Origin of the sequence: Streptomyces sp. NPDC090032 (genome assembly GCF_044748025.1) — a bacterium.
Classification (GTDB): Bacteria; Actinomycetota; Actinomycetes; order Streptomycetales; family Streptomycetaceae; genus Streptomyces.
This window is the reverse complement of sequence record NZ_JBIVFF010000013.1, coordinates 170,837-284,482: the sequence shown is the minus strand read 5'-3', so window position 1 is coordinate 284,482 and position 113,646 is coordinate 170,837. Positions and strand designations below refer to the sequence as shown.

Here is a 113,646-nt window from a genome sequence, read left to right as displayed (position 1 = left end):
TCGGCGAGACCACGTTCGGATCGTTGACCCGGTAGCTGGCCGCCGAGTCGGCGTCCGTGCGCTGCTGCTTGGCGTCCTTGACCGTGCCCTTGCCGGTGTAGTCCACCGGGGAGACCCCTGCGATGCCGTACGCCTTACGGGTCGCCTCGATGTTCTTCTCGATGTACGGGGCTTCCTTGGACTGCTCGTTCGGCTGGACCTGGAACTTCTGGACGATGGCCGGGTACAGGCCGCCGATCAGGATCGCGGAGAGCACCATCAGGCCGAAGCCGATGACGGGCAGCTGCCAGGTGCGCCGCCACAGCGTCGCGAAGAACAGCACGGCGCAGATCGCGGCGATGCAGAACAGGATGGTCTTGGCGGGCAGATACGCGTTCGCGTCGACGTACCGCAGGCCCGTCCAGTTGTCCGTCGCCTTGAAGTCGCTGGACTTCACCGCGAGCCCGTACCGGTCGAGCCAGTACGCGACCGCCTTCAGGGCCACGAACACGCCGAGCAGCACGGAGAGATGGCCGGTGGCCGCGGCGGTCGCGCGCGCGCCCGGGCTCGTGATCCGCAGCCCGCCGTACAGGTAGTGGGTCAGCGCGGACGCGATCAGGGAGAGGATGGTCGCCGCGAAGCCGAAGCCGAGCAGGAACCGGTACCACGGCAGGTCGAACGCGTAGAAGGCCACGTCGAGGTGGAACTGGGGGTCCTTCTGGTGGAACGGCACGCCGTTCACCCACATCAGCCACGTACGCCACTGGGTGGCGGCGGAGGCGCCCGCGATGAGACCGACCAGGGCCGTGATGCCGAGCAGCAGCCACTTCTTGTAGGGCGCGATGCTCATGCGGTACCGGTCGAGGCTCTGCTGCTCCATCGACATGGCGCTCAGCGGGGGCCGCAGGCGGTGCGCGAGCCAGACGTTCAGTCCGACGGCGATCGCCATCAGCAGGCCGAAGACGAAGAACAGCCCGATCTTCGTCCACAGGGTGGTCGTGAAGACGGACGAGTAGTCGACCGATCGGTACCAGAGCCAGTCGGTCCAGAACCCCGCGAACATGACGAACGCCATGCCCAGCACGGCAAGGACGCCCAGCGTCATGAGCAGGGAACGGACGCGCCGGGACGGTCGGCCCACTCTCATCCGCGGCCCCGTCGGGCCTCCGCCGCGGTCCGGCATCTGGAAAGCCAAGGTGCGCACCTCGAAAAGTTCGAAATCGATCGGTCAGGCCCCCGAGATCGCGGACCCATCACCTATGCAACTTACTCACGCTTTACTCAGTTCCCGGTTCCGGGTACTAACGAGGCAGGATTGTGACCATGTCCAACACTCCCATGGCAGCGAGCCCGCTCACCCGGGCCGTACTCGAGATCGACGAGTACGCCTCCGGCCTCGGCTGGGACCAGCCCGCCCGCCTCTTCGCCCTCGTCGACACCGCCCGTCTGCGGGCCCAGGAACCCGGCCTCGCGGCCCAGCTCGGCCTGGACGGCGAGCAGGAGACCGCGGCCTTCACCCCGATCGAGCAGGACGAGGTACCCGCCGACAAGCCGCTCGACGAGTTCCTCGGCACCATCGCCTGGCCCGACGCGGTCGTCGGCTGCGCCCTGACGGTGGAGCGGATGATGCTGCCGCCGTCCGCGGAGGCATCCGTTCCGGAGGGGCTCGGTGAGGCGGAGCTCGCCCGGTGGGTGGCGAAGCACCCGGGCCGTCAGGAGGTCCGGATGACGGTCGCGGTGCTGCGTGACGGTGCGCGCGAGTCGGCGCTGCGCCTGCGCGAGAAGGACTCCCCCACCGAGGTCCTCACCGGCTCGGACCTGGTCCCGGGCCTGGCCGAGGCCCTCGCGGCGACGTTCGCGGAGTAGCACCCTCACCACACGAAAGGGGGCGCCGCACTCAGTGCGGCGCCCCCTTCATGAACCTCTGGTCACCCCTTGACCGTGCACTTCGGCAGGTCGGCGGTGTTGCCCGAGCGGATGTCCTTGAGGGCGCCCATCGCGTCGTCGATGGTGTTGACCTTGACGAGGGTGAGTCCGGCCGGGACGTCCTTGGCCGCCTCGGCGCAGTTGTCCTTCGGGGTCAGAAAGTAGCGCGCGCCCTTGTCGCGGGCGCCGACGGTCTTCATCTGGATGCCGCCGATCGGGCCGACCTTGCCGTCGTCGTCGATGGTGCCCGTACCGGCCACGAACTTGCCGCCGGTGAGGTCCTCGGGCGTCAGCTTGTCCACGATGCCGAGCGCGAACATCAGTCCGGCGCTGGGTCCGCCGACGTCGGCGAGCTTGATGTCGATGGCGAACGGGAACGTGTGATCGGTCCCGGCCTGGATGCCGACGATCGCGCGACCGTCCTTGGCCTTCTCCGTGGTGACGGTGACGTTCTGCGTGCGGGTGGCCTGCTTGCCCGCCTTCTCCGCGGCGGCCGCCTCCTTGACGGGCACGATCGTGAAGGAGACGTCCTCGCCCGGCTTGTGCTTGGTGACGAGCTTCGCGACGTCGGCCGGCTTCCCGACCTTGGCACCGTCGACGGCCTTGATCACGTCACCGGCGTGCAGCCGTCCCTCGGAGGGGCTGCCCTTGATGACGGACTGCACGATCACCCAGGACTTCACGGGGATCTTCAGCTCGTTCAGGGCGGAGACCTTGGCGCTCTCCTGGGACTGGCTGAACTCCTCGGCGTTCTCCTGCGAGGACTGCTGCTCGGTCTTGCCGTCGGGGTAGAGCGTGTCGTGCGGCACGACGATGCTGTCGTGCGCGAGCCAGCCGTAGACCGCCGAGACGAGGTTCATGTTGTAGTCGGCGCTCGTGACCCGGACCGTCGTCATGTTGAGGTGACCGGTCGTCGGGTACGTCTTGCGGCCGGAGATCTGGAGCACCGGCTCGCCGTCGTGGTCCCCGAGCGTGTTGACCGTCGGTCCCGGGGTCATCTCCGCGTACGGAACTTTGATGAGCACTCCCGCGCAGAGCAGCGCGATCAGCATCAGGGTCGAGGCGAGCATCGTCGCGGTGCGGCGTGGCATGGAACGACAGTACGGGACCGGTCTGTCAGTGCACCGCTGGGGCGTCCGTCCGGGACTCGACCGCGGGCACCGATCCCTCCTCGGGGTCGGAAGGAGGGCCCAGAGGGGGGTCGAGAGGATCCGCTTCCGTACCGGTGTGCGACCGCTCCATGGCCTCGCGGAAGCGGGCGTACCCGTTGAGCTCCGACACGTCGCCGGTCCTGCGGTTCCGTGCGGCCCAACTGCCCCACAGACCGGCGCCGACCGCTGCGACAAGCGGAATGAGCAGCCACAAAAGTGCCGCCATGCCGGACCTCCGACGCCGTGAGCCACTGCAACTGACTGATCAGCAGATTAACCATCCGCTGCGTCAACGCTCGCCTCAGGGGTGCGGTTACGCAACCGGAACCCCCCGTGCGGCCGAAGGCGATGAGCGTGGCCGGCGTTCCGGGCGGTCAGCAGGCGCCGACCCACTCCTCGGTGCCGTCGGAGAATTTCTGGTGCTTCCAGATGGGCACCTCGTGCTTGAGGTCGTCGATCAGCTTGCGGCAGGCCTCGAAGGCCTCTCCCCGGTGCGGGCAGGACACGGCGACGACGACCGCGATGTCGCCGACCGCCAGATCGCCCACCCGATGGACGGCCGCGAGGGCGCGCACCGGGAACTGCGCGACGACCTTCTCGGCGACGGTCCGCATCTCGTCCTCGGCGGAGGGGTGGCACGAGTACCCGAGCCCCTCGACGTCGGCTCCGCCGTCGTGATTGCGCACCGTCCCCACGAACAGCGCCGTGCCGCCCGCCGCGTCCTCCCCGACGGCCCGGAACACCTCGTCCACGGTCAAGGGCGTGTCGCGGATCGCGAGGAGCCGGATGGGATCCTGCGCCGACTGCTCTCCGGGGTGGTCGTTCGCGGTGCGTGCCATGAGGCCATCGTGCCGTACGCGGCCACCGGCACGGAATAGAGCTTTCCACCGGCACGCGCGCGTGGTGGCTTGGAGCCTCCTACAGGGCGGGCCGGTCCGCGTGCCGGTCAGGGCGGGCCGTCAGATCCTGCGCCTGGCCTTGCGGGCCCGGCGCACCACCGCGGCCGCGCCGAGCAGGGCGACGGTGGCTCCGGCCGCTCCGGCCGCGGTCGCGTCCTTGCGTCCGAGCCGGCGGCCCGCGACGGTGTGCCGCCCCGAGACCTCTTCGAGGAGTTCGGCGAGGACCTCCTCGTTGGTCCACTGTGGGCGCCATCCGGCGTCGTGCAGCCGGCTCACGCTGACCACCCAGGGGTACATCGTGTACGCGAGGTCGCCGGCGGGGGACGGCGTGAGCCCGATCCTGTGGAGCCGTGCCGCGGCGCCCAGGGCGACCGCTGAGGGCAGCTCCATGCGGCGGATCCCGCTGAGCTCCTCGACCTCCTCCTGCTCCAGCCACCCGTCGCAGCCGACGGCGAGTTCCCCTTCGACCTTCTCCAGGACGGCGTACTCGAGGGCGCTGCACAGGTCCTCGACGTGGCAGAACTGCCAGGCGGGCCGTGATCCTGCCACGACGAGGAGCCGCGGAGACTCGAAGTACCTGGTCAGGGCGGTGTCGGTGCCTCCGACGAGGGTGGCGGGCCGGACCACGGTCACATTGAGTCCGGGGTGGGCGCGCGGCGCGCGGCGGGCGAGTCGCTCGATCTCCAGGAGGTCGCCGACGCCGGTGGCCTCCGCGGTCGCGCGCAGTTCGGCGTCTTCGGAGAGGGGCAGTTCGTTGTCCTCGAGCGCTCCGTAGACCATCGCCGAGGTGCACAGGACGACACGGTGGACTCCGGCGGCGGCCGCGGCGGTGAGCACCGTCTGGGTGCCGCGCACGTTGTACGCAGTCCGGGCGGCGGGGTCGGTCTCCAGGTCGAGGTCGAGCGCGAGGTGCACGACGACGTCCGCTCCGCGCAGCTTCTCGGCGATCGCCGGGTCGCGGACGTCCAGGATGTGCCAGGTCGCGGACGTGCACTCGCCGCGCCGCTCGTCGATGGCCAGGACCTGCTTGACCTCGTCGGATGCGGCGAGGCGCTCGGCAAGCAGCGCGCCGACCCCCGAGGCGGCACCGGTGACCGCGACGACGGGGCCGCGCCCCCCGGAACGGGTCGAAGGGTTTCGCGCTGCGCGAACCTGTGGATCTGGGGAACTCACCGGGCGTCTCCAGCGGTTGTATTCAGTACGTACGTGTATGACGCGTACGTCCAGGAGGCATCCATCCTGCCGCAGGCCGTGAGTCGGCGGAGCACCGAGGCCCTATCGCGTCACGGTGTCTACGCTGGGTGTGTAGTCGGGCAATCGCCGCCGGGACAGAACCGGTGGCCTTACCAGCCGAGGAATCCCGTGAGTGACACCCCATTCGGATTCGGCCTTCCGCCGGAGGAGCCGGACGACGGCGACGAGGGCAAGAAGAAGGATCAGCAGAGCGGTGGCGGTCAGGGACCTGCCAACCCCTTCGGTTTCGGAGGACTGCCCGGCGCGGGCGGCGGGGACAACCCGTTCGCCGCGATGTTCGGTTCCCTGAACCCCAATGACCTGGGAGCCGCCTTCCAGCAGCTCGGCCAGATGCTCTCGTACGAGGGCGGCCCGGTGAACTGGGAGATGGCCAAGGACATCGCCCGTCAGACGGTCTCCCAGGGCACCGCCGACGGCACCAAGGACGCGAGCGTCGGCCCCGCCGAGCGCTCGCAGGTCGAGGAGGCCGTGCGCCTGGCCGACCTGTGGCTCGACGACGCGACGTCGCTGCCGTCGGGCGCCGGGTCCGCGGTGGCGTGGAGCCGCGCCGAGTGGGTCGAGGCGACCCTCCCGGTGTGGAAGGAGCTCGTCGACCCGGTCGCCGAGCGCGTCGGCCTGGCCATGGGTGACGTCCTTCCCGAGGAGATGCAGGCCATGGCCGGCCCGCTCATCGGGATGATGCGCTCCATGGGCGGCGCCATGTTCGGCTCGCAGATCGGGCAGGCCGTGGGCGTCCTCGCGGGCGAGGTCGTCGGCTCGACGGACATCGGTCTGCCGCTCGGCCCGGCCGGCAAGGCGGCGCTCCTGCCGGTGAACATCGAGGCGTTCGGCAAGGACCTCGGCATCCCCAAGGAGGAGGTGCGCCTCTACCTGGCGCTGCGCGAGGCCGCCCACCAGCGGCTCTTCTCGCACGTGCCGTGGCTGCGCTCGCACCTGTTCGGCGCGGTCGAGGGGTACGCGCGCGGCATCAAGGTCGACACGGCGAAGCTGGAGGACGCGGTCGGCCAGCTCGACCCGCAGAACCCGGAGCAGCTGCAGGAGGCGCTTCAGCAGGGCATGTTCCAGCCGGAGGACACTCCGGAGCAGAAGGCCGCCCTGGCCCGCCTGGAGACCGCTCTCGCGCTCGTCGAGGGCTGGGTCGACGCCGTCGTCCACGCGGCCGCGAAGCCGCGCCTCTCGTCGGCCGACGCGCTCCGTGAGACGCTGCGCCGCCGCCGGGCGACGGGCGGCCCCGCCGAGCAGACGTTCGCCACGCTGATCGGTCTGGAGCTGCGCCCGCGCCGCCTGCGCGACGCCTCGCGGCTGTGGGCCTCGCTGACCGACGCGCGCGGTGTGGACGGACGCGACGGCCTGTGGGCGCACCCGGACATGCTGCCGACGGCCTCGGACCTGGACGACCCGGACGGCTTCGTGCACCGCGAGCAGCTGGACTTCTCCGAGATCGACAAGATGCTCGGCGAGGCGGCGAGCGGCGGCGGCCTGGACAAGCCGAACCTCTCCAAGGAGGGCGACTCCAAGGACGACGGTCCCGCGGACGGCTCCGACGACTCCGACGGCTCCAAGGACGACGAGGGCAAGTGACGCTGCACGACGACGCGGTCCTCGTACTGAAGGCCTACGAGGGCCAGGCCGAGCTGCGCCAGACGTACCTGGACCACCTGTCCGCCCATCCCGAGGACGGCATGTGGAAGGCCTGCACGGACGGTCATCTGACCGCGAGCGCGCTGGTCATCGACCCGCCGCGCGGGCGGGTGCTGCTGACGCTGCACAAGAAGCTCCAGATGTGGCTGCAGATGGGCGGACACTGCGAGCCGGGTGACCTGACCCTCGCGGACGCCGCCCTGCGGGAGGCGACGGAGGAGTCCGGCATCCCGGGCCTGACGCTCCTGCCGGGCGGCCCGGTGCGGCTCGACCTGCATCCGATCCCGGGACCGTGCACACGGCATTTCGACACGCAGTACGCGGCTCTCGCTCCCGCCGACGCGGTGGCCGCCATCAGCGACGAGTCGCTCGACCTGCGCTGGTTCACGTACGACGAGGTCGCGGACGTGGCGGACCAGTCCGTCGTGCGTCTGGTGGAGGCGACGCGCGCCCGACTGTGAGCGGGCATGTGTAAGGGGCGGCCACCACGGTGGCCGCCCCTTACACATGTCACATGGTCGCTCAGGACCACATGGTCGCCCTTCGGGTCAGCTCCAGACATTGCCCTGGTTCTGGCCGCGGGCGCCCTGCTGGCCCATGCCGTACTGGGCGCCGAGGCCCTGGCCGATTACCGCGTTCTGCGGGGGCAGCAGCTCGCTGGGCTGCACGAGGGCGTAGCCCTGGCCCATGAAGCTGAGCTCCCAGCCCTCACCCGTGTTGCCGCGGCGCCGCCACACTCCGGAGGAATGCGTCTGGGCCTGCATCTGCACACGCAGGCCGTTGGACCAGGCGACGATCGCGTCCGCGTCGGCGTTCACGTACCGGTCCGGGGTGACCTGGAGCATCAGCGGCTGCCCCGACGTCATCAGGGCGACCTTGCCGCGCCCGGTGATGTTGAGCTGGTACTTGCCGGAGCCGGAGATGCCGTACTGGCTGTCGACGGCGACGACCTGGTAGCTGAGCGAGGAGTCGAGCGCGAGGACATAGCTGCTGTCCACGGTCAGACCGTCCTGCTCGACCTCCACCACGTGGATGAACTGGGCGAGGTTGGCGAGGTAGACGGTGCCCTGCCCGTGGCAGCGCATCAGGTCGAGGCCCTCACCGGTGCTGGCGCGGGCGCGCCGCTGACCGGAGGTCTGGATCTCGCCGTCGAACTCGACGAGGCCCTGGTAGGCGACCATGGCGCCCTTGCGGGCGAGGATGTCGTCGTGGCCTTCCAGGGTGACGCGCAGCAGCTGCGGGTTCTGGACGGCGTAGCGCTCCTGGGTCTGCTGCTCGGAGTGCGCGAAAAGCGGGCTCTGCATGGTGTTCCGTTCCCCCTCAGCCCCGGACTCGGAGGCGGTCGGTGCTGTCCTCGCTGGGCTGTACGACGACGATGCCTTCCCCGGAGAAGCCCATCTGGTAGGCCTCACCGCTGCCGCGCCCGATGAGCGAGCCGGCTTTGAAGCTGCGCTTGCCCTTCACCTTGAGGTTCGGGGACCAGGCGATCAGCGCGTCCGGGTCGACGTACGTCTCGTCCTCGCCGCGGCCGCAGTCGACGACGATGGGGGTGCCCCGGGAGGTGAGGGCGACATAGCCCTGCCCGGAGATCTTGATGTTCCACAGGCCCTGTCCGGCGAACTTGGCGAGGCCCTTGACGCGCTCGACGCCCCACTGGAGGTGCGCGTCGAAGGCGAGCAGGTTCGTGCCGTTCACCGAGATCGAGTCGCCGCCGAGGTTGATGACGACGATCTCGGCGCCGTAGTCGGCGAGGTAGAGGATGCCGTCTCCGGTGGCCTTCATCAGGGGCGCGCCCTCGCCGGTCATCCAGTCGCGGGCGATCTGACGGACGGCGGGCGGGTTGGGCTCGTACTGGACGAACCCTTCGTAGGCGACCATCGAACCCACGCGCGCGAGAAGGTCGTTGCCGGTCTGCATGGCGACCTTGAGCATGTTGGCGCCGTGGTTCTCCATGCGGGCGGCTACCGGGGTCGGGGCGTAGCCCGTGAGCGGCTGGTTCATGACGGGCTCCCTCAGACCTCGAACGGCTGGACGACGATGAAGTTCCCTGGCGCACCCCGGAACTGGAGGTTCACGCTCTCCCCGCTGTGCCCCGGGTAGGCGTTGTAGCGCATGCGCACCTGGCTGGACACGATCGCCTGCGCGGCGGCCGACCAGGCGACGACCGCGTTGCAGTCGGCGAACGTCGTCGGCGTCACGGGCAGCACGACGGGCGTGCCGTGCGTCTTGACTACGACCGTGCCGGTGCCCTGGAACTGCATGACGAACAGGGCGCCGCCGGGAATGCCGTGCCCCTCGATCCGGCGCACCTCGTGCTGGAGGCTCTCGTCGAACGCCAGAACGTTCTCCGCGGATACGCAGATCGCGTCGCCCTGGAGCTCGATGGGGTGCAGGTGCGTGGCCTCCTCCGCGAGGAAGACCTGGCCGCGGCCGGTGCAGCGCATCAGCTGCATCTCCTGGCCGGTCGCGTTGCCCACGATCCGGCCGGCGAAGCCCGCGCCCTTGTAGCCGAACTCGACCTTGCCCTGGTAGAGCACCATGCTGCCCTGACGGGCGAGCACCGGCTGGTCGCCGCCGGCGCCGAGGTCGACGCGGATCAGCTTCTTGTTCTGCAGGGTCCACCGCTGACCGGTGGGCGCCTCGCGGAACGCCGAAAGCGCCGCGGCCACACCAGCTGCGCCCGCACCCTGCGGCACACCCTGAGGTGCCCCGTACGGCGACGGAGCAGCCGGCTGGCCGGGGAACTGGCCGGGCGGCTGCTGCCCGTAGCCGGGAGGCGGCGTCGGCTGCCCGTAGCCCGGAGGCGGGGTCGGGGCCTGAGGCTGCTGTCCATAGCCGGGAGGTGCGCTCGGCTGCCCGTATCCGGGAGGCGGGGGCGCCGTCTGACCGGGCACCTGTCCGATGGGCGGCGCGTGCGGAGAGGGCGCGGCCGGCGGCTGCATGGCGCCGGGCGGCGTGGCCAGCGGCGCGACGATCGTCGGCGCCGCGTGCACCGATGGCGGGGCCGGGGCGGGCGCGGGCGGCGGCGTGACGCCTTGCGGCGGCGCGAAGCCCTGCTGGGCGGGCGCCGGTGCTGCGGGCGCGGGCGCGCCGAACGCGGGTGGCGCCGTGGCCTGCGCGGGCGGCGCGAACGACGGGGCACCGGCCTGCTGCTGGGCCGGCGCGGCGGCGGGCTCCTCCTCGGCGACCTCACCGCCGAAGTTCTTCAGCAGCGCGTCGAGTCCGCCGTCGAACCCCTGCCCGACGGCCGCGAACCGCCAGACGTCCTTCAGGTAGAAGTCGCCCAGCATCACGGCACGTTCGGTCGAGAACTCCGTGCCGTTGAACGAATAGCGGGCAACCTCCTCGCCACCCGCGACGATCCGTACGTATCCGGGGGCGATCTGCGACATCTGCCCGGCGCCGTCGATCGTCGCGGTGAACGACAGCTTCTGGATGTTCGCCGGGATCCGGTCGAGGGTGACGCGGAACGACTCGCTGTCGCCGGCCTGCGCACCGAGAAGCTGAATCGACTCCTCGGGCGATTTCGGCTGATTGAAGAAGATGAAATACCGGTCGTCCGAGAGCCGTTCGTCGGCGTCAAGACCGAAGCAGCTGATGTCGAAGGTCAGCCCGGGACCCGTGATCTGCACGCCTACGTACAGATCGGTGCCCGCGGTGAGGTCACTGATCCTGGCCTTGTGGCCGCGTTGGAATTCCCTGGCCATGCGTAACGACCGTCCCCCATCCCGAAGGTGAATACGTCGCGTCAGGCTAACCGCAATCACCGACAGCGGCGGCAGCCGGTACAGCCCTGGTACACAACGGGCACGCGGCGGGTGGAAACAGCGAGGGCGACAGACGTCAGCCCTGGAGCCCTCACTGCTGGGCAGTCACTCTTCGCGAGCGGCAGGCAGGTGCGGCAGCCGGTCGGCCGCGACGACACCCTCGAGATAACCCCGCGCCCGCTCCGTGCGCGGATACGCCTCCAGCAGGCGCCAGAACCGCGGCCCGTGACCCGGCACCAGCAGATGCGCCAACTCGTGTACGAGTACGTAGTCGACGACGTACTCCGGCATGCCCTGCAGCCGGTGCGACAGCCTGATGCTGCCCTCGGACGGCGTGCACGACCCCCAGCGCGTGTTCTGATTCGTCACCCAGCGGACGGACGTGGGGCGGGCCCGGCCCTCGAAGCACTGCTCGGACAGCCGCTCAGCCCGCTCGGCGAGCTCCGCGTCCCCCAGAACCCGTTTGCTCTCCTGCGCGGCCAGCTTGTCGAGCATGACGTTGACCCAGCGCTTCTCCTCGGCGTCCGACATGCGGGCGGGGATGAGGACAACGGTCCGGTCACCCTCGCGATACGCGGAGACCGTTCGCCGCCGCCGGGCGCTTCGGCGGACCTCCACCGCGCTCGACCTCGGGCCGCTCGGCGGCGGGCTGGTCGTGCTGCGCTGCGTGTTCGTGGCACGGTGCAGTGGGTCGGCGGGCACGCCCCGACGTTACCCGCTGCACATGGGGGAAGTCCCGCCTCCGGGAGTCTTCGGTGCGGCCCCGCGCCCCTCCCGCGCGATTTATACGACTAACACCCACCCCCTGTGGATAACTTTTCACGCGGATTCCCCCCGCCGTGCATCCTGGCAATCGACCGACAAGCCGCCCGGCAATTCCGGACCGCGACCACGTCACCGACCTCACCACCATCACCAACTTCACCGACCTCACCAACTTGACCACCGCCATCACGACCACCATCACCATCACCAGAGCGAGAACACAGGCACATCACGGGGGAACAGATGGGCACTTCACCGCCGACAGCCATGCATCCGATCCTGAAGCCGGCGCTACGACGCGGCTGGCGCGATCTCAATACCGTCCAGTTCGGTGTGGCACCCGCCCACGCCGTCGTACTCGGCCCGGTCGACACCGCGACCGGCACCTTCCTCACCCTCCTCGACGGAACCCGCGGCGTGCCGCTGCTGCGCGACGAAGGCCGCCGGATGGGACTGCCCGACGGCCATGTCGACGCCCTGCTCCATCGGCTGACAAGGGCCGGACTGCTCGACGACGCCACCGGCGGCGGCCCCGCCTTCGACGCGCTCCGCAAGCGACGAGGCGTCCTCGACCGACTCCGCCCGGACCTGGCGGCCCTCACTGTCCAATCCTCCGAACCAGCCGCGGGCGCACGGAAGTTGGCGGCCCGCCGCGCCATGCGCGTCCAGGTCCGGGGAACCGGGCGCGTCGGCACGGTCATCGCCTCAGTCCTGTCCGCCGCCGGCATCGGCCACGTCGACGTACGCGACGGAGGCTGCGTCGAACCGTGGGACGTCGCCCCGGGCGGGCTCCCCGTCGAATCCGTCGGAGAACGCCGCGACACGGCCGCGTACCGAGCCGTACGCAAGGCAGCACCCGACCGCCCACCCCGCCCCGACCGCCGCTCCGGCCCGCCCCCAGCCGCGGCCCAGGCCCAATCCCAATCCACGTCAGAGATCCCGGCCCTGCCCTCAGCCGAGGAACCAGCCCTCTCCCTCGCGATCATCGCTCCGCGTGACGGCCTGTCCGCCCACACCCCCGACCCACTCGCCGCCGAAGAACTCATCGCCGCGGGCACGCCCCACTTCTACGCCGGAGTGGTCGAGGCCACCGGAGTCGTGGGCCCCCTGGTACTGCCCGGCGGCACCGCCTGCGCCGGCTGCTTGTCGCTGGACCGCACGGACCGCGATCCCACCTGGCCCCGGCTGCTCGCCCAATGGCGCTCCGGACATCAACAGCAGGTACCGGCATGCGATCTGGCACTCGCCACGGCCGTCGCCGGACTCACGGCAGCACACGCACTTGCCTTCCTCGACGGCGAACTGCCGTCCAGCACCGGCGCCCGCTGGGAGACATCGGCTCCGGGACTCGACTGGCACGCCCGCCCGGTATGGGCGCATCCGGACTGCTCGTGCGGAGCAGGTCACAGAAGTAAAGGGGAGCAGACCTCCGAGGGTGGAGAGCAGCACGACACAATGGCCGGGTAACCGCCGCGGGCGGCACGGCAGGCTGGGACTTGGAGGGGCGTATGTCTGATCTTCCCCGGAAGGCGGTAACCCGGACCGCCAAACTGGCCGCGCTGCCACTCGGCTTCGCGGGGCGCGCGACCTGGGGCCTCGGCAAACGCATCGGCGGGAAGTCGGCCGAGATCGTGGGGCGGGAACTGCAACAGCGCACGGCGGACCAGCTCTTCAAGGTTCTCGGTGAGCTGAAAGGCGGAGCCATGAAGTTCGGGCAGGCCATGTCCGTCTTCGAATCCGCCCTCCCCGAAGAGGTCGCGGGCCCGTACCGCGCCGCGCTGACCAAACTGCAGGAAGCCGCGCCCCCGATGCCCACCAGGACGGTCCACGCCATCCTCGCGGAACGGCTCGGCGAGGAATGGCGCGAGAACTTCCTGGAGTTCGAGGACAAGCCGGCGGCAGCCGCCTCGATAGGGCAGGTCCACCGCGCCATCTGGCACGACGGCCGCGAGGTCGCCGTCAAGGTGCAGTACCCGGGAGCCGGCGAGGCCCTGCTCGCCGACCTGAACCAACTCGGCCGCTTCGCCCGCCTCCTCGGCCCCCTGATCCCCGGCATGGACATCAAGCCACTCATCACGGAACTGCGCGACAGGGTGTCCGAGGAGCTCGACTACGGGCTGGAGGCGCAAGCCCAGCGGGCCTGCGCCGAAGAGTTCGCGGACGATCCCGATGTGCACGTACCCGACGTGGTGCACCAGTGCGACCAAGTCCTCATCACCGAATGGATAGACGGAACACCGCTCTCCGAGGTGATCATCGATGGCACCGACGAACAGCGGGACCGGGCGGGACAGCTCCTTGCCCGCTTCCTGTTCTCGGGCCCGGCCCGCACCAGCCTGCTCCACGCCGATCCCCACCCGGGAAACTTCCGACTGCTGCCCGACGAGGAGAACGGCTGGCGACTGGGAGTCCTCGACTTCGGCACAGTGGACAGGCTCCCCGGCGGCCTCCCCGAAACCATCGGCACGTCACTGCGCATGACCCTGGCGGGCAATGCGGAAGCGGTCTACGAACTGCTGCGCACAGAAGGCTTCGTCAAGGAGACGATAGACCTCGAACCTGACGCGGTGCTCGACTACCTGCTGCCGATCATCGAGCCGGCGCTGGTGGACGAGTTCACGTTCACGCGCGGCTGGATGCGCAGCCAGGCCGCACGCATCGCGGACCTGCGCTCCCCCGCCCACCAGCTCGGCAAGCAACTGAACCTGCCGCCCGCCTACCTCCTGATACATCGCGTGACCCTCAGCACCATCGGAGTCCTGTGCCAACTCGGCGCGACGGTACGGCTACGGGACGAACTGGAGAGGTGGCTACCGGGATTCCTGGCGGGGGACGAAGAGCCGCTGGACGAAACCGACGATGTCACGGCTCACGGCGCGGCCGGCGGCACGGTCGAGGGCGGCGCGGCCGACGCCACAGTCAACGAGACAGCCGCGGAAGCAGCGACGAGCGCGGAGACAACGGAGACAACCGAGGTCACCTCGGCTGCTGAGGCGTGATCAAAATTGGGGCGGGGCGGGGGGTGGGAGGGGCGGGGGGGGAAGCCCCCAAGGAAAGTGGCGCCGAAGCTCACCACCACTCCGAATCAAGCCGCCCCTCAATAGCCCTCAGGTTCTCTCGGGCGCAGCGTTCGCAGTAGTGCCGGCCGGTTCCGTTCTCCATTGAGTAGGTCCAGGTCGGCGGGGTGCCCTGGGCGGTGATGCCGCAGAGGGCGCACACGATGCCGCCGGGTTCGGGTTCGGGTCGCTGCGCTGAGTCGCCGTCGGGGAGTGACGTCACGTGGTGACGATATCTCCGTCTTCCGAGCGTGTGGGGCAACGCACCGCGGGGGCCGGTCCGTTGTGGATCGACCCCCGCGGGGTGGGTTACTGCATGACCGCCATGGCGAGCGCGCGGCGGGCGCGCAGCGATGCGCGTTCGGCGCGGCGCTGCATCCGGCGGGCCGTTGCCAGGCGCAGTGCGCGGCGTTCGGCCTCGGCGGAGCGCAGTTGCTCGTGCATATGCGCACGGGCCAGTGCTTCTGGGATGAGTTGCATCTCTCGGGTCCTGTTCTGGCGCGAGTCGTTCGCGTCGGTGGTGGTGAAGTCTGGGGTCGCAGAGCCGGTGGGCTCGCTGGTGGACGGCTTCATCGGGGCCTGCTTCTGGGGGTCGTGCGTCAGGGGGCGGTCGATCGTTCCTCGTGCGTTCATGCCGCGACCGGGTTCTTGCGCGGACGGCCACGCGGCCGCTTCCGGGCTACGACGACGCCCTGGACGAACAGCTCGCCGCCCCAGACGCCCCAGGGCTCACGCCGCTCCTTGGCGCCGGCGAGGCAGGCCTCGACGAGCGGGCAGGTGCGGCAGAGGGACTTGGCGTACTCGACGTCCGCCGGCGACTCCGCGAAGAAGACCTCGGGGTCGTAGGCACGGCAGGGGACGGGTACGCCGAGGTTCTCGATGGCGTCGTCGAGCGCGGTGAGCGCAGTCAGGGGGTTCAAGGTGGGGTCCTCCGTGAGACCGGGCGGGGGGAGAGTGTCTGAAGGCGGTACTGACGGGGCGTGCGCTTCGAGTTGCACGGTGTTTTTTCCTCGTCTGGTCGTTCCGGCCTGTGGGCCGGGTGGCGGTGGTACCGGGTCTTTTCTTGTCCCGAGGCCCCTTCGTTCTGTTGTCCCGTGCGGGCAAAACAGAAGGGCCGCGGATCCCGGGTGGGGTTCCGCGGCCCTGAAGGCGCCGGCCTGATCGAGGATCAGGCTGGATCACTCCAGGGTTCGAGCCCACGGAAGGCCCACATCGTGTGGTGGTGCGTCGTCTGCTTCCGGGATCCGGCACCGGCCGCTGCAAAGGCATAGGCCTGGGCCTGTGCTGTTGCTACTGCTTCCGGTGCCTTGGTCGGTCGCTCATTGCTCTCGCGGACGGGAAGGTCGGCGAGAGACAGGAAGGACTCCGGACGGGCGGCGGGAATGCCGGACGCACCGGTGCCCAGGTTCGAGAAACCGAGCAGGCAGGAAGCGACGACCGAGCGATCGGTCATTTTGGCGGTGCTGATGAAGCTGGCGTTGATGCTGATCACTGGAATTCGCCTCCTCTCGGCGTCTCTGGGACCGGTGTGAACCGGTCCGACGGCTTTAGTACAGCACGGAACCAGGGCCTCGGAGAAGAGGCGCTGTTCCCGTGCTTAAGAACCTATGGGGATTGCTGGGGCATGCGCAAACTATTTTTTCGACGAGTTTGCATCAGTCGTCCTCGTGGGCTCCTCCAACTCCCGCATCTGGGGCCCCACCTGCGCAGATGGTGAGAACGTCGGTGCCGAACCGGTTGAGCTTGCGCATGCCGACGCCGGGGATGCGGGCGAGTTGGGCCGCGTCTTCGGGTACGGCTTCGGCGATGGCGATGAGGGTCTTGTCTGTGAAGACGCAGAAGGCGGGCTGTCCGAGCTGTTGTGCCTGGTCGGCGCGCCAGTCGCGGAGTCGCTCGTAGAGGCCCTCGTCCATGTCGGAGGGGCAGTCCTCGCAGCGCATGAGTTTCATCTCGCCGGCGTCGGTGAGGGTGCGTCCGCAGACGTGGCAGCGGGCGACCGTTCGGGCGGTGCGGCGTCGGACTGGTCCGGTGGTGGTGCGGGGCGTCGTCGGTGTGCCGTGTTCGATGCCGCCTTGTCCGGTGCTGGTGTTGCGGGCCGTGGCTCCTGTGGTGCCTGGCCGGATGCCGTCGAGGAAGCGGCTGGGGCGGCGGTTGGGTCGGCCGCCGGGTGAGCGGGAGAGGGCCCAGGACAGGCTGAGGTGGTGGCGGGCCCGGGTGACGCCGACGTAGAGGAGGCGGCGTTCTTCCTCGATCTGTTCGTCGGTCTTGGCGTACGTGATCGGCATCATGCCTTCGGCAAGGCCGACGAGGAAGACGGCGTCCCATTCGAGGCCCTTGGCGGCGTGCAGGGAGGCGAGGGTGACGCCTTCGACGGTGGGTGCGTGCTGGGCGGCGGCGCGTTCGTCGAGTTCGGCGACGAGGTCGGTGAGGGTGGCGGTGGGTTTGGCGCGGGCGAAGTCTTCGGCGAGGCGCACGAGGGCGGCGAGGGATTCCCAGCGTTCGCGGACGGCTCCGGAGCCGTCGGGGGGTTGGCTGGTCCAGCCTTCGCCGGAGAGGACGGCGCGGACCTGGGAGGGCAGGTCGACGGCGTCGTCGAGGAGGGAGTCGTTGTTTCCGAAGCGGGCGGCGCTGCGGAGGGCGTGGCCGGCTTTGCGTACTTCTGCGCGTTCGAAGAAGCGTTCTGCGCCGCGTAGCTGGTAGGGGATGCCGGCGTCGGCGAGGGCTTGCTCGTAGATCTCGGACTGTCCGTTGGTGCGGAACAGGATGGCGATTTCGCCGGCGGAGACCCCGTTGTCGATCAGCGTGCGGATGCGGCGGGCGGTGCCTTCGGCTTCGGTGGGTTCGTCGGCGTAGTCGGTGTATGCGGGGTCTGGTCCTCGGTCTCGTTGGGAGATGAGTTCGAGGCGGTGTTCTGCGGCGCGGCCTTTGGCGTGGGAGAGGAGGGTGTTGGCGAGGTGGACGACCTGGGGGGTGGAGCGGTAGTCGCGGACGAGTTTGACGACGGTGGCGCCGGGGTGGCGGTTGCGGAAGTTGAGGAGGTGGTCGGGGGTGGCGCCGGTGAAGGAGTAGATGGTCTGGCTGGCGTCGCCGACGACGCAGAGGTTGTCCCGGTCGCCGAGCCAGAGTTCGAGGAGGCGCTGTTGGAGGGGGCTGACGTCCTGGTATTCGTCGACTACGAAGTGCTGGTACTGGGAGCGGACCTGTTCGGCGATGTCGTGGCGGTCCTGGAGGATGCCGACGGTGAGCAGGAGGACGTCTTCGAAGTCGATGAGGGTGCGGTCGCGCTTGAGGGTTTCGTAGGTGGCGTAGATCTGGGCGGTCTCGGCGTTGTCGCGGGGGGTGAGGCGTCCGGTTTTGGCGGCGGCTGCGGCGTAGTCGGCGGGGACGGTCTGGGTGACTTTGGACCACTCGATTTCGGCCGTGACGTCGCGGAGCTCGCCGCGTTCGAGGCGGATGTGGCAGGCGGCGGCTGCGTCGGCGACGAGTTGGATCTTGCGGTCGACGATGCGGGGGAGTTCGCCGCCGACTGCTTTGGGCCAGAAGAACTGGAGCTGGCGCAGGGCGGCGGCGTGGAAGGTGCGGGCTTGGACGCCGCCGGCGCCGAGGTGGCGGAGGCGGCCGCGCATTTCGCCTGCTGCGCGGTTGGTGAAGGTGACGGCGAGGATGCTGTTGGGCTGGAGGATGCCTGAGCGGACGCCGTAGGCGATGCGGTGGGTGATGGCGCGGGTCTTGCCTGTGCCCGCGCCGGCGAGGACGCACACCGGTCCGTGCAGGGCGGTGGCGACTGCGCGCTGTTCGGGGTCGAGCCCGTCGAGCACCGCGTCGGCCGTGTCCGGAACCTGCGGGAAGAGGGTGGAGTGCGTTGCTGCTGTCACCCCGCCATGCTGCCAGGTCTGTGGGGGCGGGTGCGTCGCGTTGTCCACAGGGGGCGGGTGCAGTCGTATTAATGCGGTGCGTGTCACGTCTGTGGGTGTATGCGGGTGTGGTGGGCGTCATGCGTGGGGAGTGGCGGGGAGCACGGGCGGGGTCGGGAATGGTGGCCGGGTCGCTTACGTTCGACTCATTGCGAACAAGCATTCCGAGCCGTGAAGGAGCATGAGGAACATGCCGGGGACTGTGACGATGTACAGCACGACGTGGTGCGGCTACTGCCGTCGGCTGAAGGGCCAGATGGACCGCGAGGGCATCGAGTACAACGAGGTCAACATCGAGCACGACCCGGATTCGGCGGCGTTCGTCGAGAAGGCGAACGGCGGGAACCAGACGGTTCCGACCGTTCAGATCGTTCCGGCGAACGGTGGGGCTGCGGTCGTCATGACGAACCCGAGCCTTGCGCAGGTCAAGCAGGCGCTCGCCGGCGCCGCCTGATCGCTCCTTCATACAGACCGGCCCCTGCTTCGGCGGGGGTCTTCTGCATTTCTGCTCCGTCGACATTTCTGGTCCGTCGACATTCCTGGTCCGTCGACGTGATCCTGTGCCTGACCTGCCCGGGGCAGGCTCTCGGGCAGACGCATGAGGTCAGGTCACATCTGGTCGGGCCGGGGCGTGGCTTATACGGCGTCGCCGGGCTTGGGGAGGGGCTTGCCGTACCAGAGTTCGATGAGGCGGGCGGCGATCGAGATTCCGTAGGGGGGCATGACCTCTCCGGACTCGAACGCGGCGCGCAGGTCTTCGCGGGAGAACCAACGGGCTTCGTGGATCTCTTCGCCGTCGACGTTGATCTCGTTCGAGGTGGCGCGGGCCATGAAGCCGAGCATGAGGCTGGAGGGGAACGGCCAGGGCTGGCTGGCGACGTATTCGACGTCGGGGCCGACGACGACTCCGGCTTCTTCGAAGACCTCGCGGCGGACGGACTGCTCGATGGACTCTCCGGGCTCGACGAAGCCGGCGAGGGTGGAGAAGCGGCCTTCGGGCCAGTGGACCTGGCGGCCGAGGAGGGCGCGGTCCTCGTCGTCCGTGACGAGCATGATCACTGCGGGGTCGGTGCGGGGGTAGTGCTCGGCTCCGCAGGCCTGGCAGCGGCGGATGTGGCCCGCTGCGGCGATGACGGTGCGTTCGCCGCAGCGGGAGCAGAAGCGGTGCAGTCGCTGCCAGTTCTCCAGGGCGACGGCGTGCACCATGAGGCCGGCGTCCCGGGGGGACAGGAGGAGTCCGGCTTCGCGCAGGCCGGCGGGGCGCGCGGACTGGTCGATGCGGCCGGGGAGGGTGTCCTTCTGGAGGGCGAAGTAGCTGACGCCGTCGTCGTCGGTGCCCAGGAAGTAGCGGTGGGCTTCGGTGAGGGGGGCTTCGAAGGACGGGGTCATGACCAGTTCGGTGGCGCCGTCCGGCGTCTCGTCGATGAGTACCTGTCCGCCGGAGACCACGAAGACGCGGGTGGTGGGGTGGCTCCAGGCTGCGGCGAGCCAGGCCTCGTCGAGGCGGTGATGTGCGGCGCGGTCGATGCCGCTGGGTGCGGAGAGCGAGAGCGGACGGTCGGTTGTGCGGTCGGTCCAGGTGGTCACTGGTGCTTCCAACTCCCCCGGTGGATTGGGTGTTTCGGCTGGATGGTTCGGCTGGGCGGGTGCGGGGTGTGGCGGGTGGGTTGCCTCAGGGTGCATCGCGCCAGTTCTCCGCGAGGTCGCCCCACAGGTGGGCGGCGGTTTCGACGCCCTTTTTGAGGAGGTCGAGTTCGACTTTCTCGTTGGGTGCGTGCCAGCCGTCGGAGGGGACGGAGATGCCGAGGAAGAGGACGGGCGCGTCGAGGACGTCCTGGAGGTCGGCGGCGGGGCCGGAGCCTCCTTCGCGCGTGAAGCGGATCTTCTGGTCGAAGGCGAGGTTCATGGCGCGGACGACGGACTGGAGCGCGGGGTGGTCGAGGGGGGTGAGGCAGGGGCGGGTGGCGGCGCCGAAGGTGATGGTGTGGCGGATTCCGGCGGGGAGCTGTTGGGCGACCCAGTCGGTGACGGCCTTTTCGACGTGGTCGGGGTCTTGTCCTGCGACGAGGCGGAAGGACAGCTTCAGCGTGGCTGAGGAGGGGACGATGGTTTTGCCGCCGGGGCCTTGGTAGCCGCCGCCGATGCCGTTGACCTCGGCGGTGGGGCGGGCCCAGATCCGTTCGAGGGTGGTGTGGCCGGCCTCTCCGTGGGTGGCGTGCGACTTGGCGGTGCGCAGCCATTGGGCTTCGTCGAAGGGGAGCTCGGCGAAGAGTTCCCGTTCGCGGTCGGTGAGGGGGGTGATGCCGTCGTAGAAGCCGGGGACGGCCACGCGCGCGTGGTCGTCGTGGAGCGCCGCGACGAGGCGGGCTGCGGCGGTGGCCGGGTTGGGTACGGCGCCGCCGAAGGATCCGGAGTGGATGTCCTGGTCGGGGCCGTGGAGTTCGATCTCGCAGTCGGCGAGGCCGCGCATTCCGGTGCAGACGGTGGGGGTGTCCTCGGACCACATGCCGGTGTCGGAGACGATCACGGCGTCTGCGGTGAGGCGGTCCCTGTGCTGCTCGACGAGGGCGCGGAAGTGGGGGGAGCCGGATTCCTCTTCGCCCTCCACGAGGAGCTTGAGGTGGACGGCGGGGGTGGTGCGGCCGGTGGCGGCGAGGTGGGCGCGGACGCCGAGTGTGTGGAAGAACACCTGTCCCTTGTCGTCGGCTGCTCCGCGCGCGTGGAGGCGGTTTCCGATGACGACGGGTTCGAAGGGTTCGGTGTTCCAGCCGTCCTCGCGGGCCGCGGGCTGGACGTCGTGGTGTCTGTAGACGAGGACGGTGGGGGCGTGCGGGTCGTCGGAGGGCCAGTCGGCGAAGACGGCGGGTGCGCCGGGTGTCTCCCAGATCTCGGTGGTCGGGAAGCCGGTCTCCCTGAGTTTCGCGGCGAGCCAGTCGGCGCTGCGGCGTACGTCGGGTGCGTGGTCGGGCTGGGCCGACACGGACGGGATGCGGAGCCATTCGGCGAGGTCCTGGAGGAACGCGTCGTGGTGGGTCTCGATGTACGCACGGACGGCGCTGACGGCGTTGTCAGCGTTGTCGATGGACTGGCTCATGTTCCCGAGCCTATCCGTCCGCGGGGGTGTGTTCGTGCGGTGGTTCGGGTGCTGTCCGGTCGCCGGGGCCGGGGGTGGGGCCTTCGAGGAGGAGGCGTTCGAGTTCGGTACGTCCGGGGAGGTCGCGGGGGGTGACTGTCTCGCCGTCGCGTACGTAGACGAAGGTCGCTTTGACGGCTTCGGGTGCGAGACCGTGCTGCTCGGCCCAGGCGAGCCGGTAGACGGCGAGCTGGAGGGGGTCGGCGCTGCGGCCGCGGGTGGTCTTCCAGTCGACGATCTCGTACGTGGTGTCGTCGCCGTCGCCTTCTTTGTAGACGGCGTCGATGCGGCCGCGGATGACGCGGCCGGCGATGGCGAGCTGGAAGGGCGTTTCGACGCGGTGGGGCGTGCGGTGGGCGTACGGCGTGCGGTCGAAGGCTTCCTTGAGGGTTTCGAGGTCGCGTTCGTCGGCGATGTCGGCGTCGCTGCCGGGGAGCTCTTCGGGGGCGAGCAGGGGCAGGCGGAGCTCTTCGAAGCGGGATTCGACCCAGGCGTGGAAGCGGGTGCCGCGGCGGGCGGCGGGCTGGGGCGGGCGGGGCATGGGGCGGGCCAGGTCCTGGGCGAAGCCGTCGGGGTCGGCGGCCAGGCGCAGTAGCTGGGAGGCGGTGAGTGTGGTGGGGAGGGGGACGTCGCGGACGGCTTGGCGGGAGCGCAGGAGTTCGCCGGTGAGGGCGTCGAGGTCGCGGTCCCAGGAGGCGAGTGTGCGGGTCTCCTCCGGAGTGAGCGGGTGGCGCTCCGGGGGCGCGGTCTGTGTGGGCACCGGGTCGGGGTGGGGGCGGGTGTCTGCGTCCGGGGGCGTGGTGGGGTGCGGGATGGCGCCCAGGGGGTGTGCGTCGGCGGGCGCGTGCGGGGCGCCGTGCGTGTGCGCGCCTGCGGTGCTGGGCGTGGGCCGGGTGTCGTCCGGGTGCGAGTGTGCGTCGTGGTGCGGGGCGTCGGCCGCGGGCTGCTCGTGCGTGGGGGCGCCGGTCGGGTGCGGGAGCGTGGGGCGCTCGTGCGGCAACGCGTCCCAGTCGTCCCACTCGTCCCGGTCCGGTGCGGGTCCGTCCTCCGGCGAGCTGAGGAAATCGCCCTCTTCATCAAGAGGCTCATCTTCGTGGAAGGGCTCGTCTTCGTAGAGCTCGTCTTCGTAGAGCGCTTCTTCGTCCGGCGGGGCCGGCCAGTCCGGGTCCGTGTACGTGGCCGGGTGGGCCATCTCGTGGGAGTGGGAGAGGGCGTCGGCCGGGGTTTCGAGATGGGCGAGGACCGTGGCCGCGGCCGCGCGGCGGCGGGCCATCGCCGCGTCGTCCAGCGGAAGCGGCCACGCGTGCTCGGCGGATGCCTCCTGGAGGGCGGGGTTCTCCTCGTCCTCCTCCGGTTCGTCGGCCCAGGCCTCGATCTCTCCGTGTCCGGCGGCGCAGTGGTCGTACAGCGCCTGGAGGAAGTCGGAGGGGCCGCGGGGCCGCTTCTGAGCGGGGCCCCACCAGTGGCCCGAGCCGAGGAGGAGGGTGCGGGGGCGGGTGTAGGTGACGTAGCCGAGGCGGAGTTCCTCGGTGCTCTGGTGTTCCTTCATCTCTTCGTGGAAGGCCTTCATGCCCTTGGAGTCCCACGCTTCGATGTCGGGCAGTGTGGCAGCGTCGCCGCGCAGTTCGTGCGGCAGGACCTTGCTCTGGGCGGTCCATTTCTCGCGGCCCTGGGCGCTGGGGAACGTCCCCGTGACGAGGCCGGGGACGGCGACGACGTCCCATTCCAGGCCCTTGGACTTGTGGGCGGTGAGGACCTTCACGGTGTTCTCGCCGCCGGGCAGGGCGTTGTCGAGGCCCTTTTCGTACTGGGCGGCGGTGCGCAGGAAGCCGAGGAAGGCGAGGAGGGTGGCGGAGCTGTCGTTCGCGGCGAACGAGGCGGCGATGTCGAGGAAGTTGGAGAGGGTCTCGCGGCGGCGGGCGGCCAGCGCATGCGGTGAGGCGGCGAGTTCGACTTCGAGGCCGGTGACGGCGAGGACACGGTGGAGTACGTCCATCAGCGGGTCGGCGAGTGAGCGGCGCAGGTCGCGCAGCTCGGTGGCGAGGCGCGCGAAGCGTACGCGGGCCTGCGGTGAGAAGGGCAGCTTGTCGTCGCCGGGTTCGTCGAGGGGGGTTTCCAGGAACGTGTCGAGGGCGTCGGCGAGCGATATCACTTCGGAGGGGTCGACCCCCTCGACGGCTTCGGCGAGGCGGCGGTCGGGGTCGTCGTCGGGGCCCCCGCGCGCGTGGGCGACGAGGAGGCGGGCGCGGCGGCCGAGGAGGGCGAGGTCTCGGGGGCCGATGCGCCAGCGGGGGCCGGTCAGGAGGCGGACGAGCGAGGCGTTCGCGCCGGGGTCCTGGAGGACTTCGCAGACGGCGACGAGGTCGGCGACCTCGGGGAGGTGGAGGAGGCCGGAGAGGCCGACGACCTCTACGGGGATGTCGCGTGCGACGAGGGCGCCCTGGATGGCGGCGAAGTCGGTCGCGGTGCGGCACAGGACGGCGATCTCGCCGGGGGCGGTGCCGGTGCGTACGAGGTGGGCGATGGAGTCGCCGAGCCAGTCGATCTCCTCGGCGTGGGTGCGCAGCAGGGCGCAGCGGACGATGCCGTCGCGTTCGGCGCCGGGGGCGGGGCGCAGGGCTTCCACGCCCGCGTGGAGTGCGCGCAGGGGCTGGGCGAGGTCGTTGGCGAGGTCGAGGAGGCGGCCGCCGCTGCGACGGTTCTCGCTGAGGGAGTGGCGGGTGGCGGGGCTGCCGTCGGTGTGGGCGAAGTGTTCGGGGAAGTCGTCGAGGTTGGCGACGGAGGCGCCGCGCCAGCCGTAGATCGCCTGGCAGGGGTCGCCGACGGCGGTCACGGGGTGGCCGGTGCCCTCTCCGAAGAGGCCGGCCAGGAGGATCCGCTGGGCTACGGAGGTGTCCTGGTATTCGTCGAGGAGGACGACGCGGAACTCGTCGCGGAGGATGGCGCCGACCTCGGGGCGGGTGCGGGCGAGGGTGGCGGAGAGGGCGATCTGGTCGCCGAAGTCGAGGAGGTCGCGGGCGCGCTTGGCTTCGCGGTACCGGGTGACGAGGCCGGTCAGGTCGAGGCGGGCGGCGGCGGCCTCGGGGACCTTGCGCAGGTCGGCGTTGGTGAGTCTGCGGCCTTCGAGGGTGCCCAGCAGGCGGGTGTCGTAGGCGCGCAGTTCGTCGGGGTGGACGAGGTGTTCGGCGAGCTCGCCGTCGAGGGTGAGGAGGTCGCTGACGAGGTCGGCGAAGGAGCGGGTGAGGGCCGGGTAGGGGCCGGGTGCTTCGCGCAGGACGCGGGCGGCGAGCTGGAAGCGGGTGGCGTCGGCGAGGAGACGTGCGGTGGGTTCGAGGCCGATACGCAGGCCGTGGTCGGTGAGGAGGCGGCCGGCGAAGGCGTGGTACGTGGAGATCACGGGTTCGCCCGGGGGGTTGTCCGGGTCGATGGCGTCGGGGTCGGTGACGCCTGCCTTGATCAGTGCCTTGCGGACGCGCTCGGCGAGTTCACCGGCGGCCTTGTTGGTGAACGTGAGGCCGAGGACCTGCTCAGGGGCGACCTGTCCGGTGCCGACGAGCCAGACGACGCGGGCGGCCATGACCGTCGTCTTGCCGGAACCGGCTCCGGCCACGATCACCTGCGGGGCGGGCGGCGCGGTGATGCAGGCCGTCTGCTCCGGGGTGAAGGGGATCCCGAGGAGCTCCTTGAGCTGCTCGGGATCGGTGAGGCGTGTGGTCACCTCATCGAGGCTAACCGGCCCCACTGACAGCGCCGGCCCGATCCGGTGGAGGCGCGCGTCACTCGGCTGGGGGCGCGCGTCACTCGGCTGGAGGCCCGCGTCACTCGACGACGTGCTTGCCCTCGGGGCGGGCGCTGCACGAGGCGCGGAACGCGCAGTGGGTGCAGTGCTGTCCGGTGGTGGGGGTGAAGCGTTCGTCGAGGACCTTGCCGGCGGCGGTCGCGAGGAGGTCGCCGACCCACTCGCCCTCGCCTCCGTCCGCGACGTCCCCCAAGGGTTGCTGCGACTGCACCTTGGGGAGGGCGTCACCGCCGTCCTTCTTGGCGGCGCCCTGGCGCAGCCGGACGAGTTCGGCTCCGCCGGATTCGGGGCGTTCGCCGTCGAAGGGTTCGTCGACGGCGCCCTCGCGGACGGCGAGCTGGTAGACGGCGAGCTGCGGGTGACGGGCGACGTCGGCGGCGGAGGGCGCCTGCTTGCCGGTCTTGAAGTCGACCACGTAGGCCCGGCCTTCGGTGTCGCGTTCGACGCGGTCCATGGAGCCGCGGATGCGCACTTCGTAGGAGCCCGCTTCGAGGGTGACGTCGAAGGCGTGCTCGCTGGCGACGGGGGTGCGCACGCGGCTGGAGTCGACGTGCCAGCGGAGGAAGCGTTCGAGCGCCACGCGCGCGTGGTCCTTCTCCTGGGCCGACTTCCAGGGGGCGTCGAAGGCGAGGGCGTCCCAGACGGAGTCGAGGCGTTCCATGAGGACGGCGAGGTCGGCGGGGGTGCGTCCGGAGGCGACCTCGTCGGCGAGGACGTGGACGACGTTTCCGAAGCCCTGGGCGGCGGTGGCGGGGGCGTCGGCCTTGACCTCGCGGCCGAGGAACCATTGCAGGGAGCAGGTGTTGGCGAGCTGGTCGAGGGCGCTTCCGGAGAGCACGACGGGCTGGTCGCGGTCGCGCAGGGGGACCTTGCTCTCGGTGGGGTCGTCCATGCCCCACCAGCGGTAGGGGTGCGCGGACGGCACGAGGGGGCGTCCGTCGTCGTCGGTGAGAGCGGCGAGACGGGCGAGGCGGCGGGCGGCGGCGTCGCGCAGTCTGTCGGAGGCGCGGGGGTCGACGGTGGTGGCGCGCAGTTCGGCGACGAGCGCGGCGACGGACAGGGGGCGGCGCGGACGGCCGGTGACGTCGTGGGGGTCGACGCCGAGTTCGGTGAGGAAGCGGGACGGCTGGTCGCCGTCGTCGGCGGGTGCCTTGACCGCGGTGACGACGAGGCGTTCACGCGCGCGCGTGGCGGCCACGTAGAACAGTCGGCGTTCTTCGGAGAGGAGCGCTCCGGGGGTGAGGGGTTCGGCGAGGCCGTCGCGTCCGATGCGGTCCGCTTCGAGGAGGGAGCCGCGGCGGCGCAGGTCGGGCCACAGGCCTTCCTGTACTCCGGCGACGACGACGAGGCGCCATTCGAGGCCCTTGGAGCGGTGGGCGGTCATGAGGCGTACGGCGTCGGGGCGTACGGCGCGTCCGGCGAGGGTGTCGGCGGCGATGTCCTGGGCCTCGACCTCTTCGAGGAAGTTGAGGGCGCCGCGGCCTCCGGTGCGTTCCTCGGCGCGGGAGGCGGTCGCGAAGAGGGCGCATACGGCGTCGAGGTCGCGGTCCGCGTTGCGTCCTGCGGCGCCGCCTCGGCGGGCGGCGCGTTCCAGGCGCTGGGGCCATGAGGTGCCGTTCCACAGCTGCCAGAGGGCTTCTTCGGCGGTGCCTCCGGAGGCGAGGGCGGCGCGGGCCGCGTGCAGCAGGGCGCCCAGGCGCTGGGCGCCGCGGGCGTGGGCGGGGTCGTGGGCGGCGAGGCGTTCGGGCTGGGCCAGGGCGCGGGCGAGGAGTTCGTCGGAGGGCGGCGGTACGTGGTTGCCGGCGTTGCGTTCCTCCTCGCGCAGGGCGCGGCCGAGGCGGCGCAGGTCGGCGGCGTCCATGCCGGCGAGGGGTGAGGCGAGGAGGGTGAGAGCGGTCTCGGTGTCGAGCCAGACGGGCGGTTCCTGATCCTGGTCGCCGTCGGGTTCGGGGTTGTCCTGCGCGACGCCGAGGGCGACGGCCCTGAGCGCGGTCAGCAGGGGCGTGACGGCCGGTTCGTGGCGCAGCGGCAGGTCGTCGCCGTCGATGTCGAGGGGGACGCCCGCTGCGGTGAGGGTGCGGCGGATCGCGGGGATGGAGCGGGTGCCGGCGCGGACGAGGACGGCCATGTCGTTCCAGGGGATGCCGTCCTCGAGGTGGGCGCGGCGCAGGATGTCCGCGATGTTGTCGAGTTCGGTGCCGGAGGTCGGATATGTGTAGACCTCGGCGCGGCCGCCGTCGTGCGCGGGGGTCAGTTCGCGGTGGGCGCGGACCTTGTCGGCGGGCAGGCGGGTCAGGGGCATGCGCCGGGTGATGCGGCGGGTGGCGTCCAGGAGGTGTGCTCCGGAGCGGCGGGACGTCGTGAGGACCTCTACGGGGGCGGGCGTTTTGTCCGCGCGGGGGAACTGGTGGGGGAATTCGAGGATGCCGTTCACGTCGGCGCCGCGGAACGTGTAGATCGACTGGTCGGGGTCTCCGAAGGCGAGCAGGGTGCGGCCGTGGCCGGCGAGGGCGTGCAGCAGCCGGACCTGGGCCGGGTCGGTGTCCTGGTACTCGTCGACGAACACGGCGTCGTAGCGCGTGGCGAGTTCGTCGGCGACGGGGGTGCGGTGGGCGAGGAGGACCGCGCGGTGGACGAGTTCGGCGTAGTCGAGGACGCCGTGCAGGTCGAGGACGTCGAGGTATTCGGCGAGGAAGGTGGCGGCTGCCTTCCAGTCGGGGCGGCCGATGCGGTGGGCGAAGGCGTCGAGTGCGGCTGGTCCGAGGCCCAGTTCGCGGCTGCGGGCGAGGACGGCGCGGACCTCGTCGGCGAAGCCGCGGGTGGTCAGGCAGGCGCGCAGTTCGTCGGGCCAGCGGACGTGGGCGAGGCCGGCCTGTTCGAGGTCGATCTGGCCGGCGAGCAGTTCGCGTACGGCGACGTCCTGTTCGGGTCCTGACAGCAGGCGCAGGGGTTCGGCGAACAGGCCGGCGTCCTGGTGGGCGCGGACGAGGGCGTAGCAGAACGAGTGGAACGTGGTGGCCTGTGGTGCGTGGGCGGCGCCGATGCGCAGGGCCATGCGGTCGCGCAGTTCGACGGCTGCCTTGCGGCTGAAGGTGAGGACGAGGATGCGCTCGGGGTCGGTGCCTTTGGCGATGCGGGCGGCGACGGCCTCGACGAGTGTGGTCGTCTTGCCCGTGCCCGGACCCGCGAGGACGAGCAGCGGACCGTGCGGGTGGTCAACCACCGCGCGCTGCCGTGCGTCCAGACGAGGGGGGTCCACCTGGGCCGGCGGGGTACGCACCAGTCGGTACGCGCCGGGGATCCCCTGTCGTACCTGGCGGTGCGGCAGGTTCCGGGTGGAGGAAGAGGAGCTCACGTGGATCGCTGGTCCTGGTGGGTGTGCTGGGGGAACGGGGAGGCGGCCGGCCGCCCGAGCGGGGCGGTGACTGGGGGGTGAGGGAGGTGTGCGCCGTCGACGCTACGCCGTCGAGTGTGGCGGAAGCCGGGCTTCCGCCGGGTCCCCCGGGTCCCGTGCGGCACGGGTGTGCCGCGATTCACGAACGTACGCGATGGCAGCGAAGTGCCCATCTCGCCCCGTTTACCCCGTACGGGCCACAGGCTGCTCGGGCGGGGGCGCGAGGGCGGAGGCTGTCAGGTGTGAGATTCCGCGCGTTCTTCGCCGTCCCATCGCGCGTGCCTCATGTCGAGGCGCGGGATGTGCCCCTCGGCCGCGCGGGAGGCTTCGCGCAGGGGGGTGCTCTCCGCGCGGTAGTGCCCCATGGCGTCGAGTTCGTGGCCGGGCAGCAGCACGCCGTCCGAGCGCACCACACGCCACCATGGAACGCCTCCTCCGTAGAGGGCCATCACGCGGCCGACCTGGCGCGGGCCGCCCTCACCGAGCCATTCGGCGACGTCCCCGTAGGTCATGACGCGCCCGGGCGGGATCAGCTCCGCGACCTCGAGCACCCGCTCCGCGTACTCCGGCAGCTCTCCCGCCGCACCGCTCTCCTCGCTCATCCGCCCCATCCTGCCGCACCAAACCGACACTGCGACGGCCCGCTCACGGGGCGTGGAGAGACGTATGAAGAAGCACGAATCCGTGGTTGCGGGATACTTTGCTCCCCCGCATCGCACCCTGATGCCCCCCTGTGTCAGTGGGACGTGCCACCATCGTGCGGGCGGTGACCGGTGATACGAGATCAAGAAGAAACGACGGAGCAGCAGGGCGTGCATCCCGATAAGGCGGAGGGCACCTCTGGGGCTTCGGCGCGCCCGGACGGCGAAGACGCCGACCGGTCCGCCGCGACCGAGCACACCGGCCACCCGGCCGCGGATCACCCGGCGGACGCGTCGGCGAAGGCGGGAGAGGCCGGGCCCGAGCGGGCCGAGGCCCCTCTCGTCGACCCGGAATGCATCGACTCCGACGCGCACTCCGAGCAGGTCGAGGGCGACGAACCCCTCCTCCCCGCGCGCGTGCACCGCCCCTCCGACCTGATGCGTCTTCTGGTCGGCGTTCTCGCGATCGCCGTTCTGCTGTCGGTCGCCGCGTTCGCGCACGGCACGACCTCGGGCCTTCAGCAGGACATCAGCAAGGGCACGGGCGCCGCACCCGACCTCATGATCAAGTTCGCGGGTCTCGCGTCGAGCATCGCGATCCTCCTCGTACCGGTCGCCTTCGCGATCGAGCGGCTGATCAAACGCGACGGGCTGCGGATCGCCGACGGTGTGCTCGCGGCCGTCCTCGCGCACGGAGTGACGCTGGCGACGGACCTGTGGGTCGCCCAGGGCGCACCACATCCGATCCAGGACGCCCTCACCCGGCCGTCACCGGGCGACATCCATGCGCTGACCGATCCGGTGCACGGCTATCTGGCGCCCGTCATCGCCTATATGACGGCTGTGGGGATGTCCCGCAGACCACGCTGGCGCGTGGTGCTGTGGGTGGTGCTGCTGCTCGACGCGTTCGCGATGCTCGTCACCGGCTACACGACACCGTTCTCGATCATCCTGACGGTCCTGATCGGCTGGACGGTCGCCTACGGGACGCTCTACGCGGTCGGGTCGCCGAACGTGCGACCCACCGGCCAGACGCTGCTCGCGGGCCTGCGGCACGTCGGCTTCCACCCGGTGAGCGCGGCCCGCGAAGAGATCCACGAGGGCACTACGGAGAACGGCGACAGAGGGCGGCGCTACTTCGTCACCCTGGAGGACGGCCCCCCGCTGGACGTCACCATCGTCGACCGGGAACAGCAGGCGCAGGGCTTCTTCTACCGCGTGTGGCGCCGGCTGACGCTGCGCGGCATCACCACGGGCCGCAGCCTCCAGTCCCTGCGCCAGGCGCTGGAGCAGGAGGCGCTCCTCGCGTACGCGGCGATCGCGGCCGGGGCCAACGCCGCGAAGCTGATCGCGACGTCCGAGCTCGGCCCCGACGCGGTGATGCTCGTGTACGAGCACACGGGCGGCCGTTCGCTGGACTCGGTGCCGGACGAGGAGATCACCGACGAGCTGCTGCGCGACACCTGGCACCAGGTGCAGGCGCTCCAGTCACGGCGTATCGCCCATCGGCGCCTCACCGGCGACGCGATTTTGGTGGATCGTTCCGGCACGGTGATCCTCACGGATCTGCGCGGCGGCGAGATCGCGTCCGGCGATCTGATCCTGCGCATGGACATCGCGCAGCTCCTGACCACGCTCGGCCTTCGCGTGGGCGCCGAGCGGGCCGTGGCGTCCGCGGTGGGAGTGCTCGGCCCCGACGCGATCGCCGACTGTCTGCCGCTGCTCCAGCCCATCGCCCTGAGCCGTACGACGCGCGCGACGCTGCGCAAGCGCGGCCGGGAGCGTTCCGAACGCGAGCGCGAGGCCGTGCTCGAAGCGTCGCGCAGGGCGAAGCAGGCCCGCCTGGACGAGGCCTCCGTGGCTGAGGCCTCCCTGGCCGAGAAATCGACGCCCACGGAGAGGGCCGGCGAGAAAACACTCTCTACGGAGACGGTCGCCGCGCAGACGACGCCTCCGTCGGCGAAGACGACCGCCAAGGCCGGACGGCAGACGGAGAAAGCCGAGCGACAGGCGGAGAAAGCCGAACGGCAGGCCGAGAAGAAGGCCATCGACGAGGCCCTGGACGAAGCGCGCGAGGAGGATCTGCTCACCCAGATCCGCCACCAGGTGCTCCGCATCCGGCCGCAGGCACCCGTCGAACCGGTCCGCCTGGAGCGCGTCAAACCGCGCACCCTCCTGAGCTTCATCGCGGGCGCCATCGGCGCGTACTTCCTGCTGTCGCAGCTGACGCACATCGAGTTCGGCACGCTGTTCAGCGAGGCCCAGTGGGGCTGGGTCGCCGCCGCCGTCCTGTTCTCGGCCCTGAGCTACTTCGCCGCGGCGATGAGCCTGCTCGGGTTCGTGCCGGAGCGAGTGCCGTTCCTGAGGACGGTCGCGGCGCAGGTCGCCGGCTCGTTCGTGAAGATCGTCGCACCGGCCGCCGTCGGCGGTGTGGCGCTCAACACCCGCTTCCTTCAGCGCTCGGGCGTGCGCCCCGGGCTCGCGGTGGCCAGTGTCGGCGCCTCCCAGCTCTTCGGCCTGGGCGCCCACATCCTGATGCTGCTGACCTTCGGCTATCTGACCGGCACGGAGAAGACCCCGTCCCTGTCACCGTCCCGGACGGTCATCGCGGGGCTGCTGACCGTCGCGGTCCTCGTGCTCGTGGTGACGTCGATCCCGTTCCTGCGGAAGTTCGTCGTCACGCGCGTACGGTCCCTGTTCGCCGGCGTCGTACCGCGCATGCTGGACGTGCTCCAGCGGCCGCAGAAGCTGCTCACCGGCATCGGCGGCATGCTCCTCCTGACGGCCTGCTTCGTGATGTGCCTGGACGCGTCGATCCGCGCCTTCGGGGACGAGTCGACGACGCTCAGCCTGGCCAGCGTCGCGGTCGTGTTCCTCGCGGGCAACGCCCTCGGATCCGCCGCTCCGACGCCGGGCGGTGTCGGAGCCGTCGAGGCGACTCTGACGGTCGGACTGATCGCGGTCGGGCTGCCCAAGGAAGTCGCGGCCCCGGCCGTGCTGCTCTACCGGCTCCTGACACTGTGGCTGCCGGTCCTGCCGGGCTGGCTCTTCTTCAACCACCTGTCCCGGAAGGGCTCCCTGTAGGAACACATCTCCCGGGAGGGGCCCTGTAGAGGCTCGTTTCCCGAGAGGGGCCCCTTAGAGGCACGTTTGCGGGAAGGGTCCCCGTAGAGGCACGTTGCGGGAAGGTCCCCGTAGAGGCCCGACTCCCGAAAAGGGATCCCTCTACGGGGGGCGTTTGCGGGAGGGAGTCCGTCACCCGCACGGCCCACGCCCCGAGCGCCCCGTGGACCGTCGCCGCAGGATGGGTTCATGCCCAATCCGTCCCGGCCGCGTGCCGCTGTTCTGGCTGCCACCGCCGTCCTCATGGCCTCCGCCCTCGCGGCGTGCGGCAGCGACTCCAAGGACGTGGACCCGACGTCCCAGTCCCTCAGCTGGAAGGACTGCCCCGCACCCTCGGAGTCGGAAGGAGGCGGCCCCGCGCCGTCCCCGCTGCCGGGCGGCGCCACCTGGCAGTGCGCCACCATGAAGGCGCCGCTCGACTGGGGCAAGCCCAAGGGCGACACGATCGGCATCGCCCTCATCCGCGCCAAGACCTCGGGCCCGAAGGACAAGCGCATCGGATCGCTCATCTTCAACTTCGGCGGACCCGGCGGTTCCGGAGTCACGACGCTGCCGGCGTTCGGCAACGACTACGCGAAGCTGCGCACCCGTTACGACCTGGTGAGCTTCGACCCGCGCGGCGTCGGCCGCAGCGACGGCGTGAAGTGCGAGAACGACGCGCAGCTCGACGAGTATTTCCAGCAGGACGCCATCCCCGACACCTCCGCCGAGACGAAGAAGCTCGTCGGCAACATCACCCAGTTCAACGACGCCTGTGAGAAGAACTCCGGGACGGTCATCCCGCACGTCGCCACCACGGACGCGGCCCGCGACATGGACCTGATGCGGCAGGTGCTCGGCGACGACAAGCTGCATTACTTCGGGATCTCGTATGGCACCGAACTGGGCGGCGTGTACGCCCACTTGTTCCCCAAGAACGTGGGCCGCGCCACCTTCGACGGTGTCGTCGACCCCACCCAGAACTCCGAAGAGGGCTCGCTCGGGCAGGCCAAGGGGTTCCAGCTCGCCCTCGACAACTACGCGAAGGACTGCACGTCCAAGGTCGAGGACTGCCCGGTCGGCGACACCCCCGAGGAGGTCAAGGCCAAGATCGCGAAACTGCTCAAGGACCTGGACTCCAAGCCCATCCCGGGGGTCTTCCCGCGCGAACTGACCCAGACGGCCGCGACGAACGGCATCGCGCAGTCGCTCTACTCCAAGGACTTCTGGGAGTACCTCACCGAGGGCCTCGTCCAGGCCTACGACGGCGACGGCAAGATCCTCATGATCCTTTCGGACTCCATGAACGGCCGTAACGAGGACGGCAAGTACAGCAACATCCAGGCCGCCAACGTGTCCGTCAGCTGCGCCGACGACAAGCCCCGCTACACGCCGACGTACGTCAGGTCGAAGCTCCCCGAGTTCCGCGCCGCCTCTCCCCTGTTCGGCGACTATCTCGCGTGGGGCATGCTCAGCTGCACGGACTGGGCGGTCCCCGGGGCCGCGGAGCACCCCGACGTGAGCGCGCCCGGATCGGCGCCGATCCTCGTCGTCGGCAACACGGGCGACCCGGCCACGCCGTACGAAGGCGCGAAGAAGATGGTCGACGCGCTCGGCAAGGGGGTCGGGGTGCGGCTCACGTACGAGGGCCAGGGGCACGGCGCGTACGACAGCGGGAACAAGTGTGTGCGGGGCGCCGTGGACGGCTATCTGCTGAACGGGACGGTGCCGAAGGCGAACTCGGTCTGCAAGTAGCCGCAGGGGGAAGCGCGTTCGGCTCGGGCGCACGGCGTTCCGATGCCGCTCCACCTCAGGTGATCGCTGTCGCTGTACCGCAGGTGATCGCTGTCGCTGTACCGCAGGTGATCGCTCTGCCTCAGGTGATTGTCAGTGGCGCTGCCTAGGATGGTCTGACTGTCTTCGGATCGGAGGCAGGCGAGGGGGATCGCCAGGGGGAGGTGCCTGTGTCGCGTCATGTTCGTTCGCTCGCGCTGCTGGCCGCGGGGCTGTTGGTGGCCGGTGCCGCCGCGGGCTGCGGCGGGCCGGGAGACAAAGCCGGGAACGGTGAGGGAAAGGGGCGCGCGCAGCCTGCGCCCTCGTCGTCGTCTCCGTCGTCACCGTCACGCTCGGGCAAGGCCGGCCCCGTCAGGCTTCCCGCCGCGCTCACGTCGCAGCGGCTCGACTGGGGCCGCTGCAAGGCGACCGACGACGGCCCCGCGCCCGGCTCCGACTGGCGGTGCGCGACGCTGAAGGCGCCGCTCGACTACGGGAAGCCGGACGGGGAGACCATCGGCATCGCCCTCATCCGCGCCAAGTCCACGAACGGGAGCGGACGTTCCGGCTCACTCCTGTTCAACTTCGGCGGACCGGGCGGTTCCGGGGTCTCGATGCTGCCCGCCTTCGCACCGGACTACGCGAAGCTGCGCGAGCGCTACGACCTGGTGAGTTTCGACCCGCGCGGCGTCGGCGCGAGCGAGGGGGTGCGCTGCCGCGACGACAAGGAGATCCAGGCGGCGGAGTCCGTCGACCTCACGCCGGACACCCCCGCCGAGGAGCGGGCGTACTTCCAGGACGCCGCCGACTTCGGCGCGGGCTGCGCCCAGACCGCCGGCAAGCTGCTCGGGCACCTGTCGACGGACGATACGGCCCGCGACATGGACCTCGCGCGCCAGGCGCTCGGCGACGACAAACTGCACTACATGGGCGTCTCGTACGGGACCCAACTGGGCGGTGTGTACGCGCACCTGTTCCCCAAGAACGTGGGCCGGCTCGTCCTGGACGCCGTGGTCGACCCGGCCGCGGACACCGTGGGCCACGCGGAGAACCAGGCGAGGGGATTCCAGCGGGCCCTCGACGACTACCTCAAGTCCACCGGCCAGGACCCGGATCAGGGGTCCGGGAAGATCGCCGCGTTGCTCAAGCGGATCGACCCGAAGCCACTGCCCGCCTCGGGCGGCCGCGTGCTCAACCAGTCGCTCGCCACGATCGGCATCACCGTCACCCTGTACAGCAAGAGCAGTTGGCCCGCGCTGACGCGTGGCCTGGAGGCGGCTGAGAAGGGCGACGGCACGGCGCTGCTCGCGCTGGCCGACGCGTACAACGAGCGCAGCCCCGCGGGGCATTACAGCTCGCAGAGCCATGCGCAGCGGGCGATCTCCTGTCTCGACGACAAGGAGCGGCCGACGCCCGCGCAGGCGAAGAAGCGGCTCGCCTCGTTCCGTGAGATCTCGCCCGTCTTCGGGGAGTTCATGGGCTGGGACACGGCGGGCTGGTGCCACGACTGGCCGGTACCGGGCCAGTACACGACGCCTGAGGTGAGCGCGCCGGGCGCCGCCCCGATCCTCGTCGTGGGCAACACGGGCGACCCGGCGACCCCGTACGAGGGCGCCCGCAGGATGGCCGACGAGCTCGGCAAGGGTGTCGGCGTCGAGCTCACCTGGAAGGGCGAGGGGCACGGCGCGTACGCCGGCGGGTCGAGCTGCGTCGACTCGACGGTGAACGGCTATCTCCTGGAGGGCCGAATACCCCGCGACGGGAAGGTCTGCTCCTGACGCGGACGCCCGCGCGGCTCCCCGTGCTGCGCTCCATGACGAACGGGCCCCGCACGCGAGGTGCGGGACCCGTTCGGAAAAGCTGCCCACTGACCGGCCGCGCGGGCCGGCGGGCGGTCTAGTAGACCGGCTTCTCGGGCTCGATCTGGTTGACCCAGCCGATCACGCCGCCGCCGACGTGCACGGCGTCGCTGAAGCCCGCGGACTTCAGGACGGCGAGGACTTCCGCACTGCGGACACCCGTCTTGCAGTGCAAGACGATCTTCTTGTCCTGCGGGAGGCTCTCCAGGGCGGTGCCCATGAGGAACTCGTTCTTCGGGATCAGCCGGGCGCCGGGGATCGAGACGATCTCGTACTCGTTCGGCTCGCGGACGTCGATGATCTCGATGTTCTCGCCGTCGTCGATCCACTCCTTGAGCTGCTTGGGAGTGATCGTCGAGCCGGCCGCCGCCTCCTGGGCCTCCTCGGACACGACGCCGCAGAAGGCCTCGTAGTCGATGAGCTCGGTGACGGTCGCGTTCGGTCCGCAGACCGCGCAGTCGGGGTCCTTGCGGACCTTGACCTGGCGGTACTGCATCTCCAGGGCGTCGTAGATCATCAGGCGGCCGACGAGCGGCTCGCCGATACCCGCGAGGAGCTTGATCGCCTCGGTGACCTGGATGGAGCCGATGGACGCGCACAGCACGCCCAGGACGCCGCCCTCGGCGCAGGAGGGGACCATGCCGGGGGGCGGGGGCTCCGGGTAGAGGCAGCGGTAGCACGGGCCGTGCTCGGACCAGAAGACCGAGGCCTGGCCGTCGAAGCGGTAGATCGAACCCCACACGTACGGCTTGTCGAGCAGCACGCACGCGTCGTTGACCAGGTAGCGGGTCGCGAAGTTGTCCGTGCCGTCGACGATCAGGTCGTACTGGCTGAAAATGTCCATCACGTTCTCGGCCTCGAGCCGCTCTTCGTGGAGGATCACGTTCACGTACGGGTTGATGCCGAGGACGGAGTCCTTCGCGGACTCGGCCTTGGAGCGGCCGATGTCGGCCTGGCTGTGGATGATCTGGCGCTGCAGGTTCGACTCGTCGACCTCGTCGAACTCGACGATGCCGAGCGTGCCCACACCGGCCGCGGCCAGGTACATGAGCGCCGGCGAGCCGAGGCCGCCGGCGCCCACGGCGAGCACCTTGGCGTTCTTCAGCCGCTTCTGCCCGTCCATCCCGACATCGGGGATGATCAGGTGGCGGGAGTACCTGCGGACCTCGTCTACGGTGAGCTCAGCAGCTGGCTCTACCAGGGGTGGCAGCGACACGGGGGCTCCGTTGATCGTCATTTCCGAACAGTGGTTCTTGCGTCAACACTGCCACGCCCCCCTTCATTCCGAGACACCCGTTCCGACCCGCGAGACGATGTCGTCCCAGTACCCGGGCATGGCCTCCCAGGGGTCGGCCGCGCCGCCGCGGTCCGTGCGGTCGGTGAAGTAGATCGTCCCCGCGCCCTGCCAGCGGGCGATGCGCAGCGCCTCGTCGAGGTGCCCGCGGGGCACCCCGTGCACGAAGTGGCAGAAGCGCTCGGGCGGGTAGTCGGCGGTCCACTCGGCGACCTGGGACCAGCGGTAGTCGCTCCACGGCCCGGAGAAGGTCACCAACTGGTCGGCGGTCTCGGCGTATCCCGGGTACGGGTGCGTGCCGTGGCCGAGGACGATGTGGGCGTCCTCGCACAGGGCGCGCAGCGTGGCGACGATGCGGCGGACCTCGGGGAGGGCGGCCCGCTCGGTCGGGCAGCGGTCGAGGGAGAACCCGTCGACGCGGTACCAGTCGAGATAGCGGTGGGCGTCGGAGACGACCTCGCCGAACGAGCGGGCGCCGTAGGTGAGATCGAGGTGCCCGAGGACCCGTACCTCCCGGTTGCGCAGCCTGCCCGTGGCTTCGAGGCAGTGCTGGTCGGGGCGGGCCCCGGGTCCGCCCGCGACGTTCAGGACGACCCAGTGCAAGGGGGCGCCGGGGCGAGTCAGTTCGGCCCATTCGACGGGCGCCATGAGGGGGTGTGCGTAGCCGGGGATGCCGAAGCCGAGCCGTATGTCGGTGCTCGCGGTCCCGGGGGCGGTGGGGGTCAGATACGGCATGCCGCTTCCATCCAGATGTCGGCGAGTGATTCCTCGAGGTTGATGCGGGGCCGCCAGCCGAGCCGGTCGCGTGCGGTGCGCACATCTGCCTGCTGCCAGCTGCCACAGCCGTCCGGGTACGGGTACGCGGCGGGTGCCAGGTGGTCCGGGTCGGAGCGGGGGTGGCCGAGCGTCGGGCGGACGGGGCCGCCGGGTGTGTCGAGCTCGTGGAGCGCACCGCCGAAGCCGGCGACACGGGCGAGTACGGACGCCGCGTCCCGCAGGCGGACGGCGCGGCCCGAGCCGATGTTGATGACGCCCTGCGCGGCGGAGAGCGAAGCCGCGTGGACGGCGCGGGCCACGTCGCGTACGTCGATGAAGTCGCGCTGCGCGCCGAGTCCGCCGAGTTTGAGTTCGCCGTCGCCGGACTGCATGGCACGGCGCATGGCCTCGGCGAGGCGGCCGAGCGGTGAGCCGGCGGGGGTGCCGGGTCCGGCCGGGGAGAACACGCGCAGGACGACGGCGTCGAGGCCGGAGCCGAGGACGAGTTCCGTCGCGGCGAGCTTGCTCACTCCGTACGGTCCGCCGGGCCGCGGTACGGCGTCCTCGGCGGTGGAGGAGCCGGGCTGTGAGGGCCCGTACTCGGCGCCGCAGCCGATCTGGACGAGGCGGGCGCCGCAGCCGCTGCGCCGCAGGGCCTCGCAGATGGTGGCGACGGCGACGGTGTTGTGCCGGGTGAGGTCGCGGGCGCCGCCGCGGGTGGCTCCCGCGCAGTTGATGACGACTCCGGGGTGGACCGCGTCGAGGAAGCGGGTCAGTGCGCCCGGGCTTCCGGTGGCGAGGTCGAACCGTACGTCCGCGTCGTCCCCCCGGCCGAGTGCGGTGAGCTGCACGGCGGGGTCGGCGAGGAGGCGGTCGGCGACGAAGCGGCCGAGATATCCGTTGGCTCCGATCAGCAGCACCCTCATCGGGCGGCTCCCCGGGTGAGCTTTCCGAGTTCTCCGGGAAGTCCTGGACGCCCGGGGTGACCGGATGGTCCGGGGCCTCCGGGGGGAGGGGTGGTCATCTCGCATTCTCCTTAGGGGTGTTGCCGTGGGTCTTCGGAAGGCCCGCGGTGTCGGCCCCGCGGGAGGGGAGCGGCCGGCGGGCCGCTTCGTGTGGTCGTACGGCGTCGGGCGCGGTCACGGAGTGGTGTCCGTGGGCGCGTGGGCGGAGGCCCGGGTGAGGGTGCGGGCCGCGTGGACGAGGAGGGTGAGCGCGGCGGCGCCGCAGGCCAGGGCGGGCACGGTGCCGGGCCCCCAGGCCTCTGTGGCCGTCTCTACGGGGACGGCGAGGAAGCCGCAGCCGGGGACCCGGCCGGCGAACACCGTGGCGACGGCGATCGTCTCGGCCGCGGCGGCGGCGCCCAGGACGACGGCGGGGGCGTGGGTGCGGCCGTGCGCCGTGAGCAGGCGGGCGAGCAGCAGGAGTGCGCCGAGCGTTCCGGCGCCGGCGTATGCGGCGTCCTGTCCGAGTACGGCGGCGGCCACCCCGATGAGGATGCACAGCGCGCACAGGAAGAGGGCGAAGACGGCGAGGAGGAGGGGGCGCGCGGAGGCGGCGAACTCGTCGAGGCCCCGGCTGGAGGCGAGCCTGCGCCGGGCTGCGGCGGCGAAGAGCTGGGTGCACCAGGCACCGGGCGCGACGGCGAAGGCGAGCGCGAGGAGGGGGGCGGTGGCGGGGGGCCAGGCCTCGTCGGGGCCGCCCGCGACGGCCGCGCTCAGGAGTCCGTCGCCGAGGAGGGCGTAGGCGAGGAGCCAGCAGGTCCAGGCGCGCGCGGCGGGCACGGTGTGGGCGGTGGCGCGCAGCGGGCCCCGGCTCAGGGCCGCGCGGAGTGCGGCGTAGACGGCGAGCACGCCGCCGGCCCCGACCGCGAGCCGCAGCCGTCCGTCGGTGAAGTGCAGTCCTACGAGGGTGAGGGCGCCCAGCGTGCCGGGCAGCAGCGCGAGGGCGGCCCAGACCGGGCGCCGGCCGCGCGGCGTGTCGGGTTCGGTGCGCCGGGTTTCCGGTTCGTTGCCGCTGTCGCGGGGCACGCGCGCGTACATCTCTTCGGCGAGCGAGAAGACGTCGCGGTGCCGGAAGCGGGCGGCGGTCCGGTCGGTGACGCCGTGGGCCTCGAGTCCCGCGGCGATCTCCAGGGGGTCCACGGCGCGCTCGCACAGCTCGCGGTGCCGGTGCATCAGGGCTTTCACGGGGTCCACGCCGGTCCGGCGACGGCTGCCGCCGGTGGCCTCGTCGCCTTTGGCGGGGCTGGTGTGGTGGGCGGAGGGGGAGGCAGGGGATGTATCGGGGAACGGGCTGCCCGTCGACGCGGAGGCGGAGGCGGCACCGGCGCGCCAGGCCGCGGGTTCGTTCACGAGCGCTTCGTCGGCGGGGGCGGGGTCGAGCCCACGTTCCAGGGGCCCGGGATCAGGCTCCGGCTCCAACTCCGCTCCCGGCTCCGCACGCCGCTCCGATTCCGACGTCGACTCCGGACCCGACGCCACACGCCGCTCCGATCCCAACGCCGGATCCGACGCCACACGACGCTCCGACTCCGACGCCGACTCCGATTCCGACTCCGCACGCCGCTCCGTTTCCGGCTCGCCGTCCGTCCCCGCCACCGACTCTGCGCCCGACCCCGTACCCGACTCATGAGCGGACCTCAGCCCCGTAACCGACACAGCACCCGACTCGAGCCCCGTGACCCACTCAGCTCCAGCCCCAGACACACACTCAGCCCCAGGCCCAGGCCCACGCTCCCCCAACGCCTCCTGCGATCCCGTGCCCCACGCGTCCGCGCCGCCCGGCACCTGCGGCGCGTCCAAGCCCGCCGCACCCACGACCGCCTCGCCCAACCCGTGCCCGCTCACGCGCCCCCCTCCCCACCGGGAAACGCCCCGGCCAACTGCCCGTGCTCACCGGCCGGCCGCTCCCCGCCACCGCCCGAACCAGCGGCTCCGCCCGAGCCGGCTCCCCCACCCGGACCGAAGCCGCCCCCCGAGCCGTCCGCCCCGCCCTCTCCATCCGCCCCGTCCGTCTCCGCCCAGCTAGGCGCACCTCCAGAGGCAGCCCGCCCCGCAAGCCACGTCCCGAAGCTCCCGCCCGACTCGCTCGTCGGTGCGGTCCAGCGGCCCGGTACATGGGCCTCGGGAGGGTTGGCGAAGGGCAGGGGTTCGCCCGCGTCGTCCACGGGTTCACGGCGCACGGGGCAGTGGGAAACGATCTCCAGGTAAATGCCGTGAAATGCCGTGATGTTCTGCTCGACGGTGAAGAGTTCGAGCGCTCGTGCCCGCGCGGCCGCGCCGAGGCGCTCACGGCGCCCCGGGTCACGCAGCAGCGACACACACGCCTCGGCGAGCGCCCGCGGGTTGCGCGGCGGGACCACCAGGCCGGTGCCGCCGATGACCTCGACGACGGCGCCCGCGTCGGTCGAGACCGTCGCGCGTCCGCAGAACATCGCCTCGACGAGACTGATGGGAAACCCCTCGACGATGCTCGACAGGACGACGACGCTCCCGGCGGCGTACGCGTCCGCGAGGTCGGGTGTCTCGGGCCCGCCGATCTCCTCGAACGAGACGGGGTTGTCGCCCATCGCGTGGGCGCCGTCCGCCTCGTCCGGGAAGAGCTGGGCGGCGAGGGCCTTGCAGTGGGCGAGGTACGCCGCGGCTTCGGGTCCTTCGGCTGGTGCGCCGACCAGGCGCAGGCGGGCCTTGGGCTCTTCCTTGCGGATCTCCGCGAAGGCGTGGAGGAGGGAGATGAGGTCCTTGGAGGGTTCGATGCGGCCGACCCAGACCAGGGTGCCGGGCTCCCCCGGCTCCTCGCGCTCCCCGATCTCGGCGAAGCGGGAGGCCTCCATGCCCGGGTGGACGGTGCGCAGTTTGGCGCGGTCGGCGCCGCACCGCTCCTGCCAGCGCCGGGCGTGCGTGTTGCCGGGGGTGATGATCGCGGCCTGCCGGTAGGTCTCGGCGGCGAGGCGGCCGTGGAAGGCGGCGAGCATCGCCCGTACGGGGGCGCTCAGTTCGGCGTCGCCGGCCGCGATGTAGTGGGCCCGCAGCTGTACTCCGTACTCCGTGACGAGGAGGGGGACGCCGGAGAAGTGGTGGGCGACGAGTCCGGGCAGGGCGGCCGGGCCGCCGGAGGTGGCGTGGCACAGGTCGACCGAGCCGAGGCCGTCGTCGCCGTACCAGTCGAGGGAGAGCGGGCGCAGGGCGCGTTCGATGTGTCCGGCGACGGCGAGGAGGTCGGGGACCCGGGCGGCGCGGGCCGCGCGCAGGGCGCCCGGTGCGCGGCAGGCGCGCTCCAGCGTGCGCACGGCGGTCTCGGAGCGCAGGGCGCCGACGAGTCCGCCTTCGTCGCGGGCGAGTTCTGCGAGCGTGTACAGCGCGTTGCCGAAACGGTCCGCCTCGGTGCTGGAGGCGTCGGCGGGTGCGCCCGCGAGGCCGGCGGTGTCGGGGGAAGCCCCGGTGCAGACGGCCGCCGCCAGCTCCGCGTACGCGTCGGCGAAGCGTCGCCTGCTGCGGCGTCCGTGGCTGATGCCGTCGTCGTCGGCGGTCCACATCGGCGCGGTGCGCACCCGGCTGACTTGCGGAGGCAGTTCGATCCAGCCGCGGTCCTCCTGGTCCTGGCTGCGGCTGAGCGCGTAGAGGTCGAACTCGTGCTGCTCGAGCCCGCGCACGAGCCGGTCGCACCAGAGTCTGGCCTCACCGCTCACATACGGATAGCCACCCTCCGTAAGCAGTCCGATGCGCACGAGTACACCCCCGATCTCCCGTCCGAGGAGCCGCCGTTGGGCCGGTGGCTCAGCGGGACGAACGTATGCGGACATGCCGGTGGCGTGATGGACGGTTGTCCATCACGCCACCAAAAGGGGTGAACGGCCGTAACTTTCCCGTGCGGGTAGCGTTCCGTCGCGCTACACGCTCATTCAGTCACGGAGTGTCATGCTGCGGCCAGCTCCCTGCGGGCGGTGCGTCGCCGCGCGGCGACGGCCGGATCGAGCGCCGGCACGGCGGCGAGCAGCTGCCGGGTGTACGGGTCCTGCGGCGCGTCGTAGACCTCGTCCACGGTGCCGTATTCGACGACGCGTCCCTTGCGCATGACCGCGACCCGGTCGCTGACCTGACGGACGACGGCGAGGTCGTGGGCGATGAAGACGAGGGCGAGGCCCAGCTCGTCCTGGAGTTCCCGCAGCAGGCCGGTGACCTGGGCCTGGGTCGTGACGTCGAGGGCGGAGACCGCTTCGTCGCACACGATGATGCGCGGCTCGGCGGCGAGCGCGCGGGCGATCCCGACGCGCTGGCGCTGGCCGCCGCTGAACTCGTGCGGATAGCGGCCGTAGTGCGCCGGGTCGAGCCCGACGCGCTCCAGGAGTTCCTCGACCCGGCCGCGCACCTCCGTGTCGCCGCGTGCCCGCAGCGGGTCGGCGACGGACTCCCCCACGCTGCGGCGGGGGTTGAGGGAGGAGACGGGGTCCTGGAACACCATCTGCACGCCCGTGTCGGCGCGCGCCCCTGAAAGGAGCACCTGCCCGGACGTCGGTTCGAGGAGCCCGACAAGCATCCGCCCGAGCGTCGTCTTGCCGCTGCCGCTCTCGCCGACGATCCCGAGGGTCTCGCCCCGGCGCACGGTCAGGGACACCCCGTCGACGGCGGTGACGGCGCGCTTGCCGCGCCCGAACTCCCGTCGCAGGTCGGCCGCTTCGAGCAGGACGTCGCCCGACGTGTCCGCGCGCGGCGGCTGCGGCGCGTCGACGCGGGGCACGGCTCCGAGCAGTTCCTTCGTGTACGCGGCGGAGGGCGAGCCGAGGACGTCGGCGACGGCTCCGCGTTCGACGGCGCGGCCGTGCCGCATCACGAGGACGTCGTCGACGCTCTCGGCGGCGACGCCCACGTCATGGGTGACGAGGATGAGGCCCATGCCGGTCTCCTGGCGCAGTCCGTGCAGCAGGTCGAGGATCTGGGCCTGGACGGTGACGTCGAGGGCGGTCGTCGGTTCGTCGGCGACGAGGAGGGCGGGTTCGCAGGCCAGGGCCATGGCGATCAGGGCGCGCTGGCGCATGCCGCCGCTGAACTCGTGGGGGCGTGAGCGCGCGCGGCGTACGGCGTCGGGGATGCCGACCCGGTCGAGCACTTCCACGGCACGCGCGCGTGCGGCGCGCCGGGACGCCTTGGAGTGCACGCGGTACACCTCGGCGATCTGGTCGCCGACGGCGTAGTACGGGTCGAGGGAGGACAGCGGGTCCTGGAAGACCATCGCGGCGGTCCCGCCCCGCAGCCGCCGCAGCGCCTCGTCGTCGGCTTCCTGCACGTCGGTGCCGGCGATCCGCACGGACCCGGTGACGCGGGCGCCGGTCCCCCGGTGGAGGCCGAGGAGCGCGGAGGCGACGGTGCTCTTGCCGGATCCGGACTCGCCGACGACACCGAGCGCGGCGCCCTCCTCCAGGCGGAAGGAGAGCGTGTCGACGGCCCGCAGGTCCCCGAACTCGACGGTGAGGGCGTCCACTTCGACGAGGCTCATGACAGGACCACCCGTCGGTCGGCCACCGCGTACAGGACGTCCGCGACGGCATTGGCGAGTACGACGAAGAAGCCGGTGACGAGGACCATGCCGACGACGACCGGGAGGTCGACGACGTTGACGGCGTGCACGAGTTCGCGGCCGAGGCCGGGGATGCCGAACAGGGTCTCGCTGAGTACGGCGCCGCCGAACATGGAGCCGAAGTCGTTGGCGTTCAGGGCGATGACGGGGGCTACGGCGCCGCGCAGGGCGTGCCGTCCGATGATGGAGCGCTCGCCGACCCCGTAGGCGCGGAAGGTGCGCACGTGGTCCTCGGCGAGGGTCTCCAGCATGGAGGCGCGGGTGAGACGCGCGTATTTGGCGGCCTCGATGAGGGCGAGCGACAGCCAGGGCAGGAGCAGGTTCCACGCCCACTGTTCGGGGTCGTCGGTGAAGGGCACGTACTGCGGGAAGGGCAGCCACTGGAGCTGTCCGCAGACGACGATCATCAGCAGCAGGCCGATGACGAAGACGGGCGTGGCCGTGCCGGCGAGGGTGATGCCGGTGAGGATCCGCTCCGTGGGACGGCCGCGCCGCCAGGCGGACAGGACGCCGGTGCCGACGCCGAGGATCAGCCACAGGACCATGGCGCCGAGGGCGAGCGAGGCGGTGGCGGGCAGCTTGGTGAGGATCAGCCGCGTGACCTGCTGGTCGGTCTGGTACGAGAAGCCGAGGCAGGGGGCGTCGCAGTGCTGGAGCGCGGTGCCGGTGGAGAAGTCCTGTCCTGCGAAGATGCCCTGGAGGAAGTGCCAGTAGCGCAGGTACAGCGGGTCGTCGAGCCTCAACTGGTCGGCGACCTGCTGCACTTGGGCGGGCGAGCAGCGGGGGCCGCAGCTGATCTGGGCGACGTTGCCGGGGGCCGCGTAGAAGACGACGTAGATGATCACGGAGATGGCGAGGAGGGTGACGGCGGCGCCGATCGCCCTGCGCAGCAGGAAGCCGGTCATGCGCGGGCCTCCCGCTTGCGGCCCGTGCCGATGCGCAGGCGGGACGCGGCGCGCGGGTCGAGCGCGGTGCGTACGCCGTCGCCGAGGACGGTGAGCGCGAGCACGGTCACGAAGAGCGCGCCGGCGGGCAGCAGTAGGTACTGCGGTGCGGCCTGGTACCAGACGTCGGCGGCGGTGAGCATCTGTCCCCAGGAGGGTGTGGGCGGTTTGACGCCGACGCCGAGGAACGAGAGGGCCGCCTCGACGGTGACGTTCGTCGGGACGAGCAGGGACGCGTACGTGATGACGGGTGCGGCGAGCGACGGGAGGAGTTCGCGGCGGGCGATCTGCCAGGTCGGCCAGCCGCTGAGCCGGGCGGCGGCCACGAAGTCGCGTTCCTTGAGCGTGATGGTCTGGGCGCGCACGATCTTGGCGGTGCCGCCCCAGGCCACGAGCCCGATGACCAGGGCGACGAGGACGGGCCGCGGGAAGCCGCTGGGCACGATCGCCATCAGGGCGAGCGCGAGGATCATCAGGGGCAGCGCGACGATGACGTCGGTGGCGCGGCTGAGGATCTGGTCGACCCAGCGGTTGCCGAGCCCGGCGGCGATGCCGACGGTGACGCCGAGCAGGACCTGCACGAGGGTGGCGGCCAGCGCGACGCCGAGGGAGACCCGGGCCCCGTAGACGAGGCGGGTGAACAGATCGCGGCCGGTCTGTGGTTCGACGCCGAGCCAGTGCTCGGCGCTCACCCCGCCGAGCGGGCCGACGGGTACGCCGCCGCGCGCGGAGTCGATGAGGTGGGGGTGGTACGTGTTCGGGTCCTGGCCCTCGATCAGTGCGAGGAGCGGGGCCCCGAGCGCGATCAGGACGAGCAGGGCGACGACGGCCGCCGCGACGAGGGCGGCGCGCCGCGTGCGCAGGCGCCGCCAGAACTGACGGGCTCCGGAGACGGGGGCGGACGCCGTGACGGCGCCCGCCCCTGCGATCTCCGAGGCCACAAGTGCCTCGGTCATCGCGTCACTTCACCGAGACCTGCGAGATGTCGAGCACGCCGGTCCAGTCGCTGATGACGATGTTCTTGACGTCGGGTCCGTACAGGCGCTTGTACACGGGGTGGAACAGCGGCACGGTCAGCGCCTGCTCCCCGATCTTCTTGTCCAGTGCACCCCAGCGCTTGGCGGCGGCGTCAAGATCCGTCAACTTGTTGATCGAGTCGATCTCGTCATTGACGGACTTGTCATTGAGGAAGCCGGTGTTGAAGTTCGCGCCGTCCTTGACGATCTGCCGGCCGTCGAAGATCGGGGCGAGGAAGGGGCCGCCGGAGGGCCAGTCGGCTCCCCAGTGCGCGAGGAAGAAGCCGGGCTCCTTCTTGGCGCTGTGCGTCTTGTCCTTGTAGTCGTTGTCCTCAAGTCCCTGCAGCTTGACCGTGATACCGGCCTTCTTCAGGGCGTCCTGGAGGGCGGTGGCGATCTCCGGGCTGGTCTCGAAGTCCTTGGCGTTGGAGTGCGTGAGGGTGACGGTCAGGCCCTTCTGGTAACCGGCCTCCTTGAGCAGCTCCTTGGCCTTCTTCGCGTTGCCCGAGGCACCGGCCGGGAAGTGGTCGTACGCGGTGTAGCCGAAGGACTTCTGGTTCGGCAGGTACGTGGTGGCGGGCTCGGCGAGCGAGGAGCCGCCGGCCGCGTTGATCACCGAGGAGCGGTCGACGGCGGTGGCGACGGCCTCGCGCACCTTCGGGTTGTCGAACGGCTTCACCTTCGGGTTGAAGGCGATGTAGTTCGTGTAGCCGAAGTGGCCGGTGCCGACGCGGGCGGCGAGCTTCTTGTCGCCGCTGACCTTGGCGAGTTCGGCGGGGCCGAGGTTGGTGTCGGTGGTGACGGCGGCGGCGTCGGCGCCCTGACCTGCGGAGAGGCGCTGGTTGATGACGGACGGGTCGAGGCCGGAGCGGACGTCGATCCGGTCCGGGTAGGCCTTGCGCTCCTCGTCGGTGGTCGCGGACCAGTGGGTGTTGCGCGCCAGGACGAGCCGCTCGCCGTCGTTCTCGTTCTTGACGACCTTGTAGGGGCCGGACGAGACGGGGTGCTCCTCGTACTTCGTGCCGGTGTCCTTGGCCTTGGGCACGGGCGCGAACTGCGTCTGCGTGGCCAGGTAGGGGAACTCGCCCTCGGGCTTGTTCAGGTGGAAGACGATGGTCCGCGCGTCCGGCGTCTCGATCGAGTCGAGGCCCTTCTTGTCCTTGTAGGGGCCCTGGTAGTCGGCGCCGCCGATCAACCAGTCCCGCAAGTACGGTGCTCCGCCCGAGAGTTCGGCGGCGAACGACCGCTCGATGCCGTACTTGATGTCGGCGGCCGTGATCGGCGAGCCGTCCTCGTAGGTGACGCCGTTCTTCAGGGTGTACGTCCACACGGTCGCGTTCTTGCTGGGCTTGCCCAGGTCGGTGGCGAGGTCGGGGACGACCTTCGCGCCCGCGGCGCCGTCCTCGCGGTTGCGGGTGGTCAGCGTGCGGAAGACGAGCGAGGGGACGTTGCCGCCGCCGGAGGTGTAGAGCCGCGCCGGGTCGAAGTCGGACTGCGGAATGGAGTTGAGGACGGTGAGGGTGCCGCCCTTGCGCGCCTTGGCGTCGGAGCTCCCCCCTGCACCGCTGTCCTTGGGTCCGGCGCAGGCGGCGGCGCCCGCGGCGAGGACCACGCTGACGGACGCGGCGGCCACGCGGCGCGCTATGACGGACGGTTGACGCATCGGAAATCGACCCCTTGGGGAATGTGCGCTGCGCTGGGCAGCAGAGGGCAGGCAGGGAAATGCGCAGAACTCGCCCGAGGCACGTCGACAGCCGGAAACCAAGAAACCGGAAACCCTGAGAAGAAAGAGGGTGGATACCGGAAAGGAGAGATTAAATGCGACGCAGCACGCCAGGGGCGGGCGTCAGCAACAGTGCACGTCGGCGACGCACAGCGCGGTCACGCCGATGAGCGTGAGCTCAATGGCGGTGCGCGAGGATGCGTGGCGGTGCGGCATGCGGAGAAATATGAACGAACTTGCGCCGGATGTCAAAGTGAGGTCGGCGCCTGCGGTCAACTCTCCGGAAAGGCCCAGGGGTTGGGCTTGCAGGTGATTCCGTCGAAGGTCAGGAACTTGGTCTGCTGCTGCATGACGGGCGCCAGGGCACCGTTCTTCGCGCAGGTCACGTGATTGAACCCGAGCCGGTGCCCGACCTCGTGATTGATGAGCATCTGCCGGTACAGATGGATCTTGTTCCCGTACGTCTTCGATCCCTGCGCCCAGCGATAGGCGTTGATCATGACGCGGTCGGTGGCGGCGGAATCGCAGGACACATTGTCCTCGGTCGTGTCGAGCCCTGATTTCTCGCACCAGACGCCGGTGGTCCCCGGGCTGGCGAGCGTAATCACGAAGTCAGGCTTTCCGGAGGAAATCCGCTCGAAAGTCCTGCCGCCGTCATGGGCCCAACTGCGGTCGTCGTTCAGGGTCTTCTGCACGGCCTGCGCGAAAAGCGCGCCGTCGAGCCCGAGCCCGTTCTCGACGTCGATCCGGTACCGGAACTTCTCCCCCTTGCCCGGCGCCTTGTCGAATCCGGGCACCGCCCCGAATTTCCCGGACCCCTTGAGCTTGGCGGACAGGGGATACGTCTTGCCCATCTTCTGGTCGTACGTCAGCGGGGTGACGGGCCGCGCCTTGCCTCCGGGGGTGACCCGGTTGTCCGAGCGCGACGCCGACCCATTCGCCGACCGCTTGTCGTCGGGTCCGCCCGCGGACTGCGCGTGGGCGTCGGCCCCGCCGCCGCGCCCCTGGACGACGTGCCCGGCGACGACGACGGCGAGCACGGTGGTCACGGCGGCGGCCGCGATGCCGGTGTACGTACGACCCTTGCGCCGCTTGTCACCCGTTTCCTCGCCGTCGACGGACTCTGCGGATTCGGTGAACTCGGCGGAACCCGCGGCGAGTTCACCGCTCTTCCCGTCCCAGTCGGTGACGTCGGCGTACGGATCGGAGGGGCCGGCGGGCGGGGCGAAGGCGTCCACGTAGTCCTGTCGCGGCCTGCTCCGCGACGTCGGCACGACCGGCGAGGCCGCATACCCGACGCCCATCCGGGTCTCACCCCGGGCACCGCCCTCGAACTGCTCAGGATGCCCGCCCCGCACATGCGGGACGCCGTGCGCGGGCGTGCCCTGCGGGAACTCGTGGGAGGGCGTCACACGGGGCGACCCATGGGCCGGAGTCCCCTGCGCCGGGAAGCCGCGCGGCCCAGCCGCCTGCGGGAAACCGTGTGCGGGAGTCCCCTCGGAGAACCCACGCGACGTGGGCCCCTGCGGCTCAGCCGCCTGCGGAAAACCGTGCGCGGGAGTCCCCTCGGAGAACCCACGCCCCGGCCCGGCGTTCGACGGGGCGCCTCGGTCGCGGTACGGGGAAGGCCCCTGCTGCGCCTGCCCGCGCGCAGGGCTCTGGGGCGCCTGTCCCCGCGGAGCGGCCTGCTGGGCCTGGGGTCCCGAGGTGCCGGGAGGCGGGGCATCGGGGGTGCCGCGTCGGCGACGGCCGCGGCCTGTCGCGACCGCCTCCATGTCGTCCAGCGGTGCCGGTGCCGGTGCCGGCCCCCGGCGGCTATGCCGTCCCACTCGCCGCCTCAGCTCCCCGCCCGCTCGTCTCGTCGCTCTCGGTCAGTTCCCCGGCGTCGGCGAGGAGTTCACGCATCGCCGTGGCCACTGTCTCCGGATACTCCATCATCGCCACGTGCCCCGCGTCCGGCAGGGTCAGGAGCCGCGAGGAGCGGAACGTCCGCGCGGCCCGCGCCGCCATCCGGTAGGACACGAGCTGATCGCGTCCACCGTAGACGAGGAGCGTCGGCGCGAGGACACGTTCGGCCTGACGCCACAGTCCATGCTGCCCGCCCAGGGTGTACGCGTTCACGACGCCACGCGCCGAACGGGCCATCGCGTCCCAGAAATAGGGCAGTTGAAGCCGCCGCTCCATCTCCTCGACGGCGGCCTGGTACCCCTCTGGGGTGACCCGGTCGGGATCCCCGTAACAGAGTGCGGTGACGCCGCGCACCCGCTGCTCGGCAGTCCAGTCCCTGCTGAGGCGGGTGAAGAGCGAGGCCACGCCCGGTACGGCCAGCAGCGCGGTCGGGACCGCCGTGCGCTGCACGCGGATCTCGGGCAGCGCGGGCGACACGAGCGTGAGGGTGCGCACGAGATCGGGCCGTGCGGCCGCGACGCGTGTGGCGATCGCCCCGCCGAGGGAGTTGCCGACGAGATGGACGGGCCCGCGGCCCGCCGCGTCGAGGTGGCGGATGACGGCGCGCGCATGGCCGGTCACCGAGTAGTCGCCGTCGTCCGGCGGCGGCGAGTCGCCGAACCCGGGCAGGTCGAGCGCCTCGCCGTCGACGACGTCCTCCAGGAGCGGCATCAGGGCCGACCAGTTCTGGGAGGAGCCGCCGAGGCCGTGCACGTACAGCGCGGGCGGCAGCCCCTCGCGGGTGCCGGGGCGGGAGCGGATGGTGAGCGTGAGGCCCGGAAGGCCGACCGAGCCGAGCCGCTCGCCCTCCGCAACTCTGACGGTGGCCGGCCTGGGCGCCACGGCCGCGACAGCGGCAGGCACACGCGGCGACTCGGTCGAAGACATGCGGGATATGTTACGAGACGATCACGTACTGAATCGTGTGTTCGCCGTCACAGATCGCATCGCGCCCTGTTCCCGTGTCTCCTACGCTCGGATCTGGGCACCCGCCCACATGAGGACGTACAAGGACACATGAGGGAAGGGAGCCGCCATGACGGTCGACCCATCCGACCCCGACACATTCGAGGCGCAGGAGGATGACGCGGAGTTCGGCGTCGAGGCCCCTGAGGCGGACGCGGCCGAGCAGCTCACGGAGCTGTCACCGCACCGGGAGGACCCTCCGCAGGACGCGGACCCGGACGCGGCGAACGAGGCGGACCGCGCCGAACAGGCCCGCGTAGTGGATCTGGACGAGGACGACTATCGGTGACCTGCCCGTATTTGCCCGCATGCGGACGGTTTCCATAGCTGTCCGGTCCGTGAAATTGTGCGTTCGCAGCGCGCACACCACGGTTACCGAAAAGTACGATGGCGAAGCGGCGCATACCGCAACGGACAATCTTGGGAGGCGGCGTGACAGCCATCGAGCAGACAGAGGCAGCGCGCCCTCGGGGCACGCGCCTGCCGCGCCGTGCCCGACGTAACCAGCTCCTGGGCGCGGCCCAGGAGGTATTCGTCGCGCAGGGCTATCACGCGGCGGCCATGGACGACATCGCAGAGCGCGCGGGCGTCAGCAAGCCGGTGCTCTACCAGCACTTCCCCGGCAAGCTCGACCTCTACCTGGCTCTGCTCGACCAGCACTGCGAGGCGCTCCTGCTGGCCGTGCGCACGGCGCTGGCCTCCACGTCCGACAACAAGCAGCGGGTCGCGGCCACGATGGACGCGTACTTCGCCTACGTGGAGGACGAGGGCGGCGCGTTCCGGCTGGTCTTCGAGTCGGACCTGACGAACGAGCCCGCGGTACGTGAGCGGGTGGACCGCGTCAGCCTGCAGTGTGCGGAGGCGATCTCCGACGTGATCGCCGAGGACACCGGCCTGTCGAAGGACGAGTCGATGCTGCTCGCCGTCGGCCTGGGCGGCGTATCGCAGGTCGTGGCGCGCTACTGGCTCTCCAGCCGGTCGACGATCCCGCGCGACAAGGCCGTGCAGCTCCTGACGTCCCTGGCCTGGCGCGGCATCGCCGGCTTCCCGCTGCACGGCAGCGACAACCACTGACGACACTGTCAACCACTGACAACACCGACGACCCGCGGCGGGCGCGCCTGTTCACGGTCTTGTTCGCTCCTGGCGTGCACCGTGGACGCCGGGTACGTCCCCTCACCGGGCTAATGTGTGCTGGGTACGGCGCGGTCGTCCGCGCACATCACGGATCGTCGGAGGGACAAGGCCGTGGAGGTCAAGATCGGCGTGCAGCACACGCCCCGCGAGATCGTTCTGGAGAGCGGCCAGACCGCCGAGGAAATCGAGAGCGCGGTGTCCGAGGCACTGTCCGGCAATGCGCAGCTGCTGACTCTCGAGGACGAGCACGGCCGCAAGGTCCTGGTGCCGGCCGAGCGCCTGGCGTACGTGGAGATCGGTGAGCCGGCGGTGCGCAAGGTGGGCTTCGGCCCGCTGTAGAGCCACGCGCACGGAGTACGGAAGACATACGGGAAAGGCCCGGTGGCAGCTGCCACCGGGCCTTTCCCGTGCCTGTCCGCGAGGCCCCGGCCTTCACAGCTCGAGCACAGCGGACCCATACGGGGAGGATTGCATTCCGCGGCCTGGGGGTACACCGGTCAAGACCGATTTGCACCACGGCCACATGCGGGAGGGACCCCACACAATGCTCCTGGAAGCGCTCGGCTCCGCCCTGCTCGGCTTCGGCCTCGCCTGGGCCGCGACTGTCCGCCTGCCCCGCCGGCTTCCGTCCCGGGCGCTCGTTCTGCCGACAGGAGTCGCGGGTGCGCTCTTCGGGGCATTTCTGACGCACACCGCGCTCGGCTCCGGCCACGCCCTCGCCACCCTCGGTGGAGCGGTCGTCGTGGGCGTGGCGTTCCTGTCGCTGCTGCTCCGCCCCGCTGCCAGGGTCCGCCGGTCGGCGCCGGCCTAGCCCGGCGCCGCCGACCGGTGGTGACGCGGCCTCAGGCCGCGAGCCCCAGCGCGGCCATCCGCTTGGTGTGCGCCTCGGTGATCCGCGAGAACATCCGGCCGACCTCCGCGAGGTCGAAGCCGTCGGCCACGCCGCCGACGAGCATCGTCGACAGGGCGTCCCGGTCGGCGACGACCCGCTGCGACTGCGAGAGCGCCTCGCCCATCAGACGTCGGGCCCACAGCGCGAGCCGCCCGCCCACGCGCGGGTCCGCCTCGATCGCGGCCCGCACCTTCTCCACGGCGAAGCTGGCGTGCCCGGTGTCGTCGAGCACGGCGAGGACGAGTGAGCGGGTGTCCGAGTCGAGCCGCGCGGCGACCTCGCGGTAGAAGTCACTGGCGATCGAGTCGCCGACGTACGCCTTGACCAGGCCTTCCAGCCAGTCCGACGGCGCGGTCTGCTTGTGGAAGCCGTCGAGTGCGGCGACGAAGGGCTCCATCGCGTCGGTCGGCTCGACGCCGATCGCCGAGAGCCGGTCGTGCAGCTGCTCGAAGTGGTGGAATTCGGCGGACGCCATCTTCGCGAGCTCGGCCTTGTCGCCGAGCGTCGGCGCCAGCTTCGCGTCCTCGGCGAGCCGCTCGAAGGCGGCCAGCTCTCCGTACGCGAGTGCGCCGAGCAGATCCACCACCGCTGCGCGGTAATGGGGGTCGACGGATGCCTTCGCCCAGTCCTGGGCGGCGATTCCGGTGGGTTCGGCGGCTGCGGCGGTGTCGGGCGTCTCCATGAAGCGCACAATAGCCCGCCGACCGCCGCACGGAAGTCCCTGGTCAAGGACTGTGACGACGACTACGTGACGAATTCGGCCATCGCACATGCGCGATTCCGGGGTATGGTGGTAAAGAGCCCGCCGGGTACGAGCAGCACTTTCACATGTCTGTTTGTGCGCGTTTCGACGGGCCTCATGAATGAGGATGCCCGGTCGGTGGCCCGATCGGCTCCGACCCGACAGCCCTCCGGGCGGTACGTCACACGACGTACGGCAAGAGGAGGGAATCCCTCAGCGGTACGAGCGCTCGAGCGTCGGCAGTGGTCCCGCGTCACCCGGCCCGCCCGCCTCTCGCTGGCGACCGGCGATCAATCGGCACGGTCACGACCCCCGCGTTCGCCTCGCACCGCGTCTCACAGAAGAGGCAACACCCTGACTACGCAGCAGCTTTCCACGTTCCGAGAGCTCGGGATCCTTCCCGAGACCGCCGAAGCCCTTGAGGCCGTCGGCATCATCACCCCCTTTCCGATCCAGGAGATGACGCTCCCCGTAGCGCTCTCCGGCACCGACGTCATCGGCCAGGCCAAGACCGGCACCGGCAAGACGCTCGGCTTCGGGCTTCCGCTCCTCGAGCGCGTCACCGTCCCCGCGGACGTCGAGGCGGGCCGGGCGCGCCCCGAGCAGCTGACCGACGCCCCGCAGGCGCTCGTCGTCGTCCCCACCCGTGAGCTGTGCCAGCAGGTCACGAACGACCTGCTGACCGCCGGCAAGGTGCGCAACGTGCGCGTCCTCGCCATATACGGCGGCCGTGCCTACGAGCCGCAGGTCGAGGCCCTCAAGAAGGGCATCGACGTCGTCGTCGGCACCCCGGGCCGTCTCCTCGACCTCGCGGGCCAGAAGAAGCTCAACCTGAAGCACATCAAGTCCCTCGTCCTCGACGAGGCCGACGAGATGCTCGACCTGGGCTTCCTGCCCGACGTCGAGAAGATCATCAACATGCTTCCGGCGAAGCGGCAGACCATGCTGTTCTCCGCGACGATGCCGGGCGCCGTCATCGGCCTGGCCCGTCGCTACATGTCGCAGCCGACGCACATCCGCGCCACGTCGCCCGACGGCGAGGGCGCGACGGTCGCGAACACCTCGCAGCACGTCTACCGAGCGCACAACATGGACAAGCCGGAGATGGTCGCGCGCATCCTGCAGGCCGACGGCCGCGGGCTCGCGATGATCTTCTGCCGCACCAAGCGGACCGCCGCCGACATCGCCGACCAGCTGCAGAAGCGCGGTTTCGCGTCCGGCGCCGTCCACGGAGACCTCGGCCAGGGCGCGCGTGAGCAGGCCCTGCGGGCGTTCCGCAACGGCAAGGTGGACGTGCTCGTCTGCACCGACGTCGCCGCTCGCGGCATCGACGTCGAGGGTGTGACGCACGTCATCAATTACCAGTCCCCCGAGGACGAGAAGACGTACCTGCACCGCATCGGCCGTACGGGCCGTGCGGGCGCCAAGGGCATTGCGATCACGCTGGTCGACTGGGACGACATCCCGCGCTGGCAGCTGATCAACAAGGCGCTGGACCTGAAGTTCCCCGACCCGGTCGAGACGTACTCGTCGTCTCCGCACCTGTACGAGGAGCTGAACATCCCGGCCGGCACGAAGGGCGTGCTGCCGCGCGCCGAGCGCACCCGGGCCGGCCTTGCCGCCGAAGAGGTCGAGGACCTCGGCGAGACCGGTGGCCGTGGCGGGCGCGGCGGCCGTGGTGGCCGTACGGCCGCTCCGGCCCCCGTCGAGGAGCGCGAGCGTGAGCCGCGTGCGGCGCGTACGACGCCGCGTCGCCGTCGCCGTATCCGTAACGGCGAGCCGGTGGCCGCACCGACGGTGAACGAGCCGAGGACGGCTCCGGCCGGGGCGGTCGCCGCCCCCGAGGCCGCGGACGCCACGGTGGTCGAGCCCCGTTCGCCGCGTCGTCGCCGCCGTACCCGTGCGGGCGCCGCTGCGGAGGCCGTCGTCGAGACCGCCCCCGTCGCGACGGCCGAGGCTGTCGCCGACACGGTCGAGTCGACGGAGGTCGCGGAGACCAAGCCGAAGCGCACCCGCAAGGCCGCCGCCCCCAAGGTGGCCGCCGAGGAGGTCGCCGAGACCGCCGAGACCGCCGAGGCGACGGTCCCGAGGCCGCGACGCCGCACCCGCAAGGCGGCGGAGGCCGTCGTGGACACGGTCGAGGCTGTCGAGTCGGTCGAGGCGCCCGCGGAGACGAAGCCCAAGCGCACCCGTAAGGCGGCGCCCAAGGCCGAGGCCGTGGCGGACACCGTCGAGGCGACCGAGGTCGCGGAGACCAAGCCGAAGCGCACCCGCAAGGCCGCCGCCCCCAAGGTGGCCGCCGAGGAGGTCGCCGCCGAGGAGGCCGAGACCAAGCCGCGCCGCCGCACCCGCAAGGCAGCACAGGCCGTGGTGGACACGGTCGAGGCCGTCGAGGCACCCGCGGAGGCCAAGCCGAAGCGCACCCGTAAGGCCGCCGCCCCCAAGGCGACCGCCGACGTGGCCGCCGAGGTCACGGAGACGAAGCCGAAGCGCACGCGCAAGGCCGCGGCCCCCAAGGCCGCCGCCGACGCGACCGCCGAGGAGGCGCCCGCCAAGCCCCGCCGCCGCACGCGCAAGGCCGCGGAGCCGACGGAGAGCTGAGCAGGACCACGTAACACCCGATGGCCCGGCGCCCGCGAAAGCGGGGCCGGGCCATCGGCGTTCGACGGTCACGAAGAGCCCCCGCCCCGAATGACCCGCGGCGGCACTGCGGTTAGCCTCGTCGCATGAGTCGGCCTCCCGCATTCGTCCCGCCGCCCGGCACCGTCGCCCACGCCCTTTCGACCGAGCGCGGCGACTTCGCCGCCATCAGCGCCGGTCCGCGGGAGGCCGGGCACACCGGCACCGCGCTCCTGCTGCCCGGGTTCACCGGCAGCAAGGAGGACTTCATCGCCCTGCACGTGCCGCTCGCCGCCGCCGGCTACCGCACGGTCGCCGTGGACGGCCGCGGCCAGTACGAGTCGACGGGGCCGCTGGACGACGAATCCCCTTACGCACAGAGGGAGTTGGCGCGCGATGTACTCGCGCAGGCGGCTGCCGTGGACGACGGGACGCCGCTGCATCTGGTGGGGCATTCGCTCGGCGGCCAGATCGCGCGGGCCGCCGTGCTGATCGACGCGACGCCGTTCACCTCGCTCACCCTCATGTCCTCTGGGCCGGCCCAGATCTCGCCCTCGCAGCAGGAGCGCGTCAAGCTGCTGCGGGACGCGCTCGCCGTGCTCGACATGGCGCAGGTGTGGGACGCGATACAGGCGCTCGACGCACCGGAGGAGACGGACGCCCCCGGAGCGGGCGCGGATGACGCACGCGCCCTGCGGCACCGGTGGCTGCTCAACAGCCCGGCGCAGCTCATCGCGACCGGCCGGCAGTTGTGCACGGAACCCGATCTGGTCGATGAACTGGCGGCCGTCCGGCTGCCCAAGCACGTGCTCTCGGGCGAGCGCGACGACACCTGGCCGGTGCAGCTCCTCGATTCGATGGCCGTACGCCTCTCGGCGCGCAGGACCGTCATCGCGGGCGCGGAGCACTCCCCGAACACGGACCGCCCCCAGGAGACCGCGGCGGCCCTGGCCGAGTTCTGGGACCTGCACCCGCCCGTCGTCTAGCCGGAGGGCGCGGCCCTAGAACTGCGCCTGGAGGTGGCTCCAGAAGCCGTCCCGCAGGGCGCGCCGCAGGTCGGACTGCCCGCGCAGCGAGTGCTGCAGCAGCGCCTCCGCCTCGACGAGCAGTTCCTGGTCGACGGGGCCGGGCAGATACGGGTACCCCGGCAGCAGCTCCACCAGCGACTCCCTGCCGCGCGCGGCGAGCCACTTGGCGGCCACCTGCGCGCCGACGAAGCGCACGTCGTCCCGTGAGGGACGGGGCGTGCCCGCGTTCTCGTACGTCGCCGTGGCGGTGCGCCGGGACACGTACGGCTTGAAGAACGCCAGGTCGAAGGTGCGCTGGCTGTCGACCTCCCACAGGAGCGGGTCCGCCTGGTTGCGGCCCTCCGGCGCCTCGATGCCCCACAGGTGGACGCGTGCGCCGTAGCCCTGCGCGGCCTCGACCGCGGAGACGAGGTCCTCGTCCCCGCCGATGAGCGCGGCGTCGCTGATGGCGCGGTGCCGGGCGAGCGACTCGAGGTCCGTGCGGATCAGGGAGTCGACGCCCTTCTGCTGGTTGTGGGCGTTGAGGTTGCCGAGCCTGACCTTGACGTCGGGCAGTTCGGCGATCGACTGCTGTTCGTTCGTGTGGATGCGGCGCCGGGCGCCGTCGTACCAGTAGACGCGCAGCAGCCGGCTGTCCGCGAAGATCGTGCGGGCCTTGTCGATGAGGGCGTCGACGATCCCTTCGGCGTCCAGGTCGAAGGCCCTGCGGTCCTCGGTCCCGGAGACGAGGCGGCCCGCGGCGGCGTAGAGGTATCCGGCGTCCACGAAGATCGCGTGCGTGGACGGGGTCTTGGCCACTTCGGCGAGCACGCGCTTGAGCAGCTCGTTCGTACGGTCCAGCTCCGCGCGGATGGCCGTCAGGTCGTCGTTCATATGCGGCCCATTGTCCCGGCCGTCACGCTGCGAACACAACCGCTCCCAGTACCCGCGGGTAATTAGCCTCGCGAAAAATTTCCTTAGCGTAGGGAATGTTTGCCAGGGGCAACTCGTTGAGTCTTACAGAACGCGGGGTAGTGAAGGCACGCAATCCACTCTTAACGGTCAGGCAACCGCCTGGCCGTACGGCGGGGCAAGACTGTTGTCCCGTACCAGTAGTTCTCCTCCAGGAGGATGACCAGACGAAGGGAGAAGCGGTTATGCGCTTCGAAATCATGCGACTCGACGATGTCGACGGAACCGCCGTGGACAGCACCGTCGTGGACGCCGCCTCCGTCAACCGGATCGTTCAGCAGGCGGCTGCCATAGGGCAGCGCCTCTACATCCGCCCGGCCGAGTCGCCGGCCTCGTAACGCGACGACGACTCCTGATACACCGTTCGCTATACACCGTTCGTGATCGAATAACACGCTGAATACGCTTCAGAGCCTCCGTACGGGATCCGTACGGGGGCTCTTTTGCGTGCGCGAGGCGGGGACTCGGCGGCAGAGGGTTCGGCGTCAGGAGCCCTGGATCACCTGGGTCACGCCGTTGATGATCTGCTGCACCGCGATCGCGGAGAGCATCATGCCCGCGAGGCGCGTCACCAGGACCACGCCGCCGTCCTTGATCACGCGGATGATCAGCAGCGAGTAGCGCATCACGAACCACAGGACGACATGGATGGCGACGATCGCCATCCACACCGACACCTGCGTCGCGGCACTGTCCGCCTTCTGCACGGCGAGGATCACGGACACGATCGCACCGGGGCCCGCGAGCAGCGGCATGCCGAGCGGCACGAGCGCGACGTTCACGTCCTTGGTCTGCTTCGGCTCGTCGGTCTTGCCGGTGAGCAGGTCGAGCGCGATGAGGAGCAGCAGCAGCCCGCCCGCGATCATGAGCGCGGGGACGGAGACATGCAGGTAGTCGAGGATCTGGTGGCCCAGGAGGCCGAAGACCGCGATGACGCCGAAGGCGACACAGACGGCCTGGAACGCCATCCTCTTCTGCACCTTGGCGGGCCGGCCCGCGGTGAGCGCGAGGAAGATCGGGGTGATCCCAGGGGGGTCCATAATCACGAATAGCGTGAGAAAAAGGGATCCGAAGACAGCGACATCAAACACGGGTGTGGCCTTGCGAGTGGGGTCCACGGGATCAGCCGGGACGCGTCGTGCGTGGGAGTGCGGTGCGTGAGCCCGCACCGGGGCATGAAGGAGGCGGCCCGCCGGATCGCGGCAGGGCGCGGGTTACGCGGCGGTTCCGCCGGCGCCGGGTACGGGAAACGCCCCGGTGGCCCGGCGCGTGATTTCCCCGTACACCTCGGGGTCGGTGGTGAACTCGCCGAGTACGCAGGTCTTCCGGCTGCCGTGGTAGTCGGAAGAGCCCGTGGCCAGGAGGCCGAGGTCGGCGGCGAGGCCGCGCAGGCGGGCCCGCGTGGCCGGATCGTGGTCCATGTGGTCGGTCTCGATGCCGTCGAGTCCGGCCGCCGCGAGGTCCGCTATCGCCGACTCGGGCACGACCTGTCCGCGCTTGACGGCCGCCGGGTGCGCGAAGACGGTGACCCCGCCCGCGGCCTTGACCAGGCGGATCGCGTCGAAGGGGTCGAGTTCGTGCTTGCCGACGTACGCGCGGCCGCCGTCGGCGAGCCAGTCGGGCGTGAAGGCGTCGGAGACGGATGCGACGACGCCGAGTTCGACGAGGGCCTCCGCGACGTGCGGGCGGCCGACGGACCCGTCGCCGGCGATGCGGGCGACCTGCTCCCAGGTCACGGGCACGCCGAGGCCCTGGAGCCTGGCGACCATGCCCTGCGCGCGCGGCACCCGGTCGTCCCGTACGAGCTCGCGCTCGCTCAGCAGCTCGGGCTCGTCCGGGTCGAAGAGGTAGGCCAGCATGTGCAGGCCCACGCCGTCGAGGCGGCAGGAGAGTTCGGCGCCGGTGACGAGCGTGAGTCCGGCCGGCAGCGCGGCCGTGGCCTGCGCGTACCCGCGGCTCGTGTCGTGATCGGTGAGCGCGACGACGTCCAGACCGGCTGCGGCCGCGTTACGGACCAGCTCGGCCGGGGTGTCCGTGCCGTCGGAGGCGGTGGAGTGGGTGTGCAGATCGATGCGCACGCGCGTACTCCAGGCTCTGAACGGACGGAAGGGGACGCTCAAGGATAACGGGGATCCGGAGCACCCCCGTCACCGTCGTCCCCCCGGATGACCCCTTACGCCAGGATGCGCGGCGACAGCGCGCCGCACGGCAGCAGGTCGACCTCGGCGCCCGCGTCGCGCAGGTCGGTCAGGACCAGCTCGTCGTACAACAGGAGCCCGGTCTGCTCGGGCCACACGATCGCCCACACCCACAGCCCGCGCGCCTCGCCCGCGAAGACCGCGCGGTCGTCGGGGGTTCCGGAGACGTGCCACATCGGGGTGGGCCGTCCGGCGGCGAGGATCTTGGCCTGGGGCGGCTTCCCTACGGTCATGTACGGGCCGGGGTCGGGGCCGTCGATGCCCGCGTAACGGGCGCCGAGGCCGACGCCGAGCTCCTCCGCGACGATCAGCAGCTCCCCCGCGCCGCCGAGCGGTCCGGGGCCCGAGCAGGCCACCGCGGTGGCCCTGCCGCCCGTGCGGTCGTCGCCCGCGCTGGCCACTCCCGTGAACAGCCACCCGACGGGCAGCGGCCACGGCATCCACACCGGCACCTGGGCGCGATGCACGACGACGCCGAGCGCCTCGACGCTGGGCGGGATCACGGGCTGCATCGGATGCACCGCCCCGTGCTCGTCGCACTGCCAGGAGTCGGAGAAGAGGCCGGGAGCCCTGACCCGGCCACCACACTTCGGGCAACTGGGTTCGCCCCTCATAAGGCCCAACGGTCCTCCCCGTCTCCCGCTCCGTCAAGGACGATCACCCGTCCGAGGGCGGGGCCTCACCGCACGCCCCCGGGAAAACTAGATGTAACTTGCATTAGTTAGCCGGACTAATTTATTGTGTGTATACGCCAACGATCGCTGGAGATCACCGGAAGGCACGGGAGATCACGGGCGACAGCGATCGATCACGGGCGGACTCCGAGTGAACGACGCGATTGCGAGGAACCGGCATGAGCCACAGCAGTACAGGAAGTGCAGGAGGTCCCGCCGAAGGGGACACGTTCGACGCGGGGGCGACCAGCCTGCTGCGTCAGCCGAAGGCGGTCTGGGCGACCGCCGGGGCATCCGTCGTCGCCTTCATGGGCATCGGTCTCGTCGACCCGATCCTGCCCTCGATCGCCAAGGGCCTGGAAGCGACGCCCAGTCAGGTCTCCCTGCTCTTCACCTCGTACTTCCTGATCACCGCCGTCGCGATGCTCCTGACCGGGTTCGTCTCCAGCCGCATCGGCGGCAAGAAGACGCTGCTCGCGGGACTCGCGCTCGTCGTGGTCTTCGCCGCGCTGGCCGGCACCTCCGGCTCCGTCGGTGAACTCGTCGGCTTCCGCGCCGGATGGGGCCTCGGCAACGCGCTGTTCGTCTCGACGGCCCTCGCCGTCATCGTCGGCGCCGCGGCAGGCGGCTCGGCCGCCGCGATCCTGCTCTACGAGTCCGCGCTCGGCCTCGGCATGGCGTGCGGGCCGCTTCTGGGCGCACTGCTCGGCAATGCCAGCTGGCGCTACCCGTTCTTCGGCACCGCGGCCCTGATGGCCATCGGGTTCATCTGCATCACGGCGTTCCTGAAGGAACAGCCCAGGCCCACGAGGAAGACCTCGATCCTCGACCCGATCAAGGCACTCGGCCACGGCGGGCTCGCCTCGGCCGCGGTCTCGGCCTTCTTCTACAACTACACGTTCTTCACGATCCTGGCCTTCACGCCGTTCGTGCTGAACATGACCCCGTACAAGTCGGGCGCCGTCTTCTTCGCCTGGGGTGTGCTGCTCGCGTTCTTCTCGGTGATCGTCGCGCCGCGCATGCAGGCCCGCTTCGGGTCGCTCAAGGTGCTCGGCGGCTCGCTGGTCCTGCTCGCCGCCGATGTCCTGGTCCTCGGGTACGGCAGTCACACCGCCGCCGTCGTCTGCACGATCGTGTCCGGCGCCTTCATCGGCGTGAACAACACCGTGTACACGGAGCTCGCGCTCGGCGTCTCGGACGCGCCGCGGCCCGTGGCGAGCGCCGGCTACAACTTCGTCCGCTGGTTCGCCGCCGCGGCCGCTCCGTACTTCGCCCCGAAGATCGAGGAGTGGACCGACATCCACATCCCGTTCGTGGTCGCCGCGGTCACGGCCGTGCTCGGCGCCGTCGTGGTCTGGGTGCGCAGGAACGCCCTGACCGAGGAGGCCGAGGAACTGGAGCCGCAGCACGCCGGCGAGGACGGGATCTCCGTCTTCGCGAACTGACGTCCACCGACGCCTACTTACGCCTGCCGACGTCTACCGATCCCTACTGACGCCTGCCGACGTCCACCGATCCCTACTGACGTCCACTGGCCCCTTCCCCTACTGATCCAGGGACACAGACCTGCGGAGCGGATCGCGCAGGTCCGTGCCGCTGTTCAGCCACTTCTCCTCGAGGGCCGCCGCGCCGTGCACCCGCTTCCACGCCGCCTCGTTCTGCGTCATCGGCAGCAGCGGCAGGAACCGTACGGGATCCAGCGGATCGTCCAGTTCCAGGTCCTCCACGAGGCCCCCGGACTCCGCGACGAGCACCGACGTGAACGGGGCACCGGGCCACAGGGGCTCGCCCACGTCCAGCGAGGCTCCGGCGGCCACGACGACTCCCTCGACCTGCGGTGACGCGGCAAGCACGGCGAGCGGGCGCAGCACCTTGTCGGTGTCGGCACGGCCGGCGCGCACCGACAGCACGAGCTCCGCGCGCGGGCCCTTGAGCGGGTCGGCCAGCGCGGACGTCGGGTCGGCCATCGGGGCGGCCGACATACCGAGCGTGGCGTAGCGCACGAGGCCGGTGTCCGCGGCGTCCGTGAAGCGCAGCACCTCGATGCGTTCGGTGCCTAGGAACGTGACCGCGGCGCGCGCGTCCGGTTCACCGAGGGCCGTACGCAGCCGGGCCTCGACCAGAGCAAGAACATCTCCCATGCCGCGAGCATAGAACTCGCATCGGATGGGTAAAGGGTGGGCTCGCTTCTTCAGTCGGCTGATAGTCTTGGCCGCTGGTAGGGGCAGCACGCCAAGCGTTGCTTTCGAGCTCCTGACCTACATACGTCCCCTGCGAGGGATGAGACGTCGTCCCTCACGGGGGACCGGCCGGAGGAGGTGGGGCTGCAATGGACCGAAGTCGACCGTGCAGTACCACCCGCTCTTCCGGCCACTGAGCCGCATTTTCCCGGCTTTCCGCGCACGCTCCAGTCTGTCTGCGCACCACGGAAGAGCACTTCGTTTCCGCCTGATCTGAATCAGTAGCGAAGCCGCCACCGCGCCGGTGCGGTGCTCCCCGCTTTGTGGACGTGCACACAGGATCCGCAGTCAGGACGTCCTCATTCCGGTTAGCGCCGACCCGTATGGCCACCCGGCGGCTCCCGCCCGCGAAGGAGCCTGCCCATGTCGATGATCCGTGACCTGCGCGCCGCCGTACGCCCCGCTCCGCGCGAGACCGGCAGCACGTCAGCCCCGTACGACACCACCCGCGACCCGTCGACGTCCACAGCCGTCGTCGACTGCGCCGTCTACCGCGACGGCGCCCGCGTCCACGACAGCGACTGCCTGACGCCCGCCGTCGCGATCCGCAAGGCGCGCCGCGACGGCGGCTTCGCCTGGATCGGGCTGCACGAGCCGACCGAGTCCGAATTCGCCGGTATCGCGGCCGAGTTCGGGCTCCACCCGCTCGCCGTCGAGGACGCCGTCCACGCCCACCAGCGCCCCAAGCTGGAGCGCTACGACGACACCCTGTTCACCGTCTTCAAGACCATCCACTACGTGGAGCACGCCGAACTCACCGCGACGAGCGAGGTCGTGGAGACCGGCGAGGTGATGTGCTTCACCGGACGGGACTTCTTCATCACCGTCCGGCACGGCGGGCAGGGCTCCCTGCGGGCGCTGCGGCACCGGCTCCAGGACGATCCCGAGCTGCTCGCCAAGGGCCCGTCCGCCGTCCTCCACGCCATCGCGGACCATGTCGTCGACGGGTATCTCGCCGTCGCCGACGCGATGCAGGACGACATCGACGAGGTCGAGACGGACGTCTTCTCGCAGACGGGCAAGGGCGCTCCGCGCGGCACCGACGCCGGGCGGATCTACCAGCTCAAGCGCGAGGTCCTGGAGTTCAAGCGGGCGGTGGCGCCGCTCCAGCGGCCGATGCAGCTGCTGAGCGAGCGGCCGATGCGGCTGGTCGACCCGGACATCCAGAAGTACTTCCGTGACGTCGCCGACCACCTCGCGCGCGTGCAGGAGCAGGTCGTCGGTTTCGACGAACTGCTCAACTCCATCCTCCAGGCCAACCTCGCGCAGGCGTCCGTCGCGCAGAACGAGGACATGCGCAAGATCACGTCCTGGGCGGCGATCATCGCCGTACCGACGATGGTCTGTGGTGTGTACGGAATGAACTTCGAGCACATGCCGGAACTGCACTGGCGGTTCGGCTACCCGCTCGTCCTGGGCGTCACGGTGGGCGCGTGCTTCGCGATCCACCGCATCCTGAAGCGGAACGGGTGGCTCTGAACGGCCGACGGACAGGCTCTGGACGGACACGCTCTAGGCTGACGCCCATGACGGATCTGGCCAGCCCTTCTCCCGACCACCGCCCCTCGACGAGCCGCTCCGCGGCGCCCGCGTTGATGGACCAGGCCCTCGTCGAGGAGGCCACCAAGAAGTCCGGCCTCATCTGGGTACGGGGGGCCTCCGGCACCGAGCGCGCTCTGTGGCACGTGTGGCACGAGGGCGCGGCGAATCTGGTCGGTGACGGGCCCGGCGAGCAGCCGCTCCCCGGCCTCGCCGACGGCGGGCCGGCGACCGTCACCGTGCGCAGCAAGGACAAGGGCGGGCGTCTCGTGGGCTGGGCGGCCCGGGTCGTCGAGCTCGCCCCGCACTCCGAGGCGTGGGAGGCGGCGGTCGCCGAGCTGAAGGGCAAGCGCCTGAACGCGCCGGACGGCGAGGCGATGCCGGAGCGCTGGGCACGCGAGTGCCGGGTGCTCCGCCTGGAGCCGACGGGGTCCACGCTCCCGCCGTCGTCCGAGGCGCAGGCCGCCGCGCCGCTCGCCACGACGGCAACCACCCGCCGCGAGGCCCCGGCGGCGCTCCCCAGCCTCCTGCTCCGCCGCAAGCGGCGCGGGAAGTAGGGGGCCTTTCAAGAGGGCCTCAGGCATGAGGGCCTCAGGCAAGCGGCCTCAGGACGTCGGGAGCTGGGCCCCGTAGTCCACCGTCTCGCCCTTGCCCGGCTCGCGGAGCGTGAAGTCCTTGCCCCAGTCGGTGAGTTGGAGCGTGCCCGCGCCGCCCGCGCGTTCCAGGCGCAGCGGGTACGGGGTGCCTTCGAGTGAGACGTCGAGCGTGCCGCCGGAGCCCTTGTCGCCGGTGAGTTCGACCGTGCGCACGCCGCCCGCCGAACCCCGGTCACCCTTCTCCACCTTGCCGTGCAGCGTGAGCAGGCCGTCCAGGAGCGCGCCCTTGACGGTGAAGCCGCTCAGGCGTTTGTAGGCCGGGTCGCCCTGCGGGACCTTGACGTACTTGCCGTCGAGCTTGTCGGCGGCGGCCGCCGTGTCCCCCTGCGCCGTGCCGCCCGAACCCTTGCTGTCCTGGTGCGTCCAGAAGTCCGCGTCGGCCTTCAGGAACAGATGCTCCTTGACCCGCAGCAGCTGGAAGGTCCGGCCGCCCGCCGTGACGGATCCCGTGCCGCCCTCGTCCTTGAGCCGCATGTCGATCTTGTACGAGTGTCCGCTGCTGACCAACGTGCCGGACAGATGCACGGCCCCGGCGCCCTGCGCGGCCTTCACGGTGCGGCTCTGGATCTTCGGGGCGGTCAGTTTGGCGACGCCGTTCGTGCCCGCGTCCGGATCCTCGCTGCTGCACGCCGCGAGCCCGAGGCACATCACGCCCACCAGAAGAATCCCAGGGGAACGGCGGGCCAGGGGAAGTACGGTCACGGCTCGCGCTACCTCTCGTACGACGTCTTGCTCGGCGGCAGAACGGCAGCGTACCCGTGTCACCTGCGGCGAACGGAGCCAGTCCGTCCGGACGCAGCGCAAAGGCGCACGGGACCGGGACGGGCTAGCCTGAAGCACACCTTCAGGACAAATGCGAATGTAAAGGAGGCGCGGCGCATGGCGGCAGGCGCCCCCCGGATCTTCGTCTCGCATCTCTCCGGCATCGCCGTCTTCGACCCCAACGGCGACATGGTGGGGCGCGTCCGCGATCTCGTCGCCATGCTGCGCGTCGGCCGCCGCCCGCCCCGGCTGCTCGGGCTCGTCGTGGAGCTCTCCACGCGGCGCCGCATCTTCCTGCCGATGACCCGCGTGACCGGCATCGAGTCCGGCCAGGTCATCACCACCGGCGTACTGAACGTGCGGCGCTTCGAGCAGCGGCCCACCGAGCGGCTCGTCCTCGGCGAGATGCTCGACCGGCGGGTGCGGCTCGTCGAGTCCGGCGAGGAGGTGACGGTCCTGGACGTCTCCGTCCAGCAGTTGCCGGCGCGCAGGGACTGGGAGATCGACCGGGTCTTCGTGCGGAAGGGCAAGGGCGGCGGCGCGTTCCGCCGGGCCAAGGGCGAGACGCTCACCGTCGAGTGGTCGGCCGTCGACGGGTTCTCGCTCGAGGAGCACGGGCAGGGCGCCGAGAACCTCCTCGCCACGTTCGAGCAGCTGCGCCCGGCCGACCTCGCCAACGTCCTGCACCACCTCTCGTCCAAGCGCCGTGCCGAGGTCGCGTCGGCCCTGACGAACGAGCGCCTCGCGGACGTCCTGGAGGAGCTGCCCGAGGACGACCAGATCGAGATCCTCGGCAAGCTCAAGGAGGAGCGCGCCGCCGACGTCCTGGAGGAGATGGACCCCGACGACGCGGCCGACCTGCTCCGCGAGCTGCCCGAGGACGACAAGGAGCGGCTGCTCGCGCTGATGCAGCCCTCGGACGCCGCCGACGTGCGGCGCCTGATGGCGTACGAGGAACGGACGGCGGGCGGTCTGATGACGACCGAGCCGATCGTGCTGCGGCCCGACGCGACCGTCGCCGACGCGCTCGCCCGGGTCCGCAACCCCGACCTCTCCCCCGCGCTCGCCGCTCAGGTGTACGTGTGCCGGCCGCCGGACGAGACGCCCACCGGCAAGTACCTCGGCACGGTGCACTTCCAGCGGCTGCTGCGCGACCCCCCGTACACGCTGGTCTCGTCGATGCTCGACGACGACCTCCAGGCCCTCGCGCCGGCCGCCGCGCTCCCGGTCGTCGCCGGGTTCTTCGCGACGTACGACATGGTGGCGGCGCCCGTCGTCGACGAGAGCGGGTCGCTGCTCGGCGCCGTCACCGTGGACGACGTCCTCGACCACATGCTGCCGGAGGACTGGCGCGAGCAGGAGTTCCACCTGGCCGACGGGGAGGTGAGCCATGGCGCCGGCTGAGCGCGAGCGGGACGGGCGTCCCGAGGCCGCGCGGGCGCCGCGCTTCCGGCTCGACCTGCCGCGCCCCCCGCGCCGCAAACTGCTGCCGGACTACGACCCGGAGGCCTTCGGACGCCTCTCGGAGCGGATCGCCCGGTTCCTGGGGACGGGCCGGTTCATCGTCTGGATGACGGTGATCATCATCGCGTGGGTGGTGTGGAACGTCTCCGCGCCGAGCAGCCTGCGCTTCGACCAGTACCCGTTCATCTTCCTGACCCTGATGCTCTCGCTCCAGGCGTCGTACGCCGCTCCGCTCATCCTGCTCGCGCAGAACCGGCAGGACGACCGGGACAAGGTCAACCTCGAACAGGACCGCAAGCAGAACGAGCGGTCCATCGCCGACACCGAGTACCTCAGCCGCGAGGTCGCCGCCCTGCGGATGGGCCTCGGCGAGGTCGCCACCCGCGACTGGATCCGCTCCGAACTCCAGGACCTGCTCAAGGAGCTGGAGGACCACCGCGTGACCTTCCCGACCGCCTCCGCTTCGGACGCAGGTCACCGACGTGACGTAGACGACCGTTGACAGGGCTTTCCGGACAAGGGTTACCGCGCCGTACTATCGGCGTATGGCTACGGAAGACGCGGTGCGCGAAGCACTGGCGACGGTGAACGACCCCGAGATCCAGCGACCCATCACCGAGCTGGGGATGGTCAAATCGGTGGAGATCGGCGCGGACGGCGCGGTCGCGGTCACCGTGTACCTCACGGTCTCCGGCTGCCCCATGCGCGAGACCATCACGAAGAACGTGACCGACGCGGTCGCGGCCGTCGAGGGCGTCACGCGCGTCGACGTCACGCTGGACGTGATGGGCGACGAGCAGCGCAAGGAACTCGCCGCCGCGCTGCGCGGCGGCACGGCCGAGCGTGAGGTGCCCTTCGCCAAGCCCGGCTCGCTGACCCGCGTGTACGCGGTGGCCTCCGGCAAGGGCGGCGTCGGCAAGTCCTCGGTGACGGTGAACCTCGCGGCCGCGATGGCCGCCGACGGCCTGAAGGTCGGCGTCGTGGACGCCGACATCTACGGCCACAGCGTGCCGCGCATGCTGGGCGCCGAGGGGCGGCCCACCCAGGTCGAGAACATGATCATGCCGCCGTCCGCGAACGGCGTGAAGGTCATCTCGATCGGCATGTTCACGCCGGGCAACGCGCCGGTCGTGTGGCGCGGCCCGATGCTGCACCGCGCGCTCCAGCAGTTCCTCGCCGACGTGTTCTGGGGCGACCTGGACGTCCTGCTCCTCGACCTGCCGCCGGGCACGGGCGACATCGCGATCTCCGTCGCGCAGCTCGTCCCGAACGCGGAGATCCTCGTCGTCACGACGCCCCAGCAGGCGGCGGCCGAGGTCGCCGAGCGCGCCGGCTCCATCGCGGTCCAGACCCACCAGAAGATCGTCGGTGTAGTCGAGAACATGGCGGGCCTGCCGTGCCCGCACTGCGGCGAGATGGTCGACGTCTTCGGCACGGGCGGCGGCGAGCGCGTCGCCGAGGGCCTCACGCGGACGACCGGGGCGAACGTCCCGGTGCTCGGCTCCATCCCGATCGACGTCCGGCTGCGCGAGGGCGGCGACGAGGGCAAGCCGGTCGTCCTGACCGACCCCGAGTCCCCCGCGGGCGCGGCCCTGCGCGCCATCGCCGGCAAGCTGGGCGGCCGCGCGCGCGGCCTGTCGGGCATGTCGCTGGGAATCACCCCGCGCAACAAGTTCTGACCCTCAGGGATTACGCCGATGGGGCACGGTCGCGTCGACCGTGCCCCATCGGCGTACAGCGCCCGCTACTCGTGGGCGCCGATGTTCTTCACTACTCGTAGGTCTCGATGTCCTTGATCATCGAGAAGCCCAGGCCGTACGCGCTCATGCCGCGCCCGTACGCCCCCAGGTGCACGCCCTCCTGCGTCGACCCGGCGAGGACCCAGCCGAACTCCGTCTCCCGGTAGTGGAACGGCGTCGGGACGCCGTCCACCGGCAGGGACAGCGTCGTCCAGTCCGCGCCCTCGAGGTCGTCCGCGAGGGTCCACGCGGTCTCGGTCTGCTGGTCCAGCCAGTCGTCGCGCAGAGTGTGGTCCATCTGCCCCGGCCATGTGACGTTGAGCAGGCCGACTCCGGCGAGCCAGGCCGCCGAGGAGACCGAGGTCGCCTCCAGGACGCCCGTACCGTCGGCGCTGCGCCGCACCGGGCTGGCCGCCACGCTCACGACGACCACGAACCGCTCCTTGTCGCCCCTGCCCGCGGGCCCTTCGCTCCGCACGGTGGGCTCGTCGCCGTGCCCGATGGAACCGTGCTCCACGGCGCCCTCCGCCGAGGTGCCGACCGGCATCAGCCGCCGCGGTCCCGTGAACGCCTCGTCGAGGCCGTACCACGGGAAGGGCGCCAGCAGGTAGCCGTCGACCGTGCGCCGGGCCGTCAGAACCTCGGGGGCCCCTTGCGCCGCGGGCGCCTGCGCGCCTACCCGACTCGTCGTCTCCATGTACCCGGCCGCCTCCTAGCTCAGTCGAACCGCGGCGGCCCACCCCCCTCGGGCGTCCTCGCCACCGATCCGCGCAACAACAAGGCAGGATGCCACACCCGGGCAGGAGACCCCGGGTTCCGACAGGTACGCGGGGCGGGTCGCCGGCGGTGCGAGGGGGGAGCTGCGGGGGCAGGCGGGCGCCGGGGAACAGGCCGGGCCGGGCCGCCGAATGGCGTGACGCTACGCGGTCGGGTCGCCTCGGAGTCCTGCAGCGCGAACCGCGAGGGCGAACCGACCCCCCGAAAAGAGGCCGGCCCGCCAGGTCGCATGTCGCGACGCGGTCAGGTCGCGTCGGCGTCGTACGGCGGGTGGTCGTCCGCCGCCGGCTTCTCGGGCTTCTTCTGCATGTCGATCTTGGCGGGAGCAGAGCCGGACGACGCGGCGGCGGCCCCGGAGCCGGACGACGCCTCGTCCACGCTCTGCACCGCCTCCGTGACCTCGGCCATCTCCTTCTTCAGGTCGAAGCCGTTCCGGATCTCTTTCAGGCCGAGCTCGTCGCTGTCCAGCCGCTTGCGGATGAACGTCTTCGGGTTGAGGTCCTCGAACTCGAAGTCCTTGAACTCCGGGCCGAGTTCCTCACGGATGTCCCGCTTGGCGCTGTCCGAGAACTCGCGGATCTTACGGATCGTGCGCGTCACGTCCTGGATGACCTTCGGCAGCTTGTCCGGGCCGAAAACGAGCACGCCGAGGACGATGAGCGTCAGCAGCTCGGGTAGGCCTATGTCGTTGAACACCTTGCGCTCCTAGCGTGTCCTCAGGCCCGCAGCAGGTCTCCGTGGCAGGTCTTCCGGGTTCCGGACCGGGTCCACGGTACCCGGCGATGCTGTCTGCCGGGTAGCCACTGGGCTACGTCTGGGCTCAGCCGTCGCACAAGCGCTTGCCGCCGAGCTCCGACGGGGCCCGTCAGGGCGCCCGCCGGCTGCCCGTCAGCTGCCGTCCGCCGAGCCGAGGACGAGGGTCACCTTGCGCTCCTTGCCGTCCCGTTCCACGGTCAGGGCGAGGCGGTCCCCGGGCCGGTGGGAACGGATCTTGACGATGAGCTCCTCGGCGGAGTGGATGCGCGCCCCGTCCACCGCGGTGACGACGTCGCTGCCCTTGATCCCGGCCTTGGCGCCGGGGCCGCCCGGATTCACCGGCGAACCGCCGTTGTTGCCCTTCGTGGCGACACGGGCTCCGTCACCCGAGTAGTCCATGTCGAGCGTGACGCCGATCACGGGGTGGGTGGCCCGGCCCGTGTTGATCAGCTCCTCGGCCACGCGCTTGCCCTGGTTGATGGGGATGGCGAAGCCGAGGCCGATCGAACCGGCCTGGCCGCCCTCCAGGTCCGAGCCGCTGTCGGCGGAGCGGATGGCGCTGTTGATGCCGATGACGCGGGCCTGCGAATCGACCAGCGGGCCGCCCGAGTTGCCCGGGTTTATGGGCGCGTCGGTCTGCAACGCGTCGACGTAGCTGACGTCGCTGCCGTCACCCTTCTCGCCGCCGGCCGTGATGGGCCGCTCCTTGGCGCTGATGATCCCCGAGGTCACCGTGTTGGCCAGGTCGAAGGGGGCGCCGATGGCCACGACGGGGTCGCCGACCTGGACGTTCTCCGAATTGCCGAGGGCGAGGGGCTTGAGCCCGCGCACGCCGGTGACCTTGACGACGGCGAGGTCGTAGCCGGAGTCGCGGCCGATCACCTCGGCCTTGGCGGTCTCACCTCCGCTGAAGGTGACCGATATGTCACCACTGCCGCCGGCCGGTTCGACGACGTGGTTGTTGGTGAGGATGTGTCCCCGGTCGTCGAGGACGAAGCCGGTGCCGGTGCCCTGGGTGTCGGAGCCACTGACGTGGATCGTGACGACGCCCGGCAGGGCGCGGGCCGCGATACCGGCGATGCTGCCGGGGTCGCGCTTCGCGGACTCGGCGTCGGCCTGCGGCAGTTCCACGTCGGAGGACGCACCGTCGCGCTCCAGATACGTGCCGACGACGCCGCCGATCCCTCCCGCGACGAGCGCGACCACGACGGTCCAGACGACGAGCAGCCGCCGCCCCCGCCTGGCCCCCCGCCGCTGCCCGTTCGCGGGCGCGGGTGCGCTCCAGGGGTCATACCGCTGCCAGGGCCCTCCGGGCGGGGGCGGGTTGAGCCCGGGTCCGCCCGGGGCCGCCCCGGGCCCCTCCGGGGCACTCGCGAGCGGCGGCGCTCCGTGGTGGGCCTGCTGTTCGACAGGGGCCGGCGCCTGATCCGCCGGGTGCGGGCCGGGCTGCGGGGCAGCGGCGGGGTGCGGGACGTACGGAGCGGCGTGGGGCATCGGTCCGCCGGCGTACGGCGGAGGTGTACCGCCTCCGGACAGCGGAGGTGTGCCGGCATACGGCGGAGGTGTACCGCCTCCGGACAGCGGAGGTGTGCCGGCATACGGCGGAGGCGTACCGACTCCTCCGGACGGCATGGCCGTGCCGTGAGCAGGCGTGGCGGCGGCCGGATGCTGAACCATGCCGTGGGCCGGAGACAGCGTGGGCGTGGCGTGGGCCGGGGACGGCATGACCGTGCCCTGCGCAGGCGTGGCGGCGGGGTGCTGAACCGGCGGCGCGGGCGCCCAGGGCCCGGGCTCACCGTACGGCGGGGTGCCGTAGGGGTCCGGGGCATGCAGAGGACGAGGCCGCGCCTGCCGCGCGGCATCCTGATCAACCGTTACGGGTTCACCGGTAGCCCCAGCGGATCCCTCGGCCACCACTCCACCGGCACCGGCGCCCGCACCGGCGACCTGACCGGGATCGCCAGGACCTTCAGCGGCCACAACATCAGCAGCCGCGGCACGGTCTCCCGAGTTCTCACCAGCACCAGAAACAGCGCCAGATCCACTACCGGCGCCGGCGCCCTCAACCGACGCCCCGTCACCCGAGCCCCCATCGCCCCCGGCGAACGCATCTGCCGTATCGGCCTGGGCGTCGGACACATCCCCCGCCGCACCACCCGCGGCGACCCCGACATCGTCTGGGCCCGCAGCCGGCGCAGGCTGCGCCAGTTCGAAGTCGCCGTCGTCGCGCGAAACGTCCCCGTCGTCGCGCGGTGCGCCCCCGTTGGGCCGGGGGCGGCTCCACCACTTCGCCTTTGTGGGCTTCCCCTCGTCCATGTTCCGCCGCTCTCCCCACACCTGGCCCGCGGCAACGTCCCGCGGGCAGCTATACGGCGATCGCCCCAGTCGGACCGCCCGTCGGCGCCGCGCCCCGGGATCGCCCGGCGGGCGCGGCCGCTCACCATGGATTCAACCAGGTTCGCGGACCGGCGCGCAGAGGGCAGGGTCAGCGGGCGGAGGCCGTGGGCGTGCCGGAGGGCGGCGCCGCGGGGGCCGCCGTGAGGCTGGACCCGGGGCTCGCCTCCAGGCTCGACCCGGGACCTTCGAAAGCGGTGCCGACGCCCGACAGGGGCAATGCGGGGACGGGCGCGGCGGGACGTATCAGGGGAGACAGCGTCGTGATCCCGCTGAGGAGCGGGGCCGCCAGCGGATACACGGCGCTCTGGGCGCCCTGCTGCGTGGCCGCACCGGACAGCAGGGGTGCGCCCGACTCCGTGGCGGCGACCGGCGCGTTCAGCGCGCCGCCCGCCCGCTGGCCGAGCATCGGCGACACGTTCCGGCGGCGCTGCGTCTCGGCCGCCGTGGCGACACCGGCGCTCTGGGTGCGAGCGGGCGTCGCGTTGCTGCCCGAACCGCCGCCCCGGACGTCGCCGCCCGTGTCGGCGGGAACGCCGGTGGAGACGCCGCCGAGCGCGATCGCGGCGAGCGACACCGCACCGGCCGCGGCGAACGCGAAGCGGCGCCCGCGGGAGGCCGCGCGGTCGGTGTCGCCGCGGCCGACCTCATGGATGCGGAAGCCGCGCTCCGCGGCGGGGGCGCCGGCGAGCAACGCGTTGTGACGGCCGGTCGGGGCGTAGCCGAAGGGGTCGGGGTCTACTCCGAAGACCCCGCTCCCGAAGCCTCTGCCGCCGAGTCCTCCCCCGCCGAACGGGGTGCCGCCGCCGTCCGAGTCGCCACCTCCCCCGGGGAGCCCCTGGAGACGGGCAAGGAAACTCTCGGTCGGGGGCGGCGGTGCCGCCTCGGCGAAGACGCTCTTCAGCCGCCGCTGCGCGTCGGCCTCGGCCTTGCACTTCGGACAGGTGGCCAGATGGGCGAGGCCCCGCTCGCGGGCGTCATGGCCCAGCTCGCCGTCGACGAGGGCGGCGAGCCGGTCTCCCAGATGATGCTCGGAGAGCTGCCGCTCGGCGGGGTCCGGACGTGATCCACTCACGCGGTCGCGCCCCCTCCTCCAAGCGCGGGAACGCCCGTGGCCGCGAGGGAGCGACGCTCGGCGCGTGCCTCGGGCGACCGGTGCTGCAGGGCCTTGCGCAACTGGGAGCGGCCGCGGTGGATGCGGCTGCGGACCGTGCCGAGCTTGACGCCCAGGGTCGCGGCGATCTCCTCGTACGAGAGGCCCTCGATGTCGCACAGGACGACGGCCGCGCGGAATTCGGGCGCGAGGGTGTCCAGCGCCTGCTGGACGTCCGCGTCGAAGTGCGTGTCGTGGAAGACCTGCTGCGGCGACGGCTCGCGGCTCGGCAGGCGTTCGGCCGCGTCGTCCCCGAGGGCGTCGAAGCGGATGCGCTGCTTGCGGCGCACCATGTCGAGGAAGAGGTTCGTGGTGATGCGGTGCAGCCAGCCCTCGAAGGTGCCGGGCGTGTACGTCGACAGCGAGCGGAAGACGCGGACGAAGACTTCTTGCGTGAGGTCCTCGGCGTCGTGCTGGTTACCCGTCAGGCGGTAGGCGAGGCGGTAGACCCGGCCGCTGTGCGTGCTGACGATCTCCTCCCAGGTCGGAGGAGTCCACGCCTGCGATTCCGCATCAGCGGCAAAGGTCGCGGTCTGCGCGGAATGAGCGGCGTTGGAACGGTCAGCAGTGTTGGTCACGGATTTCGGCTCACCCGCCGACCTGAGAAAGCGCCGCAGCGCTCCTCCCCGATCCACAGGCGCAGCCGCACCTCCCCTATCGGCTCTGGTGGTGTCCAGTGGAGCCCCTACCATAGCCACCTCGCCCGTTAGCTCCGGATAAGCGTTTTTACTGAGATTTGCCTGAGGGCGCCGGGCGCTTCGCCTGCGCTGTTTGCTCTGTCGGTCCACCGGCCACCCCCGCGCTCTTTCCCTCGCCGTTTTCCCCTGCCCTCTTAAACGCCCGGTCCCATCTGCGAGTTCCCGCCACCAACGGATACAGTCACGCGCAGGCAACCACGGGGACAGGAGAGGGCCATTACCGGCAACCGGCAGACGAGCTGGGCGTTCGCCGACGCCTTTGTCGCCGAGGACGACGCGCTGCGCTGGGCCCGGGACCGGGCCCGTGAGGCCGGCACCCGCCCGGTGTCGCCCGGCGCGGGCGCCGCGCTGCGGATGCTCGCTGCCACCGTGGGCGCCAAGGCGGTGGCCGAGATCGGCACGGGGACCGGGGTGTCCGGAATCCATCTGCTGCACGGCATGCGGCCCGATGGTGTCCTGACCACGGTGGATCCGGAGCCGGAGCGGCAGCAGTTCGCCCGGCAGGCGTTCCGCGCCGCCGGATTCGCGAACAATCGGGCGCGTTTCATCCCCGGACGGGCTCTCGACGTACTGCCGCGGCTCGCGGACAGCGGCTACGACCTCGTGTTCTGCGACGGCGACCGGACCGAGTGCCTCGACTACCTCGCTGAATCGTTGCGCCTGTTGCGACCTGGCGGGCTGGTCTGTTTCGAGGGCGTCTTCGCCGACGGCCGCACGGTCGATTCGGGTCCCCAGCCGGCGGAGGTCCTGCGGATGCGGGAGCTGCTGCGGGCGGTGCGCGAGGCCCAGGACCTGGTGCCCTCGCTGCTGCCGGTCGGCGACGGGCTGCTCTGCGCCGTGAAGCGCTGACGCTGCGCCCCGCACCCCACACTCCGCGTCCCGTACCCCGTAAAAGATCTTCAGATTGCCCCTAAACGTGGCCTGACCTGTGGATACACAACTGCCCCGGCACCGCTTGTGGCACCGGGGCAGTTGAAAGGTATGGTCGCTTCCGCGTCAGCCGACGACCTTCTTGAGGGCATCGCCGAGTGCATCGGCCTCGTCCGGAGTCAGCTCGACGACAAGTCGACCGCCGCCTTCGAGCGGAACGCGCATGACGATGCCCCGCCCCTCCTTGGTCACCTCGAGCGGGCCGTCGCCCGTCCGCGGCTTCATGGCCGCCATGCTCGTTCCCCTTCCTGAAACCAGCTCATCGCAGCCGACAACCCAGGTGTCACCGGCATCGAACACATTGCTTCTTGGCCATTATCCCGCATCGCAGGACCCGATGACCAACTTCGGTCGGCATCGCTTGCGCAACGCGGTTGAGCAAAACCACTCAATTCGGCAATGTGACTGCGATACTGCGCCTCCTTCGCCACTCTCCCGCGACCTGATTCTTTGACGCAGGTCACATGCGTGGGCCCCGCCGTGGACCGTGATCTCCGTCATGCTGAGCACTGACGACGACCGAGCCGCATCAGTTGGAGGGGTTCCATGGCCGACAGCGTTCTCTACGAGGTGAGCGACGGGCTCGCGACCATCACGCTCAACCGCCCCGAGGCGATGAACGCGATGAACACCGAATCCAAGGTCGCCTTCCGGGACGCGGCGCAGGCGGCTGCGGCGGACGGTGCGGTACGGGCCGTGCTGCTCACCGCCGCGGGTGACCGGGCGTTCTGTGTGGGCCAGGACCTCAAGGAGCACGTGGGCTCCCTGATGGCCGACCGCGAGGCCGGCACCGGCCGCACCATGAACACCGTGCGCGAGCACTACAACCCGATCCTGCGGGCTCTGACGCAGATGCCCAAGCCCGTCGTGGCCGCGGTCAACGGTGTGGCCGCGGGGGCCGGTTTCGGCTTCGCGCTCGCCGCCGACTACCGGATCGTCTCGGACACGGCCGCCTTCAACACGTCCTTCGCGGGCGTCGCCCTGACCGCGGACTCGGGTGTGTCCTGGACGCTGCCGCGCGTGGTGGGCCCCGGGCGCGCCGCCGACCTGCTGCTGTTCCCTCGCTCGGTGAAGGCGCAGGAGGCGTACGAACTCGGGATCGCGAACCGGGTCGTGCCCTCGGCCGAACTGGCCGAGGAGGCGCGGAAGCTGGCGCGTTCGCTGGCCGAGGGTCCGACGGTGGCGTACGCGGCACTGAAGGAGTCTCTCGCGTTCGCGGCGGGTCACACGCTGGACGAGTCCCTCGGCAAGGAGGACGAACTCCAGTCGAGGGCGGGCGCGTCGGAGGACCACGCCATCGCGGTGCAGGCCTTCATCGCCAAGGAGAAGCCGAAGTACCTGGGCCGCTAGGAAGTGCCGCGGCAGGAAGTGCCGCGCCAGGACGCGCCGCGGTAGGACGCGTGCGTGGCCCGGGGCGTGCGTGAGGTCCGTCCTCAGCGCTCGCGGGCCACGCAGTTCACCAGGTGGTCGTTGACCAGGCCGCAGGCCTGCATCAGCGCGTACGCCGTCGTCGGGCCGACGAAGCGCAGGCCGCGCTTCTTGAGTGCCTTGGACAGGGCCGTCGACTCGTCCGTGATCGCGGGTACGTCGCCGATGACGCGCGGCGCCGGGCGGGTGGCCGGGTCCGGGGCATACGACCAGATGAGGGTGTCGAGCTCGCCCTCGGGCCAGTCGGCGAGCACGCGCGCGTTGGCCATGGTCGCGTCGATCTTGGCGCGGTTGCGGATGATGCCCTCGTCGGCGAGGAGGCGCTCGCGGTCGGTGTCCGTGAACGCGGCGACGTCGGAGATCTTGAACCCGGCGAACGCGGCGCGGAAGCCCTCACGGCGGCGCAGGATCGTGATCCATGACAGGCCGGACTGGAAGGCCTCCAGACAGACCCGCTCGAACAGCGCGTCGTCGCCGTGGACGGGGCGGCCCCACTCCTCGTCGTGATACGTCACGTAGTCCTCGGTGGACAGGCCCCAGGGGCAGCGCAGCGCCCCGTCCGGGCCCGGTACGACGCCGCCGGCGCTCTCGTCGCTCACTGGTGGTCCTCTCCGGGGTGCCGGCCGAAACCGGGTCCCTCAAGTCGCGTCTGGGCCCGCGCGCCCGACAGGGCGCTCTCCAGGTCGGCGATCCGCTGGTCCCGCTCGGCGAGTTCGGCGCCGAGCCGCCCGAGTGCGTCGTCCACCTCGGCCATGCGGTAGCCGCGCAGCGCGACGGGCAGGCGCAGGGCGTCCACGTCGGCGCGGCCGACGGGCCGGTCGTGCGGCAGCGGGTCGGCGAACTGCTCGGGCGGCGCCTCCGGGAGCGCCCCGCTCTCGCCGCCGCCGAGCACGGCGAGCGTCACCGCGCCGACCACCACGACGAGCGCGACGACCAGAAACAAGAACATGACCATCTTCGCTGTCCCCTGGCTCGAAGCCCGGATCCGGTCCCGATCCCGGTCCGGAAACTGTCAGGGTCCGATCGTGCCATGAGGGTGTGACAGTTAAGGTCGCAGGCGACCGGTCGACAGGATTCACGCACAGCCGCAAGGAGAGTCACAGGGGATGCTCAGGCTTGGCCCGCGCGAGTTCGGCGCACACGAGCCGGTGATCATGGCGATCGTGAACCGGACCCCTGACTCGTTCTACGACCAGGGCTCGACGTTCCACGACGAGCCCGCGCTCGCCCGCGTCGAGCAGGCCGTGGCGGAGGGCGCCGCGATCATCGACATCGGCGGGGTGAAGGCGGGCCCGGGGGACGAGGTGAGCGCGCAGGAGGAGGCGCGCCGCACCGTCGGCTTCGTGGCCGAGGTGCGCCGCCGCTTCCCGGACGTCGTGATCAGCGTCGACACCTGGCGGCACGACGTGGGCGAGGCGGTCTGCGAGGCCGGCGCCGATGTCCTGAACGACGCGTGGGGCGGCGTCGACCCCAAGCTCGCGGAGGTCGCGGCACGTTACGGGAAGGGCCTGGTCTGCACGCACGCGGGCGGCGCCCAGCCGCGTACGCGACCGCACCGGGTGGCGTACGACGACGTCATGGCGGACATCCTCGACGTGACGGTGGGCCTCGCCGAGCGGGCCGTGGCGCTGGGGGTGCCGCGCGAGTCGGTGCTCATCGACCCGGGGCATGACTTCGGCAAGAACACCCGGCACAGCCTGGAGGCGACGCGCAGGCTGGGCGAGATGGTGGAGACGGGCTGGCCGGTCCTGGTGTCCCTGTCGAACAAGGACTTCGTCGGCGAGACGCTCGACAGGCCGGTCAAGGAGCGGGTGATCGGGACGCTGGCCACGACGGCGGTGTCGGCGTGGCTGGGCGCGCAGGTGTACCGGGTCCACGAGGTGGCCGAGACGAGGCAGGTGCTCGACATGGTGGCCACGATCGCGGGCCACCGGCCCCCGGCGGTCGCCCGCCGAGGGCTCGCTTAGGCGCGTGCTCTCAGACGCCTGTTCTCACGCGTCTGCTCTTCACGCGCCTACTTGCCGACTTCCTTGGTCACGAGGGCGATCGCCTCGTCCACGTCGTCCGTCACGTGGAACAGGAGCAGGTCGGCCTCGGAGGCCTTGCCCTGGGCGATGACGGTGTTCTTCAGCCACTCGACCAGGCCGCTCCAGTACTGCGTCCCGAACAGGACGATCGGGAAGCGCGTGACCTTCGTGGTCTGGACGAGGGTGAGCGCCTCGAACAGCTCGTCCAGGGTGCCGAGGCCGCCCGGAAGGACCACGAAGCCCTGCGCGTACTTCACGAACATCGTCTTGCGGACGAAGAAGTAGCGGAAGTTCAGGCCGAGGTCGACGTACTGGTTGAGGCCCTGTTCGAAGGGCAGCTCGATGCCGAGGCCCACCGAGATGCCCTTGGCCTCGATGGCGCCCTGGTTCGCGGCCTGCATCGCGCCGGGCCCGCCGCCCGTGATGACCGCGAACCCGGCCTCGACGAGCGCCCTGCCGATGGCGACTCCGGCCGCGTACTCCGGCGAGTCCTCCTGTGTGCGGGCGGAGCCGAACACGCTGATGGCGGGCGGGAGTTCGGCGAGCGTGCCGAAGCCCTCGATGAACTCCGACTGGATGCGCAGGACCCGCCAGGGATCGGTGTGCACCCACTCGGAGGGACCGTCGGAGTCGAGGAGGCGCTGATCGGTGGTGCTCGACTGGACCTGGTCGTGGCGACGGATCACCGGGCCGAGCCGCTGCTCCTTGGGGCGCTTCCTGCCCTCGGGGTTGCTCATTCGCTGCTCCCTCCACTGCGTACGTGCAGCAAGGGTAGGTCTACGCGGGTTACGTACGGGGGACCTCGGAGTGTCAGGCCGTGAGCCAGGAGCGCAGGCGTTCCTCGGTGGCGAGGATCTTGCGGGTGTCCACGTGCTCGTCCCTCTTGTGGGCGAAGATCGGGTCGCCCGGGCCGTAGTTCACGGCGGGGACGCCGAGCGCGCTGAACCGGGAGACGTCCGTCCAGCCGAACTTGGGGCGGGCCTTGCCGCCGACGGCCGCCATGAACGCGGCGGCAGCCGGGTGGTCGAGGCCGGGGCGCGCTCCGCCGGTGTGGTCGTCGACCACGTAGTCGTCGATGTCGCAGCCGGCGAAGAAGTCCCGGACGAAGGCCTCGGCCTCCTCGGCGCTGCGGTCCGGCGCGTACCGGAAGTTGACCGTGACGGAGCAGGCGTCGGGGATGACGTTGGTGGCGACGCCGCCCTCGATGCGTACGGCGTTGAGCCCCTCGTGGAACTGGAGTCCGTCGACGACGGGCTTGCGGGGCTCGTACGCGGCGAGGCGTTCGAGGATGGGGGCGGCCTTGTGGACGGCGTTGGAGCCCATCCACGCGCGCGCGGAGTGCGCCCGCTCCCCCTTGGTGGTCAGGATGACGCGCAGGGTGCCCTGGCAGCCGCCCTCGACCTCGCCGTCGGTGCCCTCCAGGAGGATCGCGAAGTCACCCTCCAGCCAGTCGGGGTGGGCCTCGGCCACATGTCCCAGACCGTTGAGATGTGCGGCGACCTCTTCGTTGTCGTAGAAGACGAACGTGAGGTCACGGTTGGGCTCGGTGACGGTCTGCGCGATGCGCAGCTGGACCGCGACGCCCGACTTCATGTCGCTGGTGCCGCAGCCCCACAGGATGCCGTCCTCGTCCAGGCGCGAGGGGACGTTGTCCGCGATCGGGACCGTGTCGATGTGCCCGGCGAGAATGACCCGCTCCGCGCGGCCCAGGTTCGTCCGCGCGACGAGGTTGTTGCCGTACCGGTCGACCGTGAGGTGCGGCAGGGCGCGCAGGGCCGTCTCGATGGCGTCGGCGAGGGGCTTCTCCTGGCCGCTCGGCGACGGGAAGTCGACCAGCTGGGCGGTGAGCAGCGCGGCGTCCTGTGCGAGGTCAAGGGCGGTGAGGTCCATGGCGTCGACCCTAATGCCCGGCGGCCGCGGGCCGTGTCGGTGGCCTCCAGTACCTTGGACGCGTGCCTGAGCCCCCCACCCTCGTCCGGCGCGGCCGTCTCCTCCGTATCGGGGCGGCCGTCGTGGTGCTGCTCGCTGTCGCCGCGTATCTGGTCGTCCAGTACGTCTCGGGCGGCAGACCGGCCCCGCGCTGCACGGTCGTGTCGGGGAACGACGACGGCGCGACGTACGAGTTCACCTCCGAGCAGGCGGTGAACGCGGCGACGATCTCGGCCGTCGGCACCTCGCGCGGCATGCCCGAGCGCGCCGTCACGATCGCGCTCGCGACCGCGCTCCAGGAGTCGGGCCTGCGCAACATCCACCACGGCGACCGCGATTCGCTGGGCCTGTTCCAGCAGCGCCCGTCGGAGGGCTGGGGCACGCAGGCGCAGATCATGGACCCGGTGTACGCGGCGGGGCGGTTCTACGAGCATCTGGACAAGATCCCGGGCTATTCGCGGCTGCCCCTGACGGTCGCTGCGCAGCGCGTGCAGCGCAGCGGCTATCCGCAGGCGTACGCGAAGCACGAGCCGGACGCCACGCTGCTGGCCGCGGCGCTGACGGGCCGGGCGAGTGCCTCGCTGACCTGCGAGGGCCGGCCGAGCGGCACGGAGGTCAGGAAGCCGGGCGATCCGGCGAAGGTGCGGGCGGCGCTGGTGCGTGACTTCGGGCGCGAGGTGTCGCCGGCAACCGGCGCGGGCGGGCACGGCGTGACCGTGCCGGTGCCCGCCACCGTGGACTCGGCCGAGGGCGGGGAGCGGCAGCGCGGCTGGGAGCTGGCGCACTGGGCGGTGGCCAACTCCTCGGCGCTGCGCATCGAGCAGGTGTCCTACGCGGGCCGCGAGTGGACCGCGGGCGACGCCGGCGGCAAGTGGAGCGGGGCGGCGGCGCAGGCCGCGGCGGGGGCAGAGAAGGGCCTCGGCGAGGTCCGGATCGTGACCGCGCAGTAGTGCGGTTGATAGCTCGATCGGGCGATATACGTCAGCCGGCGGCGACGCCCCGCGCGGTTCTTCGCAGGACCCGTGGGCATATGCGGAAATCCCGTGCGGGCAAAGGCGCGTAGGTGTTTTACGACCTCGCGGGGCGCGTGGCGTTTGCCCGTTTTTCGCCGCAGATGATAATGCGACACATTGCCAACTCTTTACGTTGCATGAGCGAAACCTTCGCGGCCTTCGAGCGGTAGTCACTGCGTCCGAGCGCCGGGCACCCGACGCCGGACACCACCGTTCTCTCCCGTCTAAGGAGCATCAATGTCCCTCCCCCTGACCCGCCGGATCGCCCGTGTCGCGCTGCTGATCGCAGCGGGAGCGGCTCCCGTGGTCGGAGCGGCCGGATCCGCGAGCGCCGTAGACCTCCCGGCCACCCCGAACGTGGGCGGCCTCACCGCGCTCGACGGCGCGAACCTCGGCAACACCGTCGACGGCGCCGCCCAGAACGTCAGCGGCCTCGCGGGTGACACGGGCAGCAAGGCCGTGAAGAAGGCCGTGCCGACCGCCGGCAAGGCCGTGGGCAAGAGCGCCAAGACGGCCACCCCCGCCGCCCAGAAGGCGGCCGGTGACGTCGCGGGCAGCGCCGGCGACGTGGTCGGCCAGACCGCGGGCGCGGCCACCGACGGCGGCCTCCCGACCGGCGCGCTCGGCAGCGGCCTGCCCACCGGCGCGCTCCCCGCCACGGGCGAGCTGCCGACGCAGGGCCTGCCCCTCGGCTGATCGTCCGGCACACAGCGAAGGGGGCGGGGAGCCTGTCGTCACAGGCTCCCCGCCCCCTTCGCTGTGCCGCAAGCCCTAAGCCGCAAGCCGTAAGCCCTTCAAGCCTTGCCTTGCCTTGGCCTTGCTCAGGCCTGGCTCAGGCGCTCGACCGCCGCGGCCACGCGCTCGTCGCTCGCCGTCAGCGCCACGCGGACGAAGCGGTCGCCCGCGGGCCCGTAGAAGTCGCCGGGTGCGACGAGGATCCCCAGCTCCGCCAGGTGCGCCACGGTGTCCCAGCAGGACTCGTCGCGCGTCGCCCACAGGTAGAGGCTCGCCTCGCTGTGCTCGATGCGGAAGCCGTGCTCGACCAGGGCGTCGCGCAGGACCGCGCGGCGGGCGGCGTAGCGCCCGCGCTGCTCCTGCACGTGCTCGTCGTCGCCGAGCGCCGCGACGACGGCCGCCTGCGTCGGAGCGGACGTCATCATGCCGCCGTGCTTGCGGATCTGGAGCAGGTCGCCGAGGACGGCGGCGTCACCGGCCAGGAAGGCGGCCCGGTAGCCGGCGAGGTTCGACCGCTTCGAGAGCGAGTGGACCGACACGATCCCCTCGTACGAGCCGCCGCAGACGTCCGGGTGCAGGACCGAGACCGGGTCCGCCTCCCAGCCGAGCTCGATGTAGCACTCGTCGGAGAAGACGAGGATGTCGTGCTCGCGCGCCCAGGCGACGATCCGGATCAGCTCGTCCTTGGACAGGACGCGGCCGGTCGGGTTCGAGGGCGAGTTGAGCCACAGGAGCTTGATCCCCGTCGGGTCGAGCTCTGTCGGGTCGTCGTACGAGACATGGTCCGCGCGGGCCAGGCGGGCGCCCACCTCGTACGTCGGGTAGGCCAGGCGCGGGTAGGCGACCTTGTCCCCGGGGCCGAGGCCCAGCTGCGTCGGGAGCCAGGCCACGAGCTCCTTGGAGCCGACGATCGGCAGGACGTTGTGGTGGGTGAACCCGCGCGCGCCGAGGCGCCGCTCGCTCCAGCCCACGAGTGCGTCCCGCAGCTCCGGCGTGCCCCACACCGTCGGATAGCCCGGCGAGTCCGCGGCCGCGATCAGCGCTTTCTGGATCAGCTCGGGCACCGGATCGACCGGCGTGCCGACGGACAGGTCGACGATCCCGCCCTCATGGGCGGCGGCCGTCTTCTTGTACGGCTCGAGCTTGTCCCAGGGAAACGTGGGGAGGCGGTCGGAGACTGCGGACACCTGGCTCACTTCTTTCGTACATGCATGCGCACTCGCGCCAACGCCTCGGTCCCGTACGGCGGCGTGCCGTACGGGACCGGGGCTGCGCGTTGTGCGGCCCGCTTACTGGTTCTGCGGCGGAAGCGCGGCGATGAAGGCGTGGTCGCGTTCGATCAGGCCGAGCTTGCTGGCGCCGCCGGGCGAACCGAGCTCGTCGAAGAACTCGACGTTCGCCTTGTAGTAGTCCTTCCACTCTTCAGGAGTGTCGTCTTCGTAGAAGATCGCCTCGACCGGGCAGACCGGCTCACAGGCTCCACAGTCGACGCATTCGTCCGGGTGGATGTACAAGGACCGGGAGCCCTCGTAGATGCAGTCGACCGGGCACTCCTCGATGCACGCCTTGTCCTTCACGTCGACACAAGGCTGCGCGATGACGTAGGTCACGCTGTCGTTCCTCCTCGGTAGGGCGCGGCGGGCCGATCTGCGGCTCGTCCGCGTGGCGCGCGGGAGCGCGGCGTCGTCGATGCCCGCACCTAGTATCTCCGTTCCTGGGCATGATCCGAACAGGAGGGGTGGACCGAGCTGTGGAATTCACTGCGGGCGGACGGCTCGAGCTTCGCTTGACGGCCGCTGACGTGGGAAAACGGGTGTCTGTACGACGGCTTACGGCCGAGGGCTCGCCGGGGGCGAAGTTCACCGACACGGTCGGCGTTCTCACATCGTGGAACGCGGGCGTGCTGCACATCACACAACGGGACGGTGAGCAGGTCCAGATTCTGGAATCCTCGCTGGTCGCGGGCAAGGTCGTGCCGCCCGCGCCCGCCCGGCGCCGCGGGCCCGCCGCCTCGTACGAGGAGCTGGCGAGGGTAGCGGCGCGCGCGTGGCAGCCGGTGGAGAGCGAGCGGCTCGGCGGCTGGGAGCTGCGGGCGGCCGACGGGTTCACGCGGCGGGCCAACTCGGTGCTGCCACTCGGTGACCCGGGGCTCCCCCTCGACGAGGCGCTCGGGCGCGTCCGTGCCTGGTACGAGCGTCGCGGGCTGCCTTCGTACATCCAGACCGCGACCGGCGCCGAGGGCACGCAGGAGCTGCTGTGCGCGGAGCTGGGCGTGCGGGGATGGGTGCGTGAGGTCAGTGCGGAGATGTGGGTCGGGCCGCTCGCGCCGGTCGCGGACGGCGTGGACCTCGGCGACCGGGTCGGGCTGACGCGCGAGCCTGGTGAAGCGTGGCTCGGCCGGTACCAGCGCAAGGGCGCGAGCGAGGTGGCCCTGAAGGTGCTGACCACCGGGCCTTCCGTGTGGTTCGCGACCGTGCCGGGCGAGGGCGGGGAGCCGGACGCGATCGGGCGGTGCGTCGTGGACGGGCGGTGGGCCGGCTTCGCGGCGGTCGAGGTGGCTCCTTCGCGGCGGCGCCAGGGCCTGGCCTCGGCCGTGATGACGGCGCTCGCGCGCCGCGCGCTGGAGGAGGGCGCGTCGGCGGCCTGGCTCCAGGTGGAGGCGGACAATGAGGGGGCCCGGGCGCTGTACGGACGGCTGGGGTTCGCCGCGCACCACGCGTACCACCACTACCGGGCCACGGAACCGGACCGGGCCCCGGACTCGGCCGGACACTGAGCGAGGCACGTATGTCCCCCCACATCTCACCCCGCTCCGAGGAGCTGCGCCGGCGCTTCGCCGAGGAGGCGCGGGCGGAGCGGCCCGATCTGTCGCAGCTGTGCCTGCTGGTGGCCGCCGAGGCGGACGGCTCGCTCGACGAGGCCGGGATGGACGCGGTCCAGATGGACCTCGACCGGCTCGCCGGACAGGTGCCTTTTCGTCCCGGCGGGCCGCGGGAGTGGGCGACGGCGCTGGCCGGGCTGCTGGGCGACCGCTGCGGCTTCCGCGGCGCGCCCGGCGACTACGAGCGGCTCGAGTCGTCGCTCCTGCACGAGGTGATGCGGCGCAGGCGGGGGCTGCCGATCCTGTTGTCGGTGGTGTGGATGGAGGTCGCGCGGCGGGCCGGGGCGCCGGTGTACGGGGTGGCGCTGCCGGGGCACTTCGTGGTCGGGTTCGGCCCCGCGCAGGATCAGGTGCTCGCCGATCCGTTCGACGGGGGCCGGGTGCTGACCGGCGCGGACGCGGAGCTGCTCGTGGCGGGTGCGACGGGGACGCCGCTGAACGCGTCGATGCTGCGGCCGGCCGACCCGCTGGACGTCGTGCTGCGGATCCTGAACAACATCCGGGCGTGGGCCGCCGCGCGGCCGGAGCGGTCGGACGTGTCACTGTGGGCGGTCGAGCTGTCCCTGCTGCTGCCCACGCATCCGGCCCGGCTGCGTTACGAACGGGCCCAACTCCTGGTCCGCAGCGGGGACTTCCTCGCGGGGGCGGCGGAGCTGGACGCGTACGCGGAGGTGGTGGGCGCCGTGGACGCCCCGGCCGCCGAGACGGTGCGCGCGCAGGCGCGGGCGGCCCGCGCGATGCTCAACTGACCGGCCCCCTACGAGCCACCAGCCCGGCATGATCCGGACCAAAGGCCTGGAGCCTCCCTTCGGGCCCTAGAGCCACCCCTTCTCGCGGGCGATCCGTACCGCCTCCGCCCTGTTGCGCACGGCGAGCTTCTGGATGGCCGTCGAGAGGTAGTTGCGGACCGTTCCCTGCGACAGGTGCAGGGCCGCCGCCAGCTCGGCGTTGGTCGAGCCGTCGGCCGCCGCGCGCAGGATCTCGCGTTCGCGGTCGGTCAGCGGGTTGGCGCCCCCGGCGAGCGCGGCGGCCGCGAGAGTGGGGTCGATGACCCGCTCGCCGGCGAGCACCTTGCGTACGGCTTCGGCGAGCTGGGCCGCGGGGGCGTCCTTGACGAGGAAGGCGTCGGCGCCGGACTCCATCGCCGTACGGAGATAGCCGGGGCGGCCGAACGTCGTGAGGACGACGACCTTGAGGGCGGGAAGGTGCTCGCTGAGCTGGGCGGCGGCCTCGATGCCGGTCATGCCGGGCATCTCGATGTCCAGGAGTGCCACGTCGGGGCCGTGGGCGCGGGCCGCCTCGAGGACCTCGTCGCCGCGCGCGACCTGGGCGACGACCTCGATGTCGGGTTCGAGGCCGAGGAGCGCCGCGAGGGCCTCCCGCACCATCGACTGGTCCTCGGCGAGCAGGACCTTGATCTGAGCGCTCATGCGGCGGATCCTACGGAGCCCACCGGCACCCGGGCCACCAGCAGGAACCCGCGGTCCCGCCCGGGGGCCGACTCCAGGGTGCCGCCGACGGCCTCGACGCGTTCACGCAGGCCGGTCAGGCCGTTGCCGGGCACGCCGCTGCCGCCCGCCCCGGCACCGACCCCGTCGTCCTGCACCGTCAGCTCCATGACGGGGCCGTCCAGGGTCTGGCGGCGGGCGATACCGACCGTGCAGCGGTGGGCGCCGCTGTGCCGTACGGCGTTGGTGACGGCCTCGCGCAGGGTCCAGGCGAGGGCGGCCTCCTGTTCGGCGGGCAGGTCGTCGGGGGCGTCCGCGGGGACGTCGGCCTCGATGCCGGCGGCGCCCAACGCAGCGCGCGCTCCGGCCAGTTCGGCGCCGAGGCGGGGGCGGCGGTAGCCGGTGACGGCCTCCCGGACGTCGACGAGTGCCTGGCGGCTGACCTGCTCGATGTCGGCGACCTCCTTGCCCGCCTTCTCGGGGTGGTCGGGGAGCATGCGGCCGGCGAGCTCGCTCTTGAGCGTGATGAGGGAGAGCGAGTGGCCGAGCAGGTCGTGCAGGTCGCGGGCGAGGCGCAGCCGCTCCTCGTTGGCCGCGAGCTGGGCGACGGTGGCGCGCGCCCTGCGCAGTTCGACGGTCGTGCGCACGAGTTGGCGTACACCCGTCATCGCGAAGCCGCCGAGGAGGGCCGGGACGACCAGGCCGAGGTCCCAGCCGCGGCCGAGCGGGATGCCGAGGAGGACCATCCCGGCGGTGACCGCGACAATCGTCCAGCGGGCGTACCGCATGGGCAGTACGGCCCCGCAGGACACGGAGACGTAGACGAACAGGACGAGCCAGGGGGCGCCGAGCGTGAGGGACATGACGACGGCGACGGCGGCGAGCGCACCGAGGATCGCGGACAGCCGCCCCAGGCCCAGGGCGCGGACGGTGTGCCGGAACACGAGGACCAGATAGACGCCGACGAAACCGACCAGGCCGAGCCAGCCCAGCGCGGTCGCCCACGCCGTGTGGCCGCCGTTGACGAGATCGTCGATCGGGTCCGCCATGAAGACCAGCCAGATGCCGATCCACAGCAGTTTGCGCAGGGCCTCACGGTGGTTGCGGGGCGGCCGGCCCATGCCGGTGAGCCTGATCTCGTCCGACGTCGTGGCGTTCACGCCTTCAGGGTGTCCTTCCGGTACAGCCAGGCCGCGCCGCCGGCGAAGACCAGGAAATAGGCGACGATCAGCGTGATGTCCTTGGCGTGCGGGGCGTTGCCCAGCTCGATGGCCTGGCCGAGGGCAGCGTACGCGTGGGTGGGCAGCCAGGACGCGATGTCGCTGAGCCACTGCGGGAAGCCGGTCGAGGGGAACCACAGACCGCCCAGGATCGACAGGCCGAAGTAGACGATCATCGTGATGGGGCGGACGGCGTCGCCGCTCGCGAGGTAGCCGATGGCGACGCCGAGCGCGGCGAAGCAGAGGCTGCCGGCCCAGATCGCGACGACGAGGGCGAGCCACTGCCAGGCGTCGAGACGTACGCCCTTGGTGACGGCTGCGACGACGAAGACGACGACGATGGACGGCAGGCTGACCACGGCGGCGCTGGCGGTCTTCGCGAGGACGTAGCCGCGCCCGGGGAGCGTCGTCAGGCGCAGCTGGCGCACCCAGCCGCTCTCGCGCTCCTTGGCGATGCGCTCGCTGTTGCCCATGAGGACGGCGGTCAGGGCGCCGAAGGACGCCATGGACACCATCATGAACGCGGCGAGGTTCAGGCCGGTGCCGTCGACCATGGTCGAGCTGTCGGAGCTGCCGGCGATGAGCAGGAACAGGACCGAGGGGTAGACGACGGAGAAGAACAGGAACTTCTTGTTGCGCAGGGCCCGGGTGATTTCGAGCTTGATCAGGCTGTTCATGACGTCCTGGCCTCCTCGGCCGTGGTGATGGCTACGAAGGCCTGCTCCAGGCCGAGGCCCGCGACCTCCAGGTTGCGCGGGTAGACGCCGAGTCCGTACAGGGCGTGCACGGTGGCGTCGGCGTCGCTCGACTGGAGGCGGACGGTGCGGCCCGACACGTCGAGGGTGGTGAGGAACGGCAGGGCGCGCAGGGCGTGTTCGTCGATGTCGCCCTCCAGGTCGAAGGCGACCTTGCGGGCGCCCGCCCTGGCCTTGATCTCGGCGGCGGTGCCGTCGGCGAGGAGCCGGCCGCGGTGCAGGACGAGGACGCGGTCGGCGATCGCGTCGGCCTCCTCCAGGTAGTGCGTGGCGAACAGGACCGTGCGGCCCTGGTCGGCCTGTTCGCGCATCGTGGCCCAGAACGCCTGGCGGGCCGAGACGTCCATGCCGGTGGTCGGCTCGTCGAGCACGATGAGGTCGTTGGCCCCGGCGGTGGCGAGGGCGAAGCGGACGCGCTGCTCCTGGCCGCCGGAGAGCTTGTTGACCTTGCGGTCGGCTATCTGCGTGATGCCCGCCCGGGACAGCACCTCGCCCGGCTTGTACGGCTTGGGGTGCAGGGCGCAGGCGAGCTTCACGAGCTCGGCCACGGTGACCTCGTCCATCAGGCCGCCGCTCTGCAGCATGGCGCCGACGCGGCCCTGGACGATCGCGTCCCGGGGGCCGGTGCCGAAGACGCGGACGGTGCCGGTGTCCGCCGGGCGCAGGCCGAGGAGGAGGTCGAGGGTGGTGGACTTGCCCGCGCCGTTCGGGCCGAGGAGGGCGACGGTCTCGCCCGGGTGCAGTTCGAGGGTGAGCCCGTCCACGGCCCTGACGTCCCCGTAGCTCTTGCTCACCCGCTCGAAGCTGACCACCTCGGTGGCCTTGGCTGTCGTTGTCATGGCGTCCATGGTGCCGGGCGGGGGCGGGTGCCCGGCAGTGTCGGGAGGCCGGTGTCCGGGATGACAGATGTCATGTCTGCGGTCACGTCGGCTGTCACGTCTGCTGTACGTCTGCGGAGACAGCACACCGGGCGGGCCCCGTGAAGGGACCCGCCCGGTGTGGTGACGTACGTGCCGACTAGCTCGGGTTGGTCTCGATGACCCCGGTTCGCTCGGCAGGCGTCTTGCCCTTCAGGGCGAGACGCATCGCGCTGATCACGTCCTGGGGCGTCACCGGGGTCTTCTTGCCGGTGGCGCGGGTGATCAGGACGCCGTCGAACGTGTTGCCGTAGAGCTTCTTCACGGCCTCCGGGTCGTAGTAGTCGACGAGCTTGCCGTCGATGGCCTTGACGCCGAGGATCTGCGGCAGCGACTTGGCCGGGCCGAACGGGATCTGCGCGTTGCCCGCCTTGATGACGACGTTCGCGGACATGGCCGGCTCCGCGAACTCCTTCATCATCCGGTCGACCTCGGCGTTCGAGACGGTCGGCTTACGGGTCGTCGTCGCCATCGGCACGGACCGCGAGGCGCCCGTCTCCACGTGCGTGCGGTACGCCTCCTCGACGGACGAGGAGGACCGGGCGACGTCGATGCCCTTGCCCGTCTTGCCGTACACGGCGATGGCCTTGCCCGGTACGAACTTGATCGTCCCGTCGCCCGACGCGGCGCCGCCTGCGGCCCGTTCGAGGGCGGCCTGGAGCTTCTCCTCGTCGACCGGCATGACCGGCTCGACGACGCGTTCGTTGCCGAACAGCGAGCCGATCACGGAGACCGGGTTGTAGTCGCTGCCTGCGGCCGCCGCCACCGTCGCCGTGCTGTCCAGGCTCAGGCCCGCCTGGTCCGGCCTGAGCGGCACGGACTTGCCGTCGACCGACAGCTGGAGCGGGTCGGTGGTGCGCTTGCCGAAGGCCGTGTCGAGCTTGGCCGCGGCCTCGTCACGCGTGCCCCCGCCGATGTCGACGCCGAGCACGGTCGTGTTCTTGGGCACGTCCGAGTGGTTCATCAGGAGCCCGGCGCCGTACGCGACACCGGCGAGGCCCACGACGCCCGCGCCCAGGAGGACCAGCTTGTTGCGGCCCTTCTTCTTGCGGGGCGCGGCCGGGGCGCTCTGGCCGACGGGGTCGGGGAGCTTCGGCGGGGTGTGCGGCAGCGGTCCTTCGGGGCGCGGGCCCTGGGCGAACGGCGCGTTCGGTCCGCCGATGCCCGGCGAGACGACCGGGATGCCGCTGGTCAGCGTCTCGCCGGAGACATGGCCGCCCGGGCCCGGCTCGGGCGCGGGCTTCTGCGGCGTGAGGATCGCGGTGTCGTCGCTCATCTGCGGCGGCCGCTGGCCACCGGGAGGGCCGCCGGCAGGACCACCGAGGGGGCCACCGGGGGGACCACCGACCGGACCACCGGGACGCGCCATCGGGCTGTCGCCGCCGGGACGCACCAGCGGATTGTCGCCGCCGGGACGCGCCATGGGGCTGTCGCCGCCGGCGGGGCCCGTGGTCGGACCCGAGGGGCCGCGCGGCGGGACGCCGGGGCCACTGCCGTCGGCGTTCCCGGCGAAGTAGGGCAGGTCGCCGCGGTGCGGGTCGCCGGAGTTCCGGGGCTGCGGCGGGCGGCCCTGCGACCCGGTGGCGCCGAGCGGCCCGGCCGCGACCGCGCCGGACACGTCGAAGGCGCCGGAACCGCCCGAAGGGCCGGGCGCCGCACCGGAGTTGCCCGGAGCGGAGCCGCCCCGCTGGGGCGGGCCCGACTTGCGCGGCGCGAACCAGTCGCTCGTCTTCTCCTCCGCGGCCGGTGCGCCCTGGCCGTCACCCGAAGGAGCGGACCGGGGAGCAGGCGGGGCGGGGGTCTCGGGTGCCGGAACCGGCGCGGCGGCAGGGTCCGGGGTGGCGGGTCCCGCGTCCACGTCGCTCATGGGCGTGCGCATCACTACGGGCGGGATGGGGCGCGATCCGGGGATGTTGATCCGGATCCGCGTCGTCAGCGTGGTCTCCGTCTTGCGTTCCTCGGGGACCGGCCGGCCCTCGGCGGGCCGCCCGGCATCGCCGGGCGCACCGTCGCCGGACCCGGCACCCTGGGCAGCGGTGCCGTACGGAGGCGTCCCCGAGGGGTACGCGGCACCGCCGCGGCCCTGGGGCCCGGAGGACGAACTGTCAGTTTCACGGCTCAAAGCAGGTTCTCCCGGTTGGCTCCGCCGCCCGTCTCGACCTCACGCGGGCTGCTCGGCGGCGCGCACCACCATACTGGCCGCGGCCGGAACGCAACCGGTGACCGCCGACGAAACCTGTGCGGGGCACGGGCCGGGGCGTGCCGCCGGGCACGCCCCAAGTGGTACGTCACTTCCCAAGTCGGGCGGCGGGCCCCGCTGGTTGCTGCGGCCGGCCAAGCGTGGCGCACATCACAGCGACGGCCATCCCGCCAAGAAGGAACAGGTAGGAGCCGGTTCCCGCGCCGAAGAGGAAGTCGCCCTCGGGCCGGGTCGACGTGAGCAGGATGACCGCGACGGCCCAGCCCACGGCGGGCGCGACGGCCCCGCCTCTGGTGCCCGTCGCCCGCGCCCCGCCGAGGAACGCGCCGGCCGCGGCGAGCAGCGCGAGCAGCAACCCGCCCGGGAACAGGCCACCTTGGACCAGGGAGCCCGCCACCCCGACGAGCGCGCCGAGCACGAGGAGCCCCGCCAGCGCGGCGATGCGCCCGGCGTCGGGGCTGCCCCCAGCCGGCTGGACGGGCGGGCGGGCCGGGGGCTTCGCGGCGCCGCTCGACGCCGCCGCCCGGCCGGACTTGGCCGGGTTGCCCGACTTGCCTGCACCACTCATCACGCCACCACTCCCGCGAACAGGTCCGTCTCGTGCGGCGCCCCGGCCTCGCCCCGCGCCAACTCGTAATACTCCACGTCGAAGACCGGCTGGGCGAGCCCGTTCGACAGCGCGAAGACCGGCTCGCCGCCGGGCGCGATCTCCACCTGGGTGGCGTGGGCGCGCATCGCGGCGGTCTTGGCCGCGGCGAAGGCCCTGCCGTCGATCTCGGTGGTGACCCGCTCGTCGTCGACGACGCCCGGCACGTCACCGATCGAGGCCACGGTCTCGTACGGCGTCGAGCCGAGGACACCGGCCAGCCACCGGAAGCGCTCCTCGGCCATGGACCGGGGCACGCGGTTCCAGTAGATCTTCGCGACGGTGTGGGTGTCGCCCAGGTCCCGGCGGAACGCGGGCTCGGCCGCGAGGTCGGCGGCGCGCATCGCGACGCGGTGGGCCTTGATGTGGTCGGGGTGGCCGTAGCCGCCGTCCGGGTCGTAGGTGATCAGGACCTGGGGGCGGACCTCGCGGATCACCTCGACGAGAGGGGCGGCGGCCTCGTCCAGGTCGGCGGCCCAGAAGGCGCCGGGCCGGTCGTTCTGCTCGGCGCCCATCATCCCGGAGTCGCGGAAGCGTCCCGGGCCGCCGAGGAAGCGGTGGTCGGTGACCCCGAGCTCCTTCATGGCGGCGGTGAGCTCGCCGATACGGTGCGGGCCGAGGATGTCCTCACGGTCCGGGGCGAGGTGCGCGAGGACGTCCGGGATGACCTCGCCCTCCTCGCCGAGCGTGCAGGTCACCAGGGTGACGTGGGCACCGTCGGCCGCGTACTTGGCCATGGTGGCGCCATTGTTGATCGACTCGTCGTCGGGGTGCGCGTGCACGAGGAGCAGACGCCGGTCGGGCAGTTCCGTCATGCGCCCCAGCCTAGGACGCCCGGGCGCGCGGCTAGAACTTGATCCCGCCGATCATGCCCGCGACGTTCGTCGTGAACTCGCTGATGGTGGGGGCGATGGAGGAGCTGGCGAGGTAGAACCCGAGCAGGACGCAGACGATCGCGTGCCCGGCCTTCAGACCCGACTTCCTGATCAGAATGAAGACGATGATCGCGAACAGCACCACTGCCGAAATCGAGAGTGCCACAGCGGTCCACCTCCCTTGATCCGAGTCCAACTGCCGTACGCCACGCGGTAGCCCACCGGCTCCTGCCCACGCAGCGCTATGGATCATAACTATCCGTCCCGCCGCATGAGTCGGTGCATTGCAGCAAGGGGGGCGCACGGCTGCACGGCCCCATAAGGTCGGGGGATGACCACCGAGCCTCTCTCTTTTCCGCGCCAGCACGCCCGCACCCAGCGCTTCACGCTCGGCGCACCACGGGCGTTCACGGTGGCGCCCGGCGGTGAGCACGTCGCCTTCCTGCGGTCCGGATCCGGCACCGATCGGGCGAACGCGCTGTGGGTCCTCGATGCGGGGTCCGGCGAGGAGCGGATCGCCGCCGATCCGCGGCTGCTGCTCGGCGGCGCCGAGGAGCATCTGTCGGACGAGGAGCGAGCGCGGCGCGAGCGCAGCCGCGAGGGCGCCGCGGGCATCGTCGCCTATGCGACGGACACCGCCGTGGAGCTGGCCGCGTTCGCGCTGTCCGGGCGGCTGTTCACCGCGGAGCTGCGCGCGGGCACGACCCGCGAACTCCGCGTTCCCGGGCCCCTGATCGACCCGCGGCCCTCTCCGGACGGCCGCCATGTCGCGTACGTGTCCGGGGGCGCCCTGCGCGTCGTCGGCGCGGACGGCGAGGGGGACCGGGCGCTCGCCGGTCCGGGCGAGGACGAGGAGCCGACCGTCACGTACGGGCTCGCGGAGTTCATCGCGGCCGAGGAGATGGGGCGTTCGCGGGGCTTTTGGTGGTCGCCCGAATCGGACCGGCTCCTGGTGTCCCGCGCGGACGACGCGGCCGTGCGGCGCTGGTGGATCGCGGATCCGGCGCACCCGGACCGCAAGCCCGCCCGCACCGCGTACCCGGCGGCGGGCACCCCCAACGCGGAGGTGCGGCTCTTCGTCATCGGCCTGGACGGGGCGCGCACGGAGGTCTCCTGGGACCGGGCGAGGTACCCGTATCTGGCGCGGGTGCACTGGTCGGCCGACGGGGCGCCGCTGATCCTCGTACAGGCCCGTGACCAGCTCAGTGAGCTGTATCTCGCGGTGAACGTCGAGACCGGTTCGACGCGGATGGTGCACGCCGACGAGGACGCGCAGTGGCTCGAGCTGTTCCCCGGTGTGCCGTCGTGGTCGCCGAGCGGGCAGCTCGTACGGATCGCGGACGAGGGCGGCGCGCGGGTCCTCGCGGTCGGCGAACGGCCGCTGACCGGGCCGCAGTTGCATGTGCGGGCGGTCCTGGACGTGGGTGAGAGCGATGTGCTGATCTCGGCGTCCGCGGGCTCGGCGGCGGCGGACCGGGAGACCGGCGAGGTGCACGTGTACCGGGTCAACGAGCTGGGCGTGGAGCGCGTCTCGGACGAGCCGGGCGTGCACTCCGCAGTACGTGCGGGCGGCGTGACCGTCCTGGCGTCGGCGCGCACCGACGAGCCGGGCACCCGGGTGCGGGTGCTGCGGGACGGCAAGCAGATCGCGACGATCGCCTCGCACGCCGAGCGCCCCTCGCTGAGCCCCCGACTGACCCTCACGGAGGCGGCCGGCATCCCGTGCGCCGTCCTGCTCCCGTCCTCCTACGAGCAGGGCGACGGGCCGCTGCCGGTGCTGCTCGACCCGTACGGCGGCCCGCACGGGCAGCGGGTGCTCGCCGCGCACAACCCGCATCTGACGTCGCAGTGGTTCGCCGACCAGGGCTTCGCGGTGGTCGTCGCGGACGGCCGCGGCACCCCCGGCCACTCCCCCGCCCGGGAGAAGGCGGTCCGCGACGACCTCACGCTGACGCTCGACGACCAGGTCACGGCGCTCCACGCGCTGGCCGACGCCTTCCCGCTCGACCTGAACCGGGTGGCGATCCGCGGCTGGTCGTACGGCGGCTATCTGGCGGGGCTCGCGGTCCTGCGCCGCCCGGACGTCTTCCACGCGGGCATCGCGGGCGCCCCGGTCACGGACTGGCGGCTCTACGACACCCACTACACGGAGCGCTACCTGGGCGACCCGAAGGCCTCGCCGCAGGTGTACGCGAAGAACTCGCTGGTCACCGACGACGGTCTGGCCGAGGCGGCGGGCCGGCACCGCCCGCTGATGATCGTGCACGGCCTGGCCGACGACAACGTCGTGGTGGCGCACAGTCTGCGCCTGTCGTCGGCGCTCCTCGCCGCGGGCCGGCCGCACGAGGTGCTGCCGCTGTCCGGCGTGACGCACATGACGCCGCAGGAGCAGGTCGCGGAGAATCTGCTGCTGCTCCAGGTGGACTTCCTGAAGCGCTCGCTGGGGCTGGACCGGTAAGGCGACCGGCCGGGGCGACATGGCGCGCCCCGGCCGGTCCACGGCACCCGCACGGCCGTACGCTGTTCAGCCTGACGCGTTCGTATATCGGTGCCGCGACGGTCAAGTTGCCTGTGTGTTAACGCAGTTGACGCGCATTTGTCGCGACATGTACGCCTACTCGCCGGGGACTACGCGCTTCTCCTCGGCGAAGTGGCAGGCCGAGTCGTGCTTCGCCGGTGAGTCCCCGATGCGGAACTCGGCGGGCACCGCGAGCGCCGGCACCTCCAGTGCGCACCGCTCCTGCGCCTTCCAGCAGCGGGTGCGGAAGCGGCAGCCCGAGGGCACGTTGGCCGGTGACGGCACGTCGCCGGTCAGGATGATCCGCTCGCGGTGCTCGCGCGCCTCGGGGTCGGGGACGGGCACGGCGGACAGGAGTGCCTGGGTGTAGGGGTGCGTGGGGTGTTCGTAGATCTCCTCGTCGGTGCCGATCTCGACGATCCGCCCGAGGTACATGACGCCGACCCGGTCGGAGATGTGCCGCACGATCGACAGGTCGTGGGCGATGAAGACGTAGGACAGGTCGAACTCGTTCTGGAGGCTGTCGAGCAGGTTGATGACCTGCGCCTGCACGGATACGTCGAGCGCGGAGACCGGCTCGTCGGCGACGATGATCTCGGGGCGCAGGGCGAGGCCGCGCGCGATGCCGATGCGCTGGCGCTGGCCGCCGGAGAACTGGTGCGGGTACCGGTTGATGTACTCCGGGTTGAGCCCGACCACGTCCAGGAGGTCCTGCACCTTGCGGCGCCGGTCGCCCTTGGGCGCCACCTCGGGGTGGATCTCGTACGGCTCCCCGATGATGTCGCCGACCGTCATGCGCGGGTTGAGGGACGTGTACGGGTCCTGGAACACCATCTGGATGTTGCGGCGTACCGCCTTGAGGGCGCGCCCGGACAGCTTGGTGATGTCCTCGCCCTTGTACTTGATCTGCCCGGCGGTCGGCTGTTCCAGGTTGACCAGCATCTTGGCGACGGTCGACTTGCCGCAGCCGGACTCGCCGACGATGCCGAGTGTCTCGCCATGGCCGAGCACGAAGTCGACTCCGTCGACGGCCTTGACCGCGCCGACCTGCTTCTTGAACAGGATCCCCTGGGTGAGCGGATAGTGCTTGACCAGGCCGCTGACCTCCAGGATCGGCTCTCGGGCCGGCGCGGGGGCGACGGCTTGCGCCTCTTTCGCCAGGTCAGGCATCGAGCGTCTCCTTCCAGAAGTAGCAGGCGCTGCGGCGCGTCGGGCTCACCTCGAAGAGCGGGGGAACGTCCGTGCGGCACACGTCCTGGGCCAGCGGGCAGCGCGGATTGAAGGCGCAGCCGGGCGGGATGTGCATGAGGTTGGGCGGCAGGCCCTTGATCGCGTACAGCTCCCGGCCCTTCTGGTCCAGGCGCGGGATCGATTCGAGCAGGCCCTTGGTGTACGGGTGGGCGGGCGCCTTGTAGATCTCGCGCACGGGGGCGGTCTCGACGATGCGGCCCGCGTACATGACGGCGATCTTGTCGGCGACGTCGGCGACCACGCCCAGGTCGTGCGTGATGAGGATGAGGCCCATCCTGAGCTCGCGCTGGAGGTCGGCGAGCAGCTCCATGACCTGGGCCTGGACGGTGACGTCGAGGGCGGTGGTGGGCTCGTCGGCGATGATCAGGTCCGGTTCCAGGGCGAGCGCCATCGCGATCATGATGCGCTGGCGCATGCCGCCGCTGAACTGGTGCGGGTACTGGCCGACCCGCTCCTTGGCGGCGGGGATCCTCACGCGGTCCATCAGCTCGACGGCCTTGGCCTTGGCGTCCTTGCGGGACATGCCTCTGTGGACGGTGAACAGCTCGCCGATCTGCGCGCCCACGGAGAGCACGGGATTGAGGGAGCTGAGCGCGTCCTGGAAGATCATCGCCATCTTCGCGCCGCGGATCTTGCGCCGCTCGTCCTCCTTGAGCCCCAGAAGGTCCGTGCCCTGGAAGAGGATCTCGCCGCCGGTGATCTTCCCGGGCGGGATGTCGAGGATGCCCATGATCGCCTGGGCGGTCACGGACTTGCCGGATCCCGACTCGCCGAGCACGGCGAGGGTCTCGCCCTCGTCGACGCTGTAGCTGACGCCGTTGACGGCCTTGGCGACCCCGTCGCGCGTGCGGAACTCCACGTGCAGATCCCGTACTTCGAGCAGCATGGGCGCCTACCTCAGCTTGGGGTCGAGGGCGTCGCGCACCGCGTCGCCGAGCATGATGAACGCGAGCACGGTGACCGCGAGGGCGCCTGCGGGCCAGAGCAGCATGTGCGGGGCGTTGCGGATGTACTGCGACGCCGCAGAGATGTCGATGCCCCAGCTCACGGTGGGCGGCTTGAGGCCGACGCCGAGGTACGAGAGCGTCGCCTCGAGGGAGATGTACGTGCCGAGCGCGATGGTGGCGACGACGATGACCGGCGCGATGGCGTTGGGCAGGATGTGGCGCAGCATCATCCGGGAGTTGGAGGCGCCGAGCGCCCGCGCCGCCTGCACGTAGTCGTTCTGCTTGGCCGTGATGACGGAGCCGCGGGCGATACGGGAGAGCTGCGGCCAGCCGAGCAGCACCATGAACCCGATGACCGGCCAGACGGTGGAGCTGGTGACCACGGACAGGAGCACCAGGCCGCCGAGGACGACCGGGATGGCGAAGAAGACGTCGGTGATGCGGGACAGGACCGCGTCCCACCCCCCGCCGAAGAACCCGGCGAGCCCGCCGAGGACGCTGCCGAGGAGGGCGACGCCGATGGTGGCGCAGACGCCGACGGTGACGGAGGCGCGGGCGCCGTACACGGTGCGCGTGTAGACGTCGCAGCCCTGGCCGTCGAAGCCGAAGGGGTGGCCGGGCTGGGAGCCTTCCTGCGCCTTGGCGAGGTCGCAGGAGAGCGGGTTGCCGGAGGCGATGAGGGAGGGCCACAGCGAGATGATCACGAGGAAGACGATGATCAGACCCGAGACGATGAAGACCGGGTTGCGGCGCAGATCGCGCCAGGCGTCCGACCAGAGGCTTCTCGGTTTGCCGGAGGGCCCTGTGCCTTCGGGGCCGCCCGGTGTCCTCTCCAGGGTCACCCCCTCGCTCGTGGCGAGGTCCATGGCACCGCCCGCGCCGGTCGAGGCGATGGCGCCGTCCTGCGGGGCGCGGCCCCCGCCCGACAGATAGGGCTCCGGCGGCTCGGGTTCAGGCATAGCGGATCCTCGGGTCGAGTACGGCGTACAGGAGGTCGACGATCAGGTTGGCCGCCAGGAAGACGAGGACGAGGACGGTCACGAAGCCGACGACGGTCTGGGTGTTCTGCCGGAGGATGCCCTGGTAGAGCTGGTAGCCGACGCCGTGGATGTTGAAGATCCGCTCCGTGACGATGGCGCCGCCCATCAGAGCGCCGATGTCGGTGCCGATGAACGTGACGACCGGGATCAGCGAGTTGCGCAGCAGGTGCCGGACGATGACGCGGCGGCGCGGCAGGCCCTTGGCGATGGCGGTGCGGACGTAGTCGGCGCGGCGGTTCTCGGCGATCGAGGTCCTGGTGAGCCGGGTGACGTAGGCGAGGGAGACCGAGGCCAGGACGAGGCCGGGGACGATCAGTTCGGAGAAGGTCGCCTCGGTGGACACCGCCGGTTTGATGATCCCCCACTCGACGCCGAGCAGGAGCTGGAGGAGCAGACCGGTGACGAAGGTCGGTACGGAGATGACGACCAGGGTGAGCAGCAGCACGGAGGTGTCGATGGGGCGCCCGCGGCGCAGGCCCGTGATGACGCCGAGGGAGACGCCGATGACGATCTCGAAGAGGATCGCCACGATGGTCAGGCGGATCGTCACGGGAAAGGCGGCCGCCATCAGTTCGGTGACCTTCTGGCCGTTGAACGCGGTGCCGAAGTCGCCGGTGAAGACGTTCCCCATGTACGTCAGGTACTGCTGCCAGACGGGCTTGTCGAGGCCGAAATCCTTCTCCAGCTGAGCGGCCGTGGCGGGGTCGCACTGCTTGTCGCCGCACAGTCCCGCGATGGGGTCGCCCATCACGTTGACCATGAGGAAGATGAGCAGCGTCGCGCCGAAGAAGACCGGAATCATCTGCAGCAGACGCCTGATCACATAACGTCCCATACGGGGCTCCGGAATCGGGGGGAGCGGCCGCCCTTCAGGCCCCGGACCGCCGCTCCCCGGGCGTCAGTTGACCTTGATCTCGTTGTAGACCGGAACGCTGAACGGGTTGAGGGCGACGTTGGAGACCTGATCCGAGTAGCCGGCGCTGCCGTTCTGGTACCAGAGCGGGATGGCCGCCATGTTGTCCCTGACGACGCCCTCGGCCTGCTGGAAGATCTTGACGGCCTTGGCGCGGTCGGACTCTGCGTTGGCCTGATTGACGAGCTTGTCGAACTCCTTGTTGGACCACTTGCCGTCGTTGGACGAGGCGTTGGTGTAGTACAGCGGCTGCAGGAAGTTCTGGATGAGCGGGTAGTCCATCTGCCAGCCGGCGCGGAACGGGCCCGACATCTTCTTCTGCGTGATCTTGTTGCGGAAGTCGGCGAAGGTGCCGGTGGGCAGGCCGACGCAGGCCTTGTCGTTGCCCAGGGCGTTGTTGATGCTGTTGCAGACGGCGTCGACCCACTCCTTGTGGCTGCCGGTGTCGGCGTTGTAGCCGATCTTCACCTGGCCGCCGGGGATGCCGCCGCCCTCCTGGACCAGCTTCTTGGCCTCGGTGGGGTTGTAGTCGCAGCCGTCGCCGCACAGGCCGTCCTGGAAGCCGCCGTCCTTGCCGAGGACGGGCGAGGTCCAGTCCGTGGCCGGGGTGCGGGTCTTCTGGAAGATCGTCTCGGTGATCTGCTTGCGGTTGATCGCCATCGACAGGCCCTTGCGGACCTTGTCGCTGTCCGCCTTGTTCCACGCGGGGTCGTAGAACGGGAAAGCGAGCGTCTGGATGATGCCGGCCGGGGTGTTGATGTACCGGCCGGCGAGGTCGGCCTTGACGTTCTTCAGCTGCGAGGCCGGGACGTCGTCGACGAGGTCGAGGTTGCCGGCCGTCAGGTCGGTGTACGCCGTGTTGTTGTCCGTGTAGACCTTCAGGTCCACGCCGCCGTTCTGCGCCTTGTCGGTGCCGGGGTAGGCGTCCCACTTGCGCAGGGACATCTGGGCGCCCTTGGTGTAGCTGTCGATCGTGTACGGGCCGTTGCCGATCGGCTTGCTGACCCATGCGTCGTGGCTGTCGAAGAAGGCCTTGGGGAGCGGGGCGAAGGCCGCGTAGCCGAGAGTGTCGGGCCAGAGCGAGAACTTCTGGTTGAGCTTGACCGAGAAGGTCAGGGGGCCGGTGACCTTGAGCCCGGACAGACTGGTGGCGCTCGGGGTGCCGGAGTCGGGGTGGACCTTGTCGTAACCGTCGATCTGGCCGAAGAAGTAGGCGTTCTTCTGGTTGTTCTTCAGGTCCGCGCCGTAGTTCCAGGCGTTCACGAAGGACTGCGCGGTGACCTTCTCGCCGTTGGAGAACGTCCAGCCGTCCTTGACCGTGATCTTGAAGTTGACCGAGTCCGTCGTCTCGATCTTGTCCGCGAGCATGTCCTCGGCGGCGCCCGTCTTCGAGTTGTAGCGCTTCAGACCACGGAAGAGCATGTCCATGACCTTGCCGCCCTGGACCTCGTTCGTGTTCGCGGGCTCCAGCGGGTTCTGCGGGTCACCCCAGGACGAACGGACGATCCCCGAGCCGTCGCCGCCACTGCCACCGCCGTCGCCCCCACCACCACAGGCCGTCGCCGCGAGAGCGACGGTCACCGCGCATACGGCCCACTTGGCGTGCGTGGCTCCACGCATGGGGTGCCTCCTCCGAGTGCTCTGGATCCATGCCTTACGGCACTTAGGCCCAAATATCACTCCGAGAGGGATATGACGCACTTTCAGGCCGTCCGTTCGGGGCGGGGGTGATCCGTGTGTGCGCGATCGTCTCCGCCTCCACCCCGGCAACGACTACCGCGGCAAGCTCTTCAGCGCACAGGGATGGCTCAGCAGGTTTCCGAGGAAGCCCTCCGTGTCGCCGTTCTTGTACGCGAGCGCGCGGCCGGTCAACGCCCCTTCCGCCAGGCCGAGTTCGATGCCGAGCACCGGGCTGCCGACCCTGGCGTCGGCCGTCGGGAGCTGCACGGGGAAGGAGCCTCGCAGGGCGAGGGTGTCCGTGGCTTCGACGGGGGCGACGGCGCTCTCGTCGCCGGTGGTCAGCTCGGCCCGGCTGCCCGGCAGGATCCGCAGACGCAGGGGCACCTCGCCCTCCGGCGCCAGGACGTGCCCCGCCCACTCCCCCTCCGCGAGGCTCAGTGGGCGCGCGGGCACCGAGAACACCGGTGAGATCAGCTCGGGCCTGAACCCGGGCACCAGCTCGCCCAGGACGTGGGCGAGGACCGCGTCGCGGGCCGCCTTCACCGTCGTGTTGGTCAGGACCGCCACCGACAGGCCCAGTTCCGGCGCGGACACCGCCATCGCCGCCACCCCGCCCATGCCGCCGCCGTGGCTCACCAGGAGCGGCCCCTCGCCGCGCGAGACGCACCAGCCGAGGCCGTACCCGAGATGCTCCCCGATCGGCACGGCGTCGAGGACCGCGGCGGCCGTCTCTGGCTTCAGGAGCCGCGGCCAGGTCTGCGCGAAGAGGGCGAGCTGAGGGGCCGTCGCCCAGCCGAGCGAGGCGCCGGGATGGCTGGTGCGCAGGCCCCCGGGATAAGGACGCCCGTCGGAGGTGTAGCGGGTCGCGGCGCCCGGACAGGCCGTGGCGATGCGGAACCCGTCGAGCCCGAGGGGTCCGAGGACCCGCTCGTGGGCGTACGTGGCGAGGTCCTGCCCGGTGGCGTCCTCCTGGAGCCGGCCGAGGAGCCGGTAACCGAGGTTCGCGTACTCGAAGCCGGAGCCGGGCGCGCGGCTCAGCCGGGTGTACGGCTCCGGGTCGACGGCCGGCTCGCCCTGCTCGCCGTAGTGGAAGTCGTAGTGCGCGCCGATCCCGCCCCGGTGCCGCAGGAGCTGGCGCGGGGTCGCGCCGAGCGGTCCCGGTGCGTCCAGGTCGAGCAGCCCCTCGTCGGCGGCGACGCAGACCGCCGCGGCCGTGACCGGCTTCGTGACGGAGGCGAGGGCGTACGGGGTGTGGGTGGTGGCGGGGATCCGCGCGCCGGTGTCGGCGAGCCCGTACGCCTCGGCGAGGATCACCTCGCCCCGCGCGGCCACGGCGACCGAGACGGACGGACTCCCGTGCTCCGCCATCGCCCGCGCACACCGCGCCCCGAGGTCGTCCAGCATGTGCGGCCCCTCTCCCTCACCCGTTCGTTCCTGGATCATCGCCCACTTCGGGACCGTCACGGCCCCCCGCCCGGAAACGCCGACGGCCCGTCACCGGTGCGTCACCGGTGGCGGGCCGTGTCGGTCGGTTCGGGAACGGTCAGGCGTCCTGGCCGGACCCGTCCTCGAGGGCCGCGAGGGCCGGGTCGAGGACGATGTCCTCGCCGCGGTCCTCCGTCGTCGGGTCCTCCGGGAAGTGACAGGCCGTGAGGTGGCCCTCGCGGCTGCCGGAGATCTGGACGAGCGGCGGCTCCTCCGTGGCGCACTTGTCCTGCGCCTTCCAGCACCGGGTGCGGAAGCGGCAGCCGGACGGCGGCGAGATCGGCGAGGGGACGTCGCCCTCCAGGCGGATCCGCTCCTTCTTCACCGCGTCGATGTCCGCGTCCGGCACGGCCGACATCAGCGCGTGCGTGTACGGGTGACGGGGGCGGTTGTAGAGCGAGTCGCGGTCGGCGATCTCCACGATCTTGCCCAGGTACATCACCGCGACGCGCTGCGAGAAGTGCCGCACGATGGCCAGGTCGTGGGCGATGAAGACGAACGCGATGCCCATCTCCCGCTGCACCTTCTGCAGCAGGTTGACGACCTGGGCCTGGATCGACACGTCGAGCGCGGAGACCGGCTCGTCCGCGACGATCAGCTTCGGCTCCAGGGCCACGGCCCTGGCCACGCCGATGCGCTGCCGCTGGCCGCCCGAGAACTCGTGCGGGAAGCGGTTGTAGTGCTCCGGGTTCAGGCCGACGATCTCCAGCAGCTCCCGCACCCGTGCCTCGCGGCCGCCGGGCGGGTTGATGCCGTTGATCTCCATCGGCCCGGAGATGATCGAGCCGACCGTCTGCCGCGGGTTCAGCGACGCGTACGGGTCCTGGAAGATCATCTGGATCTCGGACCTGATGGGCGCCAGCTGCTTGCGGTTGGCGGTGCTGATGTCCTGGCCGTTGTACGTGATCGTGCCGTGGGTCGGCTCATACAGGCGGGTCAGCAGACGGCCCGTCGTCGACTTGCCGCAGCCGGACTCGCCGACCAAGCCGAGGGCCTCGCCCCGGAAGACGTCGAAGGAGACACCGTCGACGGCCTTGACGGCGCCGATGGTCCGCCGGATCGGGAAGCCGCCCTTGATCGGGAAGTGCTTCTTCAGGTCGTGGACCTGGAGGAGGGGTGCGCTGTCCGCGTCCCGCTGCTGCGGGATCGCTTCCGCGACCGCCGTGATGGTCTGGTTGTTCTCGCTCATGGTCATGCCCCAGTCGCCGGTTTCAGCTCAGCCCAGCCGGGGCTGAATCGTCTCGATGAACACCTGCTGCTTCTGATCCGCCGTCAGGTGGCAGGCAGAGCCGCGGCCGGCCGGCAGCGAGGGCCTGTCGCCCTTGCACTTGCCGCCTTCGACCTTGTCGGTGAACGCACACCGCGGGTGGAAGGGGCAGCCGCTCGGCGGGTTCAGCAGCGACGGCGGCGAGCCGGGGATCGGCAGCAGCGGCTCGTCGACGTCCGAGTTGAGGCGCGGCATGGAGCCGAGCAGCCCCCAGGTGTAGGGGTGTTCGGGCGACTTGAGCACCTCGCGCACGGAGCCGCGCTCGACGGCCCGGCCCGCGTACATCACGAGCAGGTCGTCGGCCATGTTCGCCACGACACCGAGGTCGTGGGTGATCATGATGATCGCGGAGCCGAACTCCTGCTGGAGGTCCTTGAGCAGGTCGAGGATCTGCGCCTGGACGGTCACGTCGAGCGCGGTGGTCGGCTCGTCGGCGATCAGCAGGTCGGGGTTGCAGACCAGGGACATGGCGATCATGGCGCGCTGACGCATACCGCCGGAGAACTGGTGCGGGTAGTCGTCCACCCGCTGCTTGGGGTGGGGGATGCCCACCTTCTCCAGCATCTGGATGGCCCGGTCCCGGGCCTCTTTCTTGCTGGCCCCGGTGTGCTTGCGGAACGGCTCCGAGATCTGCCGGCCCACCGTGTAGTACGGCGACAGCGCGGTCAGCGAGTCCTGGAAGATCATCGCCATCTTGTTGCCGCGGAGCTTCTCGAGCTCGGGCTCGGTGGCGGTGATCAGTTCCTTGCCCTCGAGGAGGATCTCGCCCTCGACGTGGGTGCTCTTGCGGTTGTGCAGGCCGAGCACGGTCAGGTTCGTCACCGACTTGCCGGAGCCCGACTCGCCGACGATGCCGAGCGTCTTGCCGCGCTCGATGTCGAAGGAGAGCCCGTCCACAGCCTTGACGATGCCGTCCTCGGTGGAGAACTGCACCTTCAGGTCGCGTACCGAGAGGAACGCGTCGCCGCCGGTGGGAGCCGGGGCGTCCTCGGTCTTGGTGAGTGTGGTCACGGTCGTTCTCCTAGGACAGACGCACGCGCGGGTCGACGACGGCGTACAGAGCGTCCACGACGATGTTGCAGACGATGATGAAAGCGGCGCTGAGGATCATGACGCCCATGAGGACGGGGAGATCCTTGCCGATGACGGAGTCGCGGGCGAGGCGGCCGATGCCGGCGAGGCCGAAGGTCAGCTCGGTGACCATGCCACCGCTGAGCAGACCGCCGATGTCCATGCCCAGGATGGTGATGATCGGGATGAGCGAGCCGCGCCAGGCGTAGCGGAAGAAGGCGTAACGGCTGCTCATGCCCTTGGCCTTGGCAGCGCGGACGTGCTCTTCCTGCAACTGCTCGATCATCGACGAGCGGGCCATACGTGTGTAGTTGGCCGTGAAGATGGTCGCCATGACGATCCAGGGGATCAGCAGACCCATGAACCAGCCCCACGGATCCTCACTGGGCGGCACGTACTTGGGCTTGTCCAGCCAGCCCGTGCTGAAGACCAGGAGACCCATGACGACCGGGCCGATGAAGTAGATCTGGAACGAGCTGGTGACCAGCGAGGCGCCGCTGAAGGTCTTGTCGAGCCAGGTGCCGCGGAAGCGGGCGGCCAGCAGGCCGGCGCCGAGACCGGCGAACAGGAAGACGATGAGGGAACCGAAGGTGAGGGACACCGTCAGCGGGAGACGGTCCATCATCGTGTCCCACACCATCTGGTTGTTCCGGAACGAGATGCCGAAACAGGGTGCGGGGCAGTGGCCCACCGCGAAGTCACGTCCGGCGAAGATGCCGGTGAGGTAGTCCCAGTACTGCACGGGGACCGGCTTGTCGAGGCCGAGGTTCTTGTGAATGAGCGCCAGCGCATCCGGAGTGCAGTTCTTGCCACATGCGAGCGTCGCCGGGTCCTGTGGGATGGCGAAGTACATGAAGTACGTGAAGGCGCTGATCAGCAGAAGGATGAGTGCTGCGCCGAGCGTCCGGCGTATGAGAAATCGAAGCATGGCAATGAGCTGCTCTCAGGACGGCGGCGGTGGGAGGCCAGGAGGGAGCCGGCGACCCGGGGATGAGGGCACCGCCGCGCCCTCATCCCCGGGAACTGCCTTGAACTGACTACTTCTTGAGGTAGACCGCGGTCGGGTCGGTGTAGCTCGTCACCGTCGAGTACCGCAGGCCACCGACGTTGGAGCCGGCGATCTGGAACACCTTGGTGTAGTAGATCGGGGCAGCCGGGTTGATCTTGGTGGTGATGTACTGGGAGAGCTTCTCCCACTCCTTGGCCGCCTCGGCCGTGTCCGAGATCTTCTGGATGCGCGCGATCTCGTCGTTCACGTGCTTGTCGTTCGTGTGCGAGTAGTTCGACGCGCCGTCCTGGATCTGCGCACCGTCGAAGGACGGCGGGAAGACGGTGTTGCCGGACGCCCAGTCCTGACCCCAGCCGGTCATGTAGAGGTCAAAGCCGTTCTTGACCTTGCCCATCTGCTCGTACCAGGTCGCGGCGTCGACTTCCTTCTTCTGGATGTCGAGGCCGATGCGCTTCAGGTTGTTGATGATGAGGTTCGCCTGGGTGGTACGCACCGGGGTGTTGGCGTACGCGTAGACGAGCTTCTTGCCCTTGGCGCCGGCCTCGTCGATCAGCTTCTTCGCCGCGGCGATGTCACCGTTCGGCTTCTTGGTCCGGTTGAACGGGTCGAAGGTCTTGTCGTAGCCCGGCGTGGTGGGCGACATCAGGCTGGTCGCGGGCTCGCCGCCGTAGGCACCGCCGTCGGCGCGGCCGGCCGCGGTGGCCGGCATCGCCAGGGCGATGGCGTCACGGATGCGCTTGTCCTTCACGCGGTCCATGTTGAAGTTCAGCTGCCACACGTACGGGGCGTAGCCCTGCACCGTGCGCTTCATGACCGCCTTGTCGGTGGTGATCTTCTGCAGCTGGGTGGCGTCGATCTGGCCGGTGAACATGATGGCGTTCTTGGCCTCGGCACGGTCGGCCAGGATCGTCTTGGTCTGCGTGGCCTTGTCCTGGTTGTAGTCGATGTTGAAGCCATCGACGTACTGGTGACGCATCGGGTCCGTCTTCGGGTCCCAGTTGGTGTTGCGGACCAGCTTCATGCTCTTGCCGGACTTGTAGTCCGAGATCTTGTACGGACCGGTCGCGACGGGCGCCTGGTCGTACTTCTCCTTGGTGTCCGTCTTCTCGGGAACGACCGAGTAGGCGGCCATCGCCATCGCCTGCGGAGTGTCCGTCTGCGGCTTCAGGAAGTGGAAGACGATCGTCTTGTCGTCCGGCGTCGCGATGACCGAGTCCGGCAGGTGCTTGCCCTTGTACGGACCGGCGTACGCCTTGCGGTACGCGGTGCCCGTGCCGGACAGCCACTGCTGGACGTAGGTCGGGCCGTCCGTCTCGAAGGAGGCGTACAGGCGCTCGAACGTGTGGCGGATGTCGCCCGACGTGATGACGTTGCCGTTCTGGTCCTTCACGCCGTCCTTCAGCGTGTAGGTCCAGGTCTTGCCGCCGTCCGAGGACTTGCCCGCGTCGGTGGCGAGGTCGCCGACGACCGTCGAGTTGCCCTTGTCGTCCTCGACGTACGTGGTCAGGCCACGGTAGAGGAGCTTGGAGAGGAGACCGCCGTCGGAGACGTAGATCTGACCCGGGTCCAGGTGGGAGAAGTCCGTCTCCTGGTAGACCTGGACCGTGCCGCCCTTACGGGCACCCGCGACCTCCTTGGCGGGGCCGACGGACTGCTGGGCGGTGCCCATGATGACCGGCTTGGCCTGCGCGAGGGCGTCCTTCTGGGACTTGCCCGCGGGCTTGTCGGAGCTCTTGCTGCCGCTGCTGCAGCCGGTCAGTGCCAGCGCGCCGGCGGTCACCGCGACGACCGTTGCCTGCGCCGTGCGCGAACGAAGGATGCTCATGGAGTTAGATCCACCTGCCTGTGAGTAGTGATCCTTTGGTGCTGCCTGGCGCATCCGGTGTGGGCCGGCGCCCGGGTGGCAGCTCCCCCTCGGATGGGCTGGGTTCAGCGGCCCGTCTTGGGATCGAACGCATCCCGGACGGAGTCCCCGAGGAGGTTGAACGCCACGAAGAAGACGACCATGGCGACACCCGGGAAGAACATGTAGGTCGGGTCCTGCTCGTAGATGCCCGCACCCGTGGCGAACATCAGGCCCCAGTCGGGGGTCGGGTCCTGATACCCGACACCGACGAAGGACAGGAACGCGACCGAGAGGATGGTGCTGGGGAGCAGGTACGTGCCCTGCACGATGATCGGCGTGATCAGGTTGGGCAGCAGCTCCTTGCGGATGATCCGCCAGGGCGAGGCGCCCGCGACCTTCGCCGCCTCCACGAACTCGCGCTCACGCAGGGAGAGCGTGACGGCGCGCACCAGGCGGGACAGGCTCATCCAGGTGAGGAGCCACATCACGCCGAGGATGGCGAGGAAGCGGATGTAGACCGGGGTCTCCTCGTCGGGCGCCACGAACACCGTGACCACGACGGGCATCACCGCGACCATGAACAGCTGGCTGGGCAGGGCGAGCATGAAGTCGGTCAGACGCCCGAGCCAGTAGTCGATCTTGCCGCCGAAGTACCCCGAGACGAGACCGATGAGGACACCCACGATGACGATGCCGATCGTGGCGAGCAGCGCCGTGTAGAGCGACGTACGCATGCCGTAGAGCAGGTACGAGAACACGTCGCGGCCGTAGTTCGGGTCGATGCCGAACCAATGCTCGGGCGACATACCGCCGTTGGGACCGGCCGGCAGGTTGAACTCGTTGAGGAGCGTGGGGTCGTCCTGGCCGTAGAAGGTGTACGGGTCCTTGCCGTACAGCTTCGAGATGACCGGCGCGAGCGCGGCTATCAGGAAGAAGAACAGGACGATGAAGGCGGAGACGACGCCCGTCTTGTCCCGTTTGAAGCGACGCCACATCAGCTGTCCGGGGCTGCGCCCCTCCAGCTTCTTGGGCTCCTTCGCGTCAGCCTGCGGCGCGCTGTCCTTGTCCAAGGCGGAAGAGGTCTCGGCGCCCTCAATCTCGATTGGACTCGTCATGATTCGTCCATTTCACAGGTGTTGGAGGTCGTCGGCACACGGCGGGCTCCTCCCTGTGGGACGGAGCACCGGACCGACGGCCGTCGCACGGCGTACGCCACTCCAGCTGGATTGCCACCAGGGGGTACGACGACCTACGGGCGGTACACGGCAACCCAAGGCCGGATGCGCGCGGTTGAGCTACGACTGGGGTGAACTCACCCCGGGGGAACCTGACCCGACCGGGCAGGCCGTGCCGTCAGAGACTGTCGCGGCGCTTGAGCGCGCCGGCCAATGGGCTACTGCCCGCGAGTCCTGTACCTGCCATCGGGGACGACGCGACCCATATGGCGCTTGTGGCACCTCGCATGGGTTCCTCCTCATGAGTCCACTTTTGTTCACTACAAGTGGAGGCACATGCCACCTGACCGACACCCCTGACGGCGAGGATTGAAAGTGCCTCAGTGTGCTCGCGAGTCGGCACTCCCCACAGTGCGTGACCCATTGACCCGAGCTCTACGCGCTCAACTATCTGGCATCAGAATCGGACCGACCACAGTGTTTTGGTCTCGGTTCGATCACACCTGATGCGTACTTAGCCCAATATCCGGACAAACTGATCCTAGATAGATCCCTGCGAAACGGACTCGTTACACATCTATCGGTCAGTGGACTCCGGATTCCGGACAACCGCCTCTGGAAAACGAGTTGCACATCACGAACCCTTGCGCAGGGCTGTGGGAAGACTCGCATCGGGCGGATCAACGCGCGTGGATCGCGCGCGAACGCGTCCAGGATGCCACGAGGGTAGTGAAGTACCACCTGGTGCGGGCGATGATCCTGCAAAAACTCCTGCACGGCACCACGGCGGCAGGACATACGACAAAGGCCCGGGCCCCCCGAAGGGGACCCGGGCCCAGCTGTCGACGGATCAGCTGTGCTTGGCGCGCGAGGCGCTGCGGCCACGCTGCTTCTGGTCGAGGACGACCTTGCGGATACGGACCGTCTCCGGGGTCACCTCGATGCACTCGTCGTCGCGGCAGAACTCCAGGGACTGCTCGAGCGAGAGCTTGCGGGCGGGCACCACGTTCTCCGTGGTGTCCGCGGAAGCCGCACGCATGTTGGTGAGCTTCTTCTCCTTGGTGATGTTCACGTCCATGTCGTCGGCGCGCGAGTTCTCGCCGATGATCATGCCCTCGTAGACCTCGGTGCCGGCCTCGGTGAAGATGACACCGCGCTCCTGGAGGTTGACCATCGCGAACGGCGTCACCGTGCCCGAGCGGTCCGCGACCAGCGAGCCGTTGTGACGGGTGCGCAGGTCGCCGAACCACGGCTCGTGGCCCTCGAAGATGGAGTGCGCGATACCGGTGCCGCGGGTCTGCGTGAGGAACTCCGTACGGAAGCCGATGAGGCCACGGGACGGGACGATCCACTCCATACGGACCCAGCCCGAACCGTGGTTCGTCATGGTCTCCATACGGCCCTTGCGGGTCGCCATGAGCTGCGTGATGGCGCCGAGGTGCTCCTCGGGCGAGTCGATCGTCATGCGCTCGATCGGCTCGTGCGTCTTGCCGTCGATCTGCTTGGTGACGACCTCGGGCTTGCCGACGGTCAGCTCGAAGCCCTCGCGGCGCATCTGCTCGACCAGGATGGCGAGCGCGAGCTCACCGCGGCCCTGGACCTCCCAGGCGTCGGGGCGCTCGGTGTCGAGGACGCGGAGCGAGACGTTACCGATCAGCTCGCGGTCGAGGCGGTCCTTGATCTGGCGGGCCGTGACCTTGTGGCCCTTGCCGCCCTTGCCGACCAGCGGCGAGGTGTTCGCGCCGATGGTCATCGAGATCGCCGGCTCGTCGACCGTGATGAGCGGCAGCGCGATCGGGTTCTCGGTGTCGGCCAGGGTCTCGCCGATCATGATGTCCGGGATACCGGCGATGGCGCAGATGTCACCCGGGCCCGCCTTCTCGGCCGGCTTGCGGGTGAGCGCCTCGGTCATCAGGAGCTCGGTGATGCGGACGTTGGACATCGTGCCGTCGCGCTTGATCCACGTGACGGTCTGGCCCTTGCGCAGCTCGCCCTGCTCGACGCGGCACAGCGCGATACGGCCGAGGAAGTTGTCGGCGTCCAGGTTGGTGACGTGCGCCTGAAGGGGGGCGGCCTCGTCGAACTCCGGGGCCGGCACGTGCGCCAGGATCGTGTTGAAGAACGGCTCGAGGTTCTCGCTGTCCTGCGGGACGGTGCCGTCCTCGGGCTTGGTCAGCGAGGCGACGCCGTCACGGGCGCAGGCGTAGACGATCGGGAACTCGATCTGGTCCTCGTCCGCGTCCAGGTCCAGGAACAGGTCGTACGTCTCGTCGACGACCTCGGCGATCCGGGAGTCGGCACGGTCCGTCTTGTTGATGCACAGGATGACCGGCATCTTGGCCGCGAGGGCCTTGCGCAGCACGAAGCGGGTCTGCGGCAGCGGGCCCTCGGAGGCGTCGACGAGCAGCACGACCGCGTCCACCATCGACAGGCCGCGCTCGACCTCACCACCGAAGTCGGCGTGGCCGGGGGTGTCGATGATGTTGATCGTGATGGCCTCGCCGCCATCCTTCGGGTGGTACTTGACCGCCGTGTTCTTGGCCAGGATCGTGATGCCCTTCTCACGCTCCAGGTCGTTCGAGTCCATCATGCGGTCGTCGAGCGACTCGGCGGCGTGCGCCGCGAAGGCGCCGGCCTGCTTGAGCATGGCGTCGACCAGCGTGGTCTTGCCGTGGTCGACGTGGGCGACGATGGCGACGTTACGGATGTCGTGGCGCGTGGCCATATTGCGGCGTACTCCCGGAGT

100 protein-coding genes (1 of these 100 running past the window's edge) are annotated in these 113,646 nt (G+C 70.8%); 30 read left to right on the top strand and 70 right to left on the bottom strand.

Annotated features, from left to right (window positions below; all coding sequences use genetic code 11):
- Positions 1-1,162 carry the beginning of a UPF0182 family protein gene (locus ACIPWY_RS30645; RefSeq protein WP_362903995.1) on the bottom strand. 1,799 nt of this gene lie to the left of the window's left edge, so 1,162 of the gene's 2,961 nt are visible here — the first part of the coding sequence; its start codon is at positions 1,160-1,162; its stop codon lies off the left edge, out of view.
- Between the two features lie 140 nt (positions 1,163-1,302).
- On the opposite strand from ACIPWY_RS30645, the gene ACIPWY_RS30640 reads away from it, so the two are divergent.
- Positions 1,303-1,845, top strand: a complete 543-nt coding sequence (locus tag ACIPWY_RS30640; RefSeq protein ID WP_362903847.1) for a PPA1309 family protein — start codon at positions 1,303-1,305, stop codon at positions 1,843-1,845.
- A 62-nt stretch (positions 1,846-1,907) separates the two neighbouring features.
- Here the strand turns inward: ACIPWY_RS30640 and ACIPWY_RS30635 are convergent, their stop codons facing one another.
- The 4 genes from ACIPWY_RS30635 to ACIPWY_RS30620 all read right to left on the bottom strand — a co-directional run bounded on the left by ACIPWY_RS30635 (position 1,908) and on the right by ACIPWY_RS30620 (position 5,128).
- A complete protein-coding gene (locus ACIPWY_RS30635) occupies positions 1,908-2,996 on the bottom strand; it encodes a PDZ domain-containing protein (RefSeq protein WP_362903845.1) in 1,089 nt (362 codons plus the stop codon).
- Positions 2,997-3,021: 25 nt separating this feature from the next.
- Positions 3,022-3,282 (bottom strand): hypothetical protein, encoded by a 261-nt coding sequence (locus tag ACIPWY_RS30630; RefSeq protein WP_362904005.1) that lies wholly within the window; start codon positions 3,280-3,282, stop codon positions 3,022-3,024.
- 148 nt (positions 3,283-3,430) lie between these two features.
- Positions 3,431-3,895, bottom strand: a complete 465-nt coding sequence (locus ACIPWY_RS30625; RefSeq protein WP_393706036.1) for a molybdenum cofactor biosynthesis protein MoaE — start codon at positions 3,893-3,895, stop codon at positions 3,431-3,433.
- A gap of 120 nt (positions 3,896-4,015) precedes the next feature.
- Entirely contained in the window at positions 4,016-5,128 is a 1,113-nt protein-coding gene (locus ACIPWY_RS30620) for an SDR family oxidoreductase (protein ID WP_362903841.1), read from the bottom strand.
- A gap of 189 nt (positions 5,129-5,317) precedes the next feature.
- Between ACIPWY_RS30620 and ACIPWY_RS30615 the strand changes: the two genes are divergently transcribed.
- Positions 5,318-6,790, top strand: a complete 1,473-nt coding sequence (locus ACIPWY_RS30615; RefSeq protein ID WP_393706035.1) for a zinc-dependent metalloprotease — start codon at positions 5,318-5,320, stop codon at positions 6,788-6,790.
- Complete coding sequence (locus ACIPWY_RS30610; RefSeq protein WP_362903838.1) at positions 6,787-7,311, top strand: NUDIX hydrolase; 525 nt, start codon at positions 6,787-6,789, stop codon at positions 7,309-7,311. Before ACIPWY_RS30615 ends, ACIPWY_RS30610 begins: the two co-directional genes overlap by 4 nt.
- Positions 7,312-7,398: 87 nt before the next feature.
- Here the strand turns inward: ACIPWY_RS30610 and ACIPWY_RS30605 are convergent, their stop codons facing one another.
- From ACIPWY_RS30605 to ACIPWY_RS30590, 4 genes are all read right to left on the bottom strand, one after another.
- Complete coding sequence (locus ACIPWY_RS30605; protein WP_362903837.1) at positions 7,399-8,154, bottom strand: AIM24 family protein; 756 nt, start codon at positions 8,152-8,154, stop codon at positions 7,399-7,401.
- A 16-nt stretch (positions 8,155-8,170) separates the two neighbouring features.
- Complete coding sequence (locus tag ACIPWY_RS30600; protein ID WP_362903835.1) at positions 8,171-8,851, bottom strand: AIM24 family protein; 681 nt, start codon at positions 8,849-8,851, stop codon at positions 8,171-8,173.
- A gap of 11 nt (positions 8,852-8,862) precedes the next feature.
- Positions 8,863-10,557: a TerD family protein gene (locus ACIPWY_RS30595; RefSeq protein ID WP_393706034.1), complete on the bottom strand. Its 1,695-nt coding sequence runs from the start codon at positions 10,555-10,557 to the stop codon at positions 8,863-8,865.
- Positions 10,558-10,722: 165 nt separating this feature from the next.
- Positions 10,723-11,319, bottom strand: a complete 597-nt coding sequence (locus ACIPWY_RS30590) for a M48 family metallopeptidase (protein WP_362903832.1) — start codon at positions 11,317-11,319, stop codon at positions 10,723-10,725.
- 330 nt (positions 11,320-11,649) lie between these two features.
- Between ACIPWY_RS30590 and ACIPWY_RS30585 the strand changes: the two genes are divergently transcribed.
- On the top strand, positions 11,650-12,849 hold the full coding sequence (locus tag ACIPWY_RS30585) for a ThiF family adenylyltransferase (RefSeq protein ID WP_393706033.1): 1,200 nt from the start codon (positions 11,650-11,652) through the stop codon (positions 12,847-12,849).
- A gap of 41 nt (positions 12,850-12,890) precedes the next feature.
- Complete coding sequence (locus ACIPWY_RS30580) at positions 12,891-14,381, top strand: ABC1 kinase family protein (protein ID WP_393706032.1); 1,491 nt, start codon at positions 12,891-12,893, stop codon at positions 14,379-14,381.
- 70 nt (positions 14,382-14,451) lie between these two features.
- Here ACIPWY_RS30580 and ACIPWY_RS30575 read toward each other — a convergent pair whose 3' ends face one another.
- The 5 genes from ACIPWY_RS30575 to ACIPWY_RS30555 form a co-directional block, all read right to left on the bottom strand.
- Positions 14,452-14,661, bottom strand: a complete 210-nt coding sequence (locus tag ACIPWY_RS30575) for a hypothetical protein (RefSeq protein ID WP_393706031.1) — start codon at positions 14,659-14,661, stop codon at positions 14,452-14,454.
- Between the two features lie 86 nt (positions 14,662-14,747).
- Positions 14,748-15,071 (bottom strand): hypothetical protein, encoded by a 324-nt coding sequence (locus ACIPWY_RS30570; protein WP_116510236.1) that lies wholly within the window; start codon positions 15,069-15,071, stop codon positions 14,748-14,750.
- Positions 15,068-15,436, bottom strand: coding sequence for a WhiB family transcriptional regulator (locus ACIPWY_RS30565; RefSeq protein ID WP_362903826.1), 369 nt, complete (start codon positions 15,434-15,436; stop codon positions 15,068-15,070). Before ACIPWY_RS30565 ends, ACIPWY_RS30570 begins: the two co-directional genes overlap by 4 nt.
- A gap of 170 nt (positions 15,437-15,606) precedes the next feature.
- Positions 15,607-15,930 (bottom strand): hypothetical protein, encoded by a 324-nt coding sequence (locus tag ACIPWY_RS30560; protein ID WP_100596669.1) that lies wholly within the window; start codon positions 15,928-15,930, stop codon positions 15,607-15,609.
- Between the two features lie 163 nt (positions 15,931-16,093).
- Positions 16,094-18,361, bottom strand: coding sequence for an ATP-dependent DNA helicase UvrD2 (locus tag ACIPWY_RS30555; RefSeq protein ID WP_393706030.1), 2,268 nt, complete (start codon positions 18,359-18,361; stop codon positions 16,094-16,096).
- 181 nt (positions 18,362-18,542) lie between these two features.
- On the opposite strand from ACIPWY_RS30555, the gene ACIPWY_RS30550 reads away from it, so the two are divergent.
- Entirely contained in the window at positions 18,543-18,806 is a 264-nt protein-coding gene (locus tag ACIPWY_RS30550) for a mycoredoxin (protein ID WP_362903822.1), read from the top strand.
- 182 nt (positions 18,807-18,988) lie between these two features.
- On the opposite strand, the gene nudC is transcribed toward ACIPWY_RS30550, so the two are convergent.
- The 5 genes from nudC to ACIPWY_RS30525 form a co-directional block, all read right to left on the bottom strand.
- Positions 18,989-19,939 carry an NAD(+) diphosphatase gene (gene nudC / locus ACIPWY_RS30545; RefSeq protein WP_362903820.1) on the bottom strand — a complete coding sequence of 317 codons (951 nt, stop codon included), beginning with the start codon at positions 19,937-19,939 and terminating at the stop codon, positions 18,989-18,991.
- 85 nt (positions 19,940-20,024) lie between these two features.
- Complete coding sequence (locus tag ACIPWY_RS30540) at positions 20,025-21,446, bottom strand: dipeptidase (RefSeq protein ID WP_401535881.1); 1,422 nt, start codon at positions 21,444-21,446, stop codon at positions 20,025-20,027.
- A gap of 10 nt (positions 21,447-21,456) precedes the next feature.
- Positions 21,457-25,203 carry a UvrD-helicase domain-containing protein gene (locus ACIPWY_RS30535; RefSeq protein WP_393706028.1) on the bottom strand — a complete coding sequence of 1,249 codons (3,747 nt, stop codon included), beginning with the start codon at positions 25,201-25,203 and terminating at the stop codon, positions 21,457-21,459.
- Between the two features lie 100 nt (positions 25,204-25,303).
- Positions 25,304-28,639 carry an ATP-dependent helicase gene (locus tag ACIPWY_RS30530; protein WP_401535879.1) on the bottom strand — a complete coding sequence of 1,112 codons (3,336 nt, stop codon included), beginning with the start codon at positions 28,637-28,639 and terminating at the stop codon, positions 25,304-25,306.
- A 275-nt stretch (positions 28,640-28,914) separates the two neighbouring features.
- Positions 28,915-29,289, bottom strand: a complete 375-nt coding sequence (locus tag ACIPWY_RS30525) for an MGMT family protein (RefSeq protein WP_362903812.1) — start codon at positions 29,287-29,289, stop codon at positions 28,915-28,917.
- A 162-nt stretch (positions 29,290-29,451) separates the two neighbouring features.
- Between ACIPWY_RS30525 and ACIPWY_RS30520 the strand changes: the two genes are divergently transcribed.
- The 3 genes from ACIPWY_RS30520 to ACIPWY_RS30510 all read left to right on the top strand — a co-directional run bounded on the left by ACIPWY_RS30520 (position 29,452) and on the right by ACIPWY_RS30510 (position 35,972).
- Positions 29,452-32,403 (top strand): lysylphosphatidylglycerol synthase domain-containing protein, encoded by a 2,952-nt coding sequence (locus ACIPWY_RS30520; RefSeq protein ID WP_393706026.1) that lies wholly within the window; start codon positions 29,452-29,454, stop codon positions 32,401-32,403.
- Between the two features lie 228 nt (positions 32,404-32,631).
- Entirely contained in the window at positions 32,632-34,176 is a 1,545-nt protein-coding gene (locus tag ACIPWY_RS30515; protein WP_362903808.1) for an alpha/beta hydrolase, read from the top strand.
- 209 nt (positions 34,177-34,385) lie between these two features.
- The gene (locus ACIPWY_RS30510) at positions 34,386-35,972 is read left to right on the top strand and encodes an alpha/beta hydrolase (RefSeq protein ID WP_401535876.1); all 1,587 of its coding nucleotides are present in this window, start codon (positions 34,386-34,388) and stop codon (positions 35,970-35,972) included.
- Between the two features lie 118 nt (positions 35,973-36,090).
- Here ACIPWY_RS30510 and moeZ read toward each other — a convergent pair whose 3' ends face one another.
- The 12 genes from moeZ to ACIPWY_RS30450 form a co-directional block, all read right to left on the bottom strand.
- Positions 36,091-37,269 (bottom strand): adenylyltransferase/sulfurtransferase MoeZ, encoded by a 1,179-nt coding sequence (moeZ, locus tag ACIPWY_RS30505; RefSeq protein WP_362903993.1) that lies wholly within the window; start codon positions 37,267-37,269, stop codon positions 36,091-36,093.
- Positions 37,270-37,332: 63 nt separating this feature from the next.
- A complete protein-coding gene (locus ACIPWY_RS30500) occupies positions 37,333-38,082 on the bottom strand; it encodes a spherulation-specific family 4 protein (protein WP_362903804.1) in 750 nt (249 codons plus the stop codon).
- Positions 38,070-39,029 (bottom strand): NAD-dependent epimerase/dehydratase family protein, encoded by a 960-nt coding sequence (locus ACIPWY_RS30495; protein WP_383886924.1) that lies wholly within the window; start codon positions 39,027-39,029, stop codon positions 38,070-38,072. Before ACIPWY_RS30495 ends, ACIPWY_RS30500 begins: the two co-directional genes overlap by 13 nt.
- Positions 39,030-39,242: 213 nt before the next feature.
- Positions 39,243-40,457: a hypothetical protein gene (locus ACIPWY_RS30490; protein ID WP_401535873.1), complete on the bottom strand. Its 1,215-nt coding sequence runs from the start codon at positions 40,455-40,457 to the stop codon at positions 39,243-39,245.
- 491 nt (positions 40,458-40,948) lie between these two features.
- Entirely contained in the window at positions 40,949-42,832 is a 1,884-nt protein-coding gene (locus tag ACIPWY_RS30485) for a DUF3492 domain-containing protein (RefSeq protein WP_401535871.1), read from the bottom strand.
- 188 nt (positions 42,833-43,020) lie between these two features.
- A complete protein-coding gene (locus ACIPWY_RS30480; protein ID WP_401535869.1) occupies positions 43,021-44,598 on the bottom strand; it encodes a dipeptide ABC transporter ATP-binding protein in 1,578 nt (525 codons plus the stop codon).
- Entirely contained in the window at positions 44,595-45,584 is a 990-nt protein-coding gene (locus ACIPWY_RS30475) for an ABC transporter permease (RefSeq protein WP_362903794.1), read from the bottom strand. Before ACIPWY_RS30475 ends, ACIPWY_RS30480 begins: the two co-directional genes overlap by 4 nt.
- Positions 45,581-46,579: an ABC transporter permease gene (locus tag ACIPWY_RS30470; RefSeq protein ID WP_401535867.1), complete on the bottom strand. Its 999-nt coding sequence runs from the start codon at positions 46,577-46,579 to the stop codon at positions 45,581-45,583. The genes ACIPWY_RS30475 and ACIPWY_RS30470 overlap by 4 nt, the downstream gene beginning before the upstream one ends.
- Positions 46,580-46,583: 4 nt before the next feature.
- The gene (locus ACIPWY_RS30465) at positions 46,584-48,302 is read right to left on the bottom strand and encodes an ABC transporter substrate-binding protein (protein ID WP_401535865.1); all 1,719 of its coding nucleotides are present in this window, start codon (positions 48,300-48,302) and stop codon (positions 46,584-46,586) included.
- A gap of 183 nt (positions 48,303-48,485) precedes the next feature.
- Positions 48,486-48,578, bottom strand: a complete 93-nt coding sequence (locus ACIPWY_RS30460; RefSeq protein ID WP_362903788.1) for an Ms4533A family Cys-rich leader peptide — start codon at positions 48,576-48,578, stop codon at positions 48,486-48,488.
- 56 nt (positions 48,579-48,634) lie between these two features.
- The gene (locus tag ACIPWY_RS30455) at positions 48,635-50,191 is read right to left on the bottom strand and encodes a DUF3152 domain-containing protein (RefSeq protein ID WP_401535863.1); all 1,557 of its coding nucleotides are present in this window, start codon (positions 50,189-50,191) and stop codon (positions 48,635-48,637) included.
- A complete protein-coding gene (locus tag ACIPWY_RS30450) occupies positions 50,178-51,197 on the bottom strand; it encodes an alpha/beta fold hydrolase (protein ID WP_393703642.1) in 1,020 nt (339 codons plus the stop codon). The genes ACIPWY_RS30455 and ACIPWY_RS30450 overlap by 14 nt, the downstream gene beginning before the upstream one ends.
- A gap of 148 nt (positions 51,198-51,345) precedes the next feature.
- Here ACIPWY_RS30450 and ACIPWY_RS30445 point away from each other — a divergent pair, with 148 nt between their 5' ends.
- From ACIPWY_RS30445 to ACIPWY_RS30430, 4 genes are all read left to right on the top strand, one after another.
- The gene (locus ACIPWY_RS30445) at positions 51,346-51,564 is read left to right on the top strand and encodes a hypothetical protein (protein WP_362903782.1); all 219 of its coding nucleotides are present in this window, start codon (positions 51,346-51,348) and stop codon (positions 51,562-51,564) included.
- 143 nt (positions 51,565-51,707) lie between these two features.
- Positions 51,708-52,349: a TetR/AcrR family transcriptional regulator gene (locus ACIPWY_RS30440; protein ID WP_362903781.1), complete on the top strand. Its 642-nt coding sequence runs from the start codon at positions 51,708-51,710 to the stop codon at positions 52,347-52,349.
- Between the two features lie 174 nt (positions 52,350-52,523).
- Positions 52,524-52,751, top strand: a complete 228-nt coding sequence (locus ACIPWY_RS30435) for a DUF3107 domain-containing protein (protein WP_362903779.1) — start codon at positions 52,524-52,526, stop codon at positions 52,749-52,751.
- A gap of 205 nt (positions 52,752-52,956) precedes the next feature.
- Positions 52,957-53,223 carry a hypothetical protein gene (locus ACIPWY_RS30430; protein ID WP_362903778.1) on the top strand — a complete coding sequence of 89 codons (267 nt, stop codon included), beginning with the start codon at positions 52,957-52,959 and terminating at the stop codon, positions 53,221-53,223.
- A gap of 31 nt (positions 53,224-53,254) precedes the next feature.
- Here the strand turns inward: ACIPWY_RS30430 and ACIPWY_RS30425 are convergent, their stop codons facing one another.
- Positions 53,255-53,986 (bottom strand): ferritin-like fold-containing protein, encoded by a 732-nt coding sequence (locus tag ACIPWY_RS30425; protein WP_362903777.1) that lies wholly within the window; start codon positions 53,984-53,986, stop codon positions 53,255-53,257.
- A 519-nt stretch (positions 53,987-54,505) separates the two neighbouring features.
- On the opposite strand from ACIPWY_RS30425, the gene ACIPWY_RS30420 reads away from it, so the two are divergent.
- Positions 54,506-56,647, top strand: coding sequence for a DEAD/DEAH box helicase (locus tag ACIPWY_RS30420; protein ID WP_401535859.1), 2,142 nt, complete (start codon positions 54,506-54,508; stop codon positions 56,645-56,647).
- Between the two features lie 125 nt (positions 56,648-56,772).
- Entirely contained in the window at positions 56,773-57,651 is an 879-nt protein-coding gene (locus ACIPWY_RS30415) for an alpha/beta fold hydrolase (protein ID WP_401535857.1), read from the top strand.
- Between the two features lie 15 nt (positions 57,652-57,666).
- Here the strand turns inward: ACIPWY_RS30415 and ACIPWY_RS30410 are convergent, their stop codons facing one another.
- The gene (locus ACIPWY_RS30410) at positions 57,667-58,566 is read right to left on the bottom strand and encodes an NYN domain-containing protein (protein WP_362903771.1); all 900 of its coding nucleotides are present in this window, start codon (positions 58,564-58,566) and stop codon (positions 57,667-57,669) included.
- Positions 58,567-58,829: 263 nt separating this feature from the next.
- Between ACIPWY_RS30410 and ACIPWY_RS30405 the strand changes: the two genes are divergently transcribed.
- Positions 58,830-58,982 carry a hypothetical protein gene (locus ACIPWY_RS30405; protein WP_165914635.1) on the top strand — a complete coding sequence of 51 codons (153 nt, stop codon included), beginning with the start codon at positions 58,830-58,832 and terminating at the stop codon, positions 58,980-58,982.
- A 147-nt stretch (positions 58,983-59,129) separates the two neighbouring features.
- Here the strand turns inward: ACIPWY_RS30405 and ACIPWY_RS30400 are convergent, their stop codons facing one another.
- From ACIPWY_RS30400 to ACIPWY_RS30390, 3 genes are all read right to left on the bottom strand, one after another.
- Entirely contained in the window at positions 59,130-59,735 is a 606-nt protein-coding gene (locus ACIPWY_RS30400) for a MarC family protein (protein ID WP_266673862.1), read from the bottom strand.
- A gap of 123 nt (positions 59,736-59,858) precedes the next feature.
- Complete coding sequence (locus ACIPWY_RS30395) at positions 59,859-60,722, bottom strand: PHP domain-containing protein (RefSeq protein WP_362903769.1); 864 nt, start codon at positions 60,720-60,722, stop codon at positions 59,859-59,861.
- A 95-nt stretch (positions 60,723-60,817) separates the two neighbouring features.
- Positions 60,818-61,456 (bottom strand): DUF6758 family protein, encoded by a 639-nt coding sequence (locus ACIPWY_RS30390; protein ID WP_362903767.1) that lies wholly within the window; start codon positions 61,454-61,456, stop codon positions 60,818-60,820.
- Between the two features lie 239 nt (positions 61,457-61,695).
- On the opposite strand from ACIPWY_RS30390, the gene ACIPWY_RS30385 reads away from it, so the two are divergent.
- Entirely contained in the window at positions 61,696-62,961 is a 1,266-nt protein-coding gene (locus ACIPWY_RS30385; RefSeq protein ID WP_401535853.1) for an MFS transporter, read from the top strand.
- 99 nt (positions 62,962-63,060) lie between these two features.
- On the opposite strand, the gene ACIPWY_RS30380 is transcribed toward ACIPWY_RS30385, so the two are convergent.
- Positions 63,061-63,657 carry a suppressor of fused domain protein gene (locus ACIPWY_RS30380; protein ID WP_362903763.1) on the bottom strand — a complete coding sequence of 199 codons (597 nt, stop codon included), beginning with the start codon at positions 63,655-63,657 and terminating at the stop codon, positions 63,061-63,063.
- Positions 63,658-64,119: 462 nt separating this feature from the next.
- Between ACIPWY_RS30380 and ACIPWY_RS30375 the strand changes: the two genes are divergently transcribed.
- Together ACIPWY_RS30375 and ACIPWY_RS30370 are read left to right on the top strand one after the other, a co-directional pair.
- A complete protein-coding gene (locus tag ACIPWY_RS30375) occupies positions 64,120-65,235 on the top strand; it encodes a magnesium and cobalt transport protein CorA (RefSeq protein WP_362903761.1) in 1,116 nt (371 codons plus the stop codon).
- A gap of 116 nt (positions 65,236-65,351) precedes the next feature.
- On the top strand, positions 65,352-65,852 hold the full coding sequence (locus ACIPWY_RS30370) for a hypothetical protein (RefSeq protein WP_362903992.1): 501 nt from the start codon (positions 65,352-65,354) through the stop codon (positions 65,850-65,852).
- Positions 65,853-65,900: 48 nt separating this feature from the next.
- On the opposite strand, the gene ACIPWY_RS30365 is transcribed toward ACIPWY_RS30370, so the two are convergent.
- Entirely contained in the window at positions 65,901-66,653 is a 753-nt protein-coding gene (locus ACIPWY_RS30365) for a hypothetical protein (protein ID WP_393703653.1), read from the bottom strand.
- 177 nt (positions 66,654-66,830) lie between these two features.
- Between ACIPWY_RS30365 and ACIPWY_RS30360 the strand changes: the two genes are divergently transcribed.
- The 3 genes from ACIPWY_RS30360 to ACIPWY_RS30350 are packed head-to-tail and all read left to right on the top strand — an operon-like array spanning position 66,831 to position 69,856.
- Complete coding sequence (locus ACIPWY_RS30360; RefSeq protein ID WP_401535850.1) at positions 66,831-68,117, top strand: magnesium transporter MgtE N-terminal domain-containing protein; 1,287 nt, start codon at positions 66,831-66,833, stop codon at positions 68,115-68,117.
- Positions 68,104-68,679 carry a DUF1003 domain-containing protein gene (locus ACIPWY_RS30355; RefSeq protein WP_362903758.1) on the top strand — a complete coding sequence of 192 codons (576 nt, stop codon included), beginning with the start codon at positions 68,104-68,106 and terminating at the stop codon, positions 68,677-68,679. The genes ACIPWY_RS30360 and ACIPWY_RS30355 overlap by 14 nt, the downstream gene beginning before the upstream one ends.
- 43 nt (positions 68,680-68,722) lie before the next feature.
- Positions 68,723-69,856, top strand: a complete 1,134-nt coding sequence (locus tag ACIPWY_RS30350; protein ID WP_362903756.1) for an Mrp/NBP35 family ATP-binding protein — start codon at positions 68,723-68,725, stop codon at positions 69,854-69,856.
- Between the two features lie 91 nt (positions 69,857-69,947).
- Here ACIPWY_RS30350 and ACIPWY_RS30345 read toward each other — a convergent pair whose 3' ends face one another.
- From ACIPWY_RS30345 to sigE, 5 genes are all read right to left on the bottom strand, one after another.
- Complete coding sequence (locus ACIPWY_RS30345; protein ID WP_362903754.1) at positions 69,948-70,613, bottom strand: hypothetical protein; 666 nt, start codon at positions 70,611-70,613, stop codon at positions 69,948-69,950.
- 323 nt (positions 70,614-70,936) lie between these two features.
- Positions 70,937-71,389: a sec-independent translocase gene (locus tag ACIPWY_RS30340; RefSeq protein WP_362903752.1), complete on the bottom strand. Its 453-nt coding sequence runs from the start codon at positions 71,387-71,389 to the stop codon at positions 70,937-70,939.
- 192 nt (positions 71,390-71,581) lie between these two features.
- Positions 71,582-73,765, bottom strand: a complete 2,184-nt coding sequence (locus tag ACIPWY_RS30335) for a trypsin-like peptidase domain-containing protein (RefSeq protein ID WP_401535846.1) — start codon at positions 73,763-73,765, stop codon at positions 71,582-71,584.
- A 169-nt stretch (positions 73,766-73,934) separates the two neighbouring features.
- Positions 73,935-74,918 carry a zf-HC2 domain-containing protein gene (locus ACIPWY_RS30330; RefSeq protein ID WP_401535844.1) on the bottom strand — a complete coding sequence of 328 codons (984 nt, stop codon included), beginning with the start codon at positions 74,916-74,918 and terminating at the stop codon, positions 73,935-73,937.
- Complete coding sequence (gene sigE / locus ACIPWY_RS30325) at positions 74,915-75,688, bottom strand: RNA polymerase sigma factor SigE (RefSeq protein ID WP_393703662.1); 774 nt, start codon at positions 75,686-75,688, stop codon at positions 74,915-74,917. Before sigE ends, ACIPWY_RS30330 begins: the two co-directional genes overlap by 4 nt.
- Positions 75,689-75,844: 156 nt before the next feature.
- Here sigE and ACIPWY_RS30320 point away from each other — a divergent pair, with 156 nt between their 5' ends.
- Positions 75,845-76,543, top strand: coding sequence for an O-methyltransferase (locus ACIPWY_RS30320; RefSeq protein WP_362903988.1), 699 nt, complete (start codon positions 75,845-75,847; stop codon positions 76,541-76,543).
- Positions 76,544-76,690: 147 nt separating this feature from the next.
- On the opposite strand, the gene ACIPWY_RS30315 is transcribed toward ACIPWY_RS30320, so the two are convergent.
- On the bottom strand, positions 76,691-76,858 hold the full coding sequence (locus tag ACIPWY_RS30315) for a DUF3117 domain-containing protein (RefSeq protein ID WP_003966491.1): 168 nt from the start codon (positions 76,856-76,858) through the stop codon (positions 76,691-76,693).
- A 312-nt stretch (positions 76,859-77,170) separates the two neighbouring features.
- Here ACIPWY_RS30315 and ACIPWY_RS30310 point away from each other — a divergent pair, with 312 nt between their 5' ends.
- A complete protein-coding gene (locus ACIPWY_RS30310; protein ID WP_362903742.1) occupies positions 77,171-77,974 on the top strand; it encodes an enoyl-CoA hydratase-related protein in 804 nt (267 codons plus the stop codon).
- A gap of 83 nt (positions 77,975-78,057) precedes the next feature.
- Here the strand turns inward: ACIPWY_RS30310 and ACIPWY_RS30305 are convergent, their stop codons facing one another.
- The gene (locus ACIPWY_RS30305; protein WP_362903740.1) at positions 78,058-78,651 is read right to left on the bottom strand and encodes a DNA-3-methyladenine glycosylase I; all 594 of its coding nucleotides are present in this window, start codon (positions 78,649-78,651) and stop codon (positions 78,058-78,060) included.
- Positions 78,648-79,007: a DivIVA domain-containing protein gene (locus ACIPWY_RS30300; RefSeq protein WP_362903738.1), complete on the bottom strand. Its 360-nt coding sequence runs from the start codon at positions 79,005-79,007 to the stop codon at positions 78,648-78,650. Before ACIPWY_RS30300 ends, ACIPWY_RS30305 begins: the two co-directional genes overlap by 4 nt.
- Positions 79,008-79,158: 151 nt before the next feature.
- Between ACIPWY_RS30300 and folP the strand changes: the two genes are divergently transcribed.
- Positions 79,159-80,019 (top strand): dihydropteroate synthase, encoded by an 861-nt coding sequence (gene folP, locus ACIPWY_RS30295; RefSeq protein ID WP_362903736.1) that lies wholly within the window; start codon positions 79,159-79,161, stop codon positions 80,017-80,019.
- Between the two features lie 47 nt (positions 80,020-80,066).
- On the opposite strand, the gene ACIPWY_RS30290 is transcribed toward folP, so the two are convergent.
- Together ACIPWY_RS30290 and dapE are read right to left on the bottom strand one after the other, a co-directional pair.
- Complete coding sequence (locus tag ACIPWY_RS30290; RefSeq protein ID WP_362903734.1) at positions 80,067-80,816, bottom strand: TIGR00730 family Rossman fold protein; 750 nt, start codon at positions 80,814-80,816, stop codon at positions 80,067-80,069.
- Between the two features lie 73 nt (positions 80,817-80,889).
- Positions 80,890-81,969 (bottom strand): succinyl-diaminopimelate desuccinylase, encoded by a 1,080-nt coding sequence (gene dapE / locus ACIPWY_RS30285; protein ID WP_362903732.1) that lies wholly within the window; start codon positions 81,967-81,969, stop codon positions 80,890-80,892.
- A 62-nt stretch (positions 81,970-82,031) separates the two neighbouring features.
- On the opposite strand from dapE, the gene ACIPWY_RS30280 reads away from it, so the two are divergent.
- The gene (locus ACIPWY_RS30280) at positions 82,032-82,958 is read left to right on the top strand and encodes a heavy metal transporter (RefSeq protein ID WP_362903730.1); all 927 of its coding nucleotides are present in this window, start codon (positions 82,032-82,034) and stop codon (positions 82,956-82,958) included.
- 300 nt (positions 82,959-83,258) lie between these two features.
- Positions 83,259-83,717 carry an ATP-binding protein gene (locus ACIPWY_RS30275; protein WP_362903728.1) on the top strand — a complete coding sequence of 153 codons (459 nt, stop codon included), beginning with the start codon at positions 83,259-83,261 and terminating at the stop codon, positions 83,715-83,717.
- Positions 83,718-83,842: 125 nt separating this feature from the next.
- Here ACIPWY_RS30275 and ACIPWY_RS30270 read toward each other — a convergent pair whose 3' ends face one another.
- Together ACIPWY_RS30270 and fdxA are read right to left on the bottom strand one after the other, a co-directional pair.
- A complete protein-coding gene (locus tag ACIPWY_RS30270) occupies positions 83,843-84,943 on the bottom strand; it encodes a bifunctional succinyldiaminopimelate transaminase/glutamate-prephenate aminotransferase (RefSeq protein ID WP_401535837.1) in 1,101 nt (366 codons plus the stop codon).
- Between the two features lie 102 nt (positions 84,944-85,045).
- A complete protein-coding gene (gene fdxA / locus ACIPWY_RS30265) occupies positions 85,046-85,366 on the bottom strand; it encodes a ferredoxin (RefSeq protein ID WP_030573070.1) in 321 nt (106 codons plus the stop codon).
- A 140-nt stretch (positions 85,367-85,506) separates the two neighbouring features.
- Here fdxA and ACIPWY_RS30260 point away from each other — a divergent pair, with 140 nt between their 5' ends.
- Both ACIPWY_RS30260 and ACIPWY_RS30255 read left to right on the top strand, forming a co-directional pair.
- Positions 85,507-86,532 (top strand): GNAT family N-acetyltransferase, encoded by a 1,026-nt coding sequence (locus tag ACIPWY_RS30260; protein WP_401535835.1) that lies wholly within the window; start codon positions 85,507-85,509, stop codon positions 86,530-86,532.
- 11 nt (positions 86,533-86,543) lie between these two features.
- A complete protein-coding gene (locus tag ACIPWY_RS30255; RefSeq protein ID WP_401535833.1) occupies positions 86,544-87,386 on the top strand; it encodes a tetratricopeptide repeat protein in 843 nt (280 codons plus the stop codon).
- 66 nt (positions 87,387-87,452) lie between these two features.
- Here ACIPWY_RS30255 and ACIPWY_RS30250 read toward each other — a convergent pair whose 3' ends face one another.
- From ACIPWY_RS30250 to ACIPWY_RS30215, 8 genes are all read right to left on the bottom strand, one after another.
- Positions 87,453-88,067 carry a response regulator transcription factor gene (locus ACIPWY_RS30250; protein ID WP_362903721.1) on the bottom strand — a complete coding sequence of 205 codons (615 nt, stop codon included), beginning with the start codon at positions 88,065-88,067 and terminating at the stop codon, positions 87,453-87,455.
- Positions 88,064-89,206: a sensor histidine kinase gene (locus ACIPWY_RS30245; RefSeq protein WP_401535896.1), complete on the bottom strand. Its 1,143-nt coding sequence runs from the start codon at positions 89,204-89,206 to the stop codon at positions 88,064-88,066. The genes ACIPWY_RS30250 and ACIPWY_RS30245 overlap by 4 nt, the downstream gene beginning before the upstream one ends.
- 35 nt (positions 89,207-89,241) lie before the next feature.
- On the bottom strand, positions 89,242-89,982 hold the full coding sequence (locus ACIPWY_RS30240) for an ABC transporter permease (protein ID WP_362903719.1): 741 nt from the start codon (positions 89,980-89,982) through the stop codon (positions 89,242-89,244).
- Positions 89,979-90,899: an ABC transporter ATP-binding protein gene (locus ACIPWY_RS30235; RefSeq protein ID WP_362903717.1), complete on the bottom strand. Its 921-nt coding sequence runs from the start codon at positions 90,897-90,899 to the stop codon at positions 89,979-89,981. Before ACIPWY_RS30235 ends, ACIPWY_RS30240 begins: the two co-directional genes overlap by 4 nt.
- A gap of 178 nt (positions 90,900-91,077) precedes the next feature.
- Positions 91,078-93,099 (bottom strand): hypothetical protein, encoded by a 2,022-nt coding sequence (locus ACIPWY_RS30230; protein ID WP_362903715.1) that lies wholly within the window; start codon positions 93,097-93,099, stop codon positions 91,078-91,080.
- Between the two features lie 166 nt (positions 93,100-93,265).
- A complete protein-coding gene (locus tag ACIPWY_RS30225; RefSeq protein ID WP_362903714.1) occupies positions 93,266-93,745 on the bottom strand; it encodes a DUF6113 family protein in 480 nt (159 codons plus the stop codon).
- Positions 93,745-94,638: an N-acetyl-1-D-myo-inositol-2-amino-2-deoxy-alpha-D-glucopyranoside deacetylase gene (gene mshB, locus ACIPWY_RS30220; protein WP_401535829.1), complete on the bottom strand. Its 894-nt coding sequence runs from the start codon at positions 94,636-94,638 to the stop codon at positions 93,745-93,747. Before mshB ends, ACIPWY_RS30225 begins: the two co-directional genes overlap by 1 nt.
- A gap of 31 nt (positions 94,639-94,669) precedes the next feature.
- Positions 94,670-94,864, bottom strand: a complete 195-nt coding sequence (locus ACIPWY_RS30215; RefSeq protein WP_362903710.1) for a hypothetical protein — start codon at positions 94,862-94,864, stop codon at positions 94,670-94,672.
- Positions 94,865-95,029: 165 nt separating this feature from the next.
- Between ACIPWY_RS30215 and ACIPWY_RS30210 the strand changes: the two genes are divergently transcribed.
- Entirely contained in the window at positions 95,030-97,156 is a 2,127-nt protein-coding gene (locus ACIPWY_RS30210; RefSeq protein WP_393703673.1) for a prolyl oligopeptidase family serine peptidase, read from the top strand.
- A gap of 156 nt (positions 97,157-97,312) precedes the next feature.
- On the opposite strand, the gene ACIPWY_RS30205 is transcribed toward ACIPWY_RS30210, so the two are convergent.
- From ACIPWY_RS30205 to typA, 12 genes are all read right to left on the bottom strand, one after another.
- Positions 97,313-98,386: a dipeptide ABC transporter ATP-binding protein gene (locus ACIPWY_RS30205; protein ID WP_362903707.1), complete on the bottom strand. Its 1,074-nt coding sequence runs from the start codon at positions 98,384-98,386 to the stop codon at positions 97,313-97,315.
- On the bottom strand, positions 98,379-99,353 hold the full coding sequence (locus tag ACIPWY_RS30200) for an ABC transporter ATP-binding protein (protein WP_362903705.1): 975 nt from the start codon (positions 99,351-99,353) through the stop codon (positions 98,379-98,381). The genes ACIPWY_RS30205 and ACIPWY_RS30200 overlap by 8 nt, the downstream gene beginning before the upstream one ends.
- Before the next feature lie 6 nt (positions 99,354-99,359).
- Positions 99,360-100,373 (bottom strand): ABC transporter permease, encoded by a 1,014-nt coding sequence (locus ACIPWY_RS30195; protein WP_362903703.1) that lies wholly within the window; start codon positions 100,371-100,373, stop codon positions 99,360-99,362.
- Positions 100,366-101,289 carry an ABC transporter permease gene (locus ACIPWY_RS30190; protein ID WP_362903701.1) on the bottom strand — a complete coding sequence of 308 codons (924 nt, stop codon included), beginning with the start codon at positions 101,287-101,289 and terminating at the stop codon, positions 100,366-100,368. The genes ACIPWY_RS30195 and ACIPWY_RS30190 overlap by 8 nt, the downstream gene beginning before the upstream one ends.
- 63 nt (positions 101,290-101,352) lie before the next feature.
- Positions 101,353-102,987, bottom strand: coding sequence for an ABC transporter substrate-binding protein (locus ACIPWY_RS30185; protein ID WP_362903699.1), 1,635 nt, complete (start codon positions 102,985-102,987; stop codon positions 101,353-101,355).
- A 153-nt stretch (positions 102,988-103,140) separates the two neighbouring features.
- Positions 103,141-104,451 (bottom strand): serine hydrolase domain-containing protein, encoded by a 1,311-nt coding sequence (locus tag ACIPWY_RS30180; RefSeq protein WP_401535828.1) that lies wholly within the window; start codon positions 104,449-104,451, stop codon positions 103,141-103,143.
- Positions 104,452-104,590: 139 nt separating this feature from the next.
- On the bottom strand, positions 104,591-105,721 hold the full coding sequence (locus ACIPWY_RS30175) for an ABC transporter ATP-binding protein (RefSeq protein ID WP_401535826.1): 1,131 nt from the start codon (positions 105,719-105,721) through the stop codon (positions 104,591-104,593).
- A gap of 27 nt (positions 105,722-105,748) precedes the next feature.
- On the bottom strand, positions 105,749-106,810 hold the full coding sequence (locus ACIPWY_RS30170) for an ABC transporter ATP-binding protein (RefSeq protein WP_362903693.1): 1,062 nt from the start codon (positions 106,808-106,810) through the stop codon (positions 105,749-105,751).
- Between the two features lie 10 nt (positions 106,811-106,820).
- Positions 106,821-107,798 carry an ABC transporter permease gene (locus ACIPWY_RS30165; protein WP_362903691.1) on the bottom strand — a complete coding sequence of 326 codons (978 nt, stop codon included), beginning with the start codon at positions 107,796-107,798 and terminating at the stop codon, positions 106,821-106,823.
- A 109-nt stretch (positions 107,799-107,907) separates the two neighbouring features.
- Positions 107,908-109,704, bottom strand: a complete 1,797-nt coding sequence (locus ACIPWY_RS30160; protein ID WP_362903689.1) for an ABC transporter substrate-binding protein — start codon at positions 109,702-109,704, stop codon at positions 107,908-107,910.
- 104 nt (positions 109,705-109,808) lie between these two features.
- On the bottom strand, positions 109,809-110,840 hold the full coding sequence (locus ACIPWY_RS30155; RefSeq protein ID WP_362903687.1) for an ABC transporter permease: 1,032 nt from the start codon (positions 110,838-110,840) through the stop codon (positions 109,809-109,811).
- Positions 110,841-111,750: 910 nt separating this feature from the next.
- Complete coding sequence (gene typA, locus ACIPWY_RS30150) at positions 111,751-113,625, bottom strand: translational GTPase TypA (protein ID WP_362903685.1); 1,875 nt, start codon at positions 113,623-113,625, stop codon at positions 111,751-111,753.
- Between the last annotated feature and the right edge of the window lie 21 nt (positions 113,626-113,646).

What these genes read in the sequence shown, in the direction of transcription:
- ACIPWY_RS30625 (WP_393706036.1), bottom strand. Translation starts at nt 3,895, where the DNA reads ATGGCACGCACCGCGAACGACCACCCCGGAGAGCAGTCGGCGCAGGAT.
- ACIPWY_RS30635 (WP_362903845.1), bottom strand. Translation starts at nt 2,996, where the DNA reads ATGCCACGCCGCACCGCGACGATGCTCGCCTCGACCCTGATGCTGATC.
- ACIPWY_RS30450 (WP_393703642.1), bottom strand. Translation starts at nt 51,197, where the DNA reads ATGTCTTCGACCGAGTCGCCGCGTGTGCCTGCCGCTGTCGCGGCCGTG.
- ACIPWY_RS30355 (WP_362903758.1), top strand. Translation starts at nt 68,104, where the DNA reads ATGGCGCCGGCTGAGCGCGAGCGGGACGGGCGTCCCGAGGCCGCGCGG.
- ACIPWY_RS30420 (WP_401535859.1), top strand. Translation starts at nt 54,506, where the DNA reads ATGACGCTCCCCGTAGCGCTCTCCGGCACCGACGTCATCGGCCAGGCC.
- ACIPWY_RS30350 (WP_362903756.1), top strand. Translation starts at nt 68,723, where the DNA reads ATGGCTACGGAAGACGCGGTGCGCGAAGCACTGGCGACGGTGAACGAC.
- ACIPWY_RS30515 (WP_362903808.1), top strand. Translation starts at nt 32,632, where the DNA reads ATGCCCAATCCGTCCCGGCCGCGTGCCGCTGTTCTGGCTGCCACCGCC.
- ACIPWY_RS30310 (WP_362903742.1), top strand. Translation starts at nt 77,171, where the DNA reads ATGGCCGACAGCGTTCTCTACGAGGTGAGCGACGGGCTCGCGACCATC.
- ACIPWY_RS30480 (WP_401535869.1), bottom strand. Translation starts at nt 44,598, where the DNA reads ATGAGCCTCGTCGAAGTGGACGCCCTCACCGTCGAGTTCGGGGACCTG.
- ACIPWY_RS30630 (WP_362904005.1), bottom strand. Translation starts at nt 3,282, where the DNA reads ATGGCGGCACTTTTGTGGCTGCTCATTCCGCTTGTCGCAGCGGTCGGC.
- ACIPWY_RS30580 (WP_393706032.1), top strand. Translation starts at nt 12,891, where the DNA reads ATGTCTGATCTTCCCCGGAAGGCGGTAACCCGGACCGCCAAACTGGCC.
- ACIPWY_RS30190 (WP_362903701.1), bottom strand. Translation starts at nt 101,289, where the DNA reads ATGGGACGTTATGTGATCAGGCGTCTGCTGCAGATGATTCCGGTCTTC.
- ACIPWY_RS30430 (WP_362903778.1), top strand. Translation starts at nt 52,957, where the DNA reads ATGCTCCTGGAAGCGCTCGGCTCCGCCCTGCTCGGCTTCGGCCTCGCC.
- mshB (WP_401535829.1), bottom strand. Translation starts at nt 94,638, where the DNA reads ATGACGGAACTGCCCGACCGGCGTCTGCTCCTCGTGCACGCGCACCCC.
- ACIPWY_RS30385 (WP_401535853.1), top strand. Translation starts at nt 61,696, where the DNA reads ATGAGCCACAGCAGTACAGGAAGTGCAGGAGGTCCCGCCGAAGGGGAC.
- ACIPWY_RS30240 (WP_362903719.1), bottom strand. Translation starts at nt 89,982, where the DNA reads ATGAACAGCCTGATCAAGCTCGAAATCACCCGGGCCCTGCGCAACAAG.
- ACIPWY_RS30160 (WP_362903689.1), bottom strand. Translation starts at nt 109,704, where the DNA reads ATGAGCATCCTTCGTTCGCGCACGGCGCAGGCAACGGTCGTCGCGGTG.
- ACIPWY_RS30210 (WP_393703673.1), top strand. Translation starts at nt 95,030, where the DNA reads ATGACCACCGAGCCTCTCTCTTTTCCGCGCCAGCACGCCCGCACCCAG.
- ACIPWY_RS30250 (WP_362903721.1), bottom strand. Translation starts at nt 88,067, where the DNA reads ATGAGCGCTCAGATCAAGGTCCTGCTCGCCGAGGACCAGTCGATGGTG.
- typA (WP_362903685.1), bottom strand. Translation starts at nt 113,625, where the DNA reads ATGGCCACGCGCCACGACATCCGTAACGTCGCCATCGTCGCCCACGTC.
- ACIPWY_RS30155 (WP_362903687.1), bottom strand. Translation starts at nt 110,840, where the DNA reads ATGACGAGTCCAATCGAGATTGAGGGCGCCGAGACCTCTTCCGCCTTG.
- ACIPWY_RS30495 (WP_383886924.1), bottom strand. Translation starts at nt 39,029, where the DNA reads ATGAGGGTGCTGCTGATCGGAGCCAACGGATATCTCGGCCGCTTCGTC.
- ACIPWY_RS30360 (WP_401535850.1), top strand. Translation starts at nt 66,831, where the DNA reads ATGGCGGCAGGCGCCCCCCGGATCTTCGTCTCGCATCTCTCCGGCATC.
- ACIPWY_RS30475 (WP_362903794.1), bottom strand. Translation starts at nt 45,584, where the DNA reads ATGACCGGCTTCCTGCTGCGCAGGGCGATCGGCGCCGCCGTCACCCTC.
- ACIPWY_RS30550 (WP_362903822.1), top strand. Translation starts at nt 18,543, where the DNA reads ATGCCGGGGACTGTGACGATGTACAGCACGACGTGGTGCGGCTACTGC.
- ACIPWY_RS30410 (WP_362903771.1), bottom strand. Translation starts at nt 58,566, where the DNA reads ATGAACGACGACCTGACGGCCATCCGCGCGGAGCTGGACCGTACGAAC.
- ACIPWY_RS30315 (WP_003966491.1), bottom strand. Translation starts at nt 76,858, where the DNA reads ATGGCGGCCATGAAGCCGCGGACGGGCGACGGCCCGCTCGAGGTGACC.
- ACIPWY_RS30525 (WP_362903812.1), bottom strand. Translation starts at nt 29,289, where the DNA reads ATGGGGCGGATGAGCGAGGAGAGCGGTGCGGCGGGAGAGCTGCCGGAG.
- ACIPWY_RS30335 (WP_401535846.1), bottom strand. Translation starts at nt 73,765, where the DNA reads ATGGACGAGGGGAAGCCCACAAAGGCGAAGTGGTGGAGCCGCCCCCGG.
- ACIPWY_RS30595 (WP_393706034.1), bottom strand. Translation starts at nt 10,557, where the DNA reads ATGGCCAGGGAATTCCAACGCGGCCACAAGGCCAGGATCAGTGACCTC.
- sigE (WP_393703662.1), bottom strand. Translation starts at nt 75,688, where the DNA reads ATGGTAGGGGCTCCACTGGACACCACCAGAGCCGATAGGGGAGGTGCG.
- ACIPWY_RS30415 (WP_401535857.1), top strand. Translation starts at nt 56,773, where the DNA reads ATGAGTCGGCCTCCCGCATTCGTCCCGCCGCCCGGCACCGTCGCCCAC.
- dapE (WP_362903732.1), bottom strand. Translation starts at nt 81,969, where the DNA reads ATGGACCTCACCGCCCTTGACCTCGCACAGGACGCCGCGCTGCTCACC.
- ACIPWY_RS30235 (WP_362903717.1), bottom strand. Translation starts at nt 90,899, where the DNA reads ATGACAACGACAGCCAAGGCCACCGAGGTGGTCAGCTTCGAGCGGGTG.
- ACIPWY_RS30185 (WP_362903699.1), bottom strand. Translation starts at nt 102,987, where the DNA reads ATGCGTGGAGCCACGCACGCCAAGTGGGCCGTATGCGCGGTGACCGTC.
- ACIPWY_RS30275 (WP_362903728.1), top strand. Translation starts at nt 83,259, where the DNA reads ATGTCCCTCCCCCTGACCCGCCGGATCGCCCGTGTCGCGCTGCTGATC.
- ACIPWY_RS30425 (WP_362903777.1), bottom strand. Translation starts at nt 53,986, where the DNA reads ATGGAGACGCCCGACACCGCCGCAGCCGCCGAACCCACCGGAATCGCC.
- ACIPWY_RS30460 (WP_362903788.1), bottom strand. Translation starts at nt 48,578, where the DNA reads ATGCCGCACCGCCACGCATCCTCGCGCACCGCCATTGAGCTCACGCTC.
- ACIPWY_RS30345 (WP_362903754.1), bottom strand. Translation starts at nt 70,613, where the DNA reads ATGGAGACGACGAGTCGGGTAGGCGCGCAGGCGCCCGCGGCGCAAGGG.
- ACIPWY_RS30585 (WP_393706033.1), top strand. Translation starts at nt 11,650, where the DNA reads ATGCATCCGATCCTGAAGCCGGCGCTACGACGCGGCTGGCGCGATCTC.
- ACIPWY_RS30405 (WP_165914635.1), top strand. Translation starts at nt 58,830, where the DNA reads ATGCGCTTCGAAATCATGCGACTCGACGATGTCGACGGAACCGCCGTG.
- ACIPWY_RS30175 (WP_401535826.1), bottom strand. Translation starts at nt 105,721, where the DNA reads ATGAGCGAGAACAACCAGACCATCACGGCGGTCGCGGAAGCGATCCCG.
- ACIPWY_RS30165 (WP_362903691.1), bottom strand. Translation starts at nt 107,798, where the DNA reads ATGCTTCGATTTCTCATACGCCGGACGCTCGGCGCAGCACTCATCCTT.
- ACIPWY_RS30205 (WP_362903707.1), bottom strand. Translation starts at nt 98,386, where the DNA reads ATGCCTGACCTGGCGAAAGAGGCGCAAGCCGTCGCCCCCGCGCCGGCC.
- ACIPWY_RS30200 (WP_362903705.1), bottom strand. Translation starts at nt 99,353, where the DNA reads ATGCTGCTCGAAGTACGGGATCTGCACGTGGAGTTCCGCACGCGCGAC.
- ACIPWY_RS30640 (WP_362903847.1), top strand. Translation starts at nt 1,303, where the DNA reads ATGTCCAACACTCCCATGGCAGCGAGCCCGCTCACCCGGGCCGTACTC.
- ACIPWY_RS30290 (WP_362903734.1), bottom strand. Translation starts at nt 80,816, where the DNA reads ATGAGCAACCCCGAGGGCAGGAAGCGCCCCAAGGAGCAGCGGCTCGGC.
- ACIPWY_RS30370 (WP_362903992.1), top strand. Translation starts at nt 65,352, where the DNA reads ATGGACCAGGCCCTCGTCGAGGAGGCCACCAAGAAGTCCGGCCTCATC.
- ACIPWY_RS30445 (WP_362903782.1), top strand. Translation starts at nt 51,346, where the DNA reads ATGACGGTCGACCCATCCGACCCCGACACATTCGAGGCGCAGGAGGAT.
- ACIPWY_RS30465 (WP_401535865.1), bottom strand. Translation starts at nt 48,302, where the DNA reads ATGCGTCAACCGTCCGTCATAGCGCGCCGCGTGGCCGCCGCGTCCGTC.
- folP (WP_362903736.1), top strand. Translation starts at nt 79,159, where the DNA reads ATGCTCAGGCTTGGCCCGCGCGAGTTCGGCGCACACGAGCCGGTGATC.
- ACIPWY_RS30375 (WP_362903761.1), top strand. Translation starts at nt 64,120, where the DNA reads ATGTCGATGATCCGTGACCTGCGCGCCGCCGTACGCCCCGCTCCGCGC.
- ACIPWY_RS30195 (WP_362903703.1), bottom strand. Translation starts at nt 100,373, where the DNA reads ATGCCTGAACCCGAGCCGCCGGAGCCCTATCTGTCGGGCGGGGGCCGC.
- ACIPWY_RS30245 (WP_401535896.1), bottom strand. Translation starts at nt 89,206, where the DNA reads ATGGGCCGGCCGCCCCGCAACCACCGTGAGGCCCTGCGCAAACTGCTG.
- ACIPWY_RS30570 (WP_116510236.1), bottom strand. Translation starts at nt 15,071, where the DNA reads ATGAACGCACGAGGAACGATCGACCGCCCCCTGACGCACGACCCCCAG.
- ACIPWY_RS30605 (WP_362903837.1), bottom strand. Translation starts at nt 8,154, where the DNA reads ATGCAGAGCCCGCTTTTCGCGCACTCCGAGCAGCAGACCCAGGAGCGC.
- ACIPWY_RS30600 (WP_362903835.1), bottom strand. Translation starts at nt 8,851, where the DNA reads ATGAACCAGCCGCTCACGGGCTACGCCCCGACCCCGGTAGCCGCCCGC.
- ACIPWY_RS30380 (WP_362903763.1), bottom strand. Translation starts at nt 63,657, where the DNA reads ATGGGAGATGTTCTTGCTCTGGTCGAGGCCCGGCTGCGTACGGCCCTC.
- ACIPWY_RS30470 (WP_401535867.1), bottom strand. Translation starts at nt 46,579, where the DNA reads ATGACCGAGGCACTTGTGGCCTCGGAGATCGCAGGGGCGGGCGCCGTC.
- ACIPWY_RS30500 (WP_362903804.1), bottom strand. Translation starts at nt 38,082, where the DNA reads ATGCCGTATCTGACCCCCACCGCCCCCGGGACCGCGAGCACCGACATA.
- ACIPWY_RS30300 (WP_362903738.1), bottom strand. Translation starts at nt 79,007, where the DNA reads ATGGTCATGTTCTTGTTTCTGGTCGTCGCGCTCGTCGTGGTGGTCGGC.
- ACIPWY_RS30390 (WP_362903767.1), bottom strand. Translation starts at nt 61,456, where the DNA reads ATGAGGGGCGAACCCAGTTGCCCGAAGTGTGGTGGCCGGGTCAGGGCT.
- ACIPWY_RS30255 (WP_401535833.1), top strand. Translation starts at nt 86,544, where the DNA reads ATGTCCCCCCACATCTCACCCCGCTCCGAGGAGCTGCGCCGGCGCTTC.
- ACIPWY_RS30180 (WP_401535828.1), bottom strand. Translation starts at nt 104,451, where the DNA reads ATGCTGGACGACCTCGGGGCGCGGTGTGCGCGGGCGATGGCGGAGCAC.
- ACIPWY_RS30540 (WP_401535881.1), bottom strand. Translation starts at nt 21,446, where the DNA reads ATGAGCCAGTCCATCGACAACGCTGACAACGCCGTCAGCGCCGTCCGT.
- ACIPWY_RS30225 (WP_362903714.1), bottom strand. Translation starts at nt 93,745, where the DNA reads ATGAGTGGTGCAGGCAAGTCGGGCAACCCGGCCAAGTCCGGCCGGGCG.